This is a genomic window from Hydrogenophaga bisanensis (assembly GCF_042665135.1).
Classification (GTDB): Bacteria; Pseudomonadota; Gammaproteobacteria; order Burkholderiales; family Burkholderiaceae_C; genus Hydrogenophaga; species Hydrogenophaga bisanensis.
This window is the reverse complement of the sequence record NZ_JBHTBX010000003.1, coordinates 1-111,574: the sequence shown is the minus strand read 5'-3', so window position 1 is coordinate 111,574 and position 111,574 is coordinate 1. Positions and strand designations below refer to the sequence as shown.

The 111,574-nt window shown below is 66.5% G+C and carries 104 protein-coding genes and 2 tRNA genes (1 of these 106 cut by a window edge); 41 read left to right on the top strand and 65 right to left on the bottom strand.

The window, feature by feature from the left end; translation table 11 throughout:
* The 3 genes from ettA to ACFQNJ_RS05875 form a co-directional block, all read left to right on the top strand.
* Positions 1-637: the final stretch of an energy-dependent translational throttle protein EttA gene (gene ettA / locus ACFQNJ_RS05885; RefSeq protein WP_382254870.1), read on the top strand. The gene continues 1,028 nt to the left of window position 1, outside the view; 637 of the gene's 1,665 nt are visible here — the last part of the coding sequence; the start codon falls outside the window, past its left edge; the stop codon is at positions 635-637.
* A gap of 118 nt (positions 638-755) precedes the next feature.
* Positions 756-1,307: a DUF1415 domain-containing protein gene (locus ACFQNJ_RS05880; protein WP_374640601.1), complete on the top strand. Its 552-nt coding sequence runs from the start codon at positions 756-758 to the stop codon at positions 1,305-1,307.
* A 99-nt stretch (positions 1,308-1,406) separates the two neighbouring features.
* Positions 1,407-3,485 carry a DUF1631 family protein gene (locus ACFQNJ_RS05875; RefSeq protein ID WP_382254867.1) on the top strand — a complete coding sequence of 693 codons (2,079 nt, stop codon included), beginning with the start codon at positions 1,407-1,409 and terminating at the stop codon, positions 3,483-3,485.
* Between the two features lie 7 nt (positions 3,486-3,492).
* Here ACFQNJ_RS05875 and ACFQNJ_RS05870 read toward each other — a convergent pair whose 3' ends face one another.
* From ACFQNJ_RS05870 to ACFQNJ_RS05815, 12 genes are all read right to left on the bottom strand, one after another.
* Positions 3,493-4,821, bottom strand: a complete 1,329-nt coding sequence (locus ACFQNJ_RS05870) for a TAXI family TRAP transporter solute-binding subunit (protein WP_382254864.1) — start codon at positions 4,819-4,821, stop codon at positions 3,493-3,495.
* Positions 4,822-4,869: 48 nt separating this feature from the next.
* Positions 4,870-5,229 carry a copper-binding protein gene (locus tag ACFQNJ_RS05865; protein WP_382254861.1) on the bottom strand — a complete coding sequence of 120 codons (360 nt, stop codon included), beginning with the start codon at positions 5,227-5,229 and terminating at the stop codon, positions 4,870-4,872.
* Positions 5,230-5,251: 22 nt separating this feature from the next.
* A complete protein-coding gene (locus tag ACFQNJ_RS05860) occupies positions 5,252-5,713 on the bottom strand; it encodes a DUF411 domain-containing protein (RefSeq protein WP_382254858.1) in 462 nt (153 codons plus the stop codon).
* A gap of 17 nt (positions 5,714-5,730) precedes the next feature.
* Positions 5,731-6,261, bottom strand: a complete 531-nt coding sequence (locus ACFQNJ_RS05855) for a cupredoxin domain-containing protein (protein ID WP_374640596.1) — start codon at positions 6,259-6,261, stop codon at positions 5,731-5,733.
* 31 nt (positions 6,262-6,292) lie between these two features.
* Entirely contained in the window at positions 6,293-7,681 is a 1,389-nt protein-coding gene (locus ACFQNJ_RS05850; protein WP_382254856.1) for a multicopper oxidase family protein, read from the bottom strand.
* 1 nt (position 7,682) lies between these two features.
* Complete coding sequence (locus ACFQNJ_RS05845) at positions 7,683-9,080, bottom strand: hypothetical protein (RefSeq protein WP_382254854.1); 1,398 nt, start codon at positions 9,078-9,080, stop codon at positions 7,683-7,685.
* Between the two features lie 79 nt (positions 9,081-9,159).
* A complete protein-coding gene (locus ACFQNJ_RS05840; protein WP_382254852.1) occupies positions 9,160-9,537 on the bottom strand; it encodes a hypothetical protein in 378 nt (125 codons plus the stop codon).
* A 44-nt stretch (positions 9,538-9,581) separates the two neighbouring features.
* Entirely contained in the window at positions 9,582-9,857 is a 276-nt protein-coding gene (locus tag ACFQNJ_RS05835; RefSeq protein ID WP_382254850.1) for a hypothetical protein, read from the bottom strand.
* Between the two features lie 18 nt (positions 9,858-9,875).
* Positions 9,876-10,631 carry an amino acid ABC transporter ATP-binding protein gene (locus ACFQNJ_RS05830; protein WP_374640591.1) on the bottom strand — a complete coding sequence of 252 codons (756 nt, stop codon included), beginning with the start codon at positions 10,629-10,631 and terminating at the stop codon, positions 9,876-9,878.
* Positions 10,632-10,665: 34 nt separating this feature from the next.
* A complete protein-coding gene (locus ACFQNJ_RS05825; RefSeq protein ID WP_382254847.1) occupies positions 10,666-11,781 on the bottom strand; it encodes an amino acid ABC transporter permease in 1,116 nt (371 codons plus the stop codon).
* Between the two features lies 1 nt (position 11,782).
* Positions 11,783-12,982 (bottom strand): amino acid ABC transporter permease, encoded by a 1,200-nt coding sequence (locus tag ACFQNJ_RS05820; RefSeq protein WP_382254844.1) that lies wholly within the window; start codon positions 12,980-12,982, stop codon positions 11,783-11,785.
* Positions 12,983-13,076: 94 nt separating this feature from the next.
* Positions 13,077-14,105: an amino acid ABC transporter substrate-binding protein gene (locus tag ACFQNJ_RS05815; RefSeq protein WP_374640588.1), complete on the bottom strand. Its 1,029-nt coding sequence runs from the start codon at positions 14,103-14,105 to the stop codon at positions 13,077-13,079.
* 326 nt (positions 14,106-14,431) lie between these two features.
* Between ACFQNJ_RS05815 and ACFQNJ_RS05810 the strand changes: the two genes are divergently transcribed.
* The 3 genes from ACFQNJ_RS05810 to acuI are packed head-to-tail and all read left to right on the top strand — an operon-like array spanning position 14,432 to position 17,421.
* The gene (locus ACFQNJ_RS05810; RefSeq protein WP_382254841.1) at positions 14,432-16,144 is read left to right on the top strand and encodes a long-chain fatty acid--CoA ligase; all 1,713 of its coding nucleotides are present in this window, start codon (positions 14,432-14,434) and stop codon (positions 16,142-16,144) included.
* Between the two features lie 43 nt (positions 16,145-16,187).
* The gene (locus ACFQNJ_RS05805; protein WP_382254838.1) at positions 16,188-16,457 is read left to right on the top strand and encodes a hypothetical protein; all 270 of its coding nucleotides are present in this window, start codon (positions 16,188-16,190) and stop codon (positions 16,455-16,457) included.
* Positions 16,423-17,421: an acrylyl-CoA reductase (NADPH) gene (gene acuI / locus ACFQNJ_RS05800; protein ID WP_382254836.1), complete on the top strand. Its 999-nt coding sequence runs from the start codon at positions 16,423-16,425 to the stop codon at positions 17,419-17,421. The genes ACFQNJ_RS05805 and acuI overlap by 35 nt, the downstream gene beginning before the upstream one ends.
* Here the strand turns inward: acuI and ACFQNJ_RS05795 are convergent, their stop codons facing one another.
* Together ACFQNJ_RS05795 and ACFQNJ_RS05790 are read right to left on the bottom strand one after the other, a co-directional pair.
* A complete protein-coding gene (locus ACFQNJ_RS05795; protein WP_382254833.1) occupies positions 17,422-18,267 on the bottom strand; it encodes a DUF2189 domain-containing protein in 846 nt (281 codons plus the stop codon). It lies immediately after the preceding gene.
* 94 nt (positions 18,268-18,361) lie between these two features.
* Positions 18,362-18,823, bottom strand: a complete 462-nt coding sequence (locus tag ACFQNJ_RS05790; protein WP_382254830.1) for a bacteriohemerythrin — start codon at positions 18,821-18,823, stop codon at positions 18,362-18,364.
* A gap of 146 nt (positions 18,824-18,969) precedes the next feature.
* On the opposite strand from ACFQNJ_RS05790, the gene ACFQNJ_RS05785 reads away from it, so the two are divergent.
* A complete protein-coding gene (locus ACFQNJ_RS05785) occupies positions 18,970-19,713 on the top strand; it encodes a 2OG-Fe dioxygenase family protein (RefSeq protein WP_382254828.1) in 744 nt (247 codons plus the stop codon).
* Positions 19,714-19,726: 13 nt separating this feature from the next.
* Here ACFQNJ_RS05785 and ACFQNJ_RS05780 read toward each other — a convergent pair whose 3' ends face one another.
* From ACFQNJ_RS05780 to ACFQNJ_RS05740, 9 genes are all read right to left on the bottom strand, one after another.
* Positions 19,727-21,178, bottom strand: coding sequence for a VWA domain-containing protein (locus ACFQNJ_RS05780; protein WP_382254825.1), 1,452 nt, complete (start codon positions 21,176-21,178; stop codon positions 19,727-19,729).
* A 14-nt stretch (positions 21,179-21,192) separates the two neighbouring features.
* Entirely contained in the window at positions 21,193-22,563 is a 1,371-nt protein-coding gene (locus tag ACFQNJ_RS05775) for an AAA family ATPase (RefSeq protein WP_382254823.1), read from the bottom strand.
* A gap of 4 nt (positions 22,564-22,567) precedes the next feature.
* Positions 22,568-23,752 carry a beta-ketothiolase BktB gene (bktB, locus tag ACFQNJ_RS05770; protein ID WP_374640579.1) on the bottom strand — a complete coding sequence of 395 codons (1,185 nt, stop codon included), beginning with the start codon at positions 23,750-23,752 and terminating at the stop codon, positions 22,568-22,570.
* Positions 23,753-23,860: 108 nt separating this feature from the next.
* A complete protein-coding gene (locus ACFQNJ_RS05765) occupies positions 23,861-24,430 on the bottom strand; it encodes a histidine phosphatase family protein (protein ID WP_382254820.1) in 570 nt (189 codons plus the stop codon).
* A 39-nt stretch (positions 24,431-24,469) separates the two neighbouring features.
* A complete protein-coding gene (locus tag ACFQNJ_RS05760; RefSeq protein WP_382254817.1) occupies positions 24,470-25,249 on the bottom strand; it encodes an SDR family NAD(P)-dependent oxidoreductase in 780 nt (259 codons plus the stop codon).
* 11 nt (positions 25,250-25,260) lie between these two features.
* Entirely contained in the window at positions 25,261-25,938 is a 678-nt protein-coding gene (locus tag ACFQNJ_RS05755; RefSeq protein ID WP_382254814.1) for an RluA family pseudouridine synthase, read from the bottom strand.
* On the bottom strand, positions 25,935-26,417 hold the full coding sequence (locus tag ACFQNJ_RS05750; RefSeq protein ID WP_382254811.1) for a HugZ family pyridoxamine 5'-phosphate oxidase: 483 nt from the start codon (positions 26,415-26,417) through the stop codon (positions 25,935-25,937). Before ACFQNJ_RS05750 ends, ACFQNJ_RS05755 begins: the two co-directional genes overlap by 4 nt.
* 15 nt (positions 26,418-26,432) lie before the next feature.
* Positions 26,433-27,026, bottom strand: a complete 594-nt coding sequence (locus ACFQNJ_RS05745) for an OmpA family protein (RefSeq protein WP_382254808.1) — start codon at positions 27,024-27,026, stop codon at positions 26,433-26,435.
* 26 nt (positions 27,027-27,052) lie between these two features.
* On the bottom strand, positions 27,053-27,553 hold the full coding sequence (locus tag ACFQNJ_RS05740) for a FecR family protein (protein WP_382254804.1): 501 nt from the start codon (positions 27,551-27,553) through the stop codon (positions 27,053-27,055).
* A gap of 115 nt (positions 27,554-27,668) precedes the next feature.
* Here ACFQNJ_RS05740 and ACFQNJ_RS05735 point away from each other — a divergent pair, with 115 nt between their 5' ends.
* Positions 27,669-28,670 (top strand): tRNA dihydrouridine synthase, encoded by a 1,002-nt coding sequence (locus ACFQNJ_RS05735; protein WP_374640572.1) that lies wholly within the window; start codon positions 27,669-27,671, stop codon positions 28,668-28,670.
* A 44-nt stretch (positions 28,671-28,714) separates the two neighbouring features.
* Complete coding sequence (gene gshA / locus ACFQNJ_RS05730) at positions 28,715-30,277, top strand: glutamate--cysteine ligase (RefSeq protein WP_382254802.1); 1,563 nt, start codon at positions 28,715-28,717, stop codon at positions 30,275-30,277.
* 284 nt (positions 30,278-30,561) lie between these two features.
* Here gshA and ACFQNJ_RS05725 read toward each other — a convergent pair whose 3' ends face one another.
* On the bottom strand, positions 30,562-31,047 hold the full coding sequence (locus ACFQNJ_RS05725; protein WP_382254799.1) for an SRPBCC family protein: 486 nt from the start codon (positions 31,045-31,047) through the stop codon (positions 30,562-30,564).
* Between the two features lie 120 nt (positions 31,048-31,167).
* Between ACFQNJ_RS05725 and ylqF the strand changes: the two genes are divergently transcribed.
* Both ylqF and ACFQNJ_RS05715 read left to right on the top strand, forming a co-directional pair.
* Positions 31,168-32,151 carry a ribosome biogenesis GTPase YlqF gene (gene ylqF, locus ACFQNJ_RS05720; protein ID WP_382254796.1) on the top strand — a complete coding sequence of 328 codons (984 nt, stop codon included), beginning with the start codon at positions 31,168-31,170 and terminating at the stop codon, positions 32,149-32,151.
* 16 nt (positions 32,152-32,167) lie between these two features.
* Positions 32,168-32,569, top strand: a complete 402-nt coding sequence (locus ACFQNJ_RS05715) for a carboxymuconolactone decarboxylase family protein (RefSeq protein ID WP_382254794.1) — start codon at positions 32,168-32,170, stop codon at positions 32,567-32,569.
* A gap of 85 nt (positions 32,570-32,654) precedes the next feature.
* Here ACFQNJ_RS05715 and ACFQNJ_RS05710 read toward each other — a convergent pair whose 3' ends face one another.
* The 4 genes from ACFQNJ_RS05710 to ACFQNJ_RS05695 all read right to left on the bottom strand — a co-directional run bounded on the left by ACFQNJ_RS05710 (position 32,655) and on the right by ACFQNJ_RS05695 (position 40,009).
* On the bottom strand, positions 32,655-32,801 hold the full coding sequence (locus tag ACFQNJ_RS05710) for a hypothetical protein (protein ID WP_382254792.1): 147 nt from the start codon (positions 32,799-32,801) through the stop codon (positions 32,655-32,657).
* A 48-nt stretch (positions 32,802-32,849) separates the two neighbouring features.
* Positions 32,850-33,824: a transglutaminase family protein gene (locus tag ACFQNJ_RS05705; RefSeq protein WP_382254789.1), complete on the bottom strand. Its 975-nt coding sequence runs from the start codon at positions 33,822-33,824 to the stop codon at positions 32,850-32,852.
* Positions 33,825-33,828: 4 nt separating this feature from the next.
* The gene (locus tag ACFQNJ_RS05700) at positions 33,829-36,345 is read right to left on the bottom strand and encodes a circularly permuted type 2 ATP-grasp protein (protein WP_382255377.1); all 2,517 of its coding nucleotides are present in this window, start codon (positions 36,343-36,345) and stop codon (positions 33,829-33,831) included.
* 154 nt (positions 36,346-36,499) lie between these two features.
* The gene (locus tag ACFQNJ_RS05695) at positions 36,500-40,009 is read right to left on the bottom strand and encodes a transglutaminase family protein (protein ID WP_382254786.1); all 3,510 of its coding nucleotides are present in this window, start codon (positions 40,007-40,009) and stop codon (positions 36,500-36,502) included.
* 106 nt (positions 40,010-40,115) lie between these two features.
* On the opposite strand from ACFQNJ_RS05695, the gene ACFQNJ_RS05690 reads away from it, so the two are divergent.
* From ACFQNJ_RS05690 to ACFQNJ_RS05675, 4 genes are all read left to right on the top strand, one after another.
* Entirely contained in the window at positions 40,116-42,566 is a 2,451-nt protein-coding gene (locus ACFQNJ_RS05690; RefSeq protein ID WP_382254783.1) for a DNA internalization-related competence protein ComEC/Rec2, read from the top strand.
* 60 nt (positions 42,567-42,626) lie between these two features.
* Positions 42,627-44,072, top strand: a complete 1,446-nt coding sequence (locus ACFQNJ_RS05685; RefSeq protein ID WP_382254780.1) for a circularly permuted type 2 ATP-grasp protein — start codon at positions 42,627-42,629, stop codon at positions 44,070-44,072.
* A 2-nt stretch (positions 44,073-44,074) separates the two neighbouring features.
* Positions 44,075-45,037: an alpha-E domain-containing protein gene (locus ACFQNJ_RS05680; protein WP_374640563.1), complete on the top strand. Its 963-nt coding sequence runs from the start codon at positions 44,075-44,077 to the stop codon at positions 45,035-45,037.
* Positions 45,038-45,132: 95 nt separating this feature from the next.
* Positions 45,133-45,966: a transglutaminase family protein gene (locus ACFQNJ_RS05675; RefSeq protein ID WP_382254777.1), complete on the top strand. Its 834-nt coding sequence runs from the start codon at positions 45,133-45,135 to the stop codon at positions 45,964-45,966.
* 17 nt (positions 45,967-45,983) lie between these two features.
* Here the strand turns inward: ACFQNJ_RS05675 and ACFQNJ_RS05670 are convergent, their stop codons facing one another.
* From ACFQNJ_RS05670 to ACFQNJ_RS05650, 5 genes are all read right to left on the bottom strand, one after another.
* Positions 45,984-46,559 carry a DUF2062 domain-containing protein gene (locus ACFQNJ_RS05670; RefSeq protein WP_382254774.1) on the bottom strand — a complete coding sequence of 192 codons (576 nt, stop codon included), beginning with the start codon at positions 46,557-46,559 and terminating at the stop codon, positions 45,984-45,986.
* A gap of 78 nt (positions 46,560-46,637) precedes the next feature.
* A complete protein-coding gene (gene mltB / locus ACFQNJ_RS05665) occupies positions 46,638-47,690 on the bottom strand; it encodes a lytic murein transglycosylase B (protein ID WP_382254772.1) in 1,053 nt (350 codons plus the stop codon).
* Complete coding sequence (locus ACFQNJ_RS05660) at positions 47,687-49,711, bottom strand: transglutaminase TgpA family protein (protein WP_382254769.1); 2,025 nt, start codon at positions 49,709-49,711, stop codon at positions 47,687-47,689. Before ACFQNJ_RS05660 ends, mltB begins: the two co-directional genes overlap by 4 nt.
* Positions 49,705-50,751 (bottom strand): DUF58 domain-containing protein, encoded by a 1,047-nt coding sequence (locus tag ACFQNJ_RS05655; RefSeq protein ID WP_382254766.1) that lies wholly within the window; start codon positions 50,749-50,751, stop codon positions 49,705-49,707. The genes ACFQNJ_RS05660 and ACFQNJ_RS05655 overlap by 7 nt, the downstream gene beginning before the upstream one ends.
* The gene (locus ACFQNJ_RS05650; RefSeq protein WP_374640557.1) at positions 50,751-51,671 is read right to left on the bottom strand and encodes an AAA family ATPase; all 921 of its coding nucleotides are present in this window, start codon (positions 51,669-51,671) and stop codon (positions 50,751-50,753) included. The genes ACFQNJ_RS05655 and ACFQNJ_RS05650 overlap by 1 nt, the downstream gene beginning before the upstream one ends.
* 26 nt (positions 51,672-51,697) lie before the next feature.
* On the opposite strand from ACFQNJ_RS05650, the gene ACFQNJ_RS05645 reads away from it, so the two are divergent.
* The 3 genes from ACFQNJ_RS05645 (at position 51,698) to ACFQNJ_RS05635 (ending at position 54,841) form a co-directional block, all read left to right on the top strand.
* Positions 51,698-52,651, top strand: coding sequence for a histone deacetylase family protein (locus tag ACFQNJ_RS05645; RefSeq protein ID WP_382254763.1), 954 nt, complete (start codon positions 51,698-51,700; stop codon positions 52,649-52,651).
* Between the two features lie 45 nt (positions 52,652-52,696).
* Complete coding sequence (locus tag ACFQNJ_RS05640) at positions 52,697-53,497, top strand: enoyl-CoA hydratase (RefSeq protein WP_382254761.1); 801 nt, start codon at positions 52,697-52,699, stop codon at positions 53,495-53,497.
* Between the two features lie 63 nt (positions 53,498-53,560).
* Positions 53,561-54,841, top strand: a complete 1,281-nt coding sequence (locus tag ACFQNJ_RS05635; protein ID WP_382254758.1) for a mechanosensitive ion channel family protein — start codon at positions 53,561-53,563, stop codon at positions 54,839-54,841.
* Between the two features lie 8 nt (positions 54,842-54,849).
* On the opposite strand, the gene ACFQNJ_RS05630 is transcribed toward ACFQNJ_RS05635, so the two are convergent.
* The 3 genes from ACFQNJ_RS05630 to ACFQNJ_RS05620 form a co-directional block, all read right to left on the bottom strand.
* Positions 54,850-56,142: a TRAP transporter large permease gene (locus ACFQNJ_RS05630; protein WP_382254756.1), complete on the bottom strand. Its 1,293-nt coding sequence runs from the start codon at positions 56,140-56,142 to the stop codon at positions 54,850-54,852.
* On the bottom strand, positions 56,139-56,648 hold the full coding sequence (locus tag ACFQNJ_RS05625) for a TRAP transporter small permease (protein WP_382254754.1): 510 nt from the start codon (positions 56,646-56,648) through the stop codon (positions 56,139-56,141). The genes ACFQNJ_RS05630 and ACFQNJ_RS05625 overlap by 4 nt, the downstream gene beginning before the upstream one ends.
* Positions 56,649-56,744: 96 nt before the next feature.
* On the bottom strand, positions 56,745-57,761 hold the full coding sequence (locus ACFQNJ_RS05620) for a TRAP transporter substrate-binding protein (protein ID WP_382254751.1): 1,017 nt from the start codon (positions 57,759-57,761) through the stop codon (positions 56,745-56,747).
* A gap of 381 nt (positions 57,762-58,142) precedes the next feature.
* Here ACFQNJ_RS05620 and ACFQNJ_RS05615 point away from each other — a divergent pair, with 381 nt between their 5' ends.
* The 4 genes from ACFQNJ_RS05615 to ACFQNJ_RS05600 all read left to right on the top strand — a co-directional run bounded on the left by ACFQNJ_RS05615 (position 58,143) and on the right by ACFQNJ_RS05600 (position 62,754).
* Complete coding sequence (locus ACFQNJ_RS05615; protein ID WP_382254748.1) at positions 58,143-58,892, top strand: electron transfer flavoprotein subunit beta/FixA family protein; 750 nt, start codon at positions 58,143-58,145, stop codon at positions 58,890-58,892.
* A gap of 37 nt (positions 58,893-58,929) precedes the next feature.
* Positions 58,930-59,871 (top strand): electron transfer flavoprotein subunit alpha/FixB family protein, encoded by a 942-nt coding sequence (locus ACFQNJ_RS05610; RefSeq protein WP_382254745.1) that lies wholly within the window; start codon positions 58,930-58,932, stop codon positions 59,869-59,871.
* Between the two features lie 80 nt (positions 59,872-59,951).
* Positions 59,952-61,742, top strand: a complete 1,791-nt coding sequence (locus ACFQNJ_RS05605; protein ID WP_382254743.1) for an acyl-CoA dehydrogenase — start codon at positions 59,952-59,954, stop codon at positions 61,740-61,742.
* Between the two features lie 31 nt (positions 61,743-61,773).
* Positions 61,774-62,754 carry an NAD(P)H-dependent flavin oxidoreductase gene (locus ACFQNJ_RS05600; RefSeq protein ID WP_382254740.1) on the top strand — a complete coding sequence of 327 codons (981 nt, stop codon included), beginning with the start codon at positions 61,774-61,776 and terminating at the stop codon, positions 62,752-62,754.
* 27 nt (positions 62,755-62,781) lie between these two features.
* Here the strand turns inward: ACFQNJ_RS05600 and gntR are convergent, their stop codons facing one another.
* Positions 62,782-63,813 (bottom strand): HTH-type transcriptional regulator GntR, encoded by a 1,032-nt coding sequence (gntR, locus tag ACFQNJ_RS05595; protein WP_382254737.1) that lies wholly within the window; start codon positions 63,811-63,813, stop codon positions 62,782-62,784.
* Positions 63,814-63,983: 170 nt separating this feature from the next.
* Here gntR and ACFQNJ_RS05590 point away from each other — a divergent pair, with 170 nt between their 5' ends.
* The 4 genes from ACFQNJ_RS05590 to ACFQNJ_RS05575 are packed head-to-tail and all read left to right on the top strand — an operon-like array spanning position 63,984 to position 67,354.
* Entirely contained in the window at positions 63,984-64,514 is a 531-nt protein-coding gene (locus tag ACFQNJ_RS05590; RefSeq protein ID WP_382254735.1) for a gluconokinase, read from the top strand.
* 1 nt (position 64,515) lies between these two features.
* On the top strand, positions 64,516-65,004 hold the full coding sequence (locus ACFQNJ_RS05585) for a TRAP transporter small permease (RefSeq protein ID WP_382254732.1): 489 nt from the start codon (positions 64,516-64,518) through the stop codon (positions 65,002-65,004).
* Positions 65,001-66,278, top strand: a complete 1,278-nt coding sequence (locus tag ACFQNJ_RS05580) for a TRAP transporter large permease (protein WP_382254729.1) — start codon at positions 65,001-65,003, stop codon at positions 66,276-66,278. The genes ACFQNJ_RS05585 and ACFQNJ_RS05580 overlap by 4 nt, the downstream gene beginning before the upstream one ends.
* A 56-nt stretch (positions 66,279-66,334) precedes the next feature.
* Positions 66,335-67,354, top strand: a complete 1,020-nt coding sequence (locus ACFQNJ_RS05575) for a TRAP transporter substrate-binding protein (RefSeq protein ID WP_374642074.1) — start codon at positions 66,335-66,337, stop codon at positions 67,352-67,354.
* A 50-nt stretch (positions 67,355-67,404) separates the two neighbouring features.
* Here ACFQNJ_RS05575 and ACFQNJ_RS05570 read toward each other — a convergent pair whose 3' ends face one another.
* The 3 genes from ACFQNJ_RS05570 to ACFQNJ_RS05560 form a co-directional block, all read right to left on the bottom strand.
* Positions 67,405-69,678 carry a penicillin-binding protein 1A gene (locus ACFQNJ_RS05570; RefSeq protein WP_382254726.1) on the bottom strand — a complete coding sequence of 758 codons (2,274 nt, stop codon included), beginning with the start codon at positions 69,676-69,678 and terminating at the stop codon, positions 67,405-67,407.
* 136 nt (positions 69,679-69,814) lie between these two features.
* A tRNA-Lys gene (locus ACFQNJ_RS05565) sits at positions 69,815-69,890 on the bottom strand.
* Positions 69,891-69,959: 69 nt separating this feature from the next.
* Entirely contained in the window at positions 69,960-70,616 is a 657-nt protein-coding gene (locus ACFQNJ_RS05560) for a hypothetical protein (RefSeq protein WP_382254725.1), read from the bottom strand.
* 152 nt (positions 70,617-70,768) lie between these two features.
* Between ACFQNJ_RS05560 and ACFQNJ_RS05555 the strand changes: the two genes are divergently transcribed.
* Positions 70,769-71,521, top strand: a complete 753-nt coding sequence (locus tag ACFQNJ_RS05555; protein WP_382254723.1) for a hypothetical protein — start codon at positions 70,769-70,771, stop codon at positions 71,519-71,521.
* A 28-nt stretch (positions 71,522-71,549) separates the two neighbouring features.
* Here ACFQNJ_RS05555 and ACFQNJ_RS05550 read toward each other — a convergent pair whose 3' ends face one another.
* The 7 genes from ACFQNJ_RS05550 to ACFQNJ_RS05520 all read right to left on the bottom strand — a co-directional run bounded on the left by ACFQNJ_RS05550 (position 71,550) and on the right by ACFQNJ_RS05520 (position 79,471).
* Positions 71,550-72,029, bottom strand: coding sequence for a low molecular weight protein-tyrosine-phosphatase (locus ACFQNJ_RS05550; RefSeq protein WP_382254720.1), 480 nt, complete (start codon positions 72,027-72,029; stop codon positions 71,550-71,552).
* 13 nt (positions 72,030-72,042) lie between these two features.
* A complete protein-coding gene (gene pgi, locus ACFQNJ_RS05545) occupies positions 72,043-73,659 on the bottom strand; it encodes a glucose-6-phosphate isomerase (RefSeq protein ID WP_382254717.1) in 1,617 nt (538 codons plus the stop codon).
* Between the two features lie 57 nt (positions 73,660-73,716).
* Positions 73,717-74,355: a bifunctional 4-hydroxy-2-oxoglutarate aldolase/2-dehydro-3-deoxy-phosphogluconate aldolase gene (gene eda, locus ACFQNJ_RS05540; protein ID WP_382254715.1), complete on the bottom strand. Its 639-nt coding sequence runs from the start codon at positions 74,353-74,355 to the stop codon at positions 73,717-73,719.
* Between the two features lie 13 nt (positions 74,356-74,368).
* A complete protein-coding gene (edd, locus tag ACFQNJ_RS05535; RefSeq protein WP_382254713.1) occupies positions 74,369-76,198 on the bottom strand; it encodes a phosphogluconate dehydratase in 1,830 nt (609 codons plus the stop codon).
* A gap of 4 nt (positions 76,199-76,202) precedes the next feature.
* Positions 76,203-76,895 carry a 6-phosphogluconolactonase gene (gene pgl / locus ACFQNJ_RS05530; protein WP_382254710.1) on the bottom strand — a complete coding sequence of 231 codons (693 nt, stop codon included), beginning with the start codon at positions 76,893-76,895 and terminating at the stop codon, positions 76,203-76,205.
* Positions 76,895-78,370 carry a glucose-6-phosphate dehydrogenase gene (zwf, locus tag ACFQNJ_RS05525; RefSeq protein WP_382254707.1) on the bottom strand — a complete coding sequence of 492 codons (1,476 nt, stop codon included), beginning with the start codon at positions 78,368-78,370 and terminating at the stop codon, positions 76,895-76,897. Before zwf ends, pgl begins: the two co-directional genes overlap by 1 nt.
* Positions 78,371-78,475: 105 nt before the next feature.
* Entirely contained in the window at positions 78,476-79,471 is a 996-nt protein-coding gene (locus tag ACFQNJ_RS05520) for a PfkB family carbohydrate kinase (RefSeq protein ID WP_382254704.1), read from the bottom strand.
* Positions 79,472-79,619: 148 nt separating this feature from the next.
* On the opposite strand from ACFQNJ_RS05520, the gene ACFQNJ_RS05515 reads away from it, so the two are divergent.
* The 5 genes from ACFQNJ_RS05515 to ACFQNJ_RS05495 all read left to right on the top strand — a co-directional run bounded on the left by ACFQNJ_RS05515 (position 79,620) and on the right by ACFQNJ_RS05495 (position 84,275).
* Complete coding sequence (locus ACFQNJ_RS05515) at positions 79,620-80,624, top strand: sugar ABC transporter substrate-binding protein (protein ID WP_382254701.1); 1,005 nt, start codon at positions 79,620-79,622, stop codon at positions 80,622-80,624.
* A gap of 166 nt (positions 80,625-80,790) precedes the next feature.
* The gene (locus tag ACFQNJ_RS05510) at positions 80,791-81,750 is read left to right on the top strand and encodes an ABC transporter permease (RefSeq protein WP_382254699.1); all 960 of its coding nucleotides are present in this window, start codon (positions 80,791-80,793) and stop codon (positions 81,748-81,750) included.
* A 2-nt stretch (positions 81,751-81,752) separates the two neighbouring features.
* The gene (locus ACFQNJ_RS05505; RefSeq protein WP_374642050.1) at positions 81,753-82,547 is read left to right on the top strand and encodes an ATP-binding cassette domain-containing protein; all 795 of its coding nucleotides are present in this window, start codon (positions 81,753-81,755) and stop codon (positions 82,545-82,547) included.
* 9 nt (positions 82,548-82,556) lie between these two features.
* Complete coding sequence (locus tag ACFQNJ_RS05500; RefSeq protein ID WP_374642048.1) at positions 82,557-83,009, top strand: RbsD/FucU family protein; 453 nt, start codon at positions 82,557-82,559, stop codon at positions 83,007-83,009.
* A gap of 30 nt (positions 83,010-83,039) precedes the next feature.
* The gene (locus ACFQNJ_RS05495) at positions 83,040-84,275 is read left to right on the top strand and encodes an ROK family transcriptional regulator (RefSeq protein WP_382254694.1); all 1,236 of its coding nucleotides are present in this window, start codon (positions 83,040-83,042) and stop codon (positions 84,273-84,275) included.
* Positions 84,276-84,284: 9 nt separating this feature from the next.
* Here ACFQNJ_RS05495 and ACFQNJ_RS05490 read toward each other — a convergent pair whose 3' ends face one another.
* From ACFQNJ_RS05490 to ACFQNJ_RS05475, 4 genes are read right to left on the bottom strand one after another with little or no spacing between them, the layout of a single operon-like run.
* Positions 84,285-84,947: an ABC transporter ATP-binding protein gene (locus ACFQNJ_RS05490; protein WP_382254692.1), complete on the bottom strand. Its 663-nt coding sequence runs from the start codon at positions 84,945-84,947 to the stop codon at positions 84,285-84,287.
* Positions 84,944-85,921, bottom strand: coding sequence for a tRNA (adenosine(37)-N6)-dimethylallyltransferase MiaA (miaA, locus tag ACFQNJ_RS05485; RefSeq protein ID WP_382254690.1), 978 nt, complete (start codon positions 85,919-85,921; stop codon positions 84,944-84,946). Before miaA ends, ACFQNJ_RS05490 begins: the two co-directional genes overlap by 4 nt.
* A gap of 3 nt (positions 85,922-85,924) precedes the next feature.
* Positions 85,925-87,211, bottom strand: coding sequence for a multidrug effflux MFS transporter (locus tag ACFQNJ_RS05480; RefSeq protein WP_374642040.1), 1,287 nt, complete (start codon positions 87,209-87,211; stop codon positions 85,925-85,927).
* A gap of 13 nt (positions 87,212-87,224) precedes the next feature.
* Positions 87,225-88,100: an alpha/beta hydrolase gene (locus ACFQNJ_RS05475; RefSeq protein WP_382254687.1), complete on the bottom strand. Its 876-nt coding sequence runs from the start codon at positions 88,098-88,100 to the stop codon at positions 87,225-87,227.
* A 75-nt stretch (positions 88,101-88,175) separates the two neighbouring features.
* Here ACFQNJ_RS05475 and ACFQNJ_RS05470 point away from each other — a divergent pair, with 75 nt between their 5' ends.
* Positions 88,176-88,583: an HIT family protein gene (locus ACFQNJ_RS05470; RefSeq protein ID WP_374642036.1), complete on the top strand. Its 408-nt coding sequence runs from the start codon at positions 88,176-88,178 to the stop codon at positions 88,581-88,583.
* 1 nt (position 88,584) lies between these two features.
* On the opposite strand, the gene gdhA is transcribed toward ACFQNJ_RS05470, so the two are convergent.
* Both gdhA and mutL read right to left on the bottom strand, forming a co-directional pair.
* Complete coding sequence (gdhA, locus tag ACFQNJ_RS05465; protein WP_382254684.1) at positions 88,585-89,928, bottom strand: NADP-specific glutamate dehydrogenase; 1,344 nt, start codon at positions 89,926-89,928, stop codon at positions 88,585-88,587.
* Between the two features lie 157 nt (positions 89,929-90,085).
* Positions 90,086-92,044: a DNA mismatch repair endonuclease MutL gene (gene mutL / locus ACFQNJ_RS05460; protein ID WP_382254681.1), complete on the bottom strand. Its 1,959-nt coding sequence runs from the start codon at positions 92,042-92,044 to the stop codon at positions 90,086-90,088.
* A 27-nt stretch (positions 92,045-92,071) separates the two neighbouring features.
* Between mutL and ACFQNJ_RS05455 the strand changes: the two genes are divergently transcribed.
* Positions 92,072-92,728: a DedA family protein gene (locus tag ACFQNJ_RS05455; RefSeq protein ID WP_382254678.1), complete on the top strand. Its 657-nt coding sequence runs from the start codon at positions 92,072-92,074 to the stop codon at positions 92,726-92,728.
* A gap of 10 nt (positions 92,729-92,738) precedes the next feature.
* Here the strand turns inward: ACFQNJ_RS05455 and ACFQNJ_RS05450 are convergent, their stop codons facing one another.
* A complete protein-coding gene (locus ACFQNJ_RS05450; RefSeq protein ID WP_382255374.1) occupies positions 92,739-94,076 on the bottom strand; it encodes an N-acetylmuramoyl-L-alanine amidase in 1,338 nt (445 codons plus the stop codon).
* A gap of 62 nt (positions 94,077-94,138) precedes the next feature.
* Positions 94,139-94,702, bottom strand: coding sequence for a tRNA (adenosine(37)-N6)-threonylcarbamoyltransferase complex ATPase subunit type 1 TsaE (gene tsaE, locus ACFQNJ_RS05445; RefSeq protein WP_382255371.1), 564 nt, complete (start codon positions 94,700-94,702; stop codon positions 94,139-94,141).
* On the opposite strand from tsaE, the gene queG reads away from it, so the two are divergent.
* Positions 94,685-95,791 carry a tRNA epoxyqueuosine(34) reductase QueG gene (gene queG, locus ACFQNJ_RS05440; protein ID WP_382254675.1) on the top strand — a complete coding sequence of 369 codons (1,107 nt, stop codon included), beginning with the start codon at positions 94,685-94,687 and terminating at the stop codon, positions 95,789-95,791. The genes tsaE and queG overlap by 18 nt on opposite strands.
* On the opposite strand, the gene ACFQNJ_RS05435 is transcribed toward queG, so the two are convergent.
* Positions 95,776-97,341: an acyl-CoA synthetase gene (locus ACFQNJ_RS05435; RefSeq protein WP_382254672.1), complete on the bottom strand. Its 1,566-nt coding sequence runs from the start codon at positions 97,339-97,341 to the stop codon at positions 95,776-95,778. The two genes, queG and ACFQNJ_RS05435, sit on opposite strands and share 16 nt — an antisense overlap.
* Before the next feature lie 143 nt (positions 97,342-97,484).
* On the opposite strand from ACFQNJ_RS05435, the gene ACFQNJ_RS05430 reads away from it, so the two are divergent.
* The 3 genes from ACFQNJ_RS05430 (at position 97,485) to ACFQNJ_RS05420 (ending at position 99,989) form a co-directional block, all read left to right on the top strand.
* Positions 97,485-98,291, top strand: coding sequence for an MlaE family ABC transporter permease (locus ACFQNJ_RS05430; protein ID WP_382254669.1), 807 nt, complete (start codon positions 97,485-97,487; stop codon positions 98,289-98,291).
* A 10-nt stretch (positions 98,292-98,301) separates the two neighbouring features.
* Positions 98,302-99,315, top strand: a complete 1,014-nt coding sequence (locus tag ACFQNJ_RS05425; protein WP_382254667.1) for an MlaD family protein — start codon at positions 98,302-98,304, stop codon at positions 99,313-99,315.
* 98 nt (positions 99,316-99,413) lie between these two features.
* Positions 99,414-99,989 (top strand): hypothetical protein, encoded by a 576-nt coding sequence (locus ACFQNJ_RS05420; protein ID WP_382254664.1) that lies wholly within the window; start codon positions 99,414-99,416, stop codon positions 99,987-99,989.
* 28 nt (positions 99,990-100,017) lie between these two features.
* Here ACFQNJ_RS05420 and ACFQNJ_RS05415 read toward each other — a convergent pair whose 3' ends face one another.
* The 7 genes from ACFQNJ_RS05415 to ACFQNJ_RS05385 form a co-directional block, all read right to left on the bottom strand.
* Entirely contained in the window at positions 100,018-100,746 is a 729-nt protein-coding gene (locus ACFQNJ_RS05415; protein WP_382254661.1) for a tyrosine-protein phosphatase, read from the bottom strand.
* Positions 100,747-100,757: 11 nt separating this feature from the next.
* Positions 100,758-101,330 carry a TlpA family protein disulfide reductase gene (locus ACFQNJ_RS05410; RefSeq protein WP_382254658.1) on the bottom strand — a complete coding sequence of 191 codons (573 nt, stop codon included), beginning with the start codon at positions 101,328-101,330 and terminating at the stop codon, positions 100,758-100,760.
* A gap of 7 nt (positions 101,331-101,337) precedes the next feature.
* Positions 101,338-101,413: transfer RNA gene (locus ACFQNJ_RS05405), tRNA-Ala, on the bottom strand.
* A gap of 33 nt (positions 101,414-101,446) precedes the next feature.
* Positions 101,447-102,304, bottom strand: a complete 858-nt coding sequence (locus ACFQNJ_RS05400) for an OmpA/MotB family protein (protein WP_382254655.1) — start codon at positions 102,302-102,304, stop codon at positions 101,447-101,449.
* A complete protein-coding gene (locus ACFQNJ_RS05395; RefSeq protein WP_382254652.1) occupies positions 102,301-103,101 on the bottom strand; it encodes a motility protein A in 801 nt (266 codons plus the stop codon). Before ACFQNJ_RS05395 ends, ACFQNJ_RS05400 begins: the two co-directional genes overlap by 4 nt.
* Before the next feature lie 107 nt (positions 103,102-103,208).
* Positions 103,209-104,114 (bottom strand): NAD(P)-dependent oxidoreductase, encoded by a 906-nt coding sequence (locus ACFQNJ_RS05390; protein ID WP_382254649.1) that lies wholly within the window; start codon positions 104,112-104,114, stop codon positions 103,209-103,211.
* Between the two features lie 97 nt (positions 104,115-104,211).
* Positions 104,212-104,931 carry a GntR family transcriptional regulator gene (locus tag ACFQNJ_RS05385; protein WP_382254647.1) on the bottom strand — a complete coding sequence of 240 codons (720 nt, stop codon included), beginning with the start codon at positions 104,929-104,931 and terminating at the stop codon, positions 104,212-104,214.
* Positions 104,932-105,005: 74 nt separating this feature from the next.
* Between ACFQNJ_RS05385 and ACFQNJ_RS05380 the strand changes: the two genes are divergently transcribed.
* Both ACFQNJ_RS05380 and ACFQNJ_RS05375 read left to right on the top strand, forming a co-directional pair.
* Complete coding sequence (locus ACFQNJ_RS05380; RefSeq protein ID WP_382254644.1) at positions 105,006-105,890, top strand: alpha/beta hydrolase; 885 nt, start codon at positions 105,006-105,008, stop codon at positions 105,888-105,890.
* A gap of 27 nt (positions 105,891-105,917) precedes the next feature.
* Complete coding sequence (locus ACFQNJ_RS05375; RefSeq protein ID WP_382254641.1) at positions 105,918-106,661, top strand: TSUP family transporter; 744 nt, start codon at positions 105,918-105,920, stop codon at positions 106,659-106,661.
* 6 nt (positions 106,662-106,667) lie between these two features.
* Here ACFQNJ_RS05375 and ACFQNJ_RS05370 read toward each other — a convergent pair whose 3' ends face one another.
* Entirely contained in the window at positions 106,668-107,645 is a 978-nt protein-coding gene (locus tag ACFQNJ_RS05370) for a GMP reductase (RefSeq protein ID WP_382254638.1), read from the bottom strand.
* A 231-nt stretch (positions 107,646-107,876) separates the two neighbouring features.
* Between ACFQNJ_RS05370 and ACFQNJ_RS05365 the strand changes: the two genes are divergently transcribed.
* A complete protein-coding gene (locus ACFQNJ_RS05365) occupies positions 107,877-110,255 on the top strand; it encodes a UvrD-helicase domain-containing protein (RefSeq protein WP_382254635.1) in 2,379 nt (792 codons plus the stop codon).
* A gap of 146 nt (positions 110,256-110,401) precedes the next feature.
* Here ACFQNJ_RS05365 and ACFQNJ_RS05360 read toward each other — a convergent pair whose 3' ends face one another.
* Complete coding sequence (locus tag ACFQNJ_RS05360) at positions 110,402-111,373, bottom strand: porin (RefSeq protein ID WP_382254633.1); 972 nt, start codon at positions 111,371-111,373, stop codon at positions 110,402-110,404.
* Positions 111,374-111,574: the final 201 nt, after the last annotated feature.

Below are 111,574 nucleotides of genomic sequence, written 5' to 3'. Positions count from 1 at the left end.
TTTCAAGCTGCCGGCCGGTGCCATCGTGGGCATCATCGGTCCCAACGGGGCCGGCAAGTCGACGCTGTTCCGCATGATCCAGGGTGTGGAGAAACCCGATGCGGGCGAGATCGTCATCGGCAAGACCGCCAAGCTGGCCTTCGTCGACCAGAGCCGCGAGAGCCTGGAAGGCGACAAGACCGTGTGGGAAGACGTCTCGGGCGGTCTCGACAACATCACCGTGGGCAAGTTCGTCATGCCCAGCCGTGCCTACCTTGGCCGCTTCAACTTCAAGGGCAACGACCAGCAGAAGCTGGTCAAGAATCTGTCGGGCGGTGAGCGTGGCCGCCTGCACCTGGCCAAGACCCTGGCCCAGGGCGGCAACGTGCTGATGCTTGACGAACCCTCGAACGACCTCGACGTCGAAACCCTGCGTGCGCTGGAAGAAGCGCTGCTGGAGTTCGCCGGCTCGGCCATGGTGATCTCGCACGACCGCTGGTTCCTCGACCGCATCTGCACCCACATCCTGGCCTACGAGGGCGACAGCCAGTGGTACTTCTACGACGGCAACTTCACCGAGTACGAGGAAGACAAGAAGAAGCGCCTGGGCGAAGAGGGTGCACGACCGAAGCGTGCGCGCTTCAAATCCTTGAAGTAAGACGCCCCCCGCGCCGCGCCCTGCGGCGCGTCACCCCCCACTGGGGGGCAGTGCCTGCGGCCCGGCGAAGCCGGTTCCGCGGCACTCTGGACCAAGACATTTCGCTCCGGAGGCCCTGATGGAACTCACCGATCAACAAGTGCTTGACGACACCCGCCGCTGGATCGAGAAGGCGGTGATCGGGTTGAACCTGTGTCCGTTCGCGCGTTCGGTGTACGTCAAGAACCAGGTGCGCATCGTGGTGAGCAGGGCGCGGCATGTCGATGCGTTTCTGGACGAGCTGGATCGCGAGCTGGATCTGCTGGCCAACACGCCGGCCGAAGAAATCGACACTACGCTGCTGGTGCATCCAGCACTTTTTCCCGATTTCTTCGTGTTCAACGACTTCCTGAACGTGGTCGACGAAGTGGTGGCCGAGCACGATCTGGAAGGTGTGATCCAGGTGGCCAGCTTCCACCCCGCTTTCCAGTTTGAAGGGGTGGACGCGGATGACATCAGCAACTTCACCAACCGCGCGCCTTATCCGACGCTTCACCTGCTCAGGGAGGACAGTGTCGAGCGGGCCGTCGCCTCTGATGGTGGCAATGCGGACGAGATCGTCGAACGAAACATCCGCACCCTGGAGGCACTGGGACGCCAGGGTTGGGTCGATTTGATGAGCAAGGCCTGAAAAACCTGTTACTTTTTTGCATGAACCGGTAGGCCCGCGCGAGATTTGGTTTCACAATGCGGGTATCGCCCTCCAGGAACGGGGGTGTTCCTGCACGACATGCCCACGACCCACAGCCCGCTTTTTGAAGCCTGCCTGCAGCAAGCCCTCGTCCAGTCACGAGAGTGGGTGCCTCGCTGGTTGTCCAAGCTCTCCGAGAGCCTCCAGATCAAGGAGGCGGCGGCGTTCAACGCCCAGGACAAGCATCAGTATCACCAGTCGCACAAGGTGCTGGCGTCCTATCGTGATCTGGTCGCGGCCCGGTTCATCGAGATGTTGGCCACCGCATTACCCCAGGAGGGCGCGGGGCTGTCCGATGCCGCTGGCAAGGTCAGGCGCCTCGATCACCTGAGCCTGGATGACCTGGAACTGATGGATGACCATCAGGTGCATGAGACGGTGGAGCAGGGGCGCGTCCTGCAGATCGTCAAGATGGCCGTGGACGAGGAACTCGTGGCGTTCAACGCGCTGCTCAGCCGCACCCGCGGCCTCTCGGTGGTGCGACCCGATGCCAACCCCCTGCGCCCGGATGTGCTGGTGCAGTCGCTGATGAAGGCGCTGGACTCGCTGCATGTGGACGCGGCCATCCGGTCCCACTGGTTTCATTGCGGGGCCGTGGCGCTGGGGCAGGAGGTTCTGCAGTTCTATCGGGACCTGTCGGGATGGCTGGCGCAGCAGGGGGTGCAGCCCGCGGGCTATGTGGTGACCCAGCTGCCGGATCCGAAAGTGCCTCCTGCCCGTCCTGCTGCGGGTGAGGCACAGGTGATGGCGGGTCGGCGGGTCGATGCCCCCGATGAGCTGCTGACGCTGGATCACCTGCACCACCTGCTGGTGGGCAACCTGGAGGAGAGCGGCGCCCAGGTGACCGACCAGGGGGTGTCCGGTTCAGGCAACGCCATGGTCAAGACCCTGGCGGCCGAGGTGGTGTCGCTGATGATGCGCAACATCACCGACGACGTTCGCCTGCTGACGCCCATCCGGGACATGCTGGGTACCCTCAAGCCCGCGTTGTTGCAGATGGCCCGCAATGACCCCCGGTTCTTCGCCGACCGCCAGAACCCGGCCAGGCGCCTGCTGGAAGCCATCACCGAGCGGGCGATGGCATTCACCAGCGAACAGGATCCCGGATTCACGGCCTTTGCGGAGCTCGTTCGTGAGAGTGTGGGTGTTCTGCAGTCCGATGGCCCCCAGATGAAGGAGCGGCTGGAACGCCAGTTCGCCCGGCTCAAGCAGGTGGCCAATCCCGCCATGGCGCCCACGCGGGGACAGGCCGTGCAGACGCTGGTGAAGGTGGAGCAGCGAAATCTCCTGGCGCAGCGGGTGGCCTCGGAAATGGAGGCCCGCAATGACTTTGCGCGAGCCCCCGGGGTGGTCCGCCGCTTCCTGACCGGGCCCTGGGCGCAGGTCGTGGCCCAGGCCCGTCTGGAAGCCAACGCGCCGGGGATCGATCTTCCGGAGGATGCGCCAGCCCAGCGCTACATGGCCATCCTGCCCGACCTGCTGTGGTCCAGCCAGCTGGCCTTGGCCAGTCGAAATCGTCCGCGCCTGATCAAGGTCATCCCGCCGATGCTGCGCACCCTGCGGGAAGGGCTGGACAGCATCGACTACCCGCGAACGCAGAGCGAGTCTTTTTTCCAGGCCCTGATGGGGCTGCACGAGGCGGCCTACAAGACACAGCACCGTGAGCTGTCGGTGCAGCCCGAGCCCGAGGTCAGCGTGCTGGATGACGACGCGGACGATGCCTGGTTGAGACCCGAGGAGGCCAAGGAAACCGGGTTCATGGACGACCTGGAGTCCACCACACAGCCCGCTTTCGAGGAAACCCAGCCGATGTCCCGCGACTGGCAGGACATCCGCACCGAGTCCGAGGGCAGCAGCGCCCTGCCGATGTCTGTGGGTACCTGGGTGGATCTCTGGCGCGAGGACCGGGCGGTGCGCTGCCAGCTGACCTGGGCCAGCCCGCACGGCACGATGTTCCTGTTCAACGCGGTCAACGGGCAGTCCATTTCGCTGACGCGTCGTGGCCTCAACCACGTCCTTGAGACCGGGCGGTTGCGGGTGGTGGCGCGCCACGGCACCGTGGACGATGCCCTGGACGCGGTGGCCCGTCAGGCCTGGATCAACAGCATGAAGGCCTGAGGCCTTCTCATCCCTGGATGCGTTGCAGCTTCTTGCGAACGAGCTGGATGTTGGCGCGCAGCGCGTAGAGTTCGTCGGCGTACAGCAGCGGCACCACCACTTTCTGTACCTTGCTTTCCAGCTCGTCCAGCGCATCGAGCAGCGCGGGCAGGCTGCGGGTGCCGTTGTCGTGATCCTGTTCAATGCCGCGCAACTCGGCATACCAGCGGAACACGCGGGAGCGGATGCGGAAGGTATAGAGCGGTGGCACGATGCGTGACAGTGGAAGGGCCAGCGCAATGATCAGACCCATGGCCAGCCACATGCGCTCAACCAGGTTGGCCAGCCAGAAGGGCAGGTAGCGCTGCAGGAAGGGCGGGCCGTTTCGGATGGCACGCACGGCCTCGGGCGACAGGGGCACCTCGCTGTGTTGCAGGCTGGGGTACTGGCGAGCCCGGCTGAACCAGCTGGCCCCGCCGTGCAGCCCCGTGGCGGTCTGCGCAAACAGCTGAAGGATGGCCGGGTGGGTCCGTGAACCCGCCAGCAGGCTGGTGGTGGACGCCACCAGCCGCATGTCCTCGGGCGGGTTGTTTGCCGCCAGATCGACCACGCCCTGAGGCAGCACGACGGGGGTAAGGTAGCCAAAGCGGCGGCCATAGGCCTCGTTCTGGCCAAAATCCATCAGTCGCACACCCGGGGTCTGCAGCAGCATCTGAACGATGAGCGACTCGGGGGCCGAGGCGAACACCACGGCATCTAGCTCTCCGTCCAGAAACGCGACCGTGGCCGGTGTCTGGGCCATTTCGCTGAGGATGAGGTCGTCCGGGTCGATGCGGTTCGCGTCGAGCAGGGTGCCAAACAGCCGAGGGACGCCGCTGCCGGCGGTACCCACATTGACGCGCCAGCCACGCAGGTCCGACAGGTTGGACAGGCCGCCGTCTTCCGAGATGCGGCGGGCGGAGTCTTCCCGGTAAAACAGCCAGAGGGGTTCGACAAACAGGCTGCCCAGCGAGACCACGCTCTCCTCGTCGTCGTAGGCGATGTCGGCGCTTCCGCCCTGGACAAAGCCCAGGTCGGCGTCACCGTCCCGCAGCAGGCGCAGGTTGTCGGACGATCCTTCCGTGCGCATCAGTTCGACCGTGATGCCATAGCGGGCCAGGGCCTGCTGGTAACGCTTGCCAAATTCGTCGTAGGCGCTTTGTTCGGGGCCGGTGGCCAGCACGACGCGCTTGGGGGGCGTCGGGTCCAGCCACCAGTAGGCCAGCACCAGCAGGGCGACCGTCAGGATGGCAAACGGCCCGATGGAGACGAGCAGGTCGCGCAGCGACAGCAGGGTGTATCGGATGTTCGCGGGCATCCCGCGACATTAGCACGCCTGCTGCCGCCCTCCGCGCACCCGGGTGTATCAGGGTGTCTTCTTTTCGATCCGGGTGACCCAGTAGGCCCCTTGACGCTGCTCGGCAGTGAAGCGCACCTGATCACCGGGCTGCAGTGGTCCGATCAGGGCAGCGTCTTCGACCTGGAAGGCCATGCTCATGGGCGGCATGTCCAGATTGGCGATGGGGCCGTGGCGCAGCGTGACTTTGCGTGCGGCAGGGTCCACGCGACGGACCTCTGCCTCGGCCCAGGGCAGGCTGTCGGTGGGCGCCGGTGTGTCGGCCGACACGGAGGTGGTGCCGTGGTGTTGGGCATGGGCCTGTGCCAGGGCGCCAGTGGACGCCAGCATGAGCGCCGACAGGGCGAGCCCGGTGACAAGGGATTTCATGGTTTGCGTTCCTCGGGTGATGTCAGCTGCGGAAGTAGGACTGGTACACGCGGCTGCTGCCGTCTTTCTGAACCAGCACGACGTCGTACGGGTCCTGACGGCCGCCGTACTCGGGCCCGTCCATGCCCGGACTGCCCACGGGCATGCCGGGCACCGACAGTCCCAGTGCGGCGGGTTTTTCCTTGAGCAGGCGCCGGATCTCGCGGGCATTGACGTGGCCTTCGATGACATATCCACCGATCAGGGCGGTGTGGCATGAGGCGTACTTCATGGGCATGCCCAGGCGCTGACGCATGGCGGTGTTGCCGGTGTCGTGCAGTCGAACGCGAAAGCCGTCGCGCTCCAGATAGGCGATCCAGTCCTTGCAGCAGCCGCAGTTGGGGTCCTTCCAGACATCCATGGTGGGGAGGTCCTGGGCCTGCAGTCCGGTGGCGGTGCCCACCAGTCCGGCCACGGCAGCCAGCATGAGTTCTCGTCGTTTCATTGGGTTCTCCTTGGGGTTCAGGGGCGCGAGGCGGGCTTGACGCGGATGGTGCCCCGCATGCCGGCCTCGAAGTGGCCGGGGATCAGGCAGGCGAACTCGAAGTCGCCCGGCCGGTTGAAGGTCCAGACGATCTCGCCCCGCTGGCGCGGCGGCACATGGGCCATGTAGGGTTCATCGTGCTCCATGTTCGGGTGCTTCCTCATGAGTTCGGCATGGGCCTGCAACTCTTCGCGGGTACCGATGACGATCTCATGCATCACCTGCCCCCGGTTGACAGCACGCAGACGCAGCGTTTCTCCCTCGGTCACCTCCAGATGGGCGGGGGAAAAGCGCATGTCGTCGGTCATGCGGATCTCGATGGTGCGCCGGGCTTCGTCCGCTGCGGCACCGATGCCCCAGGGTTTCTGCTCCCGGATGACCGGGCCTGTGCCCTGGTGATGCGGCCGATCGCCATGGGCATAGCCCACGGCGGGCCAGGTAGCCGAGGCAAGCACGGCAGCCGTCAGCAAGGTCCACTGCCGACGGGTGGTGCGAGCTGAAGCGTCCATGCGGGTCGGGTGCTTCGTGGTTGGGGATGTTTCAATGGTGTCCATGATGTCCTTGGGGTTTGCGAGCTGTGCCCGCAGGCGCTGCCTTGGTGTCAGGTGAGGGGGCTTTGGGTGGCGTGGGTGCGGATGCCACCTCGCGCGACTGGGTGCCGGGCGGCATGGCATACCAGCCCGGGTCCCGGTAGTCGCCGGCCGCCAGATCGGCCCGCACCTTGAGGGTGGTGAACATGCCCCCCATCTCGATGGGGCCGTAAGGCCCGGTGCCGGTCATCATCGGGAAGGTGTTGGCAGGCAGCTCCATTTCCATCTCGCCCATGTCGGCCATGCCGCGCTCGCCCATGACCATGTAGTCCGGATTGACCTTTTGCAGGCGGCCCACCAGGCCCCGGTGGTCGGCACCGATCATGGTGGGCACGCCGTGGCCCATGGCACCCATGGTGTGGTGGCTCTTGTGGCAGTGCATGGCCCAGTCGCCCGGTTCGTCGGCGATGAACTCGATCTGCCGCATCTGGCCGACCGCCACGTCGGTGGTCACCTCCGGCCAGCGCGCCGATTTCGGTACCGGACCGCCGTCGGTGCCCGTGACCTCGAACTCGATGCCGTGGATGTGGATCGGGTGGTTGGTCATGGTCAGGTTGCCCACGCGCACGCGAACGCGGTCGTTCAAGCGTGCCACCAGCGGACTGATGCCCGGAAACACACGGCTGTTCCAGGCCCAGATGTTCTGCTCCAGCATCGTGTTGACCTGTGGCGTCATGCTGCCCGGCTGCACGTCGAAGGCATTTAGCAAGAAGCAGTAGTCGCGCTGGACCTCCTGGATCAGCGGATGCCGACCCTTGGGGTGTGTGACCCAGAAGCCCATCATGCCCATGGCCATCTGCACCATCTCGTCGGCGTGCGGGTGGTACATGAAGGTGCCGGGCCGCTTCGCTTCGAACTCATAGACGAAGGTCTTGCCGGGCGGGATCTGCGGCTGGTTGAGGCCGCCCACTCCGTCCATGCCGTTGGGCAGGCGCTGGCCATGCCAGTGGATGGTGGTGTGTTCGGGCAGGCGGTTGGTCACGAAGATGCGGACCCGGTCGCCTACGACCACCTCGATGGTAGGGCCCGGGCTCTGGCCGTTGTAGCCCCACATGTTGACCAGGAAGCCGGGCGCCATCTCGCGCACCACGGGCTCGGCCACCAGGTGGAACTCCTTGACCCCCTGGTTCATGCGCCAAGGCAGCGTCCAGCCGTTCAGGGTGACCACCGGCTGGTAGGGCCGACCGGCGCCGGTGACGCCTGGGGGCGTCCAGGGGGCGGCGGTGTCCGCCGAACTCTGCTGTACGGCCTCAGGCAGGGCTGCCAGGGCCACGCGGCTGACGCTGGTGGCGGCGACCGCTCCCAGCGCGGCACCCGCAAAAAAGTGTCGTCGTTGCATGTCAGTGTCCCTCCGGTGCGTTGCCGCTCGCGCCGCCGTCTCCGGCTGTCTGTGCTCCTGGGTAATGGCCACCCGCCAGCAGGCTTCGCCAGTCGGCCTCGGCCTGCCAGTAGCGGTGGCGTGCCTGGGTGGCCTCATCCAGGGCGGCCAACCGGTCGCGGGCGGCCGCCAGCAGATCCCAGGTGCTCATGAGCATGCCGTTGTAGCGGAGCAGGGTTTCCTGTTCGATCAGACGCTGGCGCGCCACCAGCTCGTCCTGCGCCAGCCTGGCCAGGGCGTGATGGGCCTGCAAGGCCGCCTCGGCCTCACGCACCTGGGATCGGCGTAGGGTAGCCTCTCGCAGGAGCTCGCCACGCAGCTCGGCGGTGTGGGGAATCCGGTGGTTGTTGAAAAGCCGGCGGTCATGGATCGCCGGTGCGTCACCCATGACGGTGTTGTCTTTGCCTCGGAGGTCGCGGGCCGCCCGATCGGTGGCGTCGTCCCAGGCGTCCATCCCTGGCAACGGCAGCGCACTGTCCAGCTTGGCTCGCAGGGTGTCCAGCCCGGGCCACCGGGCCAGGGCCTGGGCTTGCGCATCGGGCGCTTGCGGGACCTGTGCGGGCGCGGCCGGCAGCTGTGGTGGAAGACGGCCGGTCAGGCCGTTGGCCTCGGTGTTGTCCCAGACGCCTGTCAGCCGGGCGAGCTGCTCCAGGCGCACCCGACGCTCCAGCGCAGTGGCCATCCAGCCCTGGCGGGCCCGGGTCTCGATCAACTGCTCCCGCAGCTGCCGTGCCTGGCTCCAGTTGCCGGCCTGGACCATGCGTTGCCCCAGCTCGGCGCCCAGCCTGGCGTTCTCCAGCACCTCGGCCGCGATGCGGTGGCGCTCGTGGGCGGTAACCGCCGCCAGCCAGGCCGTCTGCACCTGCCGGACGTGGTCCGCCCAGCGCGACTGCAGCCGGACTCGCTCGGCCGGCGCCAGGTCAGGGCTGGCCAGCAGGTCGGGATGCAGCCGCAGGGAACGTTGCAGGGCTTCGGCCAGTGTGAAGGTTGTTGCGGCGGACGGGGCTGTCGTCTGTGGTGCTGAAGGGGTCGCCGCTTCCCACTTGAGCAGGTCCGCATGACCGCGGGGAAACTCGGCGACCCGCGCATTGGCGCGTTGCCAGGCTGCCAGGGCCTGAGCCCGGTTGACCGCGGGGGCAGGACCGGTGTCGACGGGCGTGGACGGCCACGTCAGTGGATCCATGGGTGATACCGGGGTCGCCGGGTTGGCCACCGCCAGCGCGTCCGGGGCACCTGACGGGGATGGGGTGACGGCCAAAGCCGTGGTGCTGCCCAGCCATGCGGCCAGCAGCATGGGCAGGTAGCGGGTCCGGGGATGCCGGTGCCTGCACCCCGCATGGGATGAATGTCCGAAGGACATGGGGATCTCCTGATGTCTTCTCAACCAGCGCCCGATCGATCGAACAGTCGATCAATGGACGCACCAAGGGTAGGAAAACTCAGGCGATGGGTGGGCGCGAATCGCGCGATGGCCAGGCGCTGGCAAACGGCATCAAGCGCGGCGGTATCGGGCTTCGCAGTTGCTCGGGCAGGTGCAGCTGAAGCACCGTGGTGCTGAGCGCCGGCACGTTGCAGATGTCGCAGAGCAGGTGGCTGGGGTGGGATACGGCTTCGTGCGCGTCACCCTGCGCATGATGATCGGCAGGCTCCGAGGACACCGACGCGTGGCAGGGAGGAGCCGCAGTCGGCGGCTGAACTGCCGTGGTCACGGCACCGGCGGCGGGATCCAGTGCCAGCATCGAGGTCAGCATGACACCACCCGCCCACGCCCGCAGGGGGAGCAGAAGCAGCATCAGGATGACGAGCCAGCGGCGCATGTTTGAATGATACGCGCGCGGTGAAGTTGGTTCCCGGCGAGGGTTTATCCGCTGGTCCGCTGGGCGGTAGCCTTGTCAATCCACAGCTGAAGGCTCTGGATCAGCTCGCTTTGGCTGAACGAACAGCTTTCTTCCGTGAACAGGGCACTCGATTCCAGTCGGTCCAGCAGGCTGCGCCAAACCTCGCCGTATCGCGGGGGCAGGGTGGCCAGCAATGCGTCTACCTGCCGGGCCGCGGTGGCGAAGGTCTGCAGATCCGTCTGCCCCGACCGGAAGCCCTCCAGCAGGGCTTTCAGGGATTCCAGTGTCTGGTCACTCATGTGGCGTCGGTGGGTCGGTCAGTGGCCCAGAATCTTGGACAGGAAATCCTGGCTGCGCTCGTTCTGGGGGTGATTGAAGAATTCTTCTGGCGTATTCTGCTCGACCACCTGACCTTGGTCCATGAAGATGACGCGGTCGGCCACCGCCTTCGCAAAGCCCATTTCGTGGGTCACGCACAGCATGGTCATGCCCTGATCGGCCAGGCCGATCATGACGTCCAGCACTTCCTTGATCATTTCCGGATCGAGCGCCGAGGTGGGTTCGTCGAACAGCATGATCTTGGGCTTGAGGCAAAGGGCCCGCGCAATCGCCACGCGCTGCTGCTGACCGCCGGACAGCTGCAGCGGGTACTTGTGGGCGTGCTCGGCAATGCGCACCCGCTCCAGCTGGGCCATGGCCTTGTCGATCGCTTCGTTGCGCGGCATCCGTGCCACCCAGGTGGGCGAGAGGATCAGGTTTTCCAGCACGGTCAGGTGGGGGAAGAGGTTGAACTGCTGGAACACCATGCCCACCTCGCGGCGCACGCGGTCGATGCCCTTGAGGTCGTCACCGACGACAGTACCGTCGACCGTCAGCTGTCCTTCCTGATACTCCTCCAGCGCGTTGACGCAACGGATCAGGGTTGATTTGCCGGACCCGGACGGGCCGCAGATGACCACCTTCTCGCCCTTGGCGAAATCGAGGTTGATGTCGCGCAGCACGTGGTAGCCGTTGCTGGCGTACCACTTGTTGACCTTGTCGAAGCGGATGATGGGAGCTTCCTGGGCGCTCATGGTGTGGTTCTCTGGCTCGAAAGGGGATGGGGTGTCATCTGACCTTGCTCACGGCGGTGCGGGCTTCCACCCACAGGCTGTAGCGCGACATGGCAAAGCAGAACACGAAATAAATGAGGGTGATGAACAGGTAGGCCTCGATCTTGAACGGACGCCAGTCCGCGTCGGAGTTGAGGGCCAGCGAGAGCGCACCGGTCAGCTCGTACAGCGAGACGATGGTCACCAGGGAGGTGTCCTTGAACATGCCGATGAAGGTGTTCATCAGCGAGGGCACCACCATGGCCAGGGCCTGCGGCAGCACGATCTTGCGCTGGGTCTGCCAGTAGGTCAGGCCCAGGGTCGCGGCTGCCTCGGTCTGCCCCTTGGGCAGGGCCTGGAGGCCGCCCCGCACGACTTCAGCCATGTAGGCGGCTGAGAACAGGGTGATGCCCACGATGACGCGGATGAGCACGTCGATCGTCACGCCATGCGGCATGAACAGGGGCAGCATGAACGAGGCCATGAACAGCACCGTGATCAGGGGCACGCCGCGGATCAGCTCCACGTACAGGGTGCAGATGGTGCGGATGGCCGGCATGGTCGATCGCCGTCCCAGGGCCACGAAGATGGACAGCGGAAAGGCCAGCGTCATCGAAATGACGGTGAGCATCACCGTCAGGGGCAGGCCGCCCCACTGGTCGGTCGGTACCTCGGTCAGGCCCAGCATGCCGCCCTTCATGAGGGTGAAGTACACCGCCAACATCACGAGCCAGGCCAGGGGCAGCCAGCGGTTCCAGAACCGTGGCATGCAGCTGGCACCCACCACCAGCAGCATCAGGGTGGTGGCAATCACCGGCCGCCAGTGTTCGGTGTCGGGGTAGCGGCCCATGACGATCAGGCGCCCCTTTTCGGCGATCACACCCCAGCAGGCGCCCAGGCCACGTGCGTTGTTGCAGGCTTCCAGGTGGGCGCCGAAAACGGCGCGCGCCACGGCCCAGTCAAACGCATGCGAGATCGACCAGGCCAGCAAGGCGACCGTGGCCAAGGTCATCAGGCTGTTGATCGGGCCGCTGAACAGGTTGGCGCGAAGCCAGGCCACGATGCCGGTGCGCCGACCGGGCATTGGCCGGGCCGTGATCGGCTGGAACTGGGAGGAGTTGGTGGACGACATCTCAGCGCTCCTGAATGGCCGCGCGGGCGTTGAACCAGTTCATCAGTGCCGAGGTGATCAGCGACAGGGTCAGGTAAACCAGCATCACGATGGACAGCGCTTCGATGGCCCGACCGGTCTGGTTGAGCGTGGTGTTGGCGATGGACACCAGCTCGGGGTAGCCAATGGCCACGGCCAGGGATGAGTTCTTGGTCAGGTTCAGGTACTGGCTCGTCAGCGGCGGAATGATCACGCGCAGGGCCTGCGGCAACACCACCAGGCGCATGGATTGGCGCTTGGTCAGCCCCAGCGACGCGGCGGCCTCGTGCTGGCCCAGCGACACGGACGCAATGCCCGAGCGGACGATTTCGGCGATGAAGGCGGCGGTGTACAGCACCAGGCCGATCAGCAGGGCCAGGTACTCGGGGGTGACCGATGCACCGTTCTCGATCTGGAAGGTGCCGCGCACCGGCAGGCTCCATTCGTTGGGAGCGCCGCCGGCCAGCCAGCCGACGATGGCCATGCCCACGATCAGGGCCAGGCCCACCAGGGCCACAGGCCGCTGCTGACCGGTCTGGTCAAACAGGCGACGCGAGCGTCGGGCGTATAGCCATGCGGCCACGACACCCAACAGACCCCCGGCCATGGCCAGGTTCTGTCCCAGGAGCCATACCGGCCAGGGGAAGGAGAAGCCGTTCTTGCTCAGGTAGAAGTGCCCGATCTGCCAGAGCTCGTCGTAGCTGGGCAGCACCTCGGTGAACACGATGTACCAGATCAGCAGTTGCAGGTAGATCGGGACATTGCGGAAGAACTCGACGTAGGCATAGCACAGCTTGCGCACCAGCCAGTTGGCCGAATACCGGCCGACACCGACCAGGGTGCCCACGATGGTGGCCAGGAGGATGCCGACGACCGCCACCTTGAGCGTGTTGGCCATGCCGATGGCAAAAGCGGTCCAGTAGGTGCTGGTGATCTCGTAGGGGATCAGCGTCTCGCTGACGTCGAAGCCGAAGGGCTGGTTGAGGAAGTCGTAGCCGCTCTGGATGCCGCGCTCGCGCATGTTGGCCAGCGTGTTGCGCACCAGCAGTGCAATCGCACCGATCACCGACAGGATGGCGACCACCTGGTAGATCACGCTGCGACCTTCGCGGCTGCGCCAGGAAATCGATCGGCGCTTGCGGGCCGGCTGAGGTCGTGCCTCGATCATGGAAGGAGAGCTCATGCTTTCAGGGTGTCAGGCTTGTTGCGGGTAGCACTGGGCCTGCCACCGGGGTCGTCCCCGGTGGCAGGTTGCGCCTGGACAGGGTCTGAACAGGTCAGCGCAGAGGCGCTGCGTACATCAGGCCGCCGTTGGTCCAGAGGTTGTTGCGGCCGCGCGGCAGGTTGATCGAGGTCTTGGGACCGACGTTGCGCTCGAAGATCTCACCGTAGTTGCCCACGGCCTTGAGGGAGCGGGCCAGCCACTCCTTGTCCAGACCCAGGTGCTTGCCCAGGTCTTCGGTGTTGCCCAGCATGCGGCCGATCTGGGGATCGGTGCTGGACTTCATCTGGTCGACATTGGCCTGGGTGATGCCGTACTCCTCGGCTTCGATCAGGCCATTGAGCACCCACTTGGCAATCGCGAAGAACTCGTCGTCTCCCCGGCGCACCATCGGGCCCAGGGGCTCCTTGGAAATCAGGTCGGGCAGCACGACGTGGGCCGCGGGGTCCTTGGCTTCCTTGGCACGCACCGAGGCCAGACCCGAGGCGTCGGTGGTGTAGGCCTGGCAGCGGCCGGAGAAGTAGGCGTTGGTGGCGGCTTCGACCTTCTCGAACACCACCGGCTTGATGTTCAGGTTGTTGGCGCGCGAGAAATCGGTCAGGTTCTTCTCGGTGGTGGTGCCCGACTGCACGCACACCGTGGCGCCCTTGAGCTGTTTGGCGCTGGTGACCTTGCCCTTGGGCACCATGAAGCCCTGGCCGTCGTAGTAGCTGACGCCGACGAAGTGCAGGCCCAGCGAGGCGTCGCGGTTGAGGGTGTTGGTGGTGTTGCGCGAGAGCACGTCCACCTCGCCGGATTGCAGGGCCGTGAAGCGCTGCTGGGCGTTCAGGGGCACCCATTTGACCTTCGTGGCATCGGAGAGGATGGCCGCCGCCAGCGCACGGCAGTAGTCCACATCCAGGCCGGTCCAGTTGCCATTGCTGTCGGCCTGGGAGAAGCCCGCCAGACCGGTGTTCACGCCGCACACCACCTGCCCACGCTGCTTGATGGCGTCCAGGGTCTTGCCGGCGTGGGCTGGCAGGCTGGCCAGTGCGGTCAGGGCGCCCAGCGCCAGGGCGGTGAACTTCAGGGATTTGAGTTTCATGCGTCTCTCCGTGTTGTAGGAAAAGGGAACCGTTGCCACCGGGACTGCACCGGTTGGGTGCACCTGCAGACAGCAGGCAGACTGTAGTGGTGCCGTGCATGCCTCGACATCGGGGTTTACGTGGGAAATCCATGCAAAGCACGCATGAAGCCGTGCGTTGATCGGAATGCCTGCCAAGGTCGCTGCACGTTTCGTGCCATCCTGTGTCTGCGCCCATCGGGCGTGTCTCGTCCCGATCGCGACAAGCCCGGGTTCTCGTCGGCGCCGGGGGCCGATATGCTTGTTTTCAGCCCATTGGGGATCACCACAAGACAGGAGACAGACACATGCCCGAACTGGACACGGACAGCACCCGCCAGGCCGTCAGACCGCATCACCGTTTCTGGCCCAAGCGCTTGCCGCATGCCCTGACGCCGCCGGCCACCTCGCTGTGGCACAACCTGGCGGTCAATGCCCACCGCTACCCGGACAAGCCCGCCCTGGTGTTCTTTGACCGCACCACCAGCTACCGCACCTTGCATAACCAGGCCGAACGTCTGGCGGCACATCTGCATGCCCAGGGCGTGGGAGCCGGCGACCGGGTGATCCTGTTCATGCAGAACTGCCCCCAATGGGTGGTGGCGCATTTCGCCATCCTGCGGGCGAATGCCGTGGTGGTGCCGGTCAATCCCATGAACCGGGCCGAGGAGCTCAAGCACTACATCACCGACCCCGATGCCAAGGTGGCCATCTGCGCCGCCGATCTGGCCGGTGAACTGCTCAAGGCCAATGCCGAGTTGCCTGAACAGGACCGGCTGCGGCATCTGGTCGTCTCGCACTACCACGATGCCATGGGACCGCAGGCCGAGATGCCTGGCGCCTGGACCGACTGGCTGCAGACGCGCCATCCCTTGCCCGCCATGCCGGGCGGCAGCGTGGCCGACTGGGCCGATGCACTGGCCTGCACCGACGAGCCGCCCGTGCACGACCGCAAGCCCGACGATCTGGCGGTCCTGCCTTACACCAGTGGCACCACCGGACTGCCCAAGGGCTGCATGCACACCCATGGCACGATCATGCACAACGCCGTGGCCGGCTGCGTGTGGGGCAACAGCACATCGGAGACCATCTCGCTGGTGGTGGTGCCCATGTTCCACATCACCGGCATGGTGGTGGGCATGCACGCCGGCCTGTACATCGGCGCGACGATCGTCATCATGCCGCGCTGGGACCGCGACCTGGCCGGTCGCCTGATTTCGGCCTGGCGTGTGACCAATTGGAGCAACATTCCCACCATGGTCATCGACCTGCTGGCCAGTCCACGCTTTGACCAGTACGACCTCTCCAGCCTGCTGTTCATCGGCGGGGGCGGTGCGGCCATGCCGCAGGCGGTGGCACAAAAGCTGCTGGATCTGTATGGTCTGCGGTATGCCGAAGGCTATGGGCTGACCGAGACGGCGGCCCCCTCGCACAACAACCCGCCCGATGCTCCCAAGCAGCAGTGCCTGGGCATTCCGTTCATGAGTGTGGACGCCCGTGTGGTGGACCCGGATACCCTCAAGGAGATGCCGGTGGGCGAGGCGGGCGAGATCATCATCCGTGGTCCCTCGGTGTTCAAGGGCTACTGGAAGCGTCCCGATGCCACCGAGGCGGCGTTTGTCACGTTCGAGGGCCGGCAGTTCTTCCGCTCAGGAGACCTGGGTCGGGTCGATGAGGATGGCTACTTCTTCATCACCGACCGTCTCAAGCGCATGATCAACGCCAGCGGCTTCAAGGTCTGGCCGGCCGAGGTCGAGGCCCTGATGTTCAAGCACCCGTCGATTGCCGAGGCCTGTGTCATCGCCACGCGCGACGACTACCGGGGCGAGTCGGTCAAGGCGGTGGTGGTGCTGCGCCAGGAGGCGCGCGGTCAGGTCAGCGAACAGGACATCGTCGACTGGTGCCGGGAGCACATGGCGGTCTACAAGGCACCGAAAGTGGTGCAGTTTGTCGATGCCTTGCCCAAGAGCGGCAGCGGCAAGGTCATGTGGCGCCTGCTGCAGGAGCAGGAGCCGGCATGAGCCCTGACGCACGGGGGAATGGCCGACGCCGGCACAATCGGGCATGGCATTCCAACTGTCCTCCCTGCGCCGGCTGTGGCAGCCGCGGCACCCCCTGTTCTGGCTGATCATTGGCCTGCAGTTGCTGTCTTCCTCCATGACGGCGGCGCTCCATGTGCTTCAGCCGCAGGGTCCGCTGCGGGCCGCGCTCGTGCTCTTTGCCCTCATCAACACCCTGGCGGGCTGGTGGCTGCTGGCCCGTCTCTGGCGCGAAACCGCGCCGCCCACCGGAGACAAGCATGTTCAAGGCCCTTCTGATCAACAAGAGCGATGACACCGGATACACCTGCACCCTGACCGATGTGGACGAGGCTTGCCTGCCGGCGGGCGACGTGACGGTGCGGGTTGACTGGTCCACCATCAACTACAAGGATGGCCTGGCCATCACCGGCAAGTCGCCCGTGGTGCGCAGTTTTCCGATGGTGCCGGGCATCGACTTTGCCGGCACCGTGACCGAGAGCGGTCATCCGCGCTGGAAGGCTGGGGATCGTGTGATCCTCAACGGCTTCGGCGTCGGCGAGACCCATTGGGGCGGGCTGGCGCAGGTCGCGCGGGTCAAGGGCGACTGGCTGGTGCCCCTGCCAGACGGGATGTCACCGCGCGAGGCCATGGCCACCGGTACCGCCGGCTACACGGCGATGCTGTGCGTGATGGCTCTGCACAAGCACTGGGCCGAGGCGGGCGTGGCACCGGGCAGCGGCGAGGTCCTGGTGACGGGCGCTGGCGGCGGTGTGGGCAGCGTGGCCATCGCCTTGCTGGCCGCGCAGGGTCACACCGTGGTGGCCTCGACGGGCCGGATGGCCGAAGCCGACTACCTGCGGGGTCTGGGAGCGGCCGACGTGATCGACCGGGCCAGCCTGTCGGCCGCCGGCAAGCCGCTGCAGAAGGAGCGCTGGATCGGGGTGGTGGACTCGGTGGGCAGCCACACCCTGGCCAATGCCTGTGCCAGCACCCGTTACGGCGGGGCGGTGGCCGCCTGTGGCCTGGCTCAGGGCATGGATCTGCCCGCCTCGGTCGCGCCATTCATCCTGCGTGGTGTCACGCTGTATGGCATCGACAGCGTGATGGCGCCGCCGGCTCGTCGGGAAGCGGCGTGGACGCAACTGGCCAAGGATCTGGATCGCCAGAAACTGGCGGCCCTGACCACCGAAACCGACCTGGCGGGAGCGCTGGAGGCCGCACCCCGGATTCTGGCCGGTCAGGTGCGCGGACGCCTGGTGGTGAACGTCAACGCCTGATCAGGCGTCGGCCGGCACGATGTGCCGGTAGGCATGCCAGGTGGCATGACCGATCACCGGGCCAGCGATGAACAGGCCCAAAAACACCGGCAGCATGGCCAGCAGGATGATGCCGGTGATCAGGGCGCCCCACAGCAGCATCACGCCCGGGTTCTGCAGGCACGCGCGGATGCTGGTCAGCCCGGCCGACACGGCATCGACCTGGCGGTCCATGATCATCGGAATGGAGATCACGCTGGTGACGAAGATGAGCGTGGCGAAGATGCCGCCCACCACGGTGTAGGTGATCAGAAAGCCCAGGTTTTCCGGGTCCAGCAGCATGGCCAGGAGGTTGGCCTTCTCGGGCATGGTGTTGAAGCTGACGGCAAACACCACCAGCGCGGCGCGTCCCCAGAGCATCTCCAGGATCAGCAGCACGCCGGCGAAGATCGCCATGGTGCCCTTGGTGGGCCGCCAGGCCTGAAGCGATGCCCGCAGCGACGGGCGGTGAGAGTGGGTTTGCATGGCCTTGCTGGCGTCGTACAGGCCCAGGCAGAGGAACGGCCCCATCAGCAGGAAGCCTGCACTGAGTGCCAGAACATACTCGGGTGAACTGCGGAAGACGGCCAGCAAGGCATGCCCCATGACAAAGAAGCAGAGCCCGTAAAACAGGCCAATGCGGGGGCAGCGCTGGAAGTCTGCCCAGCCCAGACGCAACCACTGGATGGGGTCGGACCAGGTCAGCGGGCGAAGCTCCAGCGAAAACACCGAGGACGCGGCACGCGCTTGAGCGCTGTCGTGGTCGGCACCGGATGCATGGCGGGTGTCGTCACCCGTCTCGTGGTGGGCATGAATGGCATCGGCCATGGTCGTCTCCTGATGTACGACCAATATAGGCCCTTTCGCACCGCGGCGGCGTCCATGATTTCCCTCAAGCGCCCGAAGTCACGCAGATCGGGATTTACCCTGATGAGGATGCCCGGTGGCGAGCTAGCGGACGCTCTGTGCCGCCTGGCCGGGGTCGCCGCTCGGGGTACTCGGCCTGCCGCCGCATGTGCAGCGCCAAGGCGGCGTCCTGGGTCTGCGCATGCTTGCCGAACCAGGCAGCCAGCTCAGAGGCCATCTCCCGCACCGCGCCATACTGCCCGCTGCGTGCCAGCGCCAGGCCTTCACGCAGCACATTGAGGACCACCCGGTGCTGCAGGATGTGGCTGTCGGCCGACGCAAAGCCCGAATGCCGCATCCAGTCATCCTCCCTGTCAAAGTGGGTGCGGGTGTGGTCGATCACCTCCACCCAGGCCTTCTCCAGGTTGGCGTCATCGGCGGCCTGTGCGGCCGCGAGCACGGCGATGAAATCCCGATGGACCGTGTCCATCGGCTCGTAGTCCAGCAACAGCTTGTCGGTCCAGACGATTGGCTCCATGTCGGGTCTCCTGTGACGCGTTCAAACCAGCTTGGCACCCTGGACACCCTGCGACCTTGATCCAGCGCAGAAAGTCTGAGGGTTGTCGAGGGCTGGCGGGGAGTCCTTGACGGAGGTCAGATGGTCGGTCGCTACACTGAACGCCCATGAGCACTCCCGCCTTCGATCCCCCGTATGTGTCCCTCGACCAGCGCGACTCGACCTTGCGTCGGTCAGGTTATGCCTTGCTGAGCCCCGACGACGTGTGCCGATGGCTGCCAGCGACCGAGCCTGAGCTGACCAGCCTGCACCAGGCCTGGGAAGACCTTCCCCCCGATGCGTATCTGAAAGACGGCGGGCGCTACCGCCGCCGGCGTCACAGCTGCTTCGTGGTCGACGGCGATCGGGTGGCATCGACCCCCCACCGGGCGCACTGGCAGCCCCTGGAATACAACGCGCTGCACGGTGGGATGCAGCGCTGGTTCGAGCCGATGCAGCCTCAGACCCTGGCGCTGCCGGTCTGGGACCGCATCCTGGTTCGCCTGGGGGAGGCCGTCTCCAGCTTGCACGGCGCACGCCCCTGGTTTGTCGAGGCGCACCCTTTCCGCATCGACACCACGGATGGCATCGGTCGCCCGACACCAGAGGGCGCGCACCGGGATGGTGTCGACCTGGTGGCGGTGTTCATGCTCGGCCGCCATGCCATCAAGGGTGGCGAGAGCCGTGTCTTCGAGGCCGAAGGACCTGCGGGCCAGCGCTTCACCCTGCTGCGGCCCTGGTCATTGCTGCTGCTGGACGACGCGCGGGTGATCCATGAGACCACGCCGATCCAGCCGCTGGTGGCGGGCGAACTGGGCTGGCGGGACACGCTGGTGCTGACCTACCGCCGGGATGGCTTCCAGGGTGATTGATCGCCGGTGACCCTCAGCGCCGGATGGCGTTCGGAAAGTACATGGCTGTCAGGCTGCGACTGTGGACCGGCGAGAATCCCTCCGGGGTGCGGGGGCCGTCGGACGCATAGCGGCGCCAATCGCGCACCCAGTGCAGCGCGTCGCAGATTTCCACCAGGCCGATGGTTTCCCGGTCACCAATCAGGATGCCGTGCACGCGCAATCCAAGATCGCTCTTTGCGCGACGCAACTGCTCCAGGGTGGTCGGCGTCAGGCCGAATTCCCCGTCGCTGACGATCAGCAGATCCGCATCGTGCCAGCCGGCCTCGGACAGGGTGGCAATCGCCCGTTCGATCGGTGTCTGGACATCGGTGCCACCGTCGAAGGACTGGCCCATCAGGTCCAGCAGAGTGTCCAGGCCCTTGCTGCCGGTGCCCAGTTCCCGCTCCAGCAACTCTCCCGGCCCTCCGAAGGCCAGCAGGCGGCAGGCGCGTTGACCAGCACTGGCGCTGCGCAGGGCTTGCAGCACGCAGGCCTTGGCCACGTTCTCGGGTGCCCCACGCATGGAACCCGAGGTGTCCAGGCAGACCAGCAGAGGGCCAAGGCCAACGGGAACGGGTGGTGAGTGTGCTGCGCTGCCTGCGCCCGGTTGGGGGCGTGGTCGCGGCGCTGGACTGCGGTCGTCGTAGGTCAGCAGCCGTGCCTCGACGAAGCGGGCTCGCCACAGGCGGCGAAGGACCGGGTGGGTCATCGCCAGGCTTTCACTGCCAGTCATGCGCTCGATCACGCGCGAGGTGCGCACGCCATCGACCGAGGCGGGCTCGGGTTGCCGATCGTCGTCTTCGCCGGGCAGCGGCAGGGCAGGGTGGGTGTCCGCCGGCTGTGCCCGCCTCTGCGCTGCGGTCGGTGCATGGGCTTGCAGCTGCCGGCGCCCCACCGCCTCGATGAAGGCGCTCAGGGCCGGCATCTGGTCCAGGAGCCCACCGATCCGGCGGGCTTCGGACCACTCCCGGCTGTTCAGACGTCCCTGGAGCTGATCCCATTGCAGGCGGGCGCCGTCGCCCAGCGACTGGAGCAGGGCCAGCGCTTCTTCCCATCCCTGACGCTGCAGTACCCACTGGTCGCGGAAGCTGTCGGCCGCGTCCACCAACGCCTGGGCCCTGGTATCTCCCTCAGGCCGGTCGATCAGGCTGTCCAGGTGCCAGAGCAGGCTTTGCAGGAGCTGCTGCACGAGGGCCGGCCTGCCCTGAACGAGTCCGGGCAGCGCCAGTTCAGTCATCACAGGGCGAAACACGCCGAGGGCGGTCGGGTCCCCCAGATCCACGGCCAGTGGCGGAAGTCGCCCCGCGTGAAGGGCCTCGCACCAGGCCATCAGTCCGCTGAGCCGAGCCTCCGTGCGGCCAGCGCTGCAGACCACCGACCAGCGCCAGAGTTCGCGCGGCAGCGCCTGCAGGTGGTGCCAGGGCCGATCGGGCGCGCGGTCCACGGTGGGCGTGACGCTTATGCCGACCAGGTGACCGGGGCGGGAACCTGTGCCCCTGACGGTGTGCTGTCCGCCAGACGGGGCAGATCGGCAAACCCCTGGCGGACCTGCTGCAGTCGCCCGCACACGCCATCAATCTGCGCACAACGGTGCGCCTGCGCAGCCTCCACCCGCTGGCGCCATGAAGGGGGCAGCCAGGGATGGCCTCGGGCGTCATCCAGCACCTGCTCGGCCACCGCATGCACATCGGTGGCCAGGGTACGGGCCTGTGCCAGCACTTCGTCCACCTGCCGGACCCGGCTGTCGATGTGCAAGGCACCATACCGGCGCCGTGCCCGGTCGCTGGCGATGCGCACCAGCTCGCTGTCCTGCACCGGACCGGCGATGGCACGCGCCAGGGCCAGCTTGCCAGCGCTGTCGTCCTGGGCGTCAGCGGGAGCCCTCTGCTCGATGTCCAGTTGCTGCTCGAAGGCCAGGGTGGCCCGTTCCAGACCGTCGATCGACAGCGGATCGGCCTGTGCCACCGTGGACAGGAACCAGTCGGTCCAGCCCGGCACGTCGCGGGGATGGGCCGCCAGGACAAACGGCAGGATCCAGGCGTCCCACAGATCCACCGCCGTGTCGCCCCGGCTGGCCGCCTCGACCTGCAGCAGGTGGGCCACCTGACGCCAACGCCGATCGGAGACTGTCTGGCCCAGTCCGGCAGCGCGTTCCCGGGCCGCGCCCAGCAGGGCCAGGGATTCGGCGTCCAGGCGGACCGCGAGGGCGCGGGCCTTCAGATCGGCTCTTTCCTCGGCACCCAGGGTGGCGCCAGGCGCCCCGGTGGAGATGTCCTGTGGCAACCTCACTTGCAACAGCGCGGTAAAGTGCGCATCATCCACCGGCTGCACCGGCACCCGCAGCAGGAACCGGTCGTAGAAGGCCTGCAGGCTCTCGTCCTGTGGCACCTCATTGCTCGCACCGACCAGGCACACCAACGGCACGGGCACCCGCTGGTGGCCGTTGTCGAACATCCGCTCGTGCAGCAAGCCCAGCAGGGTGTTGAGGATGGACGAGTTGGCCTTGAAAACCTCATCCAGAAACGCCACTTCGGCCTGCGGCAGGTAGCCCTCGGTCAGGCGCTCGTAGCGGTCCTCTTCCAGGGCCTTGAGCGAGAGCGGGCCAAACAGTTCTTCAGGTACCGAGAAGCGCGTGAGCAGCCGCTCGAAGTACCGCGATCCGGGCAGCAGGTGCTGCAGTCGCCGGGCCAGTTCGCTCTTCGCCGTGCCCGGTGGGCCGATCAGCAGCACATGCTCGCCCGCCAGCGCCGCCAGCAGCAGCGCCCGGACGGCTACATCGCGCTGGAGCAGGCCACGCTCGAGTTCATCAATCGCGGCCGTCCAGCGCATGGTTTCAGACTCGCTCGAAGATCGCTGCGATACCCTGTCCGCCGCCGATACACATCGTGACCAGGGCGTAGCGGCCATTGACTCGCTGAAGCTCGTGCAGTGCCTTGACCGTGATCAGCGCGCCAGTGGCTCCAATCGGGTGTCCCAGCGAGATGCCCGATCCGTTGGGGTTGACCTTGGCCGGGTCCAACCCCAGTTCCTTGGTGACCGCGCAAGCCTGGGCGGCAAAGGCCTCGTTGGCCTCGATCACGTCCAGATCGGCCGCGGTCAGGCCGGTCTTCTTGAGCACGGCCTGGGTGGCCGAGATCGGGCCCACGCCCATGATCTTCGGGTCCAGACCGGTGTGGGCGTAGCCGACCAGGCGGGCCAGCGGCTTGGCGCCGCGGGCCTGGGCCGCCTTGGCGTCCATCAGCACCACGGCGGCGGCCGCGTCGTTGATGCCCGACGCATTGCCAGCGGTCACGGTACCGTTCTCCTTGACGAACACCGGCTTGAGCTTGGCAAAGTCTTCCAGCTTGGCACCGGTGCGGAAATGCTCGTCGGTGTCGTAGGCCACGTCGCCCTTCTTGCTCTTGAGCATGACGGGAACAATCTGGTCCTTGAAATAGCCGGCTGCCGTGGCGCGCTCGGCGCGGTTGTGGCTTTCCAGCGCCAGGGCGTCCTGCATCTCGCGGGTGATGCCGTACTTGGCGGCCACGTTTTCGGCGGTCACACCCATGTGGATGTTGTGGAACGGGTCGTGCAGGGCGCCGATCATCATGTCCACCATCTTGGTGTCGCCCATGCGGGCGCCCCAGCGCATGTTCAGGCTGGCGAAGGGCGCGCGGCTCATGTTCTCGGCACCGCCGCCGATGGCCACGTCGCAGTCGCCCAGCAGGATGGACTGGCTGGCCGAGACGATGGCCTGCAGGCCCGACCCGCAGAGGCGGTTGACGTTGAAGGCCGGCGTGGTCTCGCTGCAGCCGCCGTTGATGGCCGCCACGCGCGAGAGGTACATGTCCTTGGGTTCGGTGTTGACCACATGGCCGAACACCACATGGCCGACGTCCTTGCCCTCGGTGTGGGCGCGGGCCAGCGCCTCGCGCACGACCAGGGCACCCAGTTCGGTGGGGGGGATGTCCTTGAGGCTGCCCCCGAAAGTACCGATGGCGGTACGGACAGCACTGACGACGACAACTTCACGGCTCATGGCGGGCTCCTTGGATGGGGTGAACGGATACTGCCTCCATGGTAACGCCAGCCATGGGTGGCCCTGGTGCGGCGTGTCCGGTTCGCGAACCGGCGCCGGACGGCGACCTCAGACCACCAGGCGTGCCATCACCGACAGCCGGTCACCCCCGGTGGGCCGGGTCACGAACAGCTCACCCATGGCAGGGAACTCACCGGTCAGTGCGCTGATGTTGACCTGGTGTGTGACCAGCATCCAGTTCTCCGGCGATCGAACCGATGGCACCGCTTTCAGCACCTCGCGTGTCTGCGCCTCGCCGCTGTTGTTCCTGAAAAAGGAGTTGATGGCGGGCCAGACCTGGTGCCGCCCGAATGCCAGATCGGCGGTGTCGGTGCAGCGGCACCAGGCGCTGCTGCGCACCTGGGACAGCACGATGCCCTGTTGCCGGAAGGCTTCTCCCACGCGCCGGGCCTGTTCGCGCCCCTCGTCGCTGAGATTGCGCTGGGTGCGGCAGTCGCCCAGCCTGAAACCCGGCGGGTCGCCCACGCCCGCCACGGTCTGGGCGTGGCGCATCAGCACAACGCAGCCGCCCTCCCGCAGGAGGGACCAGAACCGTTCGTCCGCCTGCGCGCCCAGAGGCAGCAAGGCACAGGCGGCGAGCAGGCGCCGGCGGGCAATGGTGGTCTCGTGGTCGGTCATGGGTGCGGTGACGTGTGATTGGGTCGACCCGGCAGCGGATCAGTCGCGCACATCGGCCACCGGGTTCTGCCCGAAATCGGGCCGGTCCAGCCAGGCCAGCACGCGCTGAGCCGCCTCTTCCGGGCTTGAGAGCTGCCCCTGCCGCTGGAGTTCCACAAAGCGATCCCGATCCGGAAAGCCGGCCGGGTCACCGCCCCTGAGCTGCACCTGCATGTCGGTGTCAATGACCCCGGGCGCCAGCGACACCAGCCGTGCGCCGTGCGGCCGCTCGGCCTCGTCGAGGGCGCTGCAGCGCGTGAAGTGGTCCATGCCGGCCTTGGCTGCGCAATAGGGTGCCTGCGCAGCCATGGCACGGCGACCCAGGCCGGAGGAAATGTTCAGCACTTTGCGCTGACCGCGCCAGCCGGCATCGACCCAGCGGCCCGTTTCGCGCAGGAAGGCGGCGGTCAGCTGCATGGGCGCTTCCAGTCCGACCCGCAGAGCATTGGCCAGGTCGTTGGGCGGACACTGGTCCAGCGGACCGATGCGGGGGATCACGCCGGCGTTGTTGATCAGGGTAGCGCTGGCCAGTCCCGAGCGGTCCAGCCCGGCCAGCCATTGCCCCAGCCGTTGGGCGGCCCCGATGCTGTCGGCCAGGTCCTGTTGCCACTGCTCCAGCAGGGCGCCGCCCGAACTGGCGCGGGCCGCCAGGTCCGCATCCGCGCTGCGCGAAATGCACAGCAGCAGTCGGTTCGGGGCCAGCAGTTGGCGGGCCATGGCCTGACCCATCCCGCGCGAGGCGCCGGTGAGGATGAAGAGATGTCGGGTGGCGTCGTTCATGTCCTTGATGTTCAGAAGGGGCAGGGGCTGTCGAAGCGAAGGCGCTCGCCGCTGACCGGGTGAGGGATTTCCAGCGTGCAAGCGTGCAGCATCAGTCGGGAGGCCAGTGCCTGCTGAGCGGAGTCCGCGTAGAGCGGATCACCCGCGATCGGGTGGCCGATGGCCTGCAGATGCACGCGCAACTGGTGCGAGCGACCGGTCACGGGTTCCAGTTCTACCCGGGTGCTCAAATCCGAGTCCACAGACAGGTCAAACCCAGGGTCCATATCCAGCCGCCAGCGGGTGAGGCTGGGCTTGCCGTGCTCGTGCTGCACAATGCTGCGGGGCCGGTTGAGCCAGTCCACCATCAGGGGCAGGTCGATGGTGTTCCAGCCGTTGTCAGGCAGCGCATTGGCCAGCCGCCCAGCCACCACGGCCCGGTAGCGCTTGTGCGTCATCCGTCGCTCGAAGGCGCCGCTGAGCCGTCGCTGGGCCTCGATGCCCCGGGCCATGACCACGATGCCCGAGGTGGCCATGTCCAGGCGGTGGACCACCAGGGCGTCGGACCACACCGCCTGCACCCGTGCGCTCAGGCAGTCCTGCTTGTCCGGGCCGCGTCCGGGGACGGCGAGCAGCCCGGCTGGCTTGTCCAGCACCAGCATGGCTTCGTCGGCATACAGCACGGGTACCCCGGGCACCACCATGCTCATCCGGCCCCCAGCGCCTGGCGGACCTCATCGGCGGGCAGGCTGCGTGCCGCACCAAAACCGGCCACCTGACGGGCGCCCAGCACCGTCAGTCTGACAAACCGGAAGTCGCCCAGGGCGGTCATTGGCTCGGCCTCCGGGAAGCGTTCGAGGTACACCCGCCTGGCCCGGTCCGCGTCTTGGCTGCCTGGGGTGCAGAAGCTGGCCTCCACTTCAAGGCTCACACGCGGCAGGGCATGGACGGGCTCATCGGCCCGCTCGGCATCGGTCACGAGCAGTGTGGCCCGCGGCCTGGCTTGCAGATAGCCGGTGTGCGCCGCCAGTCCGCTGACATGCAGGATGAGCTCTCCGGCGTCCCTGTCGATGGCATACGGGACCATCGAAACAAAGGCGTGTCCTTCGTCCGAGACCGTGCCCAAGGCCGCCGTGCGGCGGCTGACCACCAGTTGGCGCAAGGCGCGGGTCAGTGAATGCTCTCCCATGGTGCGGCGCCCCGCTCAGCGCACCACAATCTCGGCGCGCCGGTTGCGTGGCTCGACCACATCGTCCTCGGTGGGGACCACCGGCTCCCGCTCACCGCGTCCGACGGCCTCGACCAAATCGGACTGAAAGCCGCCTTCAATCAGCAGGTCACGGATGGCATTGGCCCGTTCGAGCGAGAGACGGTCGTTGGCATCGGCAGCCCCCTGGCGATTGGTGTGTCCGGTCACGATCAGTTCGCCCCCCGGACGCGTGCGGGCCCGTTCGATCACCGTGGCCAGCAGGGCTTTGGACTCGGCCGTCAGCTGTGAGGTGCCAGGCTCGAACTGCAAAGTGAAACGCTCGGGTGGCTGCGGCTGGAGCGCCAGCAGGTTCGGGTAGGTTTTGGCCACGTCCTCGGCGGTGGTGGTGGCCGGCGTCAGGCGTCCATCGCGCGAGATCTCGGCGACGCCATAGGGTTGGTCGACCAGCAATTGTGCCTTCGGTGTGGTCACCGTCACCTGGCTGGCGGGCGAATCCGCCTGGGGCAGCAGGATGACGCGCGAGACCGGCGCACAGGCGCCCAGCGTCAGCAAACCGGTGAGGATCAGGGCGGGGCGCAGGGCAAGCATCATGGACATTGTCGTCTTTGGCATGGTCAGCGGGCGGGTTCGGCATCCACGATGAAATCGGTGCCCCTGACGCCGACGACCGAGGTGGGGGTGCGCACCTTGAAGACGTCGGGGTTGACTTTGGCCAGCAAGCCGGTTACCACCCGGACGGATCCTTGCAGCAGGTCCAGCAGGAAGTTGCCCTGCTGGGTGGTCGCATCAAAGGCGAACTGGTCCAGACGCATGGCACTGTCCGGCCCCAGGGTCAGTGTGGTGCCATCGCGCATCACGACGCTGGCCGATCCCTTCGGCCCCGTCTCCAGTCGGTCGGCGGGGACCAGGGCGGTCCCCGGAACGGCGGCCTGCCGGGGGGCGGTGTCCCGGCGGATCCACACCTCGCCCGTGACCTGTTTGAGGGTGCCGGCCTTGATCAGCGTGTCGCCGGACAAGGTCGGCGTGGTCTGTGCGCACAGGGAGCCAGCCGCAAAGGCCAGGGCCATCGGGACCAGGGCGCGTCCCAGCGATGTCATCAGGGAGGAAGGCTTCATTTGTCAGTCATTGGTATGAATATGTGTCTGCGATGTTACTGGAGGGGGCATGGGTCCGCCAAGCATGGCCCGGCGTTTGGGTCGGTAAAATCCGCCGGTTTTGCCTCCAATACCCATGAGAATCCTGCTCGCGCCCATGGAAGGTCTGCTGGACGCGACGCTGCGCGATGTCCTGACGCGCACCGGCGGCATTGACCGTTGCGTGAGTGAGTTCATCCGCATCACCGACACCCTGTTGCCCGAGCGTGCGTTCTACCGTGTGGTCCCCGAACTGCATCGCGGCGGCTTCACGCGGGCGGGTGTGCCCGTGCGGGCTCAGCTGCTGGGGTCCGATCCCGTGTGCATGGCCGAGAACGCGGCCCGCCTGGCGAGTCTGGGCGGTCACGGGGTGGATCTGAACTTCGGGTGCCCGGCCAAGACCGTCAACCGCAGCCGGGGTGGTGCCGTGTTGCTGGACGAACCCGAACTGGTGGGCCGCATCGTGGCGGCGGTGCGGCGCGCCGTGCCCGCCGATGTGCCGGTGTCGGCCAAGATGCGGCTGGGGTACCACGATGACCGGGTGGCCGAGGATTGTGCGACCGCCATTGCCGAGGCGGGTGCGCAGGAACTGGTGATCCACGCGCGCACCAAGGCGCATGGGTACCGACCCCCGGCCTACTGGGAAAGGGTGGCCCAGGTGCGGGAGTCACTGCCTGCCGGTCGCACAGTGACGGTGGTGGCCAATGGCGAGATCTGGCGCCCGGAGGACGCCCATCGCTGCCGCGAAGTCACGGGTTGCGACGACCTGATGATCGGGCGCGGCATGGTGACAGATCCGGGACTCGCCCTGGCGATCCGGGGCGAAGGCGGTGTGCCGTGGTCGCAGATCCTGCCGCTGCTGAGCCTGTTCTGGGAGCAGGTCAGCCAGCGGGTGGAGTCGCGCCACCGCGCCGGGCGCATGAAGCAATGGCTGAACTACCTGCGGCGGCACTATCCGCAGGCCCAGCAGGCCTTCGACGAGCTGCGCGTGTCCAATGACCCGCGACACATCCAGGCCTGGTTGCTGGTTCACGCGCCGGTGTCGGCCAGCACGGACCCGATCGCCTTGCCTGCAGCAGGTTTCGCTCATCCGTGTTAACTTCCGGCCCCCGGGGGAGAATTCCGGGCATCCTGGAACCGATCATGACCGAACCCTCACAACGGCTGCTCTCATGGGGCGCCGACCGCCTGCGCGGCATGAAGCGTGGCCTTGAAAAAGAAAGCCTGCGCGCCCAACCAGACGGCAAACTGGCGCTCACGCCGCACCCGGCGGGACTGGGCAGCGCGCTGACGCACCCGCACATCACCACCGACTACAGCGAGTCCCAGCTGGAGCTGATCACCGGTGTGCACGGCAGCGTCGAGTCCTGTCTGGCGGAGCTGACCGATATTCATCAGTTCACTTTGCGCACCATGCAGGCGCAGGGTGGGGCGGCCGGTGAGGAAATGCTCTGGGCCTCCAGCATGCCGTGCGGGCTGCCCACCGACGAGACGATTCCGCTGGGTCGCTATGGTTCGTCCAACGTGGGCCGCGCCAAGAGCGTCTACCGCATGGGCCTGGGGCACCGGTATGGCCGGCGCATGCAGACCATCAGCGGTATCCACTACAACTGGTCGATGCCCGGTGTCGACAACGAAGGCTATTTCGCGCTGATCCGCAATTTCCGCCGTCATGCGTTCCTGCTGCTGACCCTGTTTGGCGCTTCGCCCGCCGTGTGCTCCAGCTTCGTGGAAGGCCGCCAGCACGAGCTGCAGCCCCTGGGGCAGGGTGGGTCTCTGCACATGCCCCATGGCACCTCGTTGCGCATGGGGCGGCTGGGCTACCAGAGCGATGCGCAGTCCACGCTGGCCGTCAGCTACAACAGCCTGGAAGGCTATGCCGCGTCGCTGCACGATGCCTTGACCCGGCCTTGGCCGGCCTATGAGGCCGTGGGCATCCGCAACCCGGGTGGGGACTACAACCAGCTGGCGACGACTCTGCTGCAGATCGAGAACGAGTTCTACGGCACCATCCGCCCCAAGCGCGTCATTTTCCCGGGCGAGAGGCCCCTGCATGCCCTGCGCGAGCGGGGTGTCGAGTACATCGAGGTCCGTCTGATGGACCTCAACCCCTTTGAGCGCATCGGCATTGACGCCGACACACTGCGTTTCCTGGATGTGTTCCTGCTGCACTGCCTGCTCTCGGACAGCCCGCCCGACACGCCGCAGGAAATCCGCGAACTGGCCCAGAACCAGCACCTGACCGCGGCGCGTGGTCGCGAGCCGGGGCTGACCCTCTCCCGTCGCGGGCAACCGGTCTCCCTGGTCGGGTGGGGGCTGGAACTGCTGGATGAACTCATGCCGCTGGCCGTCGCCATGGACGGGCTGCTGGACAGCGAGCACCACGCACGGGTGATTGCACAGGCGCGGGAGCGCCTGCAGGCGCCCGACACGCTGCCGTCGGCCCGGGTGCTGGCGGCCGTCCGGCGCGACCATGCCGACTCCTTCGTGGCCTTTGCCCGTGCCCAGTCGCAGCGCATCCGCGACGAACTGCTGGCGCTGCCGTGGAGTGCCGCCCAGCAGGCCCGTTTCGAGGCCATGAGCGCAGCCTCGGTGGCCGAGCAGCAGCGCATCGAGGCGGCCGACACCATGCCCTTCGAAATCTACCGGCAGGAGTACGTGTCGGCGGCGCGGTTGGGGAAACCGCTTGAGGCTGTGCCCGCCTGAGGCTGCATCCAGTGGGCTTGCGCACTGCCTGTTGAACAGGCAGTCCAACAAAGTCTGTTGCGCGACAAGGACTTATCCGCGCCCTACAGACATGCCCTGAACTTATGCACAGGCTTGTCCAGTGTTTCGCGGGACAAGTGGATATCCAGCCCTGCAGCACTGCCTGTTTGTTGGGCAGTCTGATACTTCCCCTTGGCGGACAGGCACTTAGGTCAGCCGTACAGGCTTCCTACCGGGTTATTCACACACTTGTCCAGTGAAACACGGGAAAACCCGCAAGCTGTTCACACCTCGCCGCCAAAGCGCTTGATGAGGTTGGCGATGTACTTCTCGACCAGCTTCTCGAATTCGCCCTGGACCACCGGCACGACCACCATCTTCATCAGACCGGGCAACGGTACCTCGATCTCGCCCTCGATGGCCAGTTCGATGTCGGTGGCCTTGCCGGCGCGGTCGCCGATCTTCCAGTGACCGCTGACCAGGGCATTGCCCACGCCCTTGACCGGCGTCCATTTGACCGTGCCCTGTCCCTTGGCCGCATCGAACTTGCTGGTGTACTTGCTCGCGTACACCGTCTGGATGTTGACCTGGGTCGTGCCCACCTTCTGCATTTCCCACTGGTAGACTCCACCGCCCAGGTCGGTCAGCTGCTCGACCTTGGGGAAGTGGCTCACCGATGTCGGCACGTCCGACAGCACCTCGAAGACCTCGGCCGCCTTGGCCTTGACGCTGAATTCGTAGCCCAGATCGATCTTGACGGTGATGCTCATGAATCTCCTCGCGGGGTTGGGTGGACAATTCATTGTGCCCGAGCCCTGTCGGCGACGCCATTGGCCGGAACCCGGGTGGTGGCGCTTCCCTTTTCTGTCGTCCCTCACCATTCTTCTGCCATGAGTGTCCAGTGGTTTCCCGGTCACATGCACCTGACGCGCCAGGCCATCGCCGAGCGCGTCAAGGAAATCGATGTCGTCATCGAGATGCTGGATGCGCGCCTGCCCGGCAGCAGTGCGAACCCGCTGATGCAGCAGCTCACCAGCGGCCGTCCCACCCTGAAGGTACTCAACAAGCAGGACATGGCCGATCCTGCGCGCACGGCGCTGTGGCTGGCCCACTACAACGCCCAGCCCGACACACGCGCCATCGCACTGGACGCCAGCGTCACCGCACCCGCGCGGGCGCTCATCGACGCCTGCTTCGAGCTGGCGCCCAAGCGCGGTGGCATGCTCAAGCCGATGCGGGTGCTGATCTGCGGCATCCCGAATGTGGGCAAGTCCACGCTGATCAACACGCTCAAGGGCAAGCGCGCGGCCAAGACCGGGGACGAGGCCGGCGTGACGCGCACCGAGGCGCGCATCGTGCTGGCCGACGACTTCTACCTTTACGACACGCCTGGCATGCTCTGGCCACGCATCTTCGTCCCTGAAAGCGGTCACAACCTGGCCGCCAGTGGGGCGGTGGGCAAGAATGCCTACGACGAGGAGGAGGTCGCCTACGAGCTGATGGCCAAGCTCAAGACCGACTACCCTGCGCTGATGGAAGCGCGCTACCAGCTGGGCCTGTCGCCCGAGGCCTGGGCGCAGACCCACGACGACGAGCTCGTCGAGGCCATCGGACGCAAGCGCGGCGCGCTGGCCAGCGGCGGCCGCGTCAACATGCAGAAGGCGGCCGAGCTGGTGATCGCCGATTTCCGTGCCCTGCACATCGGCCGCATCACCCTGGAGACGCCCGAGCAGTTCGCGCGCTGGCTCAAGGCTGGCAAGCAGGCCGATGCCGAACGCGCGGCTCGCAAGAAGAAGCTGCGGGAAGAAGGGCACATCAGCCCGGAACGCAAGCCCAAGTCCGACAAGCGTTCAGCGGCGCGCAAGCCACACTGAAGACCGGAGACCTCCCATGTCCACCATCACCGCCCCCTCGAATCCTGAAGCCGATCCCCGTGTCAAGGCGGTGTTCGATGACATCCGCGCCACGCGCAAGACCGATTTCATCAACAACATGTGGCGGTACCTCGCCTTCGACCCGACACTGCTGGAGCAGACATGGGCCGAGGTCAAGCGTGTGATGGCCACCCCGTCCAGCCTGGACCCGCTGACCAAGGAGATGGTCTACATCACCGCGTCCATCATCAACGGCTGCAGCTACTGTGTGCACTCGCACACCGCGGCGGCCACCGCCAAGGGCATGACGCGGGAGCAACACGCCGAGTTGCTGGCCATCATCGCGCTCGCCGCCAAGACCAATCAACTCGCCACCGCGCTGCAGGTACCGGTGGACCCGGAATTCCAGAAGGGTTGAGCCTGATCAGGGGTGGTTCGTGCGTGCGTTCCTGGCACGGCGCAAGGAGATCTCGGCGCAGGTGATTCGCCCGTGAGACACGGCGTTACTTGAACTTGTCCTTGTCTTTGCCGCGCGGGATCACGGAGGTGACCGGTGCGACCGGACGGTCGGAGCTGACCGGGCCCTTGGGCACCGAGGTGTCCTTTTTCGGCTTCTTGCTCATCTTCTCGTTGCGCTGTTCCTTGCCCATGGGGTGCTCCGTTGTAATAGGCCGCAGGCTGCAGCCGACCAGCTGATGTTAGCGGCCTTCGGCCGGGCTGGGCAGCGTCTGAATCTCGTCGGGCGGTGCCACTGTGACGGCCACCTCCAGCGTATGTCGGGCACCTCCCTGGATGACGCCGCGCATGGGCGAGACGTCGGCAAAATCCCGGCCGATGGCCAGCGTGACATAGTCCTCGCCCGGGCTGCCCCAGCCGCAGCGGTTGTTGGTGGGGTCGAAGTCCAGCCAGACGCCGCTGGCCGGTGAGTCTCCAGACTGTGCTCCGCAGTCCGGTGGCAACGGCAGGTAGACCGACACCCAGGCGTGCGACGCATCTGCGCCGATCAGGCGGGGTTGTCCTGGCGGTGGCCGGGTGAGCAGGTAACCGCTGACGTAGCGCGCGGGCAGCCCCAGGCTGCGCAGACAGCCGATCATGATGTGGGCGAAGTCCTGGCACACGCCCTTGCGCTGGGCCATCGCCACCAGGGCCGGCGTGTTGACCTCGGTACTGGCACTTTCGTACGTCAGCCCGGTGTGGATATGCACCATCAGCGAACGCACGGCGGCCAGTGCCGACCGGCCGGAGAGGAAGTCCGGGCGGGCAAACGTGGCGAAGGCGTCATCGCGAGGAACGTGCGGCGATGCAAACAGGAACTCGCTGGCCGGGTCGTAGGGTGCGCGTGCGCGGTAGTGAAAGAGGTCACGCACGGATTCCCAGGTCTGTGCCTGCCAGGCCGGGTGATCGGGCAGGGGCGCAGGCGCCTGCGTCACCACCGTGCTGTCTGCGGTTACGGTGAGCGTCTCATGCGGCGACTGCAGCGAGAAGAACGTGCGCAGGTTGCCGAAGGCATCGGTCGTCTGGCTGCGCGAGGCGGGCTCAGGCGTGACGGTCAGCATGTGCGCCCGTACGGTCTGCGTGGCGGTGTCCAGGGGAGACAGGTGGACCATGTGCTGGGCCATGTCCACGCTGCCCTGGTAGCGGTAAGTGGTGGTGTGCAGGATGCGCAGTTCCATGGGGTCAGGCGCCGAGGCTCTGCGTTCTCTGGTCGGCGTGGCTGAAGTGCAGGCGTGTGATCTCGTCGGAGAGATCCGCAGCGGCCCGCTCGCAGGCCAGCAGCAGCTCGGACAAGGCACCGTATCGCACCTGGTGTTCCTGTCGCTGCCAGCAACTGAGTTCGGTCAGTGCCCAGGTGTCGGGGTCGGGCAGGCCCTGGGCCAGCACGGCGTCCTGTGGTGTGGCACTTTTCGAAAGTCTGGCCAGACGCGAGCGCAGCGTCTGCAGTACCCAGGCGATGGAGCGGGGGTTGTCGCGGTCCATCACCAGCAGGTCGATCAGCGCCACCATGTCGCGGCGCTGCTGGTAAGTGGCGTGGAAGGTGATGGTGCTGTCAAACAGGGCGACCACCGCCTCGAAGCCGGCTGTCTCCTGGACGCAGCGGTGTTCCAGCGCCAGCGACAGTGCCCTGGAGAGGGTGACCAGGCGCTCGATGTGACGACCCACGGACAACAGACGCCAGCCATCGTCGCGCATCATCCGATCGGTTTGTGCGCCGGTGATGGCCGCCAGGCGCTCGCTGGCCTGCCGCAGCAGGGCCAGTGCTTCGACGCTGGCGGATTCGGTGTCCGCCGACAGGCCCGCGCCGTCCCGGGTGAACTCTGCCTCGGCCCGTTCAATCAGGTGCCAGTGCTCTGGTGACAGGCGTTCGCGTACCTGCGCGGCAGCCAGCCTGAGCGCGCGCAGGTTGAAGCCGACGCTGAACGAAGAGGCGGCCATCGACGATCCGGGGGGCGGACTCAATCCCGCCAATAGAGAACGCAGGAAAACGCGCGGCGACTGCGCCGCTGTGGGCACGCCAGCCAGCACGAGCGAGTTCTCGACCGCACAGGCGGAAAGCCAGTCCAGCAGGCTCTCGGGCACGGCGTCGTCGCCTTCGAGCAGCTCCAGGGTGATGCGGGCCAGTCGCAGACTGTTCTCGGCGCGCTCGGTGTAGCGACCCAGCCAGAACAGGTTCTCCGCAGCCCGGCTGGTCACAGGCCGCTTGTGCAAGGCCATCGACAGGGTGCTGGGAGCGGTCTGCAACAGACTGGTCATGTCGACCGGGCCTTCGGTCAAGATCCAGCAGTCGGCACTGCTGCCTCCCCGCTGCATGGCCGCCACCAGCTGACCCCGCGGGGCCAGCCGGACCAGGCCGCCAGGCAGCACCCGCCAGGAACCCGGGCCGTCGGCCAGCGCATAGACCCGGAGCATGGCCGAACGGGGCATCAGTCGTCCCTCAGACCAGGTGGGCGTCTGCGACAGGGGCATCCAGTCCTGCACGGTGTGGAGCTCGGGCTCACGCATCAGGCGTCCCGCCCACTCGTCCAGTGCCCGGTGATCCAGAGTCTGACCGATGACGGTGTCCATCCCGGATCGGGGGTAGGTCGGCCGGATGACCCCGTCGCGAAGCCGCGGGACGACCTCTCGCAGGGCCGCCTCCTCGCCGCACCACCAGGTGCCCAGCGATGGCATCAGAAGTTCCTCGCCCAGCAGGTGTTGTGCGATGCCCGGCAGAAAGCCGAGTAGGGCACTGGACTCGAGGACGGCCGAGCCCGGCATGTTGGCCAGCAGCAGATTGCCCGCCCGCAGGACCTGCAGCAGGCCGGGCACGCCCAGGGTGGAGTCTGCGCGCAGCTCCAGCGGATCGAGCCATTCGTCGTCCAGGCGCTTGATAAGGGCGTGAACAGGTTCCAGCCCACCGAGTGTCTTGAGGTACAGGCGCTGGTCGCGCACGGTCAGGTCGTTGCCTTCCACCAGGGTCAGGCCCAGGTAGCGCGCGAGGTAGGCGTGCTCGAAGTAGGTCTCGTTGTACGGTCCGGGGGTCAGCAGGGCAATCCGGGTGTCCTCCCCCTGGGGGGCCTGACGTTTGATGCCATCCATCAGCGCGCGGTAGCTGGCGGCCAGGCGCTGGACCTTCATGCCGGCGAACGCCTTGGGGAACTGTCGTGAGATGGCGATGCGGTTTTCCAACAGGTAACCCAGCCCGGACGGTGCCTGGGTGCGTTGCCCCACCACCCACCACCGGCCATCCGGACCGTGGGCCAGATCAAAGGCCATCACGTGCAGCCAGGTCTCACCGGCCGGGCTCAGGCCCCGAAGCGCGCGCAGGTAGCCCGGATGTCCTTGCACGAGGGCCGGTGGCAGCAGGGACCGCTGCAGCAGTTCCTGTGGACCATACAGGTCCGACATCATCCGATTGAGCAGTCGGGCTCGTTGCAGCACACCTGTCTCGATCGTGGCCCAGTGCTGTGGTGGCACCAGCATCGGGAACAGGTCGAGGGCCCATGGCCGCTGCAGACCGGAGGCGTCGGCGTACACGTTGTAGGTGATGCCGTTGTCATGGATCTGCCGCTGCAGGCTGGCGGTACGCCGGTCGAGGTCGGCCACGCCGTCCATGCCGACGTGGCCGAAAAATTCGGCCCACGGCGGGCTTATCCGGCAGTCTCCGCTCCGCAACTCATCCAGGTGTCCGCCGTCGGCAGGGACGGCGGCGGCCATGGCCCAATCCGCCGGTGTCTGCGGCGGCAGGTCGTCAAACAGGGAGTCTCGGGCGTCGGGTTGCACGGTTAGCGAGTATGCCCGCGGGCGTCATCCACTGACCCGGCATGGGTGAAGACCCTGTGGCGGCACGACGACATCGCCTTGGCTGCATTCAAGTCCGCAGGTCCAGGGTGAAGGGGAACTCCCGGTTGATCTCGGCGGTCGTGGCAGTTAGCCGACCCGGGGTGTGACCCATCTGGAAGAAGCGCGAGAGGCGCCGGCTTTCGGCCTCGTAGGCGTTGATCGGGAAGCTGTCGTAGTTGCGGCCTCCGGGATGGGATACGTGGTACTGGCAGCCCCCGAGGGAGCGGTTCATCCAGGTGTCGACGATGTCAAAGGTCAGGGGGGCGTGCACGCCGATGGTGGGGTGCAAGGCGCTGGGCGGGTTCCAGGCCTTGTAGCGCACACCGGCCACGTGCTCACCGGCGGTGCCCGTGGGCTGCAAGGGCAAGGTGCGGCCATTGCAGGTGATGCGGTAGCGGCTGTCGTTCCAGCCGGTGACGCGCACCTCGATCCGCTCCAGGGAAGAGTCCACATACCGCACCGTGCCGCCGACGGCGCCTTCCTCGCCCATGACATGCCAGGGCTCCAGGGCGTTGCGCAGCGTCAGCTCGATGCCCCGTGCGGCCACCTGGCCGACCAGCGGGAAGCGGAACTCGAAATGGGGTTCGAACCAGGCCATGTCGAACGGGTATCCCTCCTCGGCCAGCTCCGTGAGCACATCCTCGAAGTCCATGCGGATGAAGGTGGGCAAGAGGTATCGGTCGTGCAGTTCGGTCCCCCAGCGCGTGAGCCGACCCGACCACGGCCGGCGCCAGAAACGCGCGATCAGGGCCCGCAACAGCAACTGCTGGGCAATGCTCATGCGGGCGTGGGGCGGCATCTCGAAGGCGCGCAGTTCCAGCAAGCCCAGACGCCCGGTGGAGGCGTCGGGCGAGTACAGCTTGTCGATGCAGAACTCGCTGCGGTGCGTGTTGCCGGTCACATCGATGAGGATGTTCCTCAGGGTCCGATCGACCAGCCAGGGCGGCATGTCCGTGCCGTGGAGCTGCCGGTTGCGCTCGATCTGCGCCAGCGCGATCTCCAGCTCGTAGAGCTGGTCGTTGCGGGCCTCGTCCACCCGAGGCGCCTGGCTGGTGGGGCCGATGAACAGGCCGCTGAACAGGTACGACAGCGAGGGATGGTTGTGCCAGTAGGCAATCAGGCTGCCCAGCAGCTCGGGCCGTCGCAGGAAGGGGGAGTCCGAGGGCGTGGCACCACCGAGCACGAAATGGTTGCCGCCGCCCGTACCGGTATGGCGGCCATCGGTCATGAACTTCTCGGCGCACAAGTGCGTCTGGTGCGCGGCTTCGTACAGGAACTCCGTGCGCTCGACCAGTTCGGCGAAGCTGCTGCTGGGGTGGATGTTGACCTCGATCACACCGGGGTCGGGTGTCACCTGCAGCATCTTCAGGCGCGGGTCACGGGGAGGCGGGTAGCCTTCCAGGACGACCTTGACGCCCAGCTTCTCTGCGGTGGCCTCCACCGCGGCCAACAGGTCCAGGTAGTCCTCCAGGCGCTGCAGCGGCGGCATGAACACATACAGGTGCTGGCTCCTGCCGCCGCTGGACTGTTCGGCCTTGGGTCCGTTGGCTCGCTGGGGATCGCGGGCTTCGACGCACAGTGCCGTGCGGGTCAACCAGGCGGCCGACTCGCCGCGCTGTGGATATCGGGCGGCCAGCGCCTGCGCGGGGGCCGAGGCCGGATGGGGCTGGCCCGGTCTCAGACCCAGGGCCTGCGCCTCGGCGCTGTCGTCGTACCAGTCGGTGCCTTGCAGGGAGACGGTGCCGCCCTCGGCGAACCCGCCACCGACCGTGTGCGGGTGCACCTGGTGGCGCAGGGCGGTACCGCTGGGCAGGGGGTCACGCGCCGTGTGGGGATCCTGCTCGATGTGGTACGGGTAGTCCCCCTTGGATACCCACGGCAGCGAGTCCAGGGGCAGGCGATAGCCCATGGGCGAGTCTCCGGGGATCAGATACATCCGTTCGTCCCGGAAGAACCAGGGGCCGGTCGACCAGACCGAGCCGCTGACCCGTTGGTAGGCGCTTTTGCCGTTGGTCGACAGCGGCCCGAAGCCGGAGGCCTGCAAGGGCAGCACATAGCCGACCACGCTGTCGAGTCCCTGGCCGAACACCCGGCGAAGCCGTGCGCGCTCCAGCTCGTCACCCAGTTTGCTGTCGAAGGGATCCACGTTCACCGGCAGCCGGCGTTCGCGCCAGAGAAAGTACCAGGTGTCTTCGTAGCCAGGGGTGATGTACTGGGTGCTCAGGCTCAGGCGCCGCGCGAGTGCCTGCGTGAACCGGAATGCGTCGTCGCTCGTGTAGTGGGCCTCTTCGCGCTCATCCGCCAGCAGGGCAGGGTCGTGCCAGCAGGGCTCGCCGTCGGCGCGCCAGAATACCGACAACGCCCAGCGCGGCAGCTGTTCGCCGGGGTACCACTTGCCCTGGCCCATGTGCACGAACCCGCCGGCGCCATAGCGCTCGCGCAGACGGCCAAGCAGCTCGGTGGCATAGCCGCGCTTGGTGGGACCGAGTGCGTCGGTGTTCCACTCCGCCGCGTCGCGGTCACCGGTGGCGACATACGTGGGTTCCCCACCCATGGTCAGCCGGACATCGCCGCGGTCAAGGTCGCGGTCGACCTGATCGCCCAGACGCAGGATGGCCGACCACTGGTCCTCGGTGTAGGGCCGTGTCACGCGGGGCGACTCGTGGATGCGCGTGACCTTCATCTCATGGCTGAACTCGACCTCGCAAGGATCCACGCCGCCTTCCACGGGGGCTGCACTGGAGGGTTGCGGTGTGCATGCCAGCGGGACGTGTCCTTCTCCGGCCAGCAGGCCCGAGGTGGGATCCAGACCGATCCAGCCGGCACCGGGCAGGAACACCTCGCACCAGGCGTGCAGGTCGGTGAAGTCGGCTTCCGGACCGCTGGGGCCATCAATGGCCTTGACGTCGGGCGTGAGCTGGATCAGGTACCCCGAGACGAAACGCGCGGCCAAGCCCAGGTGGCGCAGCAGTTGCACCAGAAGCCAGCCTGAATCCCGGCAGGACCCGCTCTTGAGCGTGAGCGTTTCTTCCGGGGTCTGCACGCCCGGCTCCAGACGGATGGTGTAGGCGATGTCCTGCCAGAGCTTCTGGTTGATGCCGACCAGGAAGTCGATGGTGCGTTGTTCCGACCGGTCGATCTGCGCCAGGTAGCGGGCGAGCAGGGGCGTCACCGGCGCCGTCGCCAGGTAGGGCGCCAGCTCCTGTCGCTGCGCTTCGTCGTAGGCGAAAGGAAACTTTTCCGCCCGGGGCTCCAGGAAAAAGTCGAACGGGTTGTACACCGCCATCTCGACCACCAGATCGATCGTGACCTTGAACTCGGTGGTCGGGTCAGGAAATACCAGTCGGGCCTGGTAGTTGGCGAACGGATCCTGCTGCCAGTTGATGAAATGCCGGACCGGATCGATGCGCTGCGAGTATGAGAGCACCTTGGTGCGGCTGTGGGGCGCAGGCCGCAGGCGGATGACCTGGGGGCCGAGCTTGACGGCGCGGTCGTACCGATAATGCGTGGTGTGACTCAGGGCGACATGAATAGCCATGCTCGGGTCTTTCGACAGGGAGGAAACAACAAATGCGACAGCCAGGTCACCCCCGGCAGGTGCCAGTGCGCACCGAGATATTTCAAGCAAATCTTGCGCCAGCTTCATGACGCCCCTGTTGCTGGGCTGGGTGGCCGGCGTTGCCGGGCAACTGCAGCAGGCCTCGCTCTGGGCAGACTGGGTCTACGCGCTCCTGTTGCTGGTGGCCCTGGCCATCGGTATGGGGCTGTGGCGGATCCAGGGGAGCGGGATCGCAAGGTCGCTGGGCTGCCTGCTGGTGGGGGTGCTGGCCGGTGCAGGGCAGGCCGGCTGGCGCGCCGCCGATTTCGCGGCACAGGCGATGGACCCTGCCCTGGAAGGGGTTCTGCTGCTGGTCTCTGGCCGGATCGACAGCCTGCCACAGCGCGGGGCTGATGGTCACCAGCGGTTCGAGCTGGCCGTCGACGCCGCCGAGCGCCAGGGGCGCCCCGTTGGCATTCCGGACCGCCTGCTGCTGTCCTGGTACCCGCCCCGTGGGCAGGAGGGACGTGCCCCACCCGTGGTGCGGGCAGGCGAGCGATGGCAACTGCCCGTCACGCTGAAGCGGCCGCACGGGCTGCTCAATCCCCATGGCTTCGACCGCGAGCGCTGGCTCTGGGAGCACGGCATCGGGGCCACTGGCTCCGTCAAGGCAGGACGACACGACCGACAGATCCGCCGTCTGGCGCCATCGGGTGCCTGGCGCATCGATGCCGCCCGGCAGGCCGTTCGCGAACAGATCGACTCGCGCGTGGCCGACGACAGGCAGGCCGGGGTCATCGCCGCCCTGGTCGTGGGGGACCAGAGCGCCATCCTGCGCCAGGACTGGGAGTTGTTTCGGGTCACCGGGGTCGCGCACCTGATGAGCATTTCCGGTCTGCATGTCACCATGTTCGCCTGGCTGGCCATGCGGCTGGTCTCCGCCTTGTGGCGCGCCTTGGCCCGGCGTCGCCCGGCGGTGGCCCTGGCCGTGCCCGTGCCGGTCGCCGCAGCCTGGGGCGGCATTGTCCTGGCCACTGCTTACGCGCTCTTTGCCGGCTGGGGCGTGCCGGCGCAGCGCACCTTGCTGATGCTGGCGGTGGTGCTGGGGTTGCGCCTGCGCGGACACCGGTGGCCGTGGCCCCTGGTCTGGTTGCTGGCCATGGCGGTGGTGCTGCTGCTCGACCCGCTGGCCTTGATGCAACCGGGCTTCTGGCTGAGTTTTGTGGCCGTGGGCATCCTGTTTTCATCGGATCCGGGCCGGTCGCTGGTCCCTGAAAGCCAGGTACATGGCTGGCATCGCCCCCTGAGGTCCGTGGGGCGCCTGCTGGCCGAACAGGGGGTGATCACTTTGGCCCTGGCGCCCCTGACCCTCATGCTGTTTGCCCAGGTGTCGCTGGCGGGGCTGGTGGCCAACCTGATGTCGGTGCCCTGGGTCACGCTGGTGGTTACGCCCCTGGCCTTCCTGGGGGTGTTGCTCCCCTGGGCATGGGATGTTGCCGCTGTGGCGCTGGGGTGGATGAGCCACGGTCTGGAATGGATCGCGACGCTGCCGTGGGCGGTGATCGAACGGCCCATCGCTCCCTGGCCGCTGGCGGCCGCCGCCGTGGTCGGGGGCATTCTTCTGGTGCAGCGCTGGCCCTGGGTGCTGCGCTCGGCGGGACTGCTGCTGGTATGGCCTGCGCTATTGTGGTCGCCTGCGCGCCCCGCGCCCGGGGATTTCGAGGTCATGGCGATTGACGTGGGCCAGGGAAGCGCCATTTTGGTGCGCACCACCCGCCACGCCTTGCTGTTTGACACCGGCCCCCGGCAAGGCGAGGACAGCAGCGCGGGAGAGCGGGTCATCGTGCCACTGCTGCGTGCCTTGGGCGAGCAGCTGGATGCCGTGGTGGTAAGTCACGCCGACAGCGACCATGCGGGCGGCATGGAGGCGATCGCTGAGGCCCATCCGCAGGCGCGCTGGCTCGCATCGTTTGCCACCGAGCCATCTCGGCGCTGTGTCGCCGGCCAGCACTGGGAATGGGATGGTGTGCGTTTCGACATCATGCACCCCTGGCCTCAGGACTACGCCGAGGACGGTCGGACGCTGCTGGAGGACAACGCCATGTCCTGTGTCTTGCGTGTCACCCACGCGGCCGGCCAGGAGTCTGCCTGGCTGACCGGGGACATCGATGCCGATCACGAGGTTCGCCTTGCCATGGCCCACCCCCAGGCGACGGCCACTCTCCTGGTCGCGCCCCATCACGGCAGTGCCACGTCGTCGAGTCCGGTCTGGCTCAACACCCTGCAGCCAAGGCACATCGTCATCCAGGCCGGCTACCGCAACGCCTTTCGGCATCCGTCGCCCACCGTGCTGGCACGCTACAGTCAGCGCGACATCCCCTGGGTCAGTTCCCCGGCCTGCGGGGCCGCCACCTGGCGCAGTGCTGACCCCGGACGGGTGCAATGCTGGCGCCATCAGGATCGGCGATATTGGCGCTCTGCGCCGCGAGAGGCGAGCGCAGCGGCGGGTTGGACGGCGAAAGCAGGGGAATCTCTGGCCGAAGACACCGATGACTGATCCTGCGCAACTCCGGTTGGCCCGCTCCTTGCTATGCTCTCTGGCAGGAGAAATCGCATCATGAGCCGACCGATGTACGACGAAATGCATGCCTCGCCAGACGAGGTGCGGGCCCACTACCTGAACTACGCCCGCTGGTTGGCCCAGCAACCGCCGGAGGTCATGGCCTCGCGCCGGGAAGAGGCCGAAATGATCTTCCGCCGCGTGGGCATCACCTTCGCCGTCTACGGCGCCAAGGACGAAGACGGTGCCGGCACCGAACGCCTCATTCCTTTCGACCTGATTCCCCGCATCATTCCGGCCCACGAATGGACGCGCATGGAAGAGGGGTTGGTGCAGCGGGTCACCGCCCTCAACCGCTTCATCCATGACGTCTATCACGATCAGGAGATCATCAAGGCGGGCATCGTGCCGGCCGACCAGATCTTCCAGAACGCCCAGTTCCGGCCCGAGATGATGGGCGTCGAGGTGCCCCAGCAGATCTATTCGCACATCGCCGGCATCGACATCGTGCGTGCGCCGGTGCCCGGCAACGGGGGGCAGGCCGAGTATTACGTGCTGGAGGACAACCTCCGGGTGCCCAGTGGCGTGTCCTACATGCTCGAGGACCGCAAGATGATGATGCGGCTGTTTCCCGAGCTGTTCACCGAGAACCGGGTCGCGCCGGTGGCCCACTACCCGGACCTGTTGCTGGAGACCTTGCGGTCGGTGAGCCCAGCCACCACGGCCGAGCCGACGGTGGTCGTGCTGACCCCAGGCATGTACAACAGTGCCTATTTCGAGCACGCCTTCCTGGCCCAGCAGATGGGGGTGGAACTGGTCGAGGGCCAGGACCTGTTCGTCAAGGACAACTTCGTCTACATGCGCACCACGCAGGGACCCCGCCGCGTGGATGTGATCTATCGGCGCGTGGACGACGACTTCCTCGACCCGCTGGTGTTCCGGCCCACCTCCACGCTCGGCTGCGCCGGCCTGCTGGGGGTGTATCGCAGCGGCAACGTGACCATCTGCAACGCGGTGGGCACCGGTGTGGCCGACGACAAGTCGATCTACCCGTACGTGCCGAAGATGATCGAGTTCTACCTGGGCCAGAAACCCATCCTGTCCAACGTGCCGACGTTCATGGGCCGGGACCCCGAGGACCTCAAGTACATCCTGTCCAACCTCAAGGACCTGGTGGTCAAGGAAGTCCACGGCGCTGGCGGCTACGGCATGCTGGTCGGTCCGGCCTCGACAGCGGCCGAGATCGAGGAGTTCCGGCAGGCCGTGATCGCCAAGCCCGATGGCTACATCGCCCAGCCGACGCTCAGCCTGTCGACCTGTCCCACCTATGTGAACAGCGGCATTGCCCCGCGCCACATCGACCTGCGGCCTTTCGTGCTGTCGGGCAAGGACGTGCAGATGGTGCCCGGTGGCCTGACCCGAGTGGCCCTCAAGGAAGGCTCGCTGGTGGTCAACTCGTCGCAGGGCGGCGGCACCAAAGACACCTGGATCCTGGAGAACTGAGCATGCTGTCCCGTACCGCCGACCACCTTTTCTGGATGTCCCGCTACACCGAGCGGGCCGAGAACACCGCGCGCATGCTCGACGTGAATTACCAGACCTCCCTGCTGCCGCAGTCCGCCGCCGTGGCGCAGGTGGGCTGGGAAGGCCTGCTGTCCATCAGCGAGCTGATGCCGGCGTTCGTGGCCAAATACGGCGATCGTGCGATCACGCCGCGCAACGTGCTGGATTTCATGGTCCGAGACGAGAACAACCCGTCGTCGATCGTGTCCTGCCTGCGGGCGGCCCGCGAAAATGCGCGGGCGGTGCGCGGTGCCCTGACCACCGAGGTCTGGGAGACCCAGAACAGCACCTGGCTCAAACTGGCCGGCTACCTCAAGACGCGGGATTTCGAGCGCGATCCCGGCGCCTTCTTCGAGTGGGTCAAGCACCGTTCGCACCTGTCCCGAGGCGTGGCCATCGGCACGATGCTGCAGGATGAAGCCTTCCACTTCTACCGCATGGGCACCTTCCTGGAGCGTGCCGACAACACGGCGCGTCTGCTCGACGTGAAGTTCCATGCCGTGCAAAGCGACTTCTTCGGGGCCGCCAGCGAGCAGGACCAAGAGTACGACTTCTACCACTGGAGCGCGATCCTTCGATCGGTCTCCGCGTTCGAGATCTACCGCAAGGTCTACCGGGATGTGATCACCCCCGAGCGGGTGGCCGAACTGCTCATCATCCGCCCGGACATGCCGCGCAGCCTGGCGGCCAGCATGAACGAGGTCGTGAACAATCTGGGCGTCGTCTCCAACGACCACTCCCACGAGACCGAGCGGCGGGCTGGCAAGCTGCGTGCCGATCTCCAGTTTGCACGGATTGACGAGATCCTGGCCACCGGATTGCACGCGTTCCTGACCCAGTTTCTCGACCGGGTCAACGACCTGGGTGGGCGCATCAGTCAGGATTTCCTGGTGCCGACCCACTGACCAGAGTCCCGGGTGGCCGGGGCTGCCCGGGCTGCTGAAGGCACAATGCGGTTACCCTCTGGTGTTCCCGCAGGCAGCCTGTTGCCACCCGGTCCATGAAACTCCACGTCCGTCACACCACCGCCTACCAGTACACCGAACCCTTGCTCTATTCGGTGCAGAACCTGCACCTGTGGCCCCTGTCGGGCCCGGGCCAGACGGTGCTGGACTGGCGCATCCAGGTGCCTGGCCGCCTGCATGCCCAGCCGGACGGACTGGGCAACCGGATGCACAGCTTCACGCTCACGGCGAGTCCGGAGCAGGGCTTGCGCGAACTGCGCATCGTCGCCGAAGGCACCGTGATGACCCTGGTCGAGCCCGTGTTCGAGGATGCGCCAGGCTTGCCGCATCCCGCCTTCTACCGCCGCTCCACCACCCATGCCGAGCCACATCCCCGAATGACCGCATGGGCCAGGGAGGTGGTTCCCCGGGTTGCACCAGGACAGTGCGAAACCCCGGTCGATCAGGTGCTGGATCTGGTGCATGCGGTGGCCGACAAGGTGCGTTACCGGCCAGGACGCACCGCCGTGGAGACCACGGCGCTGGAGGCTTTCGACTGGGGGCTGGGCGTGTGCCAGGACCAGGCCCATGTGCTGGTGGCCGTGTGTCGCAGCCTGGGGTTGCCGGCCCGATATGTCAGCGGCTACTTCTACGCCGCCAACGAACCTGATCTGGCCAGCCACGCTTGGGTCGATGTCTGCATCGATGTCCAGGCCCGGCGATGGGTCAGCGTGGACGTGACCCATCGCTGCCTGGTGGACGAGCGCCACATCCGGCTGGCTTGCGGCAACGACTACACCGTCTGTCCACCCGTCAAGGGCTTGCGACGGGGCGGTGGCGATGAGCAGCTGTCGGTGGATATCCGGATCGAACCCGTGTCGGCGGGCTGAAACCGTGCGACTCGCCCTCAGGCAAGCAACCTCGACCGGACGCGCTGCTGGCGCTGACGTCGCACGCGCCACGCCAGCACGGCACTGCTGATCCAGTAGACCGCCAGACCACAGAGCACCGCCAGGATGGCCAGACCGACCACCAGCGGTTTGCCCACCGTGGTCGCGTACTCGAAGACCGCCAGCACCGAATCGGTGAATCCGCGGGTGGAACCCTCGGCGGCGGTTTCAGGCACCTGCAGCGGAGGCACCTCGTCCGCGGCCGAGGCGCCGGGTTCCCCCAGCACCCAGCTACCCAGGTGGTAGGCACCGTAGTACACCGGCCCGAAGGTGACGGGGTTGGTCACCAGCGTGCTGGCCATGGCCACCGGCAGATTGGCTCGCAGGATGACCGCCAGCGCTGCCGAGAAAGGAATCTGGGCAATCGGAATCAACAGGCCGAAGAAGATGCCGATCGCCAGACCGGCCGAGATGCCCTTGCGGCTGAAATGCCAGAGCCGCGGGTGATGGATGACAGGGCCCATCCAGCGCAGCCAGCGGTTCTGGCGGACGCTTTCGGGCGTGGGCAGCAGGCGTTTGAAACGGTCGATCACGGGGACGCAGTCAGGATCTGGCGAATCCTTCTATTGTCTTCCAGATGATCGATGTCGGGGAAGGTATCCGTCGGTCAATCAGGGCTTGAGCATCGCCTCGATGGCGGCGCCGAGTTCGATCACCGCCATGGCGTAGTAACTGCTCCAGTTGTACCGGGTGACGACATAGAAGTTCTCAGTGCCGGCCACATAGCTCCTCGGGGCGCTGCCGTTTTCCAGTTCCACCAGCGCGAGCTTGCCGGGGTGGTGCCGCGCATTCGCATCCAGTCGCGCCCCCTTGGCCTCGAAACTGTCGGGACTGAAGCTCGGCAGGATGTCCGGGGCCAGCAAAGCCTCCATGTCGGCGCTGCCAGGGTCAATCCGCACGGGGTAGTGGGTGGGCATGCCCGGCTGCCAGCCAAATCGCTGGAAATAGTGCGCCACCGAGCCGATCACGTCGACGGGTGAGTCGAACAGGTCGACCCTTCCGTCGCCGTCGAAGTCGATGGCGTACCGCACCCAGCTGCTGGGCATGAACTGGGGCCAGCCCATGGCGCCGGCGTAGCTGCCCCGCAGGCTGGCGGGTTCGATGCCTGCGCGATGGGTCAGGCTCAGGAACTGCTCGAGTTCATCCCGGAAGAACGCGGCGCGGGCCTCCGCCCTGGGGTGCGCCGCCGGAAAGTCGAAGGCCAGGGTCACGAGGGTGTCGAGCACCCGGAAGTTGCCCAGGTGCTCGCCGTACAGGGTTTCGACGCCGATCACCCCCACGATGAGGCTGGCGGGCACGCCGTAAGTGGCCTCGGCCTTGTCCAGCGCCTCGCGGTGGGTCTGCCAGAAACGAAGCCCGGCCTGCAGACGTCGGGGTTCGATGAATCGGGCCCGGTACGCGGCCCAGTTCTTCGGTTGTCCCTTGGGGGGTGGCATCACCAGCCTGATGGCCCGATCCAGTCGGCGGGCCTGACCAATCTGTGCCCGCACCCACGATGGGTCCAGATGGCGGCGCTCGGCGAGGTCGGTGGCAAACGCCATGGCAGCGGGATGCTGGTCGTAGGTGGCGCCCTCGGTCACGGGCGGCGAGGGTGCCCGCGCCAGGGTCGCTGCACCTGGCAGCAGCAACATGGCGCACAGGCTCAGGCGTAGGAAAGCGATCATGTCTTGGTGGTCTGTGTCCAGGGGATCTGCCTGAACTCCCGACGGAGTGTAGCCAGCGAGGCGCCTGGAGCGGCCGAATAGCGTTGCGCTTCCAGTCGCAGCAGCCAGTCCCGGATGGCCCGAGCCCGTGCCGTGTCACCCCAGTGTTGTTGCGTCTGCCGGGCCAGTTCGCGGGGCGTGGGGCGGGTCACGGCCGGAAGGCCTTGCTGCTCCAGTTGCCGTCGCGCCCGATCCAGCAGCCTAAGCCAGGGATCATGCTGTTGCCGCTCCCACAGCATCCACAGGGCGCCCGCCAATCCAGCCGTGCCGACCACCAGCGCCAGTGCCAGCAAAAGGTCCCGCCAGCTCGGGGAATCAAAACCCAGGTGGCGCAACAGGTCCAGCTGGCGTCCCTGGGTGTAGTTCAGCACCCACTGGTTCCACCGGTTGTTGATGGCTTCCCAGGCATCCCGCAGCTGCCTGGCCAGGGTCGGATTCAGGTTTCGGAACGTATCGGCCAAAAGGCCCTCTGGTGCCGCCAGCCGGGTCAGGCTGCCCAGGCGGGTGGGCATGACCGCACCAGTCGGATCCACACGGACCCAGCCTTCGCCGGCCAGCCACACCTCAGCCCAGGCGTGGGCGTCGCGCTGGCGCACCACCCAGTAGTTGTCCATGGCGTTGAGCTCGCCGCCCTGATACCCCGTGACGACGCGCGCGGGAATGTCCATGGCACGCATCAGGATCACGAAGCTGCTGGCGATGTGCTCGCAAAAGCCTTCCTTGCGGTCAAACCAGAATTCGTCGGCGGTATCGCGTCCGTAAACACCGGGGTCGATGGTGTAGGAGTAACCGCCGGTGCGCAGACGCTCCAGAACCGCTTCCACCAGCCGGGGGGCGACCGCCGGACCGGCACCATATTGCTGGCGCAGGCTCTGCGCCAAGGCCAGCGTCCGGGGGTTGAATCCACCCGGCAGCTCGGTGAAATCCTGGAGGGCGACCGTGGACTGCCGGGGTCCATGGCGGAAGGCCAGGTGGCTGCGGCCCCGAAAGCGCATCAGGTCAGTGACCGGGCGTGTGCTCATCCATTGCAGATCGGGCGTCATGAAGGCGCGGCCTCTGGGCAGTTCCGGCGGCTCGACCGCCGCTTCCAGCATCACCAGCCAGGGCTGAAAGCTCGGCTCCATGGTGATTTCGTAGTCCACCGGCTGGCCCAAGGGTTGCAGTTCGGCCTGGATCTCCATGCTGGCGGGAAAGCCCGAACGCAGGGGGCGCCATCGAACACCATCGAAGTCGCTGAGCACCGGGCCGCGGAAGTACAGATCCCGCATCGGTGGAATCTCTCCGTCGAAGCGCACCCGCATGGCGATGCCGTCATCGGCGGCCAGTCGGGCCACTTGGCCCACCTGCATCTCGCCCGACAGACCCGTGCGCCCCGTCATGGCATCGGACGGCGTTCCCCACAGCGGCGCCATGCGCGGGAACAGCATGAACAGCACCAGCATGACCGGGGCCCCCAGGAGTGCCATGCGGCCGGCGATCCACGCCGATTGCCGAAGGGGAGGGTGCCCCACGGGCATGTGGGCATTGACCAACGCGGTGAGCAGTCCCAGCAGGGCCAGCAGAATGCCTGCGGCGGTCAGCAGGGACTGCGAATAGAAGAAATGCGTCAGCAGCGTGAAGAACGCCAGAAAGAACACCACAAAGGCATCGCGCCGGGCGCGCATTTCCAGCGTCTTGAGCGCCAGCAGCACCACGATCAGGGTCACACCGGCGTCGCGACCAAGCAGGGTGCGGTACGTCATCCAGGTGGCCGCCAGCGTGATCGCCAGCAAGGTCAGCCGCCAGGGCCAGGCGGGCAGGGGGCGACCCTGCAGGGTGATGTGCGCGCGCCAGCCCAGCACGGCCACCGCCATGGCCGCGCACCAGACCGGAATGTGACCCACCTGCATCAGCAGGACCCAGCCGACCACGGCCAGCAGGAACAGGGTGTCGCGTGTGTCGCGCGGCAGGGAGCCGGATCGCCAGGCAGCGAGGTTCAGCATAGGGCCAGCGCCTCCAGGCAGCGTGCGCGGTGGCTGGGGCCGGAATCCGGGGGAATCTCGCGCCCGGGCAGTCTCAGGCCGAACACCAGATCAAGCCGATCCGCCTGCAGTACCCATGCGGTCAGCCGCGAGAGGCGGCTTTCGGGGTCCGGGGCACCGCAGGTGGCATAGTCCAGCCACAGCAGGGATCGTTGCGAACTGCTGGCGTCCCGGCTGACCAGGTCGTCCCGTCCTGCGGCAAAGCTCTGCGCGGCTTTCTTCCAGACCACGGACCGCAGCGGATCACCGCGCCGGTAGGCCCTGACCCCGTCGAATTCCCCCGAGCTGCGCACGACCGATGCGCCAGCATGGCCGGGTTGCGGCTCACCGGCAGGCAATGGCGGGGGATGCAATTCGGCCTTGGGGTAGGCCAGCAGGCGAGATGCCGGTCGCCAGACGGTCCAGACACGGAAGGTGCCCAGGGGAAACAGGGTGCTGGCGGAGAGGGCAGGCAAGTCATGCCAACCCCGGCGGGTGACCTGCCACGCCGTGTGCACTTCGGCCCCGGACTGGGCGGGCACATCCGTCCAGGTCAGGTGGGCAGTGTCGTCGCCGATGTCCGTGACCGTCAGCGCAATGCCGTAGCGGGCCTGGCGGCTGGTGTTGGCCAGCCGGATGTCCAGACGCGCAGCGTCCCCAGCGTGCACAGGTGCGGGCGGTGTCAGGTGCAGCGACAACCCGCGAAGATTGCCGTGGCAGATGTGCATGCCCACCACCGCGCTGCCCGCCAGCAGGAAGGTCAGCAGATAGCCCAGATTCAGCTGGTAGTTGATGCTGGCCACCAGCAGGAGCAGCAGCGTCAGGCCCAGCATCCAGCCGGGGCGCGTGGGCAGGATATAGACGTTGCGGTGCGTCAGCGCCAGGGTGTCGGTGCGTGGCAGGCGGCTGTGAAACCACCGGCGCAGGGCACGCCGGCCCCGGGTCAGCGGTCCGCCGGACGAGACACCCGGCACCGCGCCCTCGGACCGTTGGCGCCATGGCAGGTGGGCTGTCAGCTTCATCAGGGCAGGGGAATGGCGTCGAGCATGGCGCGCACCTGCTCGGCGGATCCCCGCCCGGCATCGGCCACAGGGACCAGGCGGTGCGAGACCGTCTGCGGCAGCACATCGGCGATGTCATCGGGGGCCACGTAGTCGCGCCCTTTGAGGTAGGCCTGAGCTTTGGCCGCACGGACCACCGCCAAGGCCGCGCGTGGCGACAGGCCCTGCACGAACCAGCGCCCCGAGCGGGTGGCCTGGATCAGGTCCTGGAGATAGTCGAGCACCGCATCGGCGGTGTGCACCGCCGCCACGGCCGCCTGCAGTCGCCGCAGGTCATCAAGACCCAGCACCGGCTTCAGGCGCTCCAGCATGTCCCGGCGGTCTGATCCCTTGAGCAGCTCCCGTTCGGCCGACCGGTCGGGATAGCCCAGCGACAGCCGCATGTGAAAGCGGTCCAGCTGGGACTCCGGCAAGGGGAAGGTACCCAGCTGATCCTGGGGGTTCTGGGTGGCAATGACGAAGAAGGGCTCGGGCAGGGCGCGGGTTTCTCCTTCCACGGTCACCTGCTTTTCTTCCATGGCTTCCAGCAAGGCGCTCTGGGTCTTGGGGCTGGCACGGTTGATCTCGTCGGCCAGCAGCACCTGCGAAAACACGGGACCCGGGTGAAACACGAAGGTCTCGCGCCCGCGTTCATAGACCGAAATGCCCACCAGATCGCCGGGCATCAGGTCGGCCGTGAACTGAACCCGCGAGAATTCCAGTCCGAAGGAGGTGGCCAGGGCGTGCGCCAATGTGGTCTTGCCCACTCCCGGGACGTCTTCGATGAGCAGGTGTCCGCCCGCCAGCAGGCAGGCCACGGCATCGGCCACCTGGGGCTGTTTTCCAACGATGACCGTGTTAAGCTGGTTCAGCAGTGCTTGAATTTTTGAGTCGGCGTGCATGCCGGCAACCATACCGCAAAACCGCCATGGGACAGGCCACCGGATATTTCACCCACAAGGAATGCTGGCGTCATGAAATGGGCGCCGGCCACCCCGAATGCCCGGCACGGCTGGACGCGATCGAAGACCGCCTGCGGGCCACGGGCCTTGGCGATGTGCTTGACCGCCGCGAAGCGACGGCAGCGGCCCTGGCCGATCTGGAACTGGCCCATGGACGCATGCACCTGGCGGCCCTGCGCGGCCTCTCGGACAACCTGCGCGACGAGATCGCGGCAGGCGGCCCCACCCATGCCCAGGTCGATCCCGATACCTCGATCAATGTGCACTCCTGGGATGCCATCCTGATGGCCGCCGGCGCGGCGATCGATGCGACCGATGCCGTGATGGCCGGCGAACTGGCCAATGCGTTCTGTGCGGTGCGCCCGCCCGGACATCACGCCACGCGCAACCAGGCCATGGGTTTCTGCTTCGTCAACAACGTCGCGGTGGCCGCGAAGTACGCCCTGGAGCGGCACGGGCTCAAGCGGGTGGCCATCGTCGACTTCGATGTCCACCACGGCAACGGCACCGAGGACATCGTGGCCGGTGATGAGCGGATTCTCATGTGCAGCTTCTACCAGCACCCGTTCTACCCGCCCTGGGACCATTCCAGCGCGCCCAACCTGGTGAACCTGCCGGTGCCGGCCTACACCCGCGGTATGGATATTCGCGAGCTGGTCGACATGATGTGGCTGCCCCGGCTGGAGGCACACAAGCCCCAGATGATCTTCATCAGTGCCGGCTTCGATGGCCACCGTGAGGACGACATGGGGCAGCTGGGACTGGTCGAGTCCGACTACGTCTGGATCACCGACCGGCTGGTGGACATCGCCCGCCGCCATGCCAAGGGCCGCATCGTCAGCTGCCTGGAGGGCGGCTACGACCTCAGTTCGCTTTCGCGCAGCGTCGAGGCGCACATCCGGGCCCTGGCCGGACTTTGATCGCACGAGGGGGTTCTTGGGCACTTCTTGGGCACAATGGTGGGCATGAACACGCCCGCCACTCCCACCCAGGACCCCATCCTTCTGCACCAGCGCGACGACCGTGGGGTGCACACCATCACGCTCAACAGCCCGCGCAGCTTCAACGCCCTGTCGCTGGCCATGCTCGATGCCCTGCAGTCGGCACTGGACCAGGTGGGGGCCGACCCCGGTGCGCGGGTGGTGGTCCTCGCGGCCAACGGCAAGGCGTTCTGCGCCGGACACGATCTCAAGGAAATGCGGGCCACGCCCGAGGCCGACTTCTACCGCGACCTCTTCGGCCGCTGCTCGAAGATGATGCTGAGCATCCAGCGCTCGCCGGTGCCGGTGATTGCCCGAGTCCAGGGCCTGGCCACGGCGGCCGGTTGCCAGCTGGTGGCCCAGTGCGATCTGGCGGTCTCCGTCGATGCGGCGCGTTTCGGGGTCAACGGCATCGACGTGGGCCTGTTCTGCGCCACGCCCAGTGTGCCCCTGTCGCGCAACATGGGCCCCAAGCAGGCCATGGAGATGCTGCTGACCGGCGAATTCATCACGGCCGATGAGGCCCGTGTCCGTGGCCTGGTCAACCGGGTGGTGGCTGCCGATGGACTGGACGACGAGGTCGCATCGCTCGTGTCGGCCATTCTGGCCAAGCCGCGTGAGGCCATTGCCATGGGCAAGGAGCTGTTCTACCGCCAGCGCGAAACGGGCCTTGAATCGGCCTACCAGCTGGCAGGGCAGACCATGGCCTGCAACATGATGCACCCGGTGGCACAGGAGGGCGTGCAGGCTTTCATCGAAAAGAGGACGCCGGCCTGGCGGAACTGAGGACGACCCTCGCGGTCGTACCTGGTCTGATTCCTCTCCGTTTTTGAACGCACGTCCTTGCCTGTGAGCACCAATCCCCGTCCGATCGATGACCTGGGCCTGTGGGCCCAGAACTTTCTTCAACCCAGCGTCCTTGTCGAAGGTCTGTTGCTCGCCGCCTGCGTGGCCCTGGCCTGGGGGCTGAGCTGGCTGGTGCGCCGTGCCGTGGCCAGGGACGAGGGTCAGAAGTCCGTTCTTTTTGGTGACCGCCTGCTCGACGGAGCCCTGTTCCCGCTCCTGCTGCTGGCGCTGGGCTACCTGGCTCGAACCCTGGCGGTGTACCTGGGCCCTGTGGTGCTGTTCAAGGTGGCAATCCCCGTGCTGATGTCGCTGGCCGTCATCCGGGTCGGCGTGAAGGTGCTGCAGGTGGCCATGGGCGCCGCGCCTTGGGTGCGGGTGCTGGAACGCAGCATCAGCTGGGTGGCCTGGCTGTCGGTGGTGCTCTGGGTGTCGGGCTTGCTGCCGGTGCTGCTGGCTGAAATGGACGATCTGAAATGGAAGATCGGCGGCTCGACCATTTCCCTGCGCACCCTGATCGAAGGCGCACTGACTGCGGGTGCGGTGCTGATCGTGGCCCTGTGGATCTCCTCGGCCATCGAGGCCCGCCTGCTGCGCTCGGCAGTCGGCAGCCAGTTGTCCTTGCGCAAGGCGATCAGCAACGCTACCCGTGCCCTGCTGATGTTCGTGGGTTTCATGATGGCCATGACAGCGGTGGGCATCGACCTGACCGCCCTGTCGGTGCTCGGTGGAGCCATCGGCGTGGGCATCGGCTTCGGTCTGCAAAAGCTGGCGGCCAACTACGTCAGCGGCTTCGTGATCCTGGCCGAGCGCAGCATGCGCATTGGCGACAACGTGCGGGTGGACAACTTCGAAGGACGCATCACCGACATCACCGCTCGCTACACCCTGATCCGCTCACCGGCGGGCCGGGAGTCGATCGTTCCCAACGAGATCCTGATCACCAACCGGGTGGAGAACCTGTCCCTGGCCGACCCGCGCGTCTGGCTGTCGACGGTGGTGTCGGTGGCCTACGACACCGATGTGGATCTGGTGCGCCAGCTGTTGATCGAAGCGGCCGCCGCGCAGCCGCGGGTGCTCAAGGACCCGGGGCCGTCTGCCGCCTTGTCGGCGTTTGGGGCCGATGGCCTGGAGTTCACCGTCGGCTTCTGGATTGCCGACCCGGAAAATGGCCAGCTCAACATCCGTTCGGAGATCAATCTGGCCATCCTCCGGTCGCTGCGCGAACACAGGATCGAGATCCCGTATCCGCAGCGGGTGGTGCACATGATCCCGCCTTCACACTGACGCGGCTGTTACCCCATCAGTCTGGGCAGGATCAGGGCGATACCCGGCACAGCGATCAGGATGCCCAGGCGCACCACATCGGCCACGACAAACGGCCAGACGCCACGATACAGCGTGGACAGCTTGACGTCCGGCAGCAGCGAGTTGAGCACGAACAGGTTCAGGCCCACGGGCGGCGAGATCATGCCGATCTCCACCACCGTCACGATCAGGATGCCGAACCAGATCGGGTCATAGCCCAGGCCCATGATCACCGGGAAGAAAACCGGGATGGTCAGTAGCACGATGGCCAGTTCTTCCATCACCATGCCCAGCAGCAGGTATATCCCCATCATCATCACGACGACCATGATCGGGTTCGGGCTGAACTGGAGGATGAAATCCTTCAGGTCGCCCGGCATCGTGGTGAAGTTGATGAAGCTCGTGAAGATCATCGCGCCGATCAGGATGGTGAACAGCATCGCCGTGGTGCGGGTGCTCTCCAGCAGGATGTCCATCAGCACCCGGGGGGTCAGCGTTCCGCGCAGCAGCGCGAACAGGAAGGCGCCGGCCGCGCCCACACCCGCGCCCTCGGTGGCGGTGAACACGCCACCGTAAATGCCGCCGATGACCAGCGCAAACAGCAGCGCCACACCCCAGATGCCACGGATCGCGGCCAGCCGCTGTGCCCAGGTGAATCGCTCGGCCGGTGGACCGGCGGCCGGGTCGCGCCAGGTCACAAAGACCACAGCCAGGCACAGGCAGACGATGGCCACGATGCCGGGCAGGATGCCGGCAATGAACAGCTTGCCGATATCGGTCTCGGTGATGATGCCGTAGATGACCAGAATGGTGGACGGCGGGATCAGGATGCCCAGTGTCCCGCCGGAGGCGATAGCGCCGGTGGCGAGTGTGGCCTTGTAGCCGTGGGCCATCATCTGCGGATAGGCCACGCGGGACATGGTGGCGGCGGTGGCGATCGAGGAGCCGCAGATGGAGCCGAAGCCGCCGGAGGCAATGATGCTGGCCATGGCCAGACCACCACGGCGGTGACCGACGAAGGCATTGGCGGCCGTGAACAGCTCGCGCGCCATACCGGCTCGCGCCACGAAGTTGCCCATCAGCACGAACAGCGGGATGACCGACAGCACGTAGTGAAAGCCGGTCTCGAAGATCACCTGACTCGTGCTGGCGTAAGCCGCGGGCCAGCCACGCATCAGACCGAGACCCACGATGCCGGCAATCGACATCGCGATCGCCAGCGGCACGCGCAGGAAAGCCAGCAGGAAGACGCCCAGGAAGCCCAGAACCGCTTCGGTCATGAAGGCTCTCCTTCGCGCGCAGGGCCGCCGTGCGCGGCAGCGACCGGCGGGACGGCCACAAACACCAGGTGGACCAGAGCGGTCAGCAGCAGCAGCCCCGACATCAGCCAGGCCACCGGCGAGAGGGGCAGTTGAAGGTGGACCGTGATGTCCCCGTACTCGGCAAAGCGCTCGGCGCGGGTGGTCATGAGCCAGGCCATCATCGCAAAGGCTCCCGCACAGGTCAGGTGCACCACCCGGGCCTGCAGACCTTTGAGCCAGTCTGGAATGAACGCATCGAGTGTGTCAAAAACGACGTGCTCGCTGCGCCACGACACCAGTGGCAAGGCGCCGAAAATGACGATGACCATCAGGATCTCGGTCATCTCCAGGCCGCCAGGCACCGAATTGTTGAGAAACTTGCGACCGCTCACGTCAATGAGCGTCAGCCACATGATGGCAAACAGGGCCATGGCTGCCATCAGTCCGGAGGACCAGTTCAGCAGCCGTTCGAGCGTCTTGAGCATCTTATGGGGTAGGCGTGGGTACAGAAAGGCCGGCGGTCCGTGGGTGACGGTGGCCGCCGGCCATGGGCAGTGTCCTGCAGGACACCCGCGTGAAACTTACTTGGCCTTGGCGATCTCGGCCCGGAACTCGGCGAGCACACCCTTCGCGTTCTTCAGACCCTTGGCCTCGGCGGCAGCGGCCCACTTGTCTTCCAGTTGCTGCTGCTTGGCCTTGACCGCATCGATGAACGCGGGCGATGCCTGCACACGCTGGACGCCCTGGGCCTTCTGGGCGCCATCGCGCGAGGCGGCGTCCACCTTGTCCCAGCCTTCACCGAAGATGCGCGCCGCGGTTTCGCCCGAGATCTTGTCGACGACAGCCTTGTCCTGTGCCGACAGTGCGTTGTACTTGGCCGGGTTCATCATGAAGACGAAGCTGGTGTTGTACAGGCCGCCCGGAAAGGTGGTGGCGTGCTTGATCATGCTCAGCTTGAAGGAGGCCACCGACTCGTCCGGGAAGAAGGTACCGTCCATGACGCCAGTGGACAGCAGTTCAAAGGATTCCGGCGCGGCCTTGAGGGTGGTGTTCCAGCCCATGAGCTTGGACAGTTCATTGATGTTGCCACCGCCGATCCGGAATTTGAGGGAGGCCGCATCTTCGGCCGTCAGCACGGGCTTCTTGCTGTTGAAGATGATGCCGGGGCCATGGGTGAACACGCCGAGGACCTTCACGCCGCGATGCTCGCCCAGGGGGGCAAAGTACTTGCTGTAGATGCGCTGGTAGGCCACCGAGGTGGGCACCGCGCTGTCACCCAGGAAGGGGAATTCGGCCACCTGCGTGTTGATGAACCGTCCGGGGGTGTAGCCGTCGACCGTGAAAGAGATGTCCACCAGGCCGTCTCGCACCGCATCGAAGGTACCGGGCGCTGCGGTGACCGCCTTGGGCAAGGCGTTGCACTTCATGCGGCCGGCACTTTCTTTCTCCAGCAGGCTGCACCAGGCGCCCTGGGCGGTGGTCAGCGTGTGGGTGGGCGGCACCCAGCTGGAGGTGGTGAACACCGTCTGTGCAGAGGCTGCGCCGGTGGCGAGCAGGCCGGCTGTCAAAGCGGCGGTGAGGGCGGGGCGAAAAGCCATGGGTTGTCTCCTTGTCGGTCAGGGCGGGTGACGGAATTGATGGTTACACAAGATAATCAAATAGCCCTGATTGACTATAGGCGAATACCCTCGGAAACCGTGTACTGACTTACCCGAATTAACCGACCAATCGGTTGGCGAATAGGGAAATCCCTGCCTTTGTCGCCCGGGCGGCAGAGTCCGCATCGCTGTGCATGCCGCCCGCTGTACGCTTCCTCTATAATCACAAAAAAGCACGACCGTTCGATTTTTGCATCTGACCATTTCGCAAGGTTGAACGATCGGTGCGCCGGGCAGACACATACAATCCGAATTGACGTGCACGTCAATTGACGTGCCCTCGGTTTTCCGTTTTCCAACCCTTTGCAGGAGCAGCCGAACATGAAGGTCATCGTCCCCGTCAAGCGCGTGGTGGACTACAACGTCAAGGTGCGTGTCAAGAGTGACGGCACGGGCGTGGACATTGCCAACGTCAAGATGAGCATGAACCCGTTCGACGAGATTGCCGTCGAAGAGGCGGTTCGCCTCAAGGAGAAGGGCGCCGCCACCGAGGTGATCGCCGTCTCCTGCGGCGTGGCCCAGTGCCAGGAGACCCTGCGCACGGCCATGGCCATCGGTGCTGATCGCGCCATCCTGGTCGAGACCGATGTCGAACTGCAGCCCCTGGCCGTGGCCAAGCTGCTCAAGGCCCTGGTGGACAAGGAGCAGCCGGGCCTGGTGATCCTGGGCAAGCAGGCCATCGACGACGACGCCAACCAGACCGGCCAGATGCTCGCCGCCCTGGCCGACCTGCCGCAGGCCACCTTCGCTTCCAAGGTGGAAGTCGCCGGTGACAAGGCCAAGGTGACCCGCGAAGTCGACGGCGGCCTGGAGACGCTGGAAGTGACGCTGCCCGCCGTGGTGACCACCGACCTGCGCCTGAACGAGCCGCGCTACGTGACGCTGCCCAACATCATGAAGGCCAAGAAGAAGCCGCTGGAGACCGTCAAGCCCGAGGACCTGGGTGTGGACGTGAGCCCGCGACTGAAGACCCTGAAGGTGGCCGAGCCGGCCAAGCGCGGCGCGGGTGTGAAGGTGCCCGATGTCGCCGCCCTGGTCGACAAGCTCAAGAACGAAGCCAAGGTGATCTGACCGCCGCGCCCCCAACACTGATCAAGGAATTCACGTCATGACCGCACTCGCGAACATTCTTGTTGTGGCCGAACACGACAACGCTTCCATCAAGGGCGCCACGCTCAACACCGTCACTGCCGCCGCTGCCTGCGGTGGTGAAGTGCACGTGCTGGTGGCCGGCCACAACGCCGGCGCTGCTGCCGCCGCCGCCGCCCAGATCGCTGGCGTGGCCAAGGTGATCCACGCCGACGCCGAGGGCTTTGCCCACGGTCTGGCCGAAAACGTGGCCGCCCAGGTGCTGGCCATTGCCTCGGGCTACAGCCACATCCTCTTCCCCGCCACCGCCAGCGGCAAGAACGTCGCCCCGCGTGTGGCTGCCAAGCTCGATGTTGCCCAGATCAGCGACATCACCAAGGTGATCAGTGCCGACACCTTCGAGCGCCCGATCTACGCCGGCAACGCCATTGCTACCGTGCAGAGCCAGGATGCCACCAAGGTGATCACCGTGCGCACCACCGGCTTTGACGCGGCAGGGCAGGGCGGCTCGGCCGCCGTGGAAACCGTGGCCGCCGCCTCGGGCAACGGCAAGAGCGCCTACGTGGGCAGCGAGATCGCCAAGAGCGACCGTCCCGAGCTGACCGCCGCCAAGATCATCGTCTCCGGTGGCCGGGCCCTGGGCAGCAGTGAGAAGTTCAACGAAGTGATGACACCGCTGGCCGACAAGCTGGGCGCGGCCATCGGTGCCAGCCGCGCCGCGGTGGACGCCGGTTACGCGCCCAACGACCTGCAGGTCGGCCAGACCGGCAAGATCGTGGCGCCGCAGCTGTACATCGCCGCCGGCATCTCCGGCGCCATCCAGCACCTGGCGGGCATGAAGGACTCCAAGGTGATCGTGGCGATCAACAAGGACCCCGAGGCCCCGATCTTCTCCGTGGCCGACTACGGCCTGGAAGCCGACCTGTTCGCGGCCGTGCCGGAACTGGTGTCCAAGCTGTAAGCCACTGCGCACTCCAAGGGCATCGTTCGCGATGCCCTTCTTGTATCTGTACCTCCCCAAAGACGCCTCTGGAGACCCCAATGAGCTACACCGCCCCCCTCAAGGACATGCTGTTCAACATCGAACACCTGGCGCGCATCGACCAGGTGTCGCAGCTGCCCGGCTTTGAAGACGCCGGTCTGGAAACCGCGCAGGCGGTGCTCGAGGAGTGCGCCAAGCTCAACGAAGGCGTGATCGCTCCGCTCAACTGGGAAGGCGACAAGTACCCGTCTTCGTTCCACGACGGCAAGGTCACGACCACGCCGGGTTTCAGGGACGCCTACAAGCAGTACGCCGAAGGTGGCTGGCAGGGCCTGCAGCACCCGGTGGACTTCGGCGGCCAGGGCCTGCCCAAGACCATTGGCGCGGCCTGCGGCGAGATTCTCAACAGCGCCAACATGAGCTTTGCGCTGTGCCCGCTGCTGACCGACGGCGCCATCGAGGCGCTGCTGACCGCGGCCAGTGACGAGCTCAAGGCCACCTACCTGGAAAAGCTCATCAGCGGCCAGTGGACCGGCACCATGAACCTGACCGAGCCGCAGGCCGGCTCCGACCTGGCCGCCGTGCGCAGCCGCGCCGAGCCGCAGCCCGACGGCACCTACAAGGTGTTCGGCACCAAGATCTTCATCACCTACGGTGAGCACGACATGGCCGAGAACATCGTCCACCTCGTGCTGGCCCGCGTGACCGGCGCCCCCGAGGGGGTCAAGGGCATCAGCCTTTTCGTCGTGCCCAAGTTCATGGTCAACGCCGACGGCAGCTTGGGTGCGCGCAACGACGTGCACTGCGTCTCCATCGAGCACAAGATGGGCATCAAGGCTTCGCCCACCGCCGTGCTGCAGTACGGCGACCACGGCGGCGCCGTGGGCTACCTGGTGGGCGAGGAAAACCGCGGTCTGGAGTACATGTTCATCATGATGAACGCCGCGCGCTATGCCGTGGGTGTGCAGGGCATTGCGATCTCCGAGCGCGCCTACCAGAAGGCCGTCGGCTACGCCAAGGATCGCGTGCAGAGCCGCCCGGTAGACGGCAGCTTCACCACCGCCGCGCCCATCATCCACCACGCCGATGTCAAGCGCATGCTCATGACCATGCGCGCTGCCACCGAAGGCTGCCGCGCCATGGCCAGCGTGGCCGCGGCCGCCTACGACGCTGCCCATCACCACCCCGATGCCGAGGTGCGCAAGCAGAACGCCACCTTCTACGAATTCCTGGTGCCGCTGGTCAAGGGCTACAGCACCGAGATGAGCCTGGAGATCACCAGCCTGGGCGTGCAGGTGCATGGCGGCATGGGCTTCATCGAGGAAACCGGTGCGGCCCAGTACTACCGCGACGCCAAGATCCTGACCATCTACGAAGGCACGACCGCCATCCAGGCCAACGACCTGGTCGGCCGCAAGACCGCCCGAGACGGCGGCCAGAGCGCCAAGGCGATTGCCGCCCAGATCGAGAAGACCGAGGCCGAGCTCAAGACCCGGGGCAGCGTCAACGCGCTGGCCGTGGCCAAGCGTCTGGGCGCCGCCCGCCAGGCCTTTGTGGATGTGGTGGAGTTCATCGCCGCCAACACCAAGAGCAACCCGAACGCCGCTTTTGCCGGCAGCGTGCCCTACCTGATGCTGGCCGGCAACCTGATGGCGGGCTGGCAGCTGGCCCGTGCGCTGCTGGTGGCCGAGGAGCTGTCCGCCAAGGGACAGAATGTGCCCTTCATGCAGGCCAAGATCACGACCGCGCGTTTCTACGCCGACCACATCCTCAGCCGCGCACCGGGCGTGCGCGACGCGATCGTGGAAGGTGCCGAGGCCGTGACGGCCCTGCCGGCCGAGGCCTTCTGACATCCATCACCGACAGCCTTCTGGAGACCCCATGACCCAACGCCAACGCTACCTGCCCCCGGTGCTGCAGAACCTGCCGTTTCCGGTGATCGGTTCGCCCCTGTTCATCATCAGCAACCCCAAGCTGGTCATTGCCCAGTGCAAGGCGGGGGTCGTGGGTTCCATGCCGGCGCTCAACGCGCGCCCGGCCTCGCAACTCGACGAATGGCTGGCCGAGATCACCGAGGCGCTGGACGCCCACAACAAGGCCCATCCGGACAACAAGGCCGCGCCGTTTGCCATCAACCAGATCGTGCACAAGAGCAACGATCGCCTGGAGCAGGATCTGCAGCTGTGCGCCAAGTACAAGGTGCCCATCATCATCACCAGCCTGGGCGCGCGTGAAGACGTCAACCAGGCGGTGCACAGCTGGGGCGGTGTGGTCATGCACGACGTGATCAACAACGTGTTCGCCCACAAGGCCATCGAGAAGGGCGCCGACGGTCTGATCCCGGTGGCTGCCGGCGCCGGCGGTCATGCCAGCGTCAAGAGCCCATTCGCGATGATTCAGGAAATCCGCGAGTGGTTCGACGGTCCGGTGGCCCTGTCGGGCTCCATCTCGTCGGGTGGCGCCATCCTCGCTGCCCAGGCCATGGGCGCCGACTTCGCCTACATCGGTTCGGCCTTCATTGCGACCGACGAAGCCCGTGCCGTCGAGGGCTACAAGCAGATGATCTGCGAAAGCAACTCGGACGACATCGTCTACAGCAACTTCTACACCGGTGTGCACGGCAACTACCTCAAGGGTAGCATCCGCAACGCCGGCATGGACCCGGACAACCTGCCGCAGAGCGATCCCAGCAAGATGAACTTCAGCACCGGCGAAGGCGCCAATGCCGCCAAGGCCTGGCGCGACATCTGGGGCTGTGGTCAGGGCATTGGTGCCATCCGCGAAGTGTTGCCTGCCGCCGATCTGGTGGCGCGGTTCAAGCGTGAATACGCCGAGGCCAAGGCACGCATCTGCGCAGGTTGATGCGTGGCGGCTGCACGAGTCGGCTGTTCAAGTGCTCTGCCGTACCCGTAGCGTGAAACCCAGATCGATGCAGTGGTGAGCTGGACTGCCACCCTGCATCAAATCCAGCAACATTTTTGCAGCGTTTTCACCAATGGCCTGACGGGGGGTGGCCACCGTGGTCAGCGGCGGCAGCATCTGGTCGCTGCCTGAGAGGTCGTTGAAGCCGGCCACCGCGATCCGGGTGGGCACCTCGATCTTCAATCGCAACGCGGCCAGCAGCCCACCCTGGGCCAGGTCGTCGTTGCAGAAGAACACCGCGTCGCAATCGGGATGGCGTTGCAGCAGTTGCCCGAACAACTCGCCACCCAGCGCCATGGAAGAGGGCTGTGTACTCATGAACTCCAGTGCAGGGTCGTAGACACCTGCCGCCTGGAGGCATCGGCGATAGCCTTCGGCCCGTTGCAGGGTACGCGGGTCCAGCTGGGCGGCCGCAAACGCGATGCGGCGACGCCCGCGGTCCAGCAGGTGGCGGGTGATCGCCTCACCCGCATCCCGTTGGGAGAACCCCACGCTGTACTGGCCTGGGTGGTCGGACAGCTCCATCAGGTGCACGCACGGGATGCCGCTGAGGGCCATCAGCTCCCGGGTCGCTGCGTTCTGGTCGAGCCCGGTCATCAGCAGGCCGGAAGGCCGGTGCAGCAACTGTTCGCGCAGCAGTTGTTCCTCCTCGTCGGCGTTGTAGTGCGTGATGCCGATGAGTGTCTGGTAGCCTGCGGGGCGCAAGGTTCGCTGCACGGCCTCCAGAAGGTCCACGAACAGTGCGTTGGACAGCATGGGAATCAGGATCGCCACGTGAGAACTGTGGCGTGAGGCAAGCGCACGCGCAGCCGGATCGGGCACGTAGCGCAGTTGGGCGGCGGCGTCTTTCACCCGTTGCACCAGGATGGGGTCCACGGTCTTCTCGCCCCTGAGCGCTCGGGAGACGGTGATCGGGCTGACGCCAGCCAGCGATGCGACATCGGCCAGGGTCACACGGCCGGTGGCACGGGACCGATGAGAAGGGGTGGAACGGGTCATCAGGGTTAGTACGGAGGGTTGGATGAGTCTCAGGCGTTAAGATAGCGCTATCTTGATGACCCGTCCAGCCTTGCAGACCCGATGCAGGGGCGGTCGGGCAGCCATCAACAGAGAAGGCGACCATCCATGGCCGCCTTTTTCGGATCCGCAAAGATAGCGCTATCTCAACAATGACAAACGACACCTCATTCTCGCTGGTCGTCATGGGCGTGGCCGGATGCGGAAAGTCCAGCCTGGGGGCTGCGCTGGCCCAACGGCTGTATTTCGAGCTCATCGAGGGCGACGATCACCACAGCCAGTCCAACCGCGACAAGATGCGGCAGGGCATTGCCCTGACGGATGCGGATCGGGCAGGGTGGCTGGTCACGCTGGGTGCGTTGCTGGCGCGTCGACCAGGGGGCATGGTGCTGACCTGTTCGGCCTTGCGCCAGTCCTACCGGGACCGCTTGCGTGCGGCCTCGCCGGGGTTGCGCTTTGTCTTTCTGGACATCACGCCGGAGCAGGCACGCGAACGCGTGGCTGCGCGATCGGCGCATTTCTTCAACACCGCGCTGGTGGACAGCCAGTTCGCCACGCTGGAGTCTCCGGTGGGCGAGCACGGCGTGCTGCGGCTGGACGCATCACAGCCGCTGCCGGTCCTGATCGATGCTGCCACGCGCTGGCTGGCCGTATCCACCGCGGACGCCGAGCAGGAGAACTGACATGAAGTGGTTGGGAACCGCACTGAGACACCTGGTGGAAGGTTTGATGGCGCTGTGCCTGGTGGGCATGGTGCTGGCGGTCTTCGGCAACGTGGTGCTTCGCTATGTCTGGGGCACCGGCTGGGTCGTGTCCGAGGAGCTCTCGCGCCTGTTGTTCGTGTGGCTGGTCTGTCTGGCGGCCACACTGGCCTTTGGCGAAGACAAGCATCTGGGCTTTGACCTGGTGACGGCTCGTCTGGTGGGCTGGCGGGCAGCCTTGCTGCGTTGGCTCAGTCGTGTGCTCATCGCATTGGCGCTCTATTACCTGATCACCGGGGCATGGGCGCAGGCGGTGGTAGGGATGGACAGCCGCAGTCCGGTGATGAACTACCCGCTGGCCCTGGCGGCGGGTGGTGTGCTGGTCATGGGCGTGAGCATGGCGGTGTTGTTGGTCCTGCAGGCCTGGGCTGACTGGCGCGGTCAAGCGCCCGCCGAAGGAGACGCAGCATGACCGTGGCGCTCTTTCTTATGGTGCTCTTTGCGGCCATGACGGTCGGGGTACCGATCGCCTTTGCGCTGATGCTCACGGCCCTGGCCCTGATGGTGCATCTGGACTTTTTCGATGCCCAGTTGCTGGCGCAGAACGTGCAGGCAGGCTTTGACAGTTTCCCGCTGCTGGCCGTGCCCTTCTTCATCCTGGCCGGCGAGCTGATGAACGCAGGCGGCCTTAGCCGGCGCATCATCGACCTGGCCCGTTCCATGGTCGGCCATATTCCAGGTGGACTGGGCTATGTGGCCATTGCCGCGTCGCTGATGCTGGCCTCCATGAGCGGATCGGCCATCGCCGACACCGCCGCCCTGGCCACGCTGCTGCTGCCCATGATGCGCAAGCAGAACTACCCCGATGGTTCAAGCGCCGGCCTGATTGCCTCGGGCGGCATCATCGCGCCCATCGTGCCGCCGTCCATGCCCATGGTCATCTACGGCGTCACCACCAACACGTCCATCAGCAAGCTGTTCCTGGCGGGCATCGTACCGGGCATCCTGATGGCAGTGTCGCTGGTGCTGGTGTGGCGCGGGATTGCGCGCAAGGTCCAGCTGCCGGTGGCCGACAAGAGCAGCTGGAGCGAACGCCGGCAACAGCTGGCGGCGAGCGTGTGGGCCCTGATGCTGCCGGTGATCATCATCGGTGGCTTGCGGTTCGGCATCTTCACGCCCACCGAGGCGGCCGTGGTGGCCGCGGTCTATGCCCTGCTGGTGGCCACGCTGGTGTACCGGGAGCTCAATGCCCAGCGCCTCTACCGGGTGCTGGTGGATGCCGCACGCACCACCGGGGTGGTCATGTTCCTCTGTGGCGCAGCCACGGCGGCGTCCTACATGGTCACGCTCGCCGATCTGCCCAGCCAGTTGGCCGAGAGCATGGGACCCCTGCTGCAGAGCCCCATTCTGTTCATGGCCGTGGTCTGCGTGTTCCTGCTGGCCGTCGGCATGGTGATGGACCTGACGCCCACCATTCTGATCCTGGCGCCCGTGCTGGCGCCGCTGGCTGCCAAGGCTGGCATCGACCCGGTCTATTTCGGCTTCGTGTTCATTTTCGTCGGCTGCCTGGGCTTGCTCACGCCGCCGGTGGGCACCGTGCTCAACGTGGTGGCTGGCGTGGGGCGCCTTCGCATGGAGCCTGTCATCAAGGGTGTCCTGCCCTTCCTGGCGGTCTATGTCGCCATGCTGGCCCTGCTCATCGTGTTTCCGTCCATCGTGCTGGGACCGCTCAAGCTGATGTTCTGAACCTCATCCGGTTTCGTTCCCCGGGGTGCAGCCCCGTTCATTCCAAGGAGATATCCATGTCCATCTTCCGTCGCACCTTGATTGCCGCCACCGCTGCGGCTGCCCTTGCCGCGCCGTTCGCCAGCTTCGCGCAGGACATCAAGCCGCGCATGATCCGCTTTGGCTACGGACTGAACGAGCAGTCCAACCAGGGGCGGGCGGTCAAGCTCTTTGCACAGGAGGTCGAGAAGGCCTCCGGCGGCAAGATGAAGGTGCGTGCGATCGGCGCCGCTGCGCTGGGCTCGGACGTCCAGATGCAGCAAGCCCTGATCGGTGGTGCGCAGGAGATGATGGTGGGCTCGACCGCCACCCTGGTGGGCATCACCAAGGAGATGGCCATCTGGGACACCCCGTTCCTGTTCAACAACGTGCAGGAGGCTGATGCGGTGCTGGATGGCCCGGTGGGCCAGAAGGTGATGGACAAGCTGCAGGAAAAAGGCCTGGTGGGGCTGGTGTACTGGGAGAACGGTTTCCGCAACCTGACCAACAACAAGCAGCCCGTGGCCAAGCTGGAGGACCTCAACGGCATCAAGCTGCGCGTGATGCAGAACAACGTCTTCATCGACAGCTTCAAGACGCTCGGTGCCAACGCGGTGCCGCTGCCCTTCTCGGAACTGTTCACCGCACTGGAGACCAAGACGGTCGATGGCCAGGAGAACCCCTACAACACCATTCTGTCGAGCAAGTTCTACGAGGTTCAGAAGTACCTGACCGTCACGAACCACGTGTACAGCCCCTGGATCGTGACCGTGAGCAAGAAGTGGTGGGACGGCCTGTCCAAGGACGAGCAGAAGATCCTGATGGATGCCGCGAGGAAGAGCCGCGATTTCGAGCGTCAGGACACCCGCGCCGAAGCAGCCAAGGCGCTGGCGGACCTCAAGGCCAAGGGCATGCAGGTCAACGAACTCAGCCCGGCCGAAGCCAACCGCATGCGCGAGAAGCTGGGGGCCATCAACGCCAGCATTTCGGCCAACGTGGGTGAAGGTCTGTGGAAGGACGTGCAGGCCGAAGTGGCCAAGGTGCGCGCCGGCAAGTGACCGCCTCTGCAGGCAGCGGGCGCCAACGGATTGCCCACTGCCTGTGTGCCTCAGGGTCGGAAGATCTCCCGCAGCGTGTCAAGAAAGGACGGCGGTCCCGCGTACACGGTGCCGCTGGCCTCGGTGATGCTGGCCACCGCGCCGCCCTGCACCCATTCGCTGTAGATCCAGTCGTTGCCCTGCGCGCTCAGGCCGGCAGGGGCTTCGGTCAGGGGCGCCGAAGGCACACCCTTGAGAGCCGCCTGCATATAGTCGATCCAGATCGGGAGCGCCAGCCGGCCGCCCGACTCGTGGTCGCCCAGGCTTCGGGGCTTGTCATGACCCATCCACACCACCGCCGCCACGCTGGGGTGGTGCCCTGCAAACCACGCGTCCACGACGTCGTCGGTGGTGCCTGTCTTGCCGAACACGTCGGACCGCTTGAGCAGTGCCTGGGCGCGAGCGGCGGTCCCGCTGCGCGTCACGTCGTTGAGCATGCTGTTGACCAGCCAAGCGTTGCGGGCCGGTATTGCCCGCCGCTCCTCGGTCAGCGGTGATGGTGGTGGTGCCTCGAACAGTACCTTGCCCTGGGCGTCCGTGATCTTCTCGATCACCACCGGGTCCACCGACCAGCCGCCGTTGGCCAGCGTGGCATAGGCGCGGGCCATCTGCATTGGCGTGACGAGGCCGGTCCCCAAGGCCAGGGTCAGGTTGTCTGGCTGTCGTTGGGCCTCCAGACCGAACCGGGTGAGCCAGTCGCGTGAACGCTGGGTACCGGCGTGTTGCAGCACGCGCACACTGACCAGGTTGCTGGAGCGGGTGAGCGCCTCGCGCACCGTAATCGCGCCCGTTCCGGGACCCTGGCTGTTGGATGGGCTCCATCCGTTGATGGCCGTCAGCGGGAGGTCATCCACCAGCGTGCCGGGCATCACCCGTTGCTCCAACGCTGCCGAGTAGAGCAGGGGTTTGATGGCCGACCCGGGTTGGCGCCAGCTTTGCGTCACGTGGTTGAACGGCTGGCGGCCGAAATCGAAACCCCCTACCAGCGCACGCACCCGGCCAGTTTGGGTGTCCAACGCCACCAGCGCCGCTTCGGCCTCGGGCCACTGGGAGATGCTCCAGTTGGTGCCTTCCCGAGCCAGCCGCAGGATGGACCCGCGACGGATACGCAACTCAGGTGCCGCCTTGGCCGACAGGCCGGCAGCCGCCCATTTCAGCCCATGACCCTTGATGCTGACGCGTTCACCGCTGGCCAGCTGGGCTCGGACCTCGGTGGTGGAGGCCGAGAGCACGATAGCCACCGGCAGCGTTTCGTCGTCACGGTGTGCCTTCAGGGCTTCCGCGGCGGCGGCTTCGAGCCCCGGGCCATCGCCCTTGGGCAGTTCTTCCTGATCTTCGGGTCCACGCCAGGGATTGCGGCGGTCCTGGGCGAGTACGCCTTTCTGAACGGCCTCATGGGCCGCGCGCTGATCGGCCGCCTTGAGAGACGTATGCACGCGGATGCCGGCGGAATAGGCTTCGGTGCCAAATCGGTCAACCACGGCACGACGGGCCATTTCGGCGACATGCGCGGCGGGCACGAAGCGCTGGCTGGCCGGCTTCAGCACGATCTTCTGGGCGCGGGCGGCCGCCAGCTGGGCGTCGTCGATCACACCCACGGTGTGCATGCGCTGCAGCACCACCCGCTGGCGCTGGATGGCGCGCTCCAGGTTGGCCACGGGGTTGGCGTAGTAGGGGTTCTGCGGCAGTCCGGCCAGCATCGCGTTTTCGGCCAGGCTGAGTTTGTCCAGGGGTTTGCCGAAGTAGGTCTGCGCGGCTGCAGCGAAGCCGTAGGCCCGCTGTCCCAGGAAGATCTCGTTCATGTAGATCTCCAGGATGCGGTCCTTGGAGAGCTCCTGCTCCACTTTCAAGGCCAGCAGGATTTCCTTGGCCTTGCGCTCGACGCTGAACTCGCGGGTCAGCAGCATGGTCCGGACCAACTGCTGCGTGATGGTGGACGCTCCCTGGCGCCGTCCCCCTGTTAGGGCCGCGACCACGGCGCGCGCCATGCCCTTGGGGTCGACGCCGCTGTGCTCGCGAAAGCGGGCGTCCTCCACCGCCAGCACGGCATCCTGCAGCTGTCTGGGCATGCGGGCCAGCGGCACGTACTCTCGCCGTTCGGTGCCAAACTGTGCGATGTCGTGACCATCGGCGGTCAGCACCTGTAATGGCAGCTTGGGCTGGTAGTGGACGATGCGGTCGATCGGTGGGAGATCGAAGGTGCCGGCATGGGCCGGGGCCGTCGCAAGGGGGGCAAGCAGGGACAGGCTCAGGACAAAGCCGGCCGCGCGCGAAGGAATGACCATGGCCTTGAATTATCCGGGGCTCGCGTGAAGCGCGTGAGCTCCCCTGTAACCACATGTGAACAGCGCAGGCGAACTGGGTGCCGACACCGGGTCGCCATGCAAAAGGCCCGCCGTCTTTCAACGGCAGGCCTGCATTTGGTGGGTCCTGTAGGATTCGAACCTACGACCTACGGATTAAGAGTCCGCTGCTCTACCAACTGAGCTAAGAACCCGGAAGCTGAAATTATAGCATCTTCAGGCGAGCCATCGATGCCTGCCGGTGGCTCAATCGGGGTGGACGCTCAGGGCTTGGGCTTCACGACCGACAGAAGCTGTCCCTCCAGGACGCCAGCTCCCTGCGGGTGCGAGGCGGGGCGCTGTACCTGCCGCTTGATGGTGGACAGCCCGGCCGACGGACTAAACCAACGGGTTTCCACCTCCCCGAGCTGGTTGCTCCATGTGATCCGGTAGGCCTTGAAGGTGCCTGCCGGCACCGTCACATCTTCATAGGCTTCGACCTTCCATTGGATCTCCAGACGGGATTGCCGGCCGGAAGGAAGCTGGGTGACGGTGTGCGAAGAGGTCCAGGTCTTGCCGACGGCCACCGGCCATTGGTAGTCGACGGGCGGATCAAACGTGGTGACGGGGCTGCCGTCGGGACCGGTGACGGCCAGCATGCCATGGGTTGCTCTGTCAAAGAGATTTCCACCGCCAGATCTTGCCTTGGCCGCCAGCACCGGCTTGCCCTCCCAGGTGGTGAGGTTGTGATCCCAGACCACCTGGCCGTCAAAGACTCCCAGGCTGCCAGAGCTCTTCCTGTGAAAGGTCGTGACCGTGCCTGGGACCACCGGCTCCATCTGCTCGGCAACTGGTGGTGTGGTACTGGCGCAGCCCAACGATGACAACAGCGCTGCGGTGGAAGTCAGGTACAGGATCGATCGAATCGAAGCAATGGCCATGATGTCTCCTTCAGTGAATGGTGGGCCGCGTTCATCACTCGGACGAGCTTCTTGTACGGTGGCTTAAAAATCTACGCTTTCGCTACTGTCATGTCCTGATCCAGATCAAGTGGTCGTGAGTATTGGGTGTGTCCGACCGATACCATTGCGGCATGGATAACCTCATCACGCAATGGAATCGCCTGTTCACCCCCGAGGGATGGCGCTCAGAGACCCCGCTGCGAGATGCGCTGGTGGCGCCGTCCGGTGCGGTGCGCGCCCTTGTGCTGGAACTGCGCCGCCCGGCAGATTGGCGGACGCTTTCAGCGGTGTGGGCCGGCGTGCAAGCCGACCTGGGATGGCCTGCGCCCGCCATCGCGGTCAACGGTCTGGACGCGTACCAGCTCTGGATATCGCTGAGTGAGCCTGTCGCATCTTCCCAGGGCCATGCCATGCTGGAGGCTCTGCGACGTCGCTATCTGCCCGAGGTGGAGCGGGATCGCGTCGGCGTGTGGCCCGGAGAAGGGCAGGCAGAGGCCAGCCATCTGGTCACCTTGCCCGGCGAGATGACGGGAAGCGATCGCTGGTCCGCCTTCGTCGCACCGGATCTGGCGGCCGTGTTCGGGGACGAGCCCGCCCTGGATCTGCCACCGGGCCGGGATGCCCAGGCCGAGCTTCTGGCGCAGATCCGCAGCGTGACACTCAGCGATGCCCGGCGCTTGCTGGCACCTTTGTCGCCTGCCGCAGAGGCGCCTGTTTCGGGTGCGGTCTCCGACCATGGCGTGGGGAACTGCGCTTCAATGGCATCGGGCCAAGCCCACCACGATGATCCGCGCAGCTTTCTGCTGTCGGTGATGAACGATCCGTCGGTGGCCATGGCCCTGCGCATCGAAGCTGCCAAGGCCTTGCTGGCGGTGTCGCCTTAGCTCTCTGGCATGCGGGCTGGCCGAGCGCTCAGAGTCCGTGCGTCTGCCGCACGTGCGCCAGCAGTTCGTCACAGGCGTCTTCGATGATGTCCAGCACGCGCTCGAAGCCATCCGCACCGCCGTAATACGGATCGGGTACCTCGCGCGCATCAACCCGGCGAGCGTGACTGGTCAGCAATCGCAGCTTGTGGGCATGCTCGGGTGGACAGATCTCCAGGGCATCGCGCAGGTTGGCCTCGTCCATCACCAGGATGTGGTGCGCCCGCGTGCAATCCTCTTCACGGAGCCGGCTGGCGCGAAGGTCCGACAGGTCATAGTCGCGCCGCATCGCGTGCGCCATGCTGCGCTCGTCCGGCGGGGCGCCGATGTGGTAGCCGTGCGTGCCCGCCGACCGGACACGGATGTGATCGCCCAGTCCCGCCTGCGCCACCCTTTGGCGGAAGACGCCGTGGGCTGTCGGGCTTCGGCAGATGTTGCCCATGCAGACGAACAGGACGTTGACGGTCATGACACGGTGTCTGTCAGGCAGCGGACTGCTCCATGGCCTTGGCCATCGTCTTGCCCAGCTCCACGCCCCACTGGTCGTAGGCGTTGATGCGCCAGATGGCGGCCTGGGTGAAGACCTTGTGTTCGTACAAGGCAATCAGGGCGCCCAGACGGGCTGGGTCCAGCCGGTCAAGCCACAGGATGCTGTTGGGAATGTTGCCGGCAAACATCCGGTGGCGCGCCATGGTGGCCGCTTCCTCACCCGCCAGGCCACTGCGCTCCAGCAGCGTGAGGGTGTCCTCGTAGCTACGACCCCGGGCCATGGCTTCGGCCTGGGCACGCAGGTTCAGGTTCACGACACCGTGGTGGGTGGCCGCCAGGGGCAGGGGGGAGTCCTCGGTCTGCACACCGATGAACTCGACCGGGACCGTGTGCCGGCCCTGGTGGATGAGCTGGAAGTAGGCGTGCTGGCCATCAATGCCCAGCCCACCCCAGATGATGGGGCCGGTGTCCACATCCACCGGCGCACCCCCGATGTGCGTGCTTTTGCCGTTGGACTCCATGTCCATTTGCTGGACAAAGGGCACAAAGCGGACCAGACGCGAGGCGTAGGACACGATCAGCTGGGTGGGGCAGCGCAGGAAATTGCGGTTCCAGATCCCGTGCAGCGCCAGCTGGACTGGCAGGTTCTGGGACAGTGGTGCCTGACAAAAGTGTTCGTCCATGGCGCGCGCACCGGCCAGGAAATCCCGGAAGGCCGCGCCGCCGATACCGATGGCCAGGGGCAACCCGAGGGCGGACCAGACCGAATAACGTCCGCCCACCCAATCCCAGAACAGAAAGGTGCGCTCGGCGGGATACCCCTGACGCGCCGACTCGGCCGGGGTGGCGGTGATGGCCACCAGGTGCTGGCCGACGTGCTCGGCCGCAATGCCCTGGTCCAGCAGCCAGCGCTGGCAGCTGGCGGCGTTGGTCATGGTTTCCTGGGTGGTGAAGGTCTTGGACGACACCACGATCAGGGTTCTGCGTGCGTCGATCCCTCGCAGCACGCTGTAAAGCGCCCAGGCGTCCGGGTTGGAGACATAGTGCACCCGGGGGCCGGTGTGGGTCAGGTGGGCCAGGGCATCGGCGGCCATTCGCGGGCCCAGATCCGAGCCACCGATGCCGATGTTGACGACATCGGTGAAGGTCTCGTCCGTGCTGCTGCGACAGGCACCGCTGCGGACCTCGTCGGCAAACCGGCACATGCGGCCAAGTTCTCGCGCCACGTCGGCACTGATGGCGGCACCCCAGGGGCCCTGCCCCCCGCGCAAGGCCACATGCAGGACGGGCCGGTCTTCGGTCAGGTTGATGTGCTCGCCACGGAACATGGCATCGCGCTGCTGCCCGAGCTGCGCCTCGGCGGCCAGTGCCTGCAGCGCCTGTTCGATGGCTGGTGTGAGGCGCTGTCGTGATGCATCCAGGGTAATGCCGGCGGCGGACAGGGTCAGCCTCTGGACGCGCCCGGCATCGCTGTCAAGCAGGTCGCGCAGGTGCGGGGTGGCACCGGCGTGCTGGGTCAGGGTCTGCCAGGCGGGCAGTTCGGTGGGGGTGGCGTGCTGCAGGGAAGGCATGTCGATCGAATCTGGCGTGGCGCCGGGGAAGGAGGCCATCGATGGCACCCGCCTGCACCGGCAGCACGTATTAGAACAGCAGGCAAGGGTCGGCCATCAGGCTCCGGCCGCCAGTGCGGTGGCCTCGCGGGCCAGTCGGGTGATGCGGTTCCAGTCGCCAGCGGCCAGGGCGTCGGCCGGCGTCAGCCAGCTGCCACCGGCCATGGCCACGTTGGGTAGTTTCAGGAAGTCGCTGAGGTTGTCTGGGCTGACGCCGCCGGTGGGGCAGAAATGCACGTCCGGAATCGGTGCGCCCAGTGCTTTGAGCATGGCGATGCCGCCAGCCTGCTGGGCGGGGAAGAGTTTCATCAGCGTGAAGCCCTGCTCACGGCGGTGCATGACTTCGCCGGGTGTCATCACGCCTGGCATGAAAGGCAGGCGGGCGCATTTGACGGCTTCGATCAGCGCGTCGGTCGCGCCGGGCGAGAGGGCGAAGCTGGCGCCCGCGTCGATCACCTGTTGCACTTCGCTCACGCGGGTGACGGTGCCGGCGCCGGTGTGCATGTCGGGTACCGCCTTGGCGACGGCTTCGATGGCCTTGAGCGCGGCGTCGGAGCGCAGGGTGATTTCCATGACGTCGATGCCGCCTTCGAGCAGCGCGTGGGCCAGCGGCACGGCGTGCGCCGGGTCCTGCAGCACGATGACCGGGACGACGCGGGAGGTGAATGCGGGGCGGGTGAAGCAGGTGGTGGTCATGAGGCGTATGGGGTCAGCCGAACAGGGGTGAGGCGCCTTGCTCCGGCGCACAGGCGTTGCGGCGGAACAGGCCGAAGAGTTCGCGGCCGGTGCCGTGGGCGTTGTGGGTCAGGTCCGGGTGCTGTACCGGGCGGGCGGCGAAGGTGGCGGCATCGACCTCCACTTCCAGCACGCCGCGTTCGCAGTCCAGCGTGATCATGTCGCCGTCCATCACGCGGGCGATGGGGCCGTCGGCCAGCGCCTCGGGGCTCAGATGAATGGCGGCCGGCACTTTGCCCGATGCGCCGCTCATGCGGCCGTCGGTGACCAGCGCGACCTTGAAGCCCTTGTCCTGCAGCACCGCCAACGGCGGCGTGAGCTTGTGCAGCTCGGGCATGCCGTTGGCGCGCGGGCCCTGGTAGCGCACGACGGCGATCAGGTCCTTTTCCAGCTTGCCGGCGTTGAACAGGGCCAGCAGGTCGGCCTGGTCGTGCACCACCACGGCGGGCGCACGCACCACGCGGTGCTCGGGCGCCACGGCCGAGACCTTGACCACGCTGCGGCCCAGGTTGCCCTGCAGCAGGCGCAGGCCGCCGTCGGCGCTGAAGGGCTCGCTCACCGGGCGCAGCACGCTGGTGTCGCCGCTGGTGGCGGGCACCTCGCGCCAGGCGAGTGTGCCTCTGTCCAGCCACGGTTCCTGGCCGTAGGCGGCCAGGCCATCGCCCACCACGGTCTTCACGTCGCCGTGCAGCAGGCCGGCTGACAGCAGTTCACGCATCAGGAAGCCCATGCCGCCCGCGGCGTGGAAATGGTTCACGTCGGCCTTGCCGTTGGGGTAGACGCGGGCCAGCAGCGGCACCACCGCCGAGAGTTCGGCGAAGTCGTCCCAGTCGATCAGCACGCCGGCGGCACGCGCCATGGCGATCAGGTGGATGGTGTGGTTGGTCGAGCCGCCGGTGGCCAGCAGGCCGACCAGGCCGTTGACCAGGGTCTTCTCGGTGACGATATCGGCCAGACGGATGACGGGCTGACCGGTCTTGCCGGTGTTGGCCACGGCGCGTTCCAGCGCGGCCTTGCTCAGCGCTTCGCGCAGCCCGGTGCCGGGGTTGACGAAGGACGAGCCCGGCAGGTGCAGGCCCATGATCTCCATCAGCATCTGGTTACTGTTGGCGGTGCCGTAGAAGGTGCAGGTGCCGGGCGAATGGTAGGCGGCGGCCTCGCTTTCCAGCAGCGCGTCGCGGCCGACCAGGCCTTGGGCGTACTGCTGGCGCACCTTGGCCTTGGCATCGTTGGACAGGCCGCTGACCATGGGGCCGGCCGGCACGAACACGGTGGACAGGTGGCCGAACTGCAGTGCACCCATGAACAGGCCGGGCACGATCTTGTCGCACACGCCCAGCATGAGGGCCGCGTCGAACACCTGGTGCGACAGGCCCACGGCCGTGGCCAGGGCGATGACGTCGCGCGAGAACAGCGACAGCTCCATGCCCTCGGCGCCTTGCGTGATGCCGTCGCACATGGCCGGCACACCGCCGGCCACCTGGGCCGTGGCGCCGATGGCGCGCGCGTGGCTGCGCAGCAGCTCGGGGTAGTGCTCGTAGGGCTGGTGGGCCGAGAGCATGTCGTTGTAGGCGGTGATGATGCCCACGTGCGGCGCACGTTCGGCGTGGATGACCAGCTTGTCGGCCGCGGGCAGGGCCGCAGTGGTGTGGGCCATGTTGGCGCAGCCCATGCCGGCGCGTTGCGTCTTGCCGGCGCGGGCCTGGGCGTCCATGCTGGCCAGGTACTGGCTGCGCAGGTCGGCGCTGCGCTCGACGATGCGTTGCGTGACGCGGGCGAGGGTGGTGTTCAGTGGGGCGTTCATGGGGTCATCCGATCCAGACGCTCACGGGCGTCCGTGTCTGGTGGAGGATCAGCGAGACGGGCAGCGCCGGATCGGCCTTCTCGGCCGCACGGCGGTACACCGAAAGCTTGGTGTCGCCGCTGATGGACAGCAACAGTTCACGTGCCTGCAGCAGCGCGTGCAATGTGAAACTCAGGCGCGCATGCGGTGCCGTGTCGGGCACGACCCAGGCCAGCGGATCGTCCGTGGCGATGGCACGTGCATAGCCGGGCGCTCCCGGGAACAGTGAAGCGGTGTGCGCGTCTTCACCCATGCCGAGCACGGCCACGTCCAGTGGCCAGGGCAGGTCAGCGATGCGACGGGTGGCGTCCTGCACCAGGGCGTCCAGCACCTCGGCGTTGAACTGGGCCGGCAATTCGCCGAAGAAGTGCACAAAGCGTGCTGCAGCGGCTGCACCCTGCAGCAGATGGCGGGCGACCAGGCCGGTATTGCTCGCTTGGTGATCACGTGGCACCACGCGCTCGTCCACCAGCACCACGGTCACGCGCGACCAGTCCAGGTCCTGCTCGCGCAGGGCCTCGAACATGGGAATGGGCGACTTGCCCCCAGAGACCGCCAGGCTGGCCCGGCCCCGCGCGGCGATGGCGGCGCGCAGAGCGCTGGCGATGTGCGCCGCGATGGCTGCCGGCGTGGAACCGGTGTGTTCGGTGATCGCCATCAGGCTTCCTCCAGCCAGGCGGAGCCCTCGCGCGCCATCAGCGCCGACGAGGCTGCCGGCCCCCAGCTGCCAGCGGTGTAGGCCTTGGGCTTTTCGCCCAGCTGCTGCCAGCCATTGATGATGGGTTCGACCCAGGCCCAGGCGGCCTCGAGCTCGTCGCGGCGCATGAAGTGCGTCAGGCGGCCCTTGATCACGTCGATCAGCAGGCGCTCGTACGCTTCGGCGCGGCGTTCTGTGAAAGCGGACTGCAGGTCCAGGTTGAGGCTGACGGGGCGCAGCTTCATGCCGCTGCCAGGCTCCTTGGCCATCATCTGCAGCTGGATGTGCTCCTCGGGCTGCAGGCGGATCATCAGCCGGTTGACCGACTTGTGGGGTGAATCGCCGAAGATGGTGAAGGGCAGGTCGGCGAACTCGATCACGATTTCGGACTGCCGCGCGGCCATGCGTTTGCCGGTGCGCAGGAAGAAGGGCACGTTGGCCCAGCGCCAGTTGTTGATGTGCGCCTTCAGCGCCACAAAGGTTTCGGTCGTGCTGCCAGGGGGCACGTTTTCCTCTTGCAGGTAACCCTTGGCGGCTTCGCCACCCGAGGCGCCGGCGGTGTACTGGCCGCGCACCGTGTCGCGTGCGACGTCGGCCACCGCCATGGGCCTGAGGGACCGCAGCACCTTGAGCTTTTCATCGCGCACGGCGTCCGGGTCCAGCGACACCGGAGGCTCCATGGCCACGATGCACAGCAACTGCAGCAGGTGGTTCTGGATCATGTCGCGCATGGCGCCGGTGCCGTCGTAGAAGCCCGCGCGGCTGCCCACGCCCACACTCTCGGCCACGGTGATCTGTACGCTCTTGATGAAGGGGCTGCGCCACAACGGCTCGAAGATGCTGTTGCCAAAGCGCAGCACCATCAGGTTCTGCACCGTTTCCTTGCCCAGGTAGTGATCGATGCGGAAGATCTGCTGCTCCTGGAAGTACTGTCCGACGTCGTGGTTGATCTGCCGTGCCGAGGCCAGGTCGTGTCCCAGGGGTTTCTCCAGCACCACTCGGGCGCGCTCGTCGATCAGACCGGCCGACTGGAGGTGGGCGCAGATGCCGACAAACAGGCTGGGAGCGGTGGCCAGGTAGTAGACCCGGTCCGATCCCGGTTGCAGGCTGGTCGCGAGCGTCGTGAAGTCCTCGCTGTGCGTGGCGTCCACGCTGCAGAAGTGCAGCCGCTCAAGAAAGCTGGTCCACGTGTCGGTTCGGAAGTGCTTGGCTTCGATGAAGCCCGGCACCTTGTCCTGAAGGAAGGCCAGAAACTCCGTCCGGTTCCAGGTCTGGCGGCCCAGCGCGTGAATGCGCGCGTGGGCGGGCAGGTTCCCGTGCAGGTGCGCCATGTAGAGCGCTGGCAGCAGTTTGCGCACCGACAGGTCGCCGACACCACCGAAGATCACCACATCCAGAGCGGTGGAGGAGCTTGCCGGGGAGGGATGAATGGTCATGTCTCTAACAAAGTTTCTTGATGTGGCGTTATTTTAATGTAATCAAGTTACATGTCAGGAACAATTTTCCTTTGGCTGGACTGGCGTGTGAGGTGCCCGGGTCGATCAGAGGGCGTGGAGCTTCGGATGACCTCGCTGCAACCGCCGCTCCACCGCCGCCAGATTGGGGGGGGTGCAACCCGTTTCTTCCACGCAGAGGCTGGCGCTGGCGATGGCGTGCGAGAGCATGGCGCCGATGTCCGCGCCTTCCAGCGCCAGATCCGAAGCCCGCTTTGCTGACTGCATGGCGGGGCGCTGCAGGAGCGCGACCAGCAGTCCCGCCAGAAAGCAGTCACCGGCACCCACGGTGTCGGCGACCCGGACTGGCTGAGATTCCACGGCCATCCAGCCGGTGCCATCGCGTTCGAGCAGCGCCGCACCCCGGGCACCCAGCGTGAGTGCCAGCCATCGGGCGCTGGTGCGCGCAAGCAGGGCCCTGGCCGCAGCCACCGGATCGGCCTGCTCGAAGCCGAGGGTGACGAGGTCGTCGTCACTGACCTTGATCAGATCGGCTTCGGCCAGTGCGGCCATCACACTGGTCTGGTAGGCACGCATGTCGGGGACGATGGCTGGGCGAAGGTTCGCGTCGACCACCACCAAGCGCCCGCAGGCGCGCTGTGCCTTCAGCCAGGGCAGGTACTTGTCGCTGTCCTCGGCCACCAGCGCCAGACAGCCGGTGGCCACCACCTTGAGTCCCGCCGCCGCTTCGCAGGCGGTGTTCATCCCCTCGGCGCTGACCTGCCGATCGGCCACGGCTTCGCGGTAGAAGCTGTAGCTGGCCTTGCCGGCCGAGTCCAGTGCGACGACCGCCAGTGAAGTGGGTTCGTGCGTGGGCTCCGGTCGGGCCAGATGGACGCCGGCCCGTGCGATCCCGTCGGCCAAGCCACGGCCGAAGCGGTCCCGCGACAGGGGATTGAGGTAGAGCGTGCCGACTCCCTGCAGACCCAGTGCGCGGGTGAGGTTGTAGACCGCGCCCCCGTTGCAGGGGCGCAGGCGTCCGTCCGCTTCCTGAATCAGATCGATGAGCGCCTCGCCGGCGGTGGCCACTTCGGCGCGAACCATGCTGCTAGGGAAAACCATAAGTAAATCCAGTTGATTTATTAATGTCGTCGGGAATATAGTTCAGTCACCGCGACAGACCAAGTGGGTGAAACCCCGATCCGTTGCGGCAGCCACCCCCGGAAAACCGCACCCGCTCGAAGGAGACAACATGAAAACACTGGCCCCCATTGCTTTGCTTGCCACACTCACCCTGGCGGCGGGCACTGCTGGCGCGCAAGGTCAGCCCGTCATCGGACTGATCACCAAGACAGAGACCAATCCCTTCTTCGTGAAGATGAAGGAGGGCGCCGACGCTGAAGCCAGGAAGCTGGGCGCCAAGCTGCTGTCGGCTGCCGGCAAGACCGACGGTGACAACGCCGGCCAGGTGACCGCCATGGAGAACATGATGGCGGCGGGTGCCAAGACCATCCTGATCACCCCGTCCGATTCCAAAGCCATCGTCCCTGCCATCAAGAAGGCGCGCGCCCAGGGCGTGATGGTGATTGCCCTGGACAGTCCGACGGACCCCCTGGAGGCGACCGATGCCCTGTTTGCCACCAACAACTACAAGGCCGGTGAACTGATCGGACAGTATGCCAAGGCCGCTCTGGGCGGCAAACCGGCCGTGATTGCGACGCTGGACCTGTTCCCGGGGCATCCCGTGGGGGCTCAGCGCCACAACGGTTTCCTCAAGGGCTTCGGCCTGCCCGCGCCGGATGCCAAGAGCAACGAACTCGGCGGCAAGGCGGCGGGGGTCGTCTGCATGGCCGACAGTTTTGGTGACCGCGCCAAGGGGCAGACCGGCATGGAAAACTGTCTGCAGAAGAACCCCAACATCAATCTGGTCTACACCATCAACGAGCCCGCCGCGGCTGGCGCCTACAACGCCCTGAAGGCCGCCGGCAAGGAGAAGGACGTGGTGATCGTGTCCGTGGATGGGGGCTGTGCTGGCGTGGCCGATGTGGGCAAGGGAGTGATCGCCGCCACCAGCCAGCAGTACCCGCTGCGCATGGCTGCCATGGGTGTCGCCGCCGGCGTCGAATACGCCAGGACCGGCAAGAAGGTCAGTGGCTACACGGATACCGGGGTGGCCCTGATCGCTGCCAAACCGGTGTCGGGTGTCGAGAGCAAGGACGTCAAGACCGGCATGGACCTGTGCTGGGGTAACAAGTAACTCCCCCCTGCGCCGCTGCGCGGTTTCCCCCCTCCCTGGCGCCTTCGGCTTGGAGGGGGAACGCGCCTTCGGGCCGGCGTAGCCGGACCCTGGGCGCTGCTGGCGGGGGATATCGCCGGTCGCGTTGCCTTTCTGGTGTCCTCTCACCTTCTTCGGGAGCGTTCCCTTGAATTCACTCACCTCCAAACTGCCGCCGATCGGCACGCTCGGTCCTTTTGTGGCCCTGCTGCTGGCCTGTGTCTTCTTCGCGACCCAGAGCGAGCGCTTCCTGACGAGCCAGAACTTCGCACTCATCCTGCAGCAGGTGATGGTGGTGGGGGTCATTGCCATCGGGCAGACGCTGATCATCCTGACCGCCGGCATTGACCTGTCCTGCGGCATGATCATGGCCCTGGGCGGTATCGTGATGACCAAGGTGGCGGCCGACTACGGCCTGTCGGCGCCGGTGGCCATTGCGTGCGGCATCGGCGTGACCACCCTGTTCGGCCTGATCAACGGCCTGCTGGTGACCAAGGTCAAGCTGCCGCCTTTCATCGTCACGCTGGGCACCCTCAACATTGCGTTTGCCATCACCCAGCTGTATTCCAACTCCCAGACCATCACCGACATTCCGGACGGGATGCTCTGGCTGGGCAACACCTTCCGCATCGGTGACACCGCCATCGTCTGGGGCGCCATCCTCATGCTGTTCCTTTACCTGGTGGTGTGGATTGCACTGCGCGAGACCGCCCCCGGGCGTCATGTCTATGCCGTCGGCAACAGCCCCGAGGCCACGCGCCTGACGGGGATTGCGACCGACAAGGTGCTGCTGGGGGTGTACGTCATGGCCGGTGTGTTTTACGGGATCGCGTCGCTGCTGAGCGTCGCGCGCACCGGTGCCGGCGATCCCAATGCCGGCCAGACCGAGAACCTGGACGCGATCACCGCCGTGGTGCTGGGTGGCACCAGCCTGTTCGGCGGCCGGGGCATCATCCTTGGCACGCTGGTCGGCGCACTCATCGTCGGGGTGTTCCGCAATGGCCTGACGCTCATGGGCGTCTCGTCGGTGTACCAGATCCTGGTGACAGGGATCCTGGTCATCCTGGCCGTCGCGACCGATCAACTTTCACGCAAGGGGGCGCGCTGATCATGAGCGACCCAAACCAACCTCTGGTGATGCAGGCCAAGGGCCTGGTCAAGCGCTACGGGCAGGTCACCGCGCTGGATGGCGCCGATTTCGAGCTGCGCGCCGGCGAGATCCTGGCCGTGATCGGTGACAACGGCGCGGGCAAGTCCAGCCTGATCAAGGCCCTGTCGGGAGCCACCGTTCCTGACGAGGGTGAGATCTACCTCGATGGTCAGCGCGTGAACTTCCGCAGCCCGATCGATGCGCGCCGCGCGGGCATCGAGACGGTGTACCAGGACCTGGCCGTGGCACCCGCCATGACGATTGCGGAGAACCTGTTCCTGGGCCGCGAGATCCGTCGACCGGGCATGCTGGGCAGCGTCTTCCAGATGATCGACAAGAAGAAGATGCTCCAGGAGAGCATTGCCCGCATGAACGACCTGAAAGTGGGGATCCGCTCCATGACGCAGGCGGTGGAGACACTCTCGGGTGGCCAGCGCCAGTGCGTGGCGGTGGCGCGCGCGGCGGCCTTTGCGCAGCACGTGGTCATCATGGATGAGCCGACGGCGGCACTGGGTGTGAAGGAGGGCAACATGGTGCTGGAACTCATCCGCCGCGTGCGCGACAAGGGCCTGCCCGTCATCCTGATCAGCCACAACATGCCGCATGTGTTCGAGATCGCCGACCGCATCCACATCGCCCGCCTGGGCAAGCGCGCCGCCGTGGTGAACCCGAAGAAAATCAGCATGAGCGATACGGTGGCGGTCATGACCGGTGCGATGACCGCCGAGCAGCTGGCGCCCGAATGCCTGGCCTGAAGGAACAGCATGCTCAAAGGCATTGACCCCTTGCTCAGTCCGGAACTGCTCAAGTTGCTGGCCGAGATGGGCCACGACGACGCAGTGGTACTGGCCGACGCCAATTTCACCGCCATGAGCCTGGGTGCCGGCAAGCCGGTGTTGCGGCTGCCGGGTATCGGCATGACCAGGACGATGGAAGCGGTCGCCAGCGTGCTGCCCCTGGCCGACGACGTGGCGCATCCGGTGGCTTACATGCAAGTGGGCGGTACCGAGGCTGGCTACCGCTCGGCCCTGCAGCGCGAGACGCTGGCGGTGCTGGCTCGGCATGGCCTGCGAGACGGGCAGGCCGAGGCGGTGGAGCGCTACGCGTTCTATGAGCGGGTCAAACGTGCCTATGCCATCGTGGTGACCGGCGAACTGGAGCCCTGGGGCAACTTTCTGTTGCGCAAGGGGGTCCTTGGTCATGCCCTGCGGCCCTGAGGTCGCGGCGACAATCACCCGGTGAATGTCATGAACACCCCGACGCCATCCGTTGACAGCGGCGCCAGCCACCGGCTGCGCCCGCGCGGCTCCAACCAGCTGGGCGTGCGCCAGTTCAATGACCGGGTGGTGCTGCAGGCGCTGCGCACCCACGGCAGTCTGCCCAAGGCCGAACTCGCGCGCCTGACCGGGCTGACCGCACAGACCATCGGTCTGATCACCGCACGACTGGACGAAGACGATCTGCTGACCCGTGGGGCTCCCGTGCGGGGCAAGGTGGGCCAGCCTTCGGTGCCCATCGGGCTCAATCCCGATGGTGCGTTTTCCGTGGGCATCAAGATCGGCCGCCGCAGTGCTGACTGGATGCTGCTGGATTTCACCGGTCAGGTACGCCAGCGTCTGGTGATGGACTACCCCTTTCCCGACGCCGACACCCTGCTGCCGGCCATCGGCCGCAACCTCAATCGTCTGCTCGACGGACTGGGACCGAAAGCCGATCGGGTCGTGGGCGTGGGCGTGGCCGCGCCATTCCAGCTGGGTGGCTGGCACCGGATGCTGGGGCTGACGGAGCAGCAGTCCGATGCGTGGAACCAGATTGACCTGACCGCCCGGGTGCAGGGCATGACCGATCTGCCGGTCAGCTTCGCCAGGGACACCGTGGCGGCCTGCGTGGCGGAGCTGTTGCAGGGCCGGGGGCGAGAGATCGGCAGCTTCCTCTACCTGTTCATCGACACGTTTGTCGGTGGAGGACTGGTGATCAACTCGCACCTGCATCGGGGCCTGCATGGCAACGCAGGCGCGGTGGCCTCGCTGCCCCTGCACGTGGCCAGCGGTACCCCGGGGTCGGCGCCGCCACCCCAGCTGATCGGTCAGGCCTCCTTGTGGGATCTGGAACAGCGGTACCGTGAACACGATCTGGATCCAATGGCCGCCTACGACGAACGGGTGCTGCTGACGCCCTGGCTGCCCTTCACCCGCGACTGGATGGACCGTGCGGCCATGGCCCTGGCGCACTGCGTGATCTCCGGTACAGCGTTTCTGGATGTCGAGGCGGTGGTCGTCGACGGCGTCATCACCGGCCCCTTGCTGGACGACCTTCTGGTCCGCACCCGCGAGGCGCTGCAGGCCTACAGTTGGGAGGGCTTGCAGGCACCGCCCCGCATCGAGCGGGGCAGCATCGGCTCGGATGCGCGTGCGCTGGGCGGTGCCCTGTTGCCGCTGCACAGCTGCTTCGCCCCCGACCACGACCTGTTTCTCAAGGTCTGAGTCAGCGGGTCAGTGCCGGTCAACCGCCTCACTCAGGCCATCGGCTTTCAGATGGAGCACGCGGTCGGCGCGGGCCGCGGCAGCCGCCGAATGGGTCACGAGCACGAGCGAGGTGCCGTGCTCGCGCACTTGCGACAGCAGCAGATCCATTACCTGGCTCGCGGTGGAGGGGTCCAGGTTGCCGGTCGGTTCATCGGCCAGCAGCAGGCGAGGGCGGTGGACCAGGGCCCGGGCGATGGCCACCCGCTGCAGTTGGCCGCCCGAGAGCTGTGCCGGCAGCCGGCTGCCCAACCCGGCCAGACCGACCGCCGCAAGCATGGCGTCCACCCGGGCATGGTCATCGATGCCCAGGAGCATCAGCGGCAGCGCGACGTTCTGGGCCACATCCAGATGGGGCAGCACATGAAAGGCCTGGAACACGAAGCCCAGTGCCTGGCGCCGCCAGTGTGCCCGCGCCGATTCGTCCAGCGTCCCCAGATCGATACCGTCGTGGAGCACGCGACCTTCCTGCCAGTCGTCCAGCCCGGCCAGGCAGTTGAGCAGGCTGGACTTGCCCACGCCCGATTCGCCGACGATGGCCACGAACTCGCCGTCTGCGACGGTCAGGTTGACGTGGGCGAACACCGCCACCTCACCATAGCGCTTGGTAAGGTCATCGACGCGCAGGCTCATGCGGTGCCTTCCATCAGCCGGCACACCCGATTCATGACGCGGGGCAGGGCGTCGGCCGCGTCGCAGGGCACGATCACACGGTCGGGCATGGACCGCAGCCAGGTGATCTGTCGCTTGGCCAGTTGCCGGGTGGCAAAGATGCCCTGGTCGCGCAGACGCCGAAGATCCGCCGGGGACAGGTCGTTGGTGCCTGCCTGGTCCAGCGCTTCCCAGACCTGGCGATAGCCCACGCAGCGCATCGACGGCAGATCTGGATTCAGGTCACCCCGCGCGCGCAGGCGGCGCACCTCGTCGATCAGCCCGGCGGCCAGCATGGCATCGAAACGCTGGGCAATGCGCTCGTGCAGCCACCTGCGCTCGTCGGGCTCCAGGCTGATCAGGGCACCGGTGGGCACCGGGTTGACATGGCCGCGATCACTGCGCTGGAAGGACGAAATCGGGCGACCTGATACCCGGTGGACTTCCAGCGCGCGCTGGATGCGCTGGGCGTCATTGGGTGCCAGGCGCGCAGCCGTGGCCGGATCGACATGGGCCAGTTCAGCATGCATGGCCGGCCAACCGCGCTCGCGGGCTTGCAGGTCCAGTTCGGCACGCACCGCGGCATCGGCACGCGGCATGTCATCAAGCCCCTCCATCAGGGCCTTGAAATACAGCATGGTGCCGCCCACCAGCAAGGGCATGCGGCCGCGTCCCCGGATGTCGTCCATCAGTCGCCTGGCATCGGCCACGAACTCGGCGGCGCTGTAAGCCTGCAAGGGGTCGCGGATGTCGATCAGGTGGTGGGGCACCGCCGCCAGCTCGGCGGCTGTTGGCTTGGCGGTGCCGATATCCATGCCCCGGTAGACCAGGGCCGAGTCGACGCTGATGATTTCCACCGGCCATCGGGCAGCGATGGCCAGCGAGGCGGCACTCTTGCCGCTGGCGGTGGGCCCGGCCAGGGCGATGCAGGCGGGCGGGGCATGCGGCGCGGTCATGGCTCAGGTGGTGGGTGTGTCAAGGGGGGTGACGCGTTGCGGCGGTGTGCGCACCTCGCCATAGCGCTGCACCAGGGTCCAGGCGGTCAGGCTGATGAGCACGCTCCAGAACCAGACGCCGTTGGTCAGCGGCAGCACCGTGCCCTGACCTTCGGCCACGCTGGCCAGACTCCTGCCGAGCCACCCACCCATCACAAAGGCGGCCACCATCATCAGGAAACCGCTCATGGCGGACGCTGCACCGGCCGCCTGCGGAAATGGCCCGACCGACCCGCTCTGTCCGCAGGGTTGGTGGACGCCGTGGCCCAGCATGAACAGGTAGAAGGGCAGCATGATGGCAGCCACATGCTGTACGCCGGCCAGGGCCAGCACGCCCATCACCGTGCCGGCGGTGAGGGTGCAGACACCGGCCAGGGCGACCGTGCGGCGAACACCAAACACCGGCAACAGCCGCCGGCAGATGAAGGTGCCCACGATATAGGACAGCGACATGGTCAGCATGGCCAGTCCGTAGGCGGGCTTGGACAGGCCCAGCACCTGGATGAAGACAAAGGAGGATGCGGCCAGGAAGGTGAAAAGCCCGCCATAGGAGGTGGTGGCCAGCAGGGTGAACGCCCAGAAGGTCGGGTGACGCAGGATCTGCCCCCAGGTGCGCAGCAGTGTCACCGGCTCCAGTGCTTTCGGATTCTTCTGTGTCAGAGTCTCCTCGAAGCGCCAGGCCAGCATCGCCAGCGTGCCGGCCCCGAACACCGCCACGGCGGCCAGGGCCGTGCGCCAGCCCAGGTACTCGGCCAGCAGTCCGCCCAGGGGCGCGCTGGCGCAGGCGATCACGCCCAGGCCGGTCAGGCCCTTGGACATGATGCGCGCGCCTTCGCTGGGGGCATACAGGTCGCGGACGATGGCCCGGGCTCCCATCACGCCGGCGCCCATGGCCACGCCCTGCAAGGTGCGCCACAGGATCAGCTGCGTCATGGATACCGAAAACACGCTGCCGGCTGAGGCAGCCGCATACAGCGCCAGTCCCCACAGCAGCACCGGGCGCCGGCCATAACGGTCCGACAGCGGGCCCCACACGAGTTGTGAAAGGCCGAAAGCCAGCAGCAGCGCGGTCAGGGTCAGCTGGGCTTGCGGCATGGTCGCCCCAAAGCCCTGCGTCATGGCGGGCAGGGCGGGCAGGTACAGGTCGGTGGTGACGGGTTGCAGGCCCAGCAGCAGCGACAGCGCCAGGACCACCATGGCAGGGCTCATGCCCGTGCGCTGGGCGCCGGATTCGGGGAGACGGACAGACATCCGCCTGAGGGTATCAGAACCGGCTGGCCAGGTCAGGGGCACCCTGCGGAACCAGTCCGAACAGCTCGGCCAGGGCGGCGCGGTACTGCGGCTGCCCCACCGAATTCGTGTTGTGGTGCGTGCCGCCTTCGACCAGTTCAAAGCGCTTGGGGCCAGCGGCCGCCTCGTACAGACGGCGGCCGAGCGCCGGGACAATGGTCCGGTCTTCACTGCCATGGACCACCAGCAAGGGCGATCCGATGCGCGAGACGCGATCGACCGCCTCGAATCGCTGGGTGATCAGCGGCCCGACCGGCAACCATCCCCATTGGTAGGAGCTGACCACGTCCGGGATGGAGGTGAAGGTGCCTTCCACCAGGGTGCCGGATTCGTCGGTCACCCCTGCCGCCAGATCGATGGCAATCGCGCCGCCCAGTGAGTGGCCGAAGATGTATCGCGGACGACCCGGGTACTCCCGTCCGAGCCATTCCCAGGCCGCCCGGGCATCCTCATAGGCCAAGGTCTCCGACGGCAGGGTGGCTGTGCTCTTGCCAAATCCGCGGTAGTCCACCGCCAGCACGGAAAAGCCCAGATCCTGCATGCGGCGCGCGCGAAAGGCCGAGCCCACCACATTGAAGCGGGCGCCGTGCAGGTAGAGCAGCACCGGTGCCTCTGGCTTGGTGGAGAAATCGGGATGTTCGGCCCACAGTCCGTGCAGTCGGACAGCGTCACCGGTTTCGCTGGACTGGAAGTCGATCCAGACGTCTTTCATGCCGGCGGCGGCTTCCTCGCCACGCCACCAGCTGCGGTCGGACGGCTGGAAGATCCAGACGCGCTGGCGCTCGTCCAGCGTGGCGCAGCCAGCCAGAGCGGCCACCACCAAGGTCAGCAGAATGATCAGTCGCTTCATGGCAGGGGATGATGCGCGCGCGACCGGGAAAGTTCACCACCCCGGGCAAAATCCCTTCGGGAGGCCAGAGAACCCATGATTCAGGACAGTGTGTTCACCCGCATCATCCGCCGCGAGATACCGGCGGCCATCGTGTATGAGGACGATCAGGTCATCGCCTTCATGGACGCCGGTCAGGTCAACCCCGGTCATGTGCTGGTGGCCACACGCCGTCAGGTGGAAACCCTGGTGGAGCTGGAAGAAGCCGAAGTGGCCCACCTGTTTGCGGTGGCCCACCGGGTGGCCCGGGCGGTGCAGGCTGCCTTCACGCCGGAAGGCATGACGCTGCTGCAGACCAACCGCCCGGCGGGCTGGCAGACGGTGCCCCATGTGCACGTGCACGTGCTGCCCCGTCATGCCAACGACGGAGCCGATCTGGTCTGGCCCCGCCAGGATCCTTCGCTGGAGGTGCTGCGCGGGTATGCGCAGCGCATCCGGCTCTGAATCAGATCACGCCCTGCGCCAGCATGGCGTCGGCCACCTTGACGAAGCCGGCGATGTTGGCGCCATCGATGTAGCTGACGCTGCCATCGGCGCGCTGGCCATGCTTGACGCAGGCGGCGTGGATGCCCTGCATGATCTGCAGCAGGCGGGCGTCCACTTCTTCGCGCGTCCACGACAGGCGCATGGCGTTCTGGCTCATTTCCAGGCCCGAGGTGGCCACGCCACCGGCGTTGGACGCCTTGCCCGGTGCGTAGAGCACACCGGCCGCCTCGAAGGCCTTGGCGGCCTCGATGGTCGAGGGCATGTTGGCGCCTTCGGCCACGCACAGAACGCCGTTCTTGATCAGGGTGCGTGCATCGGCTTCGTCCAGCTCGTTCTGCGTGGCGCAGGGCAGGGCCACGTCCACCGGCACATGCCAGGGGCGCACACCGGCTTCGAACTTCACGCCAGTGCGGGCGGCGTAGTCGCTCACGCGGCCGTAGTGGTGGTTCTTCACGTCCATCAGGATGGCCAGCTTTTCGGGCGTGAAGCCGGCTTCATCGACGATGGTGCCGCTGGAGTCGGACACCGTGACCACCTTGGCACCGAGGGCCATGGCCTTTTCGACCGCATACTGGGCCACGTTGCCCGAACCCGAAACGGACACGCGCAGGCCTTCGAAGGATTTGCCACGGGTCTTGAGCATTTCGTCGGCAAAGTACACCGTGCCGTAGCCGGTGGCCTCGGGGCGGATCAGCGAGCCACCGAAGCTCAGGCCCTTGCCGGTGAACACGCTGGCCGCGTTGTTGGCCAGCTTCTTGTACATGCCGGCCATGTAGCCGACTTCACGGCCGCCCACGCCGATGTCGCCGGCCGGCACGTCGGTGTCCGGGCCCACGTGGCGGAACAGCTCCATGACGAAGGCCTGGCAGAAGCGCATGACCTCGGCCGGGCTCTTGCCCTTGGGGTCGAAGTCCGAGCCGCCCTTGCCGCCGCCCATGGGCAGGGTGGTCAGGGCGTTCTTGAAGGTCTGCTCGAAGGCCAGGAACTTGAGCACAGACAGCGTGACCGAGGGGTGGAAGCGGATGCCGCCCTTGTAGGGGCCGATCGCCATGCTGTGCTGGATGCGGTAGCCGCGGTTGACCTGCACCTGGCCGTGGTCGTCGACCCACGACACGCGGAACATGACCACGCGCTCGGGCTCGACCAGGCGGTCCAGCAAGCCCTGCTCGGCGTATCTGGGGTGGGCAGCGATGAAGGGCCACAGGCTTTCCATCACTTCCGTGACGGCCTGCAGGAACTCCGGCTGGCCCGGGTTGCGGGCTTCGACGTGGGCGAGGAAATCGTGAACCGATGCGTACTTCATGCTGTCATGCTCCAAAAAAGTGCATGACATTATGCAAAAACGGTATTTCGCATCACAAAAGGCACGCGAATGGTGCTTTAGGCCTGCTAATGGTGCGGTGCGATCGTGGTGTTCTGAGGGTTTGCCCTCTGGTGGTGCGGACGCGGGCCCGCTGGGCTCAGCGGCCGCGCAGGAACAGCGCGTCCAGATCTTTCATGCCCAGCTGGCGCCATGTAGGGCGGCCGTGGTTGCACTGGTCGCTGCGTTCGGTCACCTCCATCTGGCGCAGGAGGGCATTCATTTCGTCCAGTGTCAGCCGACGGTTGGCGCGCACGGCACCGTGGCAGGCCATGGTGGCCAGCAGTTCGTTGCGGGCGCGCTGCACCACGGTGCTGGCGTCGTGCTGGCTCAGTTCGGCCAGCACGCTGCGGGCGAGTTCCACCGGGTCGCCCGCGGCCAGGGTGGTGGGCACGGCGCGCACCGCGAGGGTTTTGGGCGAGAAGGGCACGATCTCCAGCCCCAGCTGGGCCAGCACCTCGGCAGCGGTCTCGGCGGTCGCCACCTCGTCGGGGTTGGCCGCAAAGGTCGCCGGGATGAGCAGCGGCTGGCTGCTGATCTGGTGCGCGTCCAGCTGCTGCTTCAGGCGTTCGTACACGATGCGCTCGTGGGCGGCATGCATGTCCACCACCACCAAGCCCTGTGCGTTCTCGGCCAGAATGTAGACCCCGTGCAGCTGGGCAATGGCGCGACCCAGCGGCCACTCGTCGTCGGGCAGTGCAGCGGGCACCTCGGTCGCGGTCTGCTTGGACAAGGACACGGGTGCGGCACGTTGGATGTCCGGCGCATCCAGCGGGGCAGTCACCCGGTCGGAGGGACGCCAGAGCGCTCCCAGATCGCTGACGCGCTGGCCTGCCTGGGGTGCCTCGGGGCGCCACGGAAGGGGTTGCTGGCGAGGCATGGGGCCCGGCAACGTGGAGGGCACCTCGACCGGCATCGAAGGGGCAGGCGCTGTCGTGGTGGGTAGCGTCTGTGCGGACCGCGGTGCCGCCAGCGCGCTTTCCACCGCATGCCGCACCGCCTGGTGCACCTCGCGGCTGTCGCGAAAGCGCACCTCGATCTTGGTGGGATGCACGTTCACGTCCACCCGTGTCGGGTCGATGCCCACGTACAGGGCGTACACCGGCTGGCGATGGCCGTGCAACACGTCTTCGTAGGCGCTGCGTGCAGCGTGGGTGATGACCTTGTCGCGCACGAAGCGGCCATTGACGTAGGCGAACTGCCAGTCCGGGCGCGAGCGCGCCGCATCGGGCACGCCGGCAAACCCCCAGACGCGCAGGCGTTGCTGCCCGCCAGTCAGGGCGGATTCGCCCGGCACGTCATCGGCGGGCCAGTTCACCGCCACGGCCTGTTCGATGAATTCCTCGCCCAGCACATCCGCCAGCCGGCGACGCAACGCGTCCAGCAGGTATTCGCCGCCAGCCAGGTCGGGCGCCACGGCACGCCACTGCGCCACCAGCTTGCCTTCGTGCCAGATGGCAAAACCCACCTCGGGCCGCGCCAGCGCATGGCGGCGCACCGCCTCGATGCAGTGGGCCAGCTCGGTGCTCTCCGACTTGAGGAACTTGCGCCGCGCGGGCGTGGCAAAAAACAGTTCCCGCACCTCGACCGTGGTGCCGCGGGATCGGGCCGTGGGCTGCAGTTCACCGCTGCGGCCGTCCAGCAGCCAGCCGTGCGACGCACCCTCGTCGGTTCGCGTGAGCACCGACACCTCGGCGATGGAACAGATGGCGGCCAGCGCTTCTCCACGGAAACCCATGGTGTCCACGGCTTCCAGGTCGTTCAGACTGGCGATCTTGCTGGTGGCGTGGCGCTTGAGCGCGGTGGGCAGCTCCTCGCGCAGGATGCCGATGCCGTCGTCCTCGACGCTGATCAGCCGGATGCCCCCGGCCTGCAGGCGCACCGTGATCTGACGGGCACCGGCGTCCAGCGCGTTGTCCACCAGTTCGCGCACCACGGATGCCGGGCGTTCCACCACTTCGCCGGCAGCGATCTGGCTGATCAGCTCGTCGGGCAATTCCTGGATGGGGCGACGAGCAGGGCGGTGAGGCGGGTGGAGAGGGGCGTTCACGCGAGGCATTGTAGGACGCGGAGATAATCCCCACCCATGGAACTCGCCGCCTTTCTGATCGATTTCATCCTGCATGTGGACCAGCACCTGCAGGCCTTCGTCCAGGCCTATGGCGCCTGGGTCTACGCGCTGCTGTTCCTCATCATCTTCGTTGAGACCGGGCTGGTGGTCATGCCCTTCCTGCCGGGCGATTCGCTGCTGTTCGTGGTGGGGGCGCTGTGCGGCGCCGGCCTGATGGACTGGACGCTGGCGGCAGGGCTGATGCTGGCGGCGGCGATCCTGGGGGACCAGGTGAACTACAGCATCGGCCGCTACTTCGGCCCCAAGGTGTTCCAGTGGGAGAACTCGCGCTTCTTCAACAGGAACGCTTTCAACCAGGCGCACAACTTCTACGAGCGCTACGGCGGCATCACGATCATCATCGCCCGCTTCATGCCCTTCATCCGGACTTTTGCGCCCTTTGTGGCCGGGGTGGCCGAGATGACCCGCAGCAAGTTCACCGCTTACAACGTCATCGGGGCGGTCATCTGGGTGATCGGTCTGACGGCGGCGGGTTACTGGTTCGGCAACCTGCCCTGGGTCAAGGCCAACCTGTCCAAGATCATCTGGGCCCTGATCATCGTGCCGGGTCTGATTGCCATCTTCGGGGCCTGGCGCGCTGCCCGCGCCGAGAAGGCGCGCATGGCGGCCTGATCCTGATGCCTCAGGCCTGGCGGTTGCGGGCCAGCGGCGGGTTGGCGCTGAAGTAGCGCACGATGCCCCGCAGCAGGGCGTCGGCCAGCTGGTCCTGATAGGCCTGGCTGCGCAGGCGCGCCTCTTCGTCCGGGTTGCTGATGAAGGCCGTTTCCACCAGCACGCTGGGAATGTCGGGCGCCTTGAGCACCGCAAAGCCGGCCTGTTCCACCCGGGGTTTGTGCAGCTTGCCCACCCGGCCCACCTCGCCCAGCATGGCGCTGCCCAGCTTGAGGCTGTCGTTGATCTGGGCGGTGGTGCTCATGTCCAGCAGGGCGCGCTGCACCGTGGCGTCCTTGGTGCGGACATTCAGCCCGCCCACCAGATCCGCCGCGTTTTCCTTGTCGGCGATCCAGCGCGCGGCGGCGCTGCTGGCACCCTTGGTACTCAGGGCGTAGATGCTCGCGCCCTGGGGTCGGGGGGTGTAGAAGGCATCCGCGTGCACGCTGATGAACAGGTCGGCACGAACGCGTTGTGCCTTCTGCACCCGTTTCTGCAACGGCACGAAGAAGTCGGCATCCCGCGTCAGGTAGGCGCGCATGGGGTTGCCCGCCACCCGCGTCGCGTTGATGCGGTCCCGCAGCTTGTGGGCAATCTGCAGCACCACATCTTTTTCCTGCGTGCCGCCGGGGCCGATGGCACCCGGGTCTTCACCGCCATGACCGGGGTCGATGGCAACGATGATCAGCCGTTCGGTGGACGTCGTCTTGGGGGGCGTGGGCGCGGGCGCCTTGGCGGTCGCGGCCGGCGGCGTGACGGGCCTGGTGGGCGGTTCGGCGGGCTCCTTCTCGCGCTGGGCAATCAGCGCACCGATCGGATCGTCGGCCGGCAGGCTGCTGTGCTGGGGCGCAGGCTCCAGTCCGAGCAGGCGCGCTGCACGGGCACTGGATTCGTCCAGTTCCTTCAGGCGCTCGCGGATCAGCTGGTCCAGCGGATCGGGTGCCTGGCGCGGGTACAGATCCAGCACCAGCCGGTGCTGGTAGGCAGCCACCGGCTGCAGGTGGAAGACCTGCGGTTCGATGGCCTGTTTGAGGTCGATGGTCAGCGTGATGCTGCCCTGGCCACCCTGGACCACGCGGATGCCCGCGATGTTGGGGTCGTCCGACTTGAGTTGCCCCACCAGCTCATGCAGGCTGGCGTACAGCTCGGTGCCTGCGATTTCCACCGTCAGCTGCGTGGGTGAGCGCATGGCGGTGCGCCGGACTTCCAGGTAAGCGTCCGATTCGATGGTGACGCGGGTGTAGTCCTCGGCCGGCCACAGCCGCACGGCCACCACGCGCGCGCCCCAGGCCAGTTGGGCTGGCCCCATCAGCAGCACCAGCACGCCGGCACCCAGCAGGCCGCGGCGTCGGATCACGGGATCGGTGTGGCTCACGAGCGGACGGCCTCCAGCAGGCGCTGTCCGGTCAGGCTGCGGGCCACCATGCGCACGTCGCGCACCGATTCATCGGACAAGGGGTTCACGTCAGGGTCGATGTGGATGTCGGCATCAATGCCGGGCAACAGTCCGGCGGCTTTCTCAGGCCATTCCACCAGCTTGAGTCCCGCGCTGGCCAGGAGTTCACGGAATCCCGCGTCTTCCCACTCGCGCGGATCGTTGAAACGGTAGAAATCGAAGTGCCAGATCGACAGTGGCTCGCCGGCCGGCATCACCGGGCAGTCGATGGCGCTGTGCGGTTCCACCACCGCGTAGGTGGGGCTCTTGATGCGCCCGCGCACCCCCAGCGCGCGCAGCAGGTGGCGCACGAAGGTGGTCTTGCCGGCGCCCAGGTTGCCGTGCAACGCCAGGGTGGCGTGCGCGATGGCCGGGCAGGCCGCCAGGCGGGCGGCAAAGGCCTGGGTGTCGTCCTCGGACGACCATCGGGCCGACCAGGCATCGGCACCGTCGGGGTCGGGCGTTCCTACAATGTGTGTCACATGCAATCCGGATTCGATGGGGCCCGGCTGGTCCGCCAACTGCAGGACTGGGGCCGAGAGCTCGCATTCTCCCAAATCGGCGTGGCCGGTGTCGACCTTGGCAGCGCCGAGGCGGGCCTGCGCGCCTGGCTGGACGCCGGTTTCCATGGCTCCATGGCCTACATGGCCTCACACGGTCTCAAGCGCGCCCGGCCGGCCGAACTGGTGCCGGGCACCGTCAGCGTCATCACCGCGCGCATGAACTACCTGCCCCAAGGCACCCCGCCGGACTGGACCGCGCAGGAACTCTCACGCCTGCAGCGGCCCGGCGAAGCCATCGTCTCGGTTTATGCCCGTGGGCGGGATTACCACAAGGTGCTGCGCAACCGCCTGCAGAAACTGGCCGACCGGCTGGCCGCCGAAGTGGGTCCGCTCGGTCACCGGGTGTTCACCGACTCTGCGCCGGTGCTGGAGGCCGAACTGGCCCGCCGCAGCGGCCAGGGCTGGCGCGGCAAGCACACCCTCATCCTCAGTCGCGAGGGCGGTTCCATGTTCTTCCTGGGCGAGATCTACGTCGATCTGGCGCTGCCGCCCACCGAACCGGTCACCGACCACTGCGGTGCCTGCAGCGCCTGCATCGACGCCTGCCCGACCCGCGCCATCGTGGCGCCGCACCGACTGGATGCGCGCCGTTGCATCTCGTATCTCACCATCGAACACGATGGCCCGATCCCGCTGGAACTGCGGCCGCTGATCGGCAACCGCATCTACGGCTGCGACGACTGCCAGCTCGTCTGCCCCTGGAACAAGTTTGCCCGCCGCAGCCCGCTGCCCGACTTCGACCCGCGCGACGGCCTGACCGGCGCCACGCTGGTCGAGCTGTTGGGCTGGAGCGAAGAGGAATTTCTGCGCCGCACCGAAGGCAGCCCGATCCGCCGCATTGGGCATGTGCGGTGGCTGCGCAACATCGCGGTGGCGATGGGCAATGCGCTGCGGCAGCGGGAGGATTCCGGCATCCGGGTGGCACTGCAACAGCGGCGCGAACACCCGGACACCAACGTGCGCGAACACGTGGCCTGGGCCCTGGCCCAGGTGCCCGGTCAGGGTGGCCCTCAGGCCACCGCGTAGCGCTGCCGCAGCTCGCGCTTGAGCAGCTTGCCGCTGGGGTTCTTGGGCAGCGCCTCGGTGAAGACCACCCGCTTCGGTGCCTTGAAGTGCGCCATGTGCGCCTGGCAGTGGCCGATCACCTCGGCCTCGGTCAAGGTCTGGCCAGCCTTGACCACGATGACGGCAGTGACTGCCTCGATCCACTTCGGGTCGGGCAGGCCGATGACGGCCACCTCGCTGACGGCGGGCAGGCGGTAGATCATTTCCTCTACCTCGCGGCTGGCCACGTTTTCGCCGCCGGTCTTGATCATGTCCTTCTTGCGGTCGACCACGCTGATGTAGCCTTCCTCGTCGATGGTGGCCAGGTCGCCGCTGTGGAACCAGCCACCGGCGAAGGCGGCAGCGGTCCGCTCGGGGTCGTTGAAGTAGCCCAGCATCAGGTGGGGTGATCGGTGCACGATCTCGCCCACCTCGCCGGGTGCCACGTCCTGCATGTCGTCGTTGACCACGCGCGTTTCGACGTTGAGCACTGCCTTGCCGCACGAACCCGGTTTGCGCAGCTGGTCTTCGGGGGCCAGCATGGTGGCCAGCGGCGCAATCTCGGTCTGCCCGTACAGGTTCCACAGCCGCACCCGGGGCAGGCGCGCGGCCAGCTCCTTGAGCACCTCCACCGGCATGATCGAGGCGCCGTAATAGCCCTTGGCCAGGTGAGCCAGCTTGCCTGCGTCGAACAGGGGCGAGCGCAGCAGCGCGATCCAGACCGTGGGCGGCGCGAAAAAGCTGGTGATCTGGTGCTGCTCCAGCAGCGCCAGCAGGTGGTCCGGCGTCGGCTTGCCGGTGATCACGTTGCTGCTGCCGATGTAGATGGCCGGCCCGAAGAACACATCCAGCTGGGCGCAGTGGTACAGCGGGAGGGCGTGCAGGGTGCGGTCCTGCTCGGCGATCTCGGCATTGATCACGCAGCTGACGTACTGCCACAGCACCGCATCGTGCGTGAGCATGGCGCCCTTGGGCATGGATTCGGTGCCGCTGGTGTAGACGATCTGGGCCAGATCACCGCTCTGCACATGCACCGTGGGCAGCGGGTCGCCACAGGTCGCCAGGTCGTCGAAGCGGTGCATACCCTCGACGGGCTCGGTGGGGTCTTCGGACGGCAGCCAGATGAACTGCTGCACCTGGGTGTCCAGCGCCGCCGCGTCGCGGGCCAGTGCGGCCAGGCCGCTGTCGGTGGCCATGGTGCGGGCGCCGGCATGGCGCAGGATGTAGGCCACCTCGTCGGCCTTGAGCATGAAATTGATCGGCACCAGGACCGCGCCTCGGCGGGCCAGCGCAAAGCGCAGGGCCGCAAAGCCGTGGGAGTTGCGCGCCAGCACGGCGACCTTGTCGCCTGCGCCCACGCCGATGCGGTTCAGGCCCGCGGCCAGGCGTGAGACCAAGGCATCAAACTCGGCGTAGGTCCATTCGGTGGTGCCGCAGACGATCGCGGTCTTGGCCGGCAGCCGGCAGGCCGTGCGGTGCAGGGCATCGGCAATGGTCTGGCGGCGCACGGCGGGGTCGAGGGCGGCGGTCATGCGAAAACTCCTGTTACAGCAAAGGGCGGAACTGGCGAATGGTGTTGCGCATCCTTACGCAAGCCGCGCACTTTTGCATGGGCGTTTTCACCACCCCGCACCGGTTGCCTGTCGCCTTCGTGTCGCGCCGCTATGATCCCGCCATGAACCCGGTCGCCCTCCTGCACAACACGCTGGCCCGCTGGGGCCGCCGGACACTGTCCACCGTGCAGGCCTGGTGGCAGGTAATGCTCATGGGGGCCGAGGTGGTGGTCTTGGCCCTGCACCCCTCGAGCTACGCCGGCGCTGACCAGCGGCAGGCCATTCTGGGCAGCCTGTACCGCGCCACCGCGCCGCTGCTGACCTGGTTTCTGGTGCTGTCGGCGCTGATCAGTCTGGTGCTCATCCGCATCGTTGTGGCCACCGCCATGAGCTACGGCCTGTCGCAGTACGCGCTGGAGGTGCTGGTGCGCACCCTGGTGCTGGAGCTGATTCCTTTGTATGCGGCGCTCTTCGTGGCGGTGCGCTTCAGCATGCCCGCGGCCCAGCAGATGCGCCGGCAGCTGGCGCTGTGGGCCCGCGAAGGGCAGGTGCCTGCCCATCAGGATCTGCTCAGGCGCGAATTACTGCCCCGCGCGCTGGGCAGTGCGTTCTCGGTGCTGCTGCTGGCTGCGCTCAGTTGCGTAATTGCCCTGGTCCTGACTTATCTCAATGTGTACGGGCTGTCGCCCTGGGGGCTGCCGGCCTACACGCGCGCTGTCGGCGGGGTGTTCTCTCCCGCCGTCACCCTGATCTTTGGCCTCAAGACCCTGTTTTTTGCCCTGGCGGTGGCGTTTGTCCCCATGGCATCCGGCGCCCAGCGTGATTCGGTCGGCGGATATTCGCGCCGCAGCGACATCACCGAGTTTGCCCGCCTGCTGTCGGTGATCCTGCTGCTGGAAGTGATCTCGCTGCTGGGCAACTACTACTGATCGATCCCTGATGACTCCTGAACCTTCCACCCATCGCGCCAACGACTCGCCCGAGCCGGTACGCCACCTCGAATTCAAGGCCGCCATGCTGCTGATGCTGATGGTGGCGCTGGTGGTCGGTTCAGCGCTCTATGTGATGCACGCGCGCGGCATGTTCGAGCGCACGCAGCGTCTGGTGCTGATTGCCGACGACTCCGAGGGCGTGGTGGTCGGCATGGACATGACCTTCGCAGGTTTCTCCATCGGACGGGTCTCGCGCATCGAACTGGCCGACGACGGCAATGTCCGCATCCTGGTGGATGTGCCGGTCAAGGATGCGAAGTGGCTGCGCACGACCAGCGTGTTCACGATGGAGAAGGCGCTGGTGGGGGGCACGAAGATCCGTGCCTACAGTGGCGTGCTCACCGATCCGCCGCTGCCTGCCGGTGCCGAGCGTCAGGTGTTGCGGGGCGATGCGGCGGCCGAGATTCCCAAGCTGGTGGCGTCCGTGCGCGACCTGCTGGCGAACCTGACGGCGCTGACCCAGTCGGATGCCGCGCTGGCCCGCACGCTGACCAATGTTCAGGATGTCACTGGCAAGCTCAAGGGGCCGCAAGGAGGCTTGGGTGTTCTGATGGGCAACGAGGCCGATGCGGCCCGGGTGGTCGCGACCATCGAGCGCGCGAACACCGTGCTGGCCCGGGCCGATACCCTGGCAGCGCGCCTGGACAGCCTGGTGGCCAATGCCGACCGGCAGGTGTTCGGTCAGGGCGCGCCCGAAGGGCAGGGCGCCCTGGTGCCGGACCTGAGGGCGGCGGTCCAGCAGATCAACGGGCTGCTGGGTGAGGCCAGGGGCACTTTGCAAAAGGTGGATGCCGTGCTGGTGGAAGCCCAGGGCGTGGCCGCCAACACCCGGGCGGCCACGGTCGACCTGGGTGTGCTGCGCGCCGACGTGGAGGCCAGCCTGCGCAAGGTCGATGCCCTGATCAACGACATCAACCGCCGCTGGCCCTTCTCCCGTCCTTCGGAGATCGAACTCAAGTGAAAGCCTTCTCATCCCCACGGGCGCTGCGAGTTTGTCTCGGGCTGGCCCTCACCACGGTACTGGCCGCTTGTGCCGGGCCGCGCGCACCGGACTGGCAGATGAATGCCCGCAGCTCGGCGGACCGGGCCGCTCTGGCCTGGCTGGAGGGCAACGTGCGCATCGAGGACGCCGAGTACCGCCGCGCCCTGGGTGAGCTGTCACGCACGGGCCAGCCGGCGCTGGTGCTCAGGCTGGCCCTGCTGCGGTGCGCTGCGCGCGTGGCCACCCTGGAGGACATGCCTTGCCCCACGGCCGAGGAGGCCCAACGGGACGGTGGCCCGCAGGAGCAGGCCTACGCGCGCTACCTCCGGGGTCAGGCCTTGGCCACCGACGGTGCCCTGCTGCCCGTGGCGCACCGCGACATGGTCGGACCGGCATCGGGAGGTTCTGCACTGGCGCGCATCGAGGATCCGCAAAGTCGCCTGATTGCCGCCGGTGTGCTGTTCCGGCAGGGCAGGGCCGATCCCCAGGTCATCGCTCAGGCCATCGACACGGCTTCGGCGCAAGGCTGGCGGCGCCCCTTGCTGGCCTGGTTGCGGGTGGATCAGGAGCGTGCGCGCGTCGCCGGCGCAGCGGATGAGGTGGCGCGGCTGCAACGCCGCATCGATATCGTGGGCCAGGACGCCGGCCGCTGATCCCCTCGGCCCCAGGCAGCTGCCGGTGTCAGGCCAGAAGCCGCTGCCGCAGCGCCTCCCGCTGCATGCGGTGCAGGCCGACCGGGCCTTCAAGGTAAGCGTCCAAGCCGCCGAAGTGGTGGTCGATGGTCTCGAAGGCGCTGTTCAGGAACGCTTCCTGCACCTGCCACAGGATGGCCATCACGTGTTCCGGCCCTTGTCCCTCCCAGGCCGCGTCACGGCGGTAACGCTGGTTGGTCAGCAGGTAATCTTCCATCACCGTGTCCCGGTCCACGTCCAGCGCGCCCAGCAGCAGGGCCGCCGCCATGCCGGTGCGGTCCTTGCCTGCGGTGCAGTGGAACACCTGCGGCGTGGGTTGCTCGATCAGATGGCGCAACAGGGTGCCGAAGGTGGGGCCGTGGTGGCGCACGAAATCCTGATAGGTCTCGCACATCAGGGCCACGGTCTCGGACTCGGTCGGGATCGTGCCCCGGCGCAGCAGCGCCTCGACCCGCCGGACCACCGTCGGTTCGATCGGCAAGGGCACATGACGCACCCCGTCGATGGCATACGGACGTGCCGCATGTTCCTGGACACCCCGAAGGTCCATGCTGTGCGTCACGCCCATCTGGCGCAGAGCCGCCTGGTCGTCGGCAGAGAGGTTGGCCAGATGGTCCGAGCGGAACACCATGCCGTGGCGCAAGCGCTGACCATGGCGGTTGCGCAGGCCGCCCAGATCCCGGAAGTTGGAGGCACCCTGCAGCCGTGTGTCAGGCATGGCCTCTGGCGTCATGCGGTCAACAGCCCGGCCATCGCCTGGACATCCTCATCGAACATCTGGCCTTTCTCGGCCAGAAGCACCTTGCCGTCCCGGCCGATCACCAGCGTGATCGGCAGTCCCTTGGGCTTGGGGAACCGGGTACGCCAGGCCGGGCTGGCCCAGGCGGCGGGAAAGCTGTAGCCCCTGGCACGCAGATAGGTCTCGGCGTCTTCGGTTTTGCGGTCGATCGACAACGCCAGCATCTGCCAGTGACCACCTTTCTGCGACTGCCATAGCTTCTCCATGCTGGGGCTCTGCAGCGCGCAGAAGGGACAGGTGCTGGACCACCAGTAGATCAGCAAGGGCTTGCCTTGCGCTGCGGCCGGATCGAACCGGCCTGCGTTGCGCAGCAGATCGATGGCCGGAACGGTCATCAGCGAACCGATGGCGGGCAGGGCGGGGGCTTTGGCCTCCTCGGCGGCGGCCGAGACAGGTTGGGAACGCGCCGGCGCGAAGGAACCGGCAAGACAGCCGGCACCCAGCCACCCCAAGGCCGTTCGACGGCTTGGCAAGGAATCAGAACCGGTGTCGGGTGAGTTCATGACGGTGTGGTGGAGACGAGGAGGATCGAACTCCCGACCTTCGCATTGCGAACGCGACGCTCTCCCAGCTGAGCTACGTCCCCACAATTCAGAAATCGTACCAAATTCCGGCCGGCTCAGCGTGTCGTGGCTGCGGTTTTGGGTCGCTCCATGACCAGTTCGACCCGCCGGTTTCGCACCTGGTCCACCGGGTTGAGCTTGGCGCCCAAGGGGCGCATGTCGGCGTAGCCGGTGGCCTGCAGGCGCTGGGGCGCCACGCCCTGTTCGCTCAGGTGGCGGGCCACGGAGGCCGCGCGGGCGGTCGACAGTTCCCAGTTGGAGGGGAAGCGCTCGGTGCGGATCGGCACGCTGTCGGTGTGTCCTTCCACGATCAGGCGGTAGTCGGGTTGCTCGTTGATCACGGGCACCAGCTGGTCCAGCATGGCCTTACCAGCCGCTGACAGCGTGGCATCACCCGAGGCGAACATCAGTTCGCTGTCCATGCGGAAGCGGACGGCATCTTCCTGGGGAATCACCTCCACATCCTGGCTCAACTTGGCCATGCCGGCCGAGATCGGGTGACGCGGGGGCTCGGTGTTCGGGATAGGCAGTGGCAAGGGCGGCACGATGGTGCCCGACTGCGGGGGAGGCTCGGTGGCCGAGGCCACCTGCGGTCCGGATTCGCTCGCCTTCAGGTCCGCGCTGGACGGGTGGGTCGGGGTCTTCTCCGGTACGGTCTCGGCGGACATCTGTGGACTGCCCCCCGGCGGCCCTGCAAACGCCAGCATCACCACGACCATGACCAGGATCAGGGTGATGACGTCCAGATAGGTCAGCAGCCAGCCTTCCTCCTCGGCTTCCTGCCGGGTCTCCACATGCCAGCGGCTGTAGCGGTTGCTGATGGCGCGCGCCGGTGGCGGGGGCACATAGCCGGCGGCCAGTTCGGCAAAGGCAGGGTCGTCCTGTTCGTCGCTGGTGGTCACCTGCGTGTTCATGCGCGGCCCTTGGCGGTGCGGCCGTTGCCGTCGTAGATCTCGTTCTCATGCCTTGCCACGAAGGCGCGCAGGGTTTCGCGCATGAGCGAGGGGCTGCGGCCGGCGCACATCAGCGAGATGCCTTCGAGCACCATGTTCATGACGATCAGGCGCTCTTCGGTGCGGCGCTCCAGCTTGACGGCGATCGGCTTGAAGATGAGGTTGGCGGCCAGCACGCCGTAAAAGGTCGTGATCAGGGCAATGGCCAGTTGTGAACCGATGGCCTTCATGTCGCCCGCGCCCACCAGATCCATCAGGTTGATCAGGCCCAGCAGGGTGCCCAGCATGCCGAAGGCTGGGGCGTAGCTGGCCATGGTACGAAAGATCTGCGCTTCGGCCATCTCGCGGCTGCGCATGTGGGCAATGCGCCATTGCAGCAGGTCGATGATCTCGTTCTCGGGCGTCCGGTCGATGACCAGTTGCACCCCGGTGCGCAGGAAGGGGTTGCCCACGTTGGCCAGCGCGCGCTCGACCGCCTGCAGGTCGCCCCGCATCCACAGCTTGGCCATGCCCACCAGTTCCTCGATGTCATGGCGTGTGTCGAGCTGGTCCTCGTGGAACACCGAGCGCACCAGCGTCGCCAGACGCCGGAGCTCGCGCATCGGGTAGCTCAGGAAGGTGGCCGCCAGCGTACCGCCGAAGACAATGGCCACGCTGGGCAGGTCGATGAACTGGGTGGGCTTGTCGGTGCCGAACACCAGAATGACTGCCATGAGCAGCACGCTGGCACCCACGCCAACCAGGGTAGAGGGGTTCAATCAGGGACCTCCGGACGCAATGCAACTGATGGGCATTGTCGGCAATCAGGCCCGGAACTGAAACCCGGATGAGCGGGGTCAAGCCCCGCCTGTTCGGGTGAAGGCCCTCAGCTCATGCCGTTTCGGCTGGCCAGCTCCACGAACAGGGCCGAATGGTCCAGGTCGCCCAGCCCGTGCCCGGAGGCCTGGGCGTACAGGGTTTCAAACAGCCCGGTGATGGGCGCCTCGAAGCCGATTTCGCGGGCCGTGGTCAGCGCATTGCGCATGTCCTTGAGCTGGACGTCAATGGCGCCCCGCTTCGTGAAGTCACGCTCGACCATCCGCTGCCCGTGCACCTGCAGGATGCGGCTGTCGGCAAAACCGCCGGTGATGGCCTGACGCACCTTGGCCATGTCGGCGCCGCCCTTCTCGCAGAGCAGCAGGGCTTCCGCCACCGCGCCGATGGTGATGCCGACAATCATCTGGTTGGCCAGTTTGGCCAGCTGACCGGCACCATGCGGGCCGACGTGGGTGGCCCGGCCAAAAATCTCGAAGACCGGTTGCGCACGGGCGAGATCGGCCGGCTTGCCGCCCACCATGATGGCCAGGGTGCCTTGCTCGGCCCCCACGGTGCCGCCCGACACCGGCGCATCCAGGTGCTGAATACCCATGGCGCCCAGCCGGGCAGCGTGCTCGCGGGCCTGGCTCGGCAGGATGGACGACATGTCGATCACCAGGGTGCCCGGTCGCATGGCGGCGGCGGCGCCTTGTTCGAACAGCACATCGCCGACCGCATGGCCGTCCTGCAGCAGGCAGACCACGATGTCGGCGTGGGCCACCGCCTCGCCAGGCTTGTCGGCCACCCGGGCACCGAATGGCTGAAGGCGTTCGGCCTTGCTGCGGGAGCGGTTCCAGACCGAGACGGTCAGGCCGGCCTCGCACAGGCGCCGACCCATGGGCAGGCCCATCATGCCAATGCCCAGAACGGCCACATGGATGGGGTCAGCGGAAGGTGAGTTGGAAGCGATGGACATGAAAGAAAGCTGAGGGGAGTATCCGGGTGGATTCTAGGGCGACGCGCCCAAGAAAAAAGGTGGGCCCTGGCGATGACCAGGACCCACCGAAAGTGGTTCAGCGAACCACGGAGTTGATCTTGCGCCGGGCAGCGACGGATGAAGCGCCGGAGGCGCCCGACGGAGACGCCGCCAGCAGGGCCACCATGTAGGCGCTGGCTTTGCCGCAATGCTGGCGCATGAGGCGCTCGGCCCGGTCGGCCTGACCGGCCGCAATGGCCTCTGCAATGGCCTGGTGCTCGTCCCAGACCGATTCCCGCAGGCTGGCTTCCCTCAGCGCCAGACCCATGGCTCGGCGGATGTGGTGCCAGTGCAGCGAGGCGCTTTGCTCGATCAGCGGGTTGCCGGCCGCACGGTAGATGGCGCCATGAAAGGCAAGATCGGCGTCGATCATGGCCTTGACGTCGCCGCGGGCCACCGCGCCCCGGCCCGCAATGAACAGGGCCGGGTCCAGAGGCGCTTTCTGTTGGGCGGCCAGGCGCGCAGCCAGGGTGTCCAGTGCGCTGCGCACCTCGTACACCTGCGAAATGTGGCGCGGCTCAAGCAGCGACACCTGCAGCCCGCGGCCCGGTGCGTCCTGAACGAAGCCGTCCTTCTTGAGCAGTCGCAGGGCCTGCAGGACCGGCTGACGCGATACCGCCAGCTGCTCGGCCAGCTCCTCCTGGATGATCCGGCGACCCGGCGCCAGGGAGCCTTCGCTGATGGCGTCGAGCAAGGCACGGTAGACCTGATCGACCAGATCGGGCGTGCTTTCAAGACGGAGGAGTTGGATGCTCATGTCAGTATGCGGTACTCTGTATACAGAATACACGAAAACCGCACGACTGTCATCCTGCATGACACAATGTGACCATGAAACATGCCCGTACGCCTGATCCCGCCTGGCTGGACAGCCAGTACGACAACCGTGCGCTGGTGCCCGACCACGCAATCCATTTCTCCCGCTGGCAGGCATGGTCGGCGGACGCCCGACGGGCCCCGGGGGTGTTGACCGATGTGGCCTACGGCCACGGGCCGGGCGAGACCTTGGACCTGTTCCTGCCCCCCCGCCGCGCCGGTGCGGGACTCGCGCCCGTGATGGTGTTCATCCATGGCGGTTATTGGCGCAGTCTGGACAAGGCGGACCATTCTTTCGTGGCCAAGCCGTTCGTCGAACAAGGGGCTGTCGTGGTGGTGCCCAACTACGCGCTGTGCCCGTCCGTGACCATTCCCGACATCGCGGTGCAGATGGTGCGCGCACTGGCCTGGACCTGGCACCACATTGCCACGCACGGGGGCGATCCTGACCGGATCACGGTGGCGGGACATTCGGCTGGCGGGCATCTGGCGGCCATGCTGCTGGGGGCACTTTGGCCGCAGTGGGATGCCGATCTGCCGGCGTCGGTGGTACGCAACGCGCTGTCCATCTCTGGCCTGTTTGACCTGGAGCCGCTGCGCCACACACCGTTCCTGCAGGAGTCCTTGCGGCTGACACCGGCCCAGGTACGGAAGGCCAGCCCGTCAGGCTGGCCGGCCCCGTCGGCCCCCGCTGGGCGCGGCACCCTCGCGTGCGTGGCCGGTGGTGACGAGAGCGCGGAGTTCCTGCGGCAGAACACCCTGTTGCAGAAAGCCTGGGGGTCGTCGGTGGTACCGGTGTGCGAAACGCTGCCGGGTCTGAACCATTTCAGCGTGCTCGAAGCGCTGGTCGACCCGTCACACCGGCTTCACCGGATGGCCCTGGACCTGCTCCAGGCGTGAGCGCAAATACAGGCAGGGCAGTCGCGCATGGCGCCGGGTGAACTGGCCTGGTCGCTGCCGGTCGTGGCGCTGGGCTATCTGGTGCTGGGTATCACCGGCTTTGGCTCGGCGCTGGTCATGGTTCCCCTGCTGGCCTGGCGCTGGCCCTTGTCCGAGGTCGTCCCTCTGGTGCTGCTGACCGATGTGGTGGCCTCGGCCCTGATGGGTCGCCTGAACTGGCGCGAGGTCCGCTGGGATGTGCTCAGGCAGTTGCTGCCCGGCATGGTGCTGGGGGCGCTGGCGGGGTTGCTGCTGCAACGGGCCAGTCCGGGGGCATGGCCCCTGCTGGCCCTGGGGGTCTACGTGGTCTGGGTGGGTCGCCGGGCCTGGTTGGGCGTGACCGGTGGTGGCGCTGCGCCGTTCTGGATGGGGCACGTCCATGGCCTCGGGGTGGGTCTGGTGCAGGTGATGTTCGGCACCGCGGGGCCGCTGGTGCTGGCCTGGATGGCCCGTCGCCAGATCCCGGCGCCCGCTATGCGGGCCAGCACACCGGCTCTCATGACGGTGGTGGCGATCGGGGTGCTGGTGCTGATGGCGGTGGATGGCCGGCTGGGCAGCCCGCTGCTGTGGCAGCGCTTGCTTTGGCTGCTGCCCATGGGCGTGCTGGCGGTGCTGGCTGGCCATGCGGTCGCGGCGCGCCTGCCGGTGGCATTTCTGCGCCGGGCCATTGCGGGCCTGCTCATGCTCAGCGGCCTGATGCTGCTGGTCAATGCAGGCCGGCAAATCCTGTGACCGGGCTCACATGAACAGGTGCTCGCCGGCGTTCTCGCCGCCCAGGATCACGTAGTTCACCTTCTTCAGGTCGGCCAGCTGCGTACCACCGGCGTAGCTGATCGAGCTCTGCACGTCTTCCTGCATTTCGCGCAGCGTGTCGGCCAGCTTGCCCTTGATGGGCTCGAGGATGCGTTTGCCTTCCACGTGCTTGTACTCACCCTTGTTGAAGTCGCTGGCCGAACCGTAGTACTCCTTGTAGAGCTTGCCGTCGACCTCGACCGTCTGGCCGGGTGATTCCTCGTGGCCGGCGAACAGCGAGCCGATCATCACCATGGTGGCGCCGAAGCGCACGCTCTTGGCAATGTCGCCATGGTGGCGGATGCCGCCGTCCGCGATGATGGGTTTGGTGGCCACGCGCGCGCACCACTTGAGCGCCGAGAGCTGCCAGCCGCCTGTGCCAAACCCGGTCTTGAGCTTGGTGATGCAGACCTTGCCCGGGCCGACGCCCACCTTGGTCGCGTCCGCGCCCCAGTTCTCCAGGTCGATCACGGCCTCGGGTGTGGCCACGTTGCCGGCGATCACGAAGGCTTTCGGCAGCTTTTTCTTGATGTGCTCGATCATCAGGCGCACGCTCTCGGCATGGCCGTGGGCGATGTCGATGGTGATGTAGTCCGCGCCCACGCCGTCGGCGGCCAGGCGATCGATCACGTCGTAGTCCGGCGCTTTCACGCCCGAGCTGATCGAGACGAACAGGCCCTTCTCGCGCATGCGCTTCGCGTAGGCCACGTTGTCGAGGTCGAAGCGGTGCATCACGTAGAAGTAGCCGTTGGCGGCCAGCCATTCGCTGATGGACTCGTCCAGCACCGTCTTCATGTTGGCGGGCACCACCGGCAGCTTGAAGCGCCGGCCGCCGAACTCGATGGAGGGGTCGCACTCGCTGCGGCTTTCCACGCGGCATTTGCGCGGCAGCAGCAGGATGTTGTCGTAGTCGAAGATTTCCATGTGGGCCTTTCAGTCACCCCGCGGTGGGGTGGGTTGGTGAAAAGGCGCTTGGAACTGGCCGGTGCCTGCTTTCCGGAGCCGGAAAAAAGAAACCGGGCGCAATTGCTTGGGCCCGGTGATTGATTCTAGGCGGAACGGCCATTGATTGCCAACCCGTTCTGGTTCATATCTCGTTCATATGGAAAGTCTTATGGTCTCGGGAGGTGCCGCAGGTCTTTCTACAATCCCCCGATGCTGTTTGAAGATCCCTCTCCGCTGCTCACTGGTCTCAACCCCGAGCAGGCCGCCGCGGTTACCCTGCCGCCCGAGCATGCCCTGATCCTGGCCGGTGCCGGCTCGGGCAAGACGCGGGTGCTGACGACCCGCATCGCCTGGCTGCTGCAAAGCGGGCAGGTCTCGCCCGGTGGCGTCATGGCCGTGACGTTCACCAACAAGGCGGCTAAGGAGATGATGACCCGCCTGTCGGCCATGTTGCCGGTCAATGTGCGCGGCATGTGGATCGGCACCTTCCACGGCCTGTGCAACCGCTTCCTGCGCGCCCATTACCAGGTGGCCGGCCTGCCGCAGACCTTCCAGATCCTGGACACACAGGACCAGCTGTCGGCCATCAAGCGCCTGTGCAAACAGCACAACGTGGACGACGAACGCTTTCCGCCCAAGCAGCTGCAGTGGTTCATCAGCGGCTGCAAGGAGGACGGACATCGTCCGCGCGACGTGGTGGTGCGCGATGACGAGACGCGGCGAAAAGTCGAGATCTACCAGTTGTATGAAGAGCAGTGCCAGCGCGAAGGCGTGGTGGACTTCGGCGAGCTGATGCTGCGCAGTTACGAAGTGCTGCGCGACAACGACCCGATCCGTGTGCACTACCAGCGCCGCTTCAGACACATCCTGATCGACGAGTTCCAGGACACCAACCGCCTTCAATACGCCTGGATCAAGATGTTCTCCTCGCCACCGATCGAGGGGCTACCTCCCTCGGGCAACGCGGTGTTCGCGGTCGGTGACGATGACCAGAGCATCTACGCCTTCCGTGGTGCGCGTGTGGGCAACATGGCCGATTTTGTGCGCGAGTTCCAGGTGCGGCACCAGATCAAGCTGGAGCAGAACTACCGCAGCTGCAGCAACATTCTCAACAGCGCCAACGAGCTGATCAGCCACAACAGCCGGCGCTTGGGCAAGAACCTGCGCACCGATGCGGGTGAGGGCGAGCTGGTGCGCGTGTACGAGGCCGCCAGCGACTTCGCCGAGGCGCAGTGGATGGTCGACGAGATGAAGCAACTCGAGCGCGATGGCCTGCCGCGCAGCGAGATCGCCGTGCTGTACCGAAGCAACGCGCAAAGCCGGGTGATCGAGACGGCGCTGTTCAACGCCGGCATGCCTTACCGCGTGTACGGCGGCCTGCGCTTTTTCGAGCGGGCCGAAATCAAGCACGCGCTGGCTTACCTGCGCCTGCTGGAGAATCCGCACGACGACACCAGCTTCCTGCGCGTGGTCAACTTCCCGCCGCGTGGCATCGGTGCGCGCAGCATCGAGCAGTTGCAGGACGTCGCCAGGGTCAGCGGCTGCTCGCTGCACGATGCGGTCAGTGGCGTGACCGGCCGCGCGGGGGTGGCCATCGGCAACTTCGTGGCGCTGCTGGACGTGATGCGCGAGCGCACCGAGGCGATGACGCTGCGCGAGATCATCGAACTGGTGCTGGACAAGAGCGGCCTGATCGAACACTTCCGTGCCGAGCGCGAGGGCGAAGACCGGGTGGAAAACCTGGAGGAACTCGTCAACGCGGCCGAGAGCTTCGTGATGCAGGAGGGCTTTGGGCGTGATGCCGTTGCACTGCCGGTGGACGAGCAGGGCGCACCCTTGACGCAGAGCCCGGTCAGCCAGGGGCTGGACCCGGATGCCCCGGTGCTCAACGAATCGCTGGCACCCGATGCAGAAACCGGCGAAACCCTCAGCCCGCTGGTTGCCTTCCTGACCCATGCCGCGCTGGAGTCCGGCGACAACCAGGCCCAGGCGGGTCAGGACGCCGTGCAACTGATGACCGTGCATGCAGCCAAGGGGCTGGAGTTCGATGCCGTGTTCATCACCGGCCTGGAGGAGGGCCTGTTCCCCCACGAGAACTCGATGAGTGACCGTGACGGGATGGAGGAAGAGAGGCGCCTGATGTACGTGGCGATCACGCGTGCCCGAAAGCGGCTGTACATCACACATGCACAGACCCGCATGCTGCACGGGCAGACCCGCTACAACCTGCGCAGCCGCTTCTTTGACGAACTGCCCGAGGCCTGCCTCAAATGGCTTACCCCCAAGGCTGGGGCGCCGATGACTTCATCCTGGTCCGGCCAGCGCGCAGGATCCCATGGAGGTGGCGCGCAACCCGCCTGGTCGCCCGGCTGGCTTTCAGGGGCTCAGGCGCCGGCGCCAGCCCCCGAACCCGATCGAGGCACCGACATCCGCAGCGGCATGAAGGTGTTCCATACCAAGTTCGGCGAGGGCAAGGTGCTGGCGGTGGAGGGGGCTGGCGCCGACGCCCGGGCCCAGGTCAACTTTCCGCGCCATGGCGTCAAGTGGCTGGCGCTGTCGGTGGCCAAACTCACCCCGGTGACCGACTGATCCGCCGAATGCAAAAAAGCCGCCAACGGCGAACCGCGGCGGCATGAAGAAGTTGCGCGAACCCTGTCGGAGTCTTTGACGCAACCTTGGAGAAAGATGCCGACGCCGCTGGAAGCGTCGGCGTGTTCGAGACAGGCTGTGCCTGATCAGAAGTCGTGGCGCAGGCCCAGCGCGAAGATGCGCTTATCCCCGGTCTTGGTGCCCGAACCGTTCTTGAAGTCGACGTTGCTCAGGCCAGCGTAGGCGCGGGTGCGCTTGGACATCTTGTAGGTGGCGCCCAGGCCCAGACCGCTGGACTTGACGCTGGTGGAGCCACCGATTTCGGTCTTGCTGGAGGCATAGCCCAGCGAGAAGTCGAACGCACCGACCGGCACGTTCACGCCCACAGTGAACTCGGTGTCGTCGCCCTTGGCATCGCTGCCCTTGCGGCTGTTGTAGCCGCCGGACAGGGCGGCGGCGCCGAAGTCGTAGCTGGCCGACAGGGCCAGGTAGTCGTTGTCGCTGCCCTTTTCGTTCTGCAGACCCAGGGCCACGTTCAGGGCACCCGTCTTGTAGCCCAGCTTCAGGGCGGTCATGCCGTCGTCCTTGTCGGCGGCGGATTCGAAGGCGTAGCCGATGGCGCCGTAGAAGCCACCCATGGCCGGCAGGTCATAGCGGATCTGGCTGCCGAAGCGGCTGCTGTAGTCGCCGCCGGAGCCATACACACCGGCGCTGGCCGGGGTGAAGCTGTTGGAGTCAAACACGCTGTTGGCGTTGGCCAGGGCACGCACGTCGTCATAGACGGTGGTGAAGCGGCCCATGGTGACGGCGCCGAAGCCACCGGAGAGACCCAGGCTGGTTTCGCCCTTGAAAGCAGGCGACTGGATGTCGCCGGTGCTCAGGTTCAGGCGCTGCTCGAACTTGAAGTTCGCCTTCAGGCCGCCACCGAGGTCTTCGGTGCCACGCAGGCCCCAGCGCGAGGTGGTCAGGTTGTTGTCGATCATCTTGCTGGTGCTCTTGCCAGCTTCCTTGACGCTGCCGATACCGACATCGGCGCGGCCGTACAGGGTGACGTTCGACTGGGCCAGGGCGCCGCCGGCAGCGGCCAGGGCGGCGATGGCGATGATGCTCTTTTTCATGAAATCAAGACTCCGTAGGTAATGTCTGAGTAGTTCCTGAAAGGGTTGATTCGTCTTCAGGTGTTGCTATTGCATGGCGGAGTCAAGCACCAAGTGCAACACCGATTTATTGAGTTGAGGAATTGGGTTGATTGAGCTTGTCCAACATGGCCTGGTAGACGACGATCGGCGGGTAGAAGCCGTGGACGGCACGCGGGCGGT

Bases quoted from the DNA above. Each gene is read 5' to 3' on its own strand.
- ACFQNJ_RS05785 (WP_382254828.1), top strand. From the start codon at position 18,970: ATGAGCACTCCCGCCTTCGATCCCCCGTATGTGTCCCTCGACCAGCGC.
- ACFQNJ_RS05865 (WP_382254861.1), bottom strand. From the start codon at position 5,229: ATGAAATCCCTTGTCACCGGGCTCGCCCTGTCGGCGCTCATGCTGGCG.
- ACFQNJ_RS05410 (WP_382254658.1), bottom strand. From the start codon at position 101,330: ATGAACTCACCCGACACCGGTTCTGATTCCTTGCCAAGCCGTCGAACG.
- acuI (WP_382254836.1), top strand. From the start codon at position 16,423: ATGTTCAAGGCCCTTCTGATCAACAAGAGCGATGACACCGGATACACC.
- ACFQNJ_RS05705 (WP_382254789.1), bottom strand. From the start codon at position 33,824: ATGGAACTGCGCATCCTGCACACCACCACTTACCGCTACCAGGGCAGC.
- ACFQNJ_RS05425 (WP_382254667.1), top strand. From the start codon at position 98,302: ATGACTCCTGAACCTTCCACCCATCGCGCCAACGACTCGCCCGAGCCG.
- ACFQNJ_RS05615 (WP_382254748.1), top strand. From the start codon at position 58,143: ATGAAGGTCATCGTCCCCGTCAAGCGCGTGGTGGACTACAACGTCAAG.
- ACFQNJ_RS05850 (WP_382254856.1), bottom strand. From the start codon at position 7,681: ATGCAACGACGACACTTTTTTGCGGGTGCCGCGCTGGGAGCGGTCGCC.
- ACFQNJ_RS05585 (WP_382254732.1), top strand. From the start codon at position 64,516: ATGAAGTGGTTGGGAACCGCACTGAGACACCTGGTGGAAGGTTTGATG.
- ACFQNJ_RS05645 (WP_382254763.1), top strand. From the start codon at position 51,698: ATGGGACAGGCCACCGGATATTTCACCCACAAGGAATGCTGGCGTCAT.
- ACFQNJ_RS05590 (WP_382254735.1), top strand. From the start codon at position 63,984: ATGACAAACGACACCTCATTCTCGCTGGTCGTCATGGGCGTGGCCGGA.
- ACFQNJ_RS05790 (WP_382254830.1), bottom strand. From the start codon at position 18,823: ATGGAGCCAATCGTCTGGACCGACAAGCTGTTGCTGGACTACGAGCCG.
- ACFQNJ_RS05650 (WP_374640557.1), bottom strand. From the start codon at position 51,671: ATGCACGCCGACTCAAAAATTCAAGCACTGCTGAACCAGCTTAACACG.
- ACFQNJ_RS05435 (WP_382254672.1), bottom strand. From the start codon at position 97,341: ATGACCGCCGCCCTCGACCCCGCCGTGCGCCGCCAGACCATTGCCGAT.
- ACFQNJ_RS05715 (WP_382254794.1), top strand. From the start codon at position 32,168: ATGTCCACCATCACCGCCCCCTCGAATCCTGAAGCCGATCCCCGTGTC.
- ACFQNJ_RS05690 (WP_382254783.1), top strand. From the start codon at position 40,116: ATGACGCCCCTGTTGCTGGGCTGGGTGGCCGGCGTTGCCGGGCAACTG.
- ACFQNJ_RS05870 (WP_382254864.1), bottom strand. From the start codon at position 4,821: ATGCCCGCGAACATCCGATACACCCTGCTGTCGCTGCGCGACCTGCTC.
- edd (WP_382254713.1), bottom strand. From the start codon at position 76,198: ATGAACGCCCCACTGAACACCACCCTCGCCCGCGTCACGCAACGCATC.
- ACFQNJ_RS05560 (WP_382254725.1), bottom strand. From the start codon at position 70,616: ATGGCCATTGCTTCGATTCGATCGATCCTGTACCTGACTTCCACCGCA.
- ACFQNJ_RS05480 (WP_374642040.1), bottom strand. From the start codon at position 87,211: ATGTCTGTCCGTCTCCCCGAATCCGGCGCCCAGCGCACGGGCATGAGC.
- ACFQNJ_RS05745 (WP_382254808.1), bottom strand. From the start codon at position 27,026: ATGCTTGCCCTGCGCCCCGCCCTGATCCTCACCGGTTTGCTGACGCTG.
- ACFQNJ_RS05520 (WP_382254704.1), bottom strand. From the start codon at position 79,471: ATGGTTCGCGCCGAAGTGGCCACCGCCGGCGAGGCGCTCATCGATCTG.
- ACFQNJ_RS05680 (WP_374640563.1), top strand. From the start codon at position 44,075: ATGCTGTCCCGTACCGCCGACCACCTTTTCTGGATGTCCCGCTACACC.
- mutL (WP_382254681.1), bottom strand. From the start codon at position 92,044: ATGCCTCGCGTGAACGCCCCTCTCCACCCGCCTCACCGCCCTGCTCGT.
- ACFQNJ_RS05835 (WP_382254850.1), bottom strand. From the start codon at position 9,857: ATGAGTGACCAGACACTGGAATCCCTGAAAGCCCTGCTGGAGGGCTTC.
- pgl (WP_382254710.1), bottom strand. From the start codon at position 76,895: ATGGCGATCACCGAACACACCGGTTCCACGCCGGCAGCCATCGCGGCG.
- gdhA (WP_382254684.1), bottom strand. From the start codon at position 89,928: ATGAAGTACGCATCGGTTCACGATTTCCTCGCCCACGTCGAAGCCCGC.
- ACFQNJ_RS05570 (WP_382254726.1), bottom strand. From the start codon at position 69,678: ATGGTCATTCCTTCGCGCGCGGCCGGCTTTGTCCTGAGCCTGTCCCTG.
- queG (WP_382254675.1), top strand. From the start codon at position 94,685: ATGCAATCCGGATTCGATGGGGCCCGGCTGGTCCGCCAACTGCAGGAC.
- ACFQNJ_RS05575 (WP_374642074.1), top strand. From the start codon at position 66,335: ATGTCCATCTTCCGTCGCACCTTGATTGCCGCCACCGCTGCGGCTGCC.
- ACFQNJ_RS05430 (WP_382254669.1), top strand. From the start codon at position 97,485: ATGAACCCGGTCGCCCTCCTGCACAACACGCTGGCCCGCTGGGGCCGC.
- ACFQNJ_RS05550 (WP_382254720.1), bottom strand. From the start codon at position 72,029: ATGACCGTCAACGTCCTGTTCGTCTGCATGGGCAACATCTGCCGAAGC.
- ACFQNJ_RS05400 (WP_382254655.1), bottom strand. From the start codon at position 102,304: ATGAACACGCAGGTGACCACCAGCGACGAACAGGACGACCCTGCCTTT.
- ACFQNJ_RS05455 (WP_382254678.1), top strand. From the start codon at position 92,072: ATGGAACTCGCCGCCTTTCTGATCGATTTCATCCTGCATGTGGACCAG.
- eda (WP_382254715.1), bottom strand. From the start codon at position 74,355: ATGACCACCACCTGCTTCACCCGCCCCGCATTCACCTCCCGCGTCGTC.
- ACFQNJ_RS05660 (WP_382254769.1), bottom strand. From the start codon at position 49,711: ATGCTGAACCTCGCTGCCTGGCGATCCGGCTCCCTGCCGCGCGACACA.
- ACFQNJ_RS05610 (WP_382254745.1), top strand. From the start codon at position 58,930: ATGACCGCACTCGCGAACATTCTTGTTGTGGCCGAACACGACAACGCT.
- ACFQNJ_RS05475 (WP_382254687.1), bottom strand. From the start codon at position 88,100: ATGAAGCGACTGATCATTCTGCTGACCTTGGTGGTGGCCGCTCTGGCT.
- ACFQNJ_RS05710 (WP_382254792.1), bottom strand. From the start codon at position 32,801: ATGGGCAAGGAACAGCGCAACGAGAAGATGAGCAAGAAGCCGAAAAAG.
- ACFQNJ_RS05495 (WP_382254694.1), top strand. From the start codon at position 83,040: ATGAACACCCCGACGCCATCCGTTGACAGCGGCGCCAGCCACCGGCTG.
- ACFQNJ_RS05755 (WP_382254814.1), bottom strand. From the start codon at position 25,938: ATGAGCATGGTGGTGCCCGGGGTACCCGTGCTGTATGCCGACGAAGCC.
- bktB (WP_374640579.1), bottom strand. From the start codon at position 23,752: ATGAGCCGTGAAGTTGTCGTCGTCAGTGCTGTCCGTACCGCCATCGGT.
- ACFQNJ_RS05655 (WP_382254766.1), bottom strand. From the start codon at position 50,751: ATGAAGCTGACAGCCCACCTGCCATGGCGCCAACGGTCCGAGGGCGCG.
- ACFQNJ_RS05555 (WP_382254723.1), top strand. From the start codon at position 70,769: ATGGATAACCTCATCACGCAATGGAATCGCCTGTTCACCCCCGAGGGA.
- ACFQNJ_RS05625 (WP_382254754.1), bottom strand. From the start codon at position 56,648: ATGCTCAAGACGCTCGAACGGCTGCTGAACTGGTCCTCCGGACTGATG.
- ACFQNJ_RS05365 (WP_382254635.1), top strand. From the start codon at position 107,877: ATGCTGTTTGAAGATCCCTCTCCGCTGCTCACTGGTCTCAACCCCGAG.
- ACFQNJ_RS05500 (WP_374642048.1), top strand. From the start codon at position 82,557: ATGCTCAAAGGCATTGACCCCTTGCTCAGTCCGGAACTGCTCAAGTTG.
- ACFQNJ_RS05765 (WP_382254820.1), bottom strand. From the start codon at position 24,430: ATGACCGACCACGAGACCACCATTGCCCGCCGGCGCCTGCTCGCCGCC.
- ACFQNJ_RS05795 (WP_382254833.1), bottom strand. From the start codon at position 18,267: ATGGCCGATGCCATTCATGCCCACCACGAGACGGGTGACGACACCCGC.
- pgi (WP_382254717.1), bottom strand. From the start codon at position 73,659: ATGGCCTCCTTCCCCGGCGCCACGCCAGATTCGATCGACATGCCTTCC.
- ACFQNJ_RS05700 (WP_382255377.1), bottom strand. From the start codon at position 36,345: ATGGCCGCCGCCGTCCCTGCCGACGGCGGACACCTGGATGAGTTGCGG.
- ACFQNJ_RS05875 (WP_382254867.1), top strand. From the start codon at position 1,407: ATGCCCACGACCCACAGCCCGCTTTTTGAAGCCTGCCTGCAGCAAGCC.
- ACFQNJ_RS05855 (WP_374640596.1), bottom strand. From the start codon at position 6,261: ATGGACGCTTCAGCTCGCACCACCCGTCGGCAGTGGACCTTGCTGACG.
- ACFQNJ_RS05830 (WP_374640591.1), bottom strand. From the start codon at position 10,631: ATGAGCGCCCAGGAAGCTCCCATCATCCGCTTCGACAAGGTCAACAAG.
- ACFQNJ_RS05605 (WP_382254743.1), top strand. From the start codon at position 59,952: ATGAGCTACACCGCCCCCCTCAAGGACATGCTGTTCAACATCGAACAC.
- ACFQNJ_RS05620 (WP_382254751.1), bottom strand. From the start codon at position 57,761: ATGGCTTTTCGCCCCGCCCTCACCGCCGCTTTGACAGCCGGCCTGCTC.
- ACFQNJ_RS05725 (WP_382254799.1), bottom strand. From the start codon at position 31,047: ATGAGCATCACCGTCAAGATCGATCTGGGCTACGAATTCAGCGTCAAG.
- ACFQNJ_RS05370 (WP_382254638.1), bottom strand. From the start codon at position 107,645: ATGGAAATCTTCGACTACGACAACATCCTGCTGCTGCCGCGCAAATGC.
- ACFQNJ_RS05815 (WP_374640588.1), bottom strand. From the start codon at position 14,105: ATGAAACTCAAATCCCTGAAGTTCACCGCCCTGGCGCTGGGCGCCCTG.
- ACFQNJ_RS05775 (WP_382254823.1), bottom strand. From the start codon at position 22,563: ATGCGCTGGACGGCCGCGATTGATGAACTCGAGCGTGGCCTGCTCCAG.
- ylqF (WP_382254796.1), top strand. From the start codon at position 31,168: ATGAGTGTCCAGTGGTTTCCCGGTCACATGCACCTGACGCGCCAGGCC.
- ACFQNJ_RS05360 (WP_382254633.1), bottom strand. From the start codon at position 111,373: ATGAAAAAGAGCATCATCGCCATCGCCGCCCTGGCCGCTGCCGGCGGC.
- ACFQNJ_RS05515 (WP_382254701.1), top strand. From the start codon at position 79,620: ATGAAAACACTGGCCCCCATTGCTTTGCTTGCCACACTCACCCTGGCG.
- ACFQNJ_RS05470 (WP_374642036.1), top strand. From the start codon at position 88,176: ATGATTCAGGACAGTGTGTTCACCCGCATCATCCGCCGCGAGATACCG.
- ACFQNJ_RS05845 (WP_382254854.1), bottom strand. From the start codon at position 9,080: ATGTCCTTCGGACATTCATCCCATGCGGGGTGCAGGCACCGGCATCCC.
- ACFQNJ_RS05385 (WP_382254647.1), bottom strand. From the start codon at position 104,931: ATGAGCATCCAACTCCTCCGTCTTGAAAGCACGCCCGATCTGGTCGAT.
- ACFQNJ_RS05685 (WP_382254780.1), top strand. From the start codon at position 42,627: ATGAGCCGACCGATGTACGACGAAATGCATGCCTCGCCAGACGAGGTG.
- ACFQNJ_RS05600 (WP_382254740.1), top strand. From the start codon at position 61,774: ATGACCCAACGCCAACGCTACCTGCCCCCGGTGCTGCAGAACCTGCCG.
- gntR (WP_382254737.1), bottom strand. From the start codon at position 63,813: ATGACCCGTTCCACCCCTTCTCATCGGTCCCGTGCCACCGGCCGTGTG.
- ACFQNJ_RS05750 (WP_382254811.1), bottom strand. From the start codon at position 26,417: ATGGGAGAGCATTCACTGACCCGCGCCTTGCGCCAACTGGTGGTCAGC.
- ACFQNJ_RS05860 (WP_382254858.1), bottom strand. From the start codon at position 5,713: ATGAAACGACGAGAACTCATGCTGGCTGCCGTGGCCGGACTGGTGGGC.
- ACFQNJ_RS05375 (WP_382254641.1), top strand. From the start codon at position 105,918: ATGGCGCCGGGTGAACTGGCCTGGTCGCTGCCGGTCGTGGCGCTGGGC.
- ACFQNJ_RS05735 (WP_374640572.1), top strand. From the start codon at position 27,669: ATGAGAATCCTGCTCGCGCCCATGGAAGGTCTGCTGGACGCGACGCTG.
- ACFQNJ_RS05880 (WP_374640601.1), top strand. From the start codon at position 756: ATGGAACTCACCGATCAACAAGTGCTTGACGACACCCGCCGCTGGATC.
- ACFQNJ_RS05390 (WP_382254649.1), bottom strand. From the start codon at position 104,114: ATGTCCATCGCTTCCAACTCACCTTCCGCTGACCCCATCCATGTGGCC.
- zwf (WP_382254707.1), bottom strand. From the start codon at position 78,370: ATGACCATTCATCCCTCCCCGGCAAGCTCCTCCACCGCTCTGGATGTG.
- miaA (WP_382254690.1), bottom strand. From the start codon at position 85,921: ATGACCGCGCCGCATGCCCCGCCCGCCTGCATCGCCCTGGCCGGGCCC.
- gshA (WP_382254802.1), top strand. From the start codon at position 28,715: ATGACCGAACCCTCACAACGGCTGCTCTCATGGGGCGCCGACCGCCTG.
- ACFQNJ_RS05490 (WP_382254692.1), bottom strand. From the start codon at position 84,947: ATGAGCCTGCGCGTCGATGACCTTACCAAGCGCTATGGTGAGGTGGCG.
- ACFQNJ_RS05420 (WP_382254664.1), top strand. From the start codon at position 99,414: ATGAATGCCCGCAGCTCGGCGGACCGGGCCGCTCTGGCCTGGCTGGAG.
- ACFQNJ_RS05810 (WP_382254841.1), top strand. From the start codon at position 14,432: ATGCCCGAACTGGACACGGACAGCACCCGCCAGGCCGTCAGACCGCAT.
- ACFQNJ_RS05630 (WP_382254756.1), bottom strand. From the start codon at position 56,142: ATGACCGAAGCGGTTCTGGGCTTCCTGGGCGTCTTCCTGCTGGCTTTC.
- ACFQNJ_RS05805 (WP_382254838.1), top strand. From the start codon at position 16,188: ATGGCATTCCAACTGTCCTCCCTGCGCCGGCTGTGGCAGCCGCGGCAC.
- ACFQNJ_RS05380 (WP_382254644.1), top strand. From the start codon at position 105,006: ATGAAACATGCCCGTACGCCTGATCCCGCCTGGCTGGACAGCCAGTAC.
- mltB (WP_382254772.1), bottom strand. From the start codon at position 47,690: ATGATCGCTTTCCTACGCCTGAGCCTGTGCGCCATGTTGCTGCTGCCA.
- ACFQNJ_RS05580 (WP_382254729.1), top strand. From the start codon at position 65,001: ATGACCGTGGCGCTCTTTCTTATGGTGCTCTTTGCGGCCATGACGGTC.
- ACFQNJ_RS05840 (WP_382254852.1), bottom strand. From the start codon at position 9,537: ATGCGCCGCTGGCTCGTCATCCTGATGCTGCTTCTGCTCCCCCTGCGG.
- ACFQNJ_RS05695 (WP_382254786.1), bottom strand. From the start codon at position 40,009: ATGGCTATTCATGTCGCCCTGAGTCACACCACGCATTATCGGTACGAC.
- ACFQNJ_RS05640 (WP_382254761.1), top strand. From the start codon at position 52,697: ATGAACACGCCCGCCACTCCCACCCAGGACCCCATCCTTCTGCACCAG.
- ACFQNJ_RS05450 (WP_382255374.1), bottom strand. From the start codon at position 94,076: ATGGGGCCAGCCCAACTGGCCTGGGGCGCGCGCGTGGTGGCCGTGCGG.
- ACFQNJ_RS05415 (WP_382254661.1), bottom strand. From the start codon at position 100,746: ATGCCTGACACACGGCTGCAGGGTGCCTCCAACTTCCGGGATCTGGGC.
- ACFQNJ_RS05740 (WP_382254804.1), bottom strand. From the start codon at position 27,553: ATGAAGCCTTCCTCCCTGATGACATCGCTGGGACGCGCCCTGGTCCCG.
- ACFQNJ_RS05820 (WP_382254844.1), bottom strand. From the start codon at position 12,982: ATGAGCTCTCCTTCCATGATCGAGGCACGACCTCAGCCGGCCCGCAAG.
- ACFQNJ_RS05760 (WP_382254817.1), bottom strand. From the start codon at position 25,249: ATGAACGACGCCACCCGACATCTCTTCATCCTCACCGGCGCCTCGCGC.
- ACFQNJ_RS05825 (WP_382254847.1), bottom strand. From the start codon at position 11,781: ATGTCGTCCACCAACTCCTCCCAGTTCCAGCCGATCACGGCCCGGCCA.
- ACFQNJ_RS05505 (WP_374642050.1), top strand. From the start codon at position 81,753: ATGAGCGACCCAAACCAACCTCTGGTGATGCAGGCCAAGGGCCTGGTC.
- ACFQNJ_RS05675 (WP_382254777.1), top strand. From the start codon at position 45,133: ATGAAACTCCACGTCCGTCACACCACCGCCTACCAGTACACCGAACCC.